At 40.5% G+C, this 98556-nt stretch carries 54 protein-coding genes; 2 read left to right on the forward strand and 52 right to left on the reverse strand.

The window, feature by feature from the left end; all coding sequences use genetic code 11:
- Positions 1–457: 457 nt before the first annotated feature.
- The 52 genes from ACRD64_RS16915 to ACRD64_RS17170 all read right to left on the reverse strand — a co-directional run bounded on the left by ACRD64_RS16915 (position 458) and on the right by ACRD64_RS17170 (position 92926).
- Entirely contained in the window at positions 458–1903 is a 1446-nt protein-coding gene (locus ACRD64_RS16915; RefSeq protein ID WP_430934637.1) for an arylsulfatase, read from the reverse strand.
- A 372-nt stretch (positions 1904–2275) separates the two neighbouring features.
- Entirely contained in the window at positions 2276–3550 is a 1275-nt protein-coding gene (locus ACRD64_RS16920) for a Gfo/Idh/MocA family oxidoreductase (RefSeq protein WP_430934638.1), read from the reverse strand.
- Positions 3551–3553: 3 nt separating this feature from the next.
- Complete coding sequence (locus tag ACRD64_RS16925) at positions 3554–4888, reverse strand: Gfo/Idh/MocA family protein (protein WP_430934639.1); 1335 nt, start codon at positions 4886–4888, stop codon at positions 3554–3556.
- 2 nt (positions 4889–4890) lie between these two features.
- Positions 4891–6285: a 3-keto-disaccharide hydrolase gene (locus tag ACRD64_RS16930; RefSeq protein WP_430934640.1), complete on the reverse strand. Its 1395-nt coding sequence runs from the start codon at positions 6283–6285 to the stop codon at positions 4891–4893.
- A 154-nt stretch (positions 6286–6439) separates the two neighbouring features.
- Positions 6440–7747, reverse strand: coding sequence for an alpha-L-fucosidase (locus ACRD64_RS16935; RefSeq protein ID WP_430934641.1), 1308 nt, complete (start codon positions 7745–7747; stop codon positions 6440–6442).
- Positions 7748–7833: 86 nt separating this feature from the next.
- Positions 7834–10140: a GH92 family glycosyl hydrolase gene (locus ACRD64_RS16940; RefSeq protein ID WP_430934642.1), complete on the reverse strand. Its 2307-nt coding sequence runs from the start codon at positions 10138–10140 to the stop codon at positions 7834–7836.
- A 208-nt stretch (positions 10141–10348) separates the two neighbouring features.
- Positions 10349–11977, reverse strand: coding sequence for a hypothetical protein (locus ACRD64_RS16945; protein WP_430934643.1), 1629 nt, complete (start codon positions 11975–11977; stop codon positions 10349–10351).
- Positions 11978–12020: 43 nt separating this feature from the next.
- Positions 12021–14066: a glycosyl hydrolase 115 family protein gene (locus tag ACRD64_RS16950; RefSeq protein ID WP_430934644.1), complete on the reverse strand. Its 2046-nt coding sequence runs from the start codon at positions 14064–14066 to the stop codon at positions 12021–12023.
- Positions 14067–14214: 148 nt separating this feature from the next.
- Entirely contained in the window at positions 14215–15861 is a 1647-nt protein-coding gene (locus ACRD64_RS16955; protein WP_430934645.1) for a RagB/SusD family nutrient uptake outer membrane protein, read from the reverse strand.
- A 110-nt stretch (positions 15862–15971) separates the two neighbouring features.
- A complete protein-coding gene (locus tag ACRD64_RS16960; protein ID WP_430934646.1) occupies positions 15972–19055 on the reverse strand; it encodes a SusC/RagA family TonB-linked outer membrane protein in 3084 nt (1027 codons plus the stop codon).
- Between the two features lie 1043 nt (positions 19056–20098).
- The gene (locus ACRD64_RS16965; protein WP_430934647.1) at positions 20099–24166 is read right to left on the reverse strand and encodes a two-component regulator propeller domain-containing protein; all 4068 of its coding nucleotides are present in this window, start codon (positions 24164–24166) and stop codon (positions 20099–20101) included.
- Between the two features lie 155 nt (positions 24167–24321).
- Complete coding sequence (locus ACRD64_RS16970) at positions 24322–26781, reverse strand: sugar-binding domain-containing protein (protein ID WP_430934648.1); 2460 nt, start codon at positions 26779–26781, stop codon at positions 24322–24324.
- A gap of 7 nt (positions 26782–26788) precedes the next feature.
- On the reverse strand, positions 26789–28252 hold the full coding sequence (locus ACRD64_RS16975) for a sulfatase-like hydrolase/transferase (protein WP_430934649.1): 1464 nt from the start codon (positions 28250–28252) through the stop codon (positions 26789–26791).
- A 42-nt stretch (positions 28253–28294) separates the two neighbouring features.
- Positions 28295–29827 carry a sialate O-acetylesterase gene (locus ACRD64_RS16980; protein WP_430934650.1) on the reverse strand — a complete coding sequence of 511 codons (1533 nt, stop codon included), beginning with the start codon at positions 29825–29827 and terminating at the stop codon, positions 28295–28297.
- Between the two features lie 30 nt (positions 29828–29857).
- Positions 29858–31282 (reverse strand): sulfatase family protein, encoded by a 1425-nt coding sequence (locus ACRD64_RS16985; protein WP_430934651.1) that lies wholly within the window; start codon positions 31280–31282, stop codon positions 29858–29860.
- Positions 31283–31284: 2 nt separating this feature from the next.
- Entirely contained in the window at positions 31285–31728 is a 444-nt protein-coding gene (locus tag ACRD64_RS16990) for a hypothetical protein (protein ID WP_430934652.1), read from the reverse strand.
- Positions 31729–31901: 173 nt separating this feature from the next.
- Positions 31902–32585: a hypothetical protein gene (locus ACRD64_RS16995; RefSeq protein WP_430934653.1), complete on the reverse strand. Its 684-nt coding sequence runs from the start codon at positions 32583–32585 to the stop codon at positions 31902–31904.
- A 33-nt stretch (positions 32586–32618) separates the two neighbouring features.
- Positions 32619–34079, reverse strand: coding sequence for a sulfatase-like hydrolase/transferase (locus ACRD64_RS17000; protein ID WP_430934654.1), 1461 nt, complete (start codon positions 34077–34079; stop codon positions 32619–32621).
- Positions 34080–34092: 13 nt separating this feature from the next.
- Positions 34093–36657, reverse strand: a complete 2565-nt coding sequence (locus tag ACRD64_RS17005; RefSeq protein ID WP_430934655.1) for a GH116 family glycosyl-hydrolase — start codon at positions 36655–36657, stop codon at positions 34093–34095.
- A 61-nt stretch (positions 36658–36718) separates the two neighbouring features.
- A complete protein-coding gene (locus tag ACRD64_RS17010) occupies positions 36719–39058 on the reverse strand; it encodes a M60 family peptidase N-terminal accessory domain-containing protein (protein ID WP_430934656.1) in 2340 nt (779 codons plus the stop codon).
- Positions 39055–41601, reverse strand: coding sequence for a GH116 family glycosyl-hydrolase (locus ACRD64_RS17015; RefSeq protein WP_430934657.1), 2547 nt, complete (start codon positions 41599–41601; stop codon positions 39055–39057). The genes ACRD64_RS17010 and ACRD64_RS17015 overlap by 4 nt, the downstream gene beginning before the upstream one ends.
- The gene (locus ACRD64_RS17020) at positions 41598–43172 is read right to left on the reverse strand and encodes a ThuA domain-containing protein (RefSeq protein WP_430934658.1); all 1575 of its coding nucleotides are present in this window, start codon (positions 43170–43172) and stop codon (positions 41598–41600) included. Before ACRD64_RS17020 ends, ACRD64_RS17015 begins: the two co-directional genes overlap by 4 nt.
- A gap of 32 nt (positions 43173–43204) precedes the next feature.
- Positions 43205–44611 carry a sulfatase family protein gene (locus ACRD64_RS17025; protein WP_430934659.1) on the reverse strand — a complete coding sequence of 469 codons (1407 nt, stop codon included), beginning with the start codon at positions 44609–44611 and terminating at the stop codon, positions 43205–43207.
- A 32-nt stretch (positions 44612–44643) separates the two neighbouring features.
- On the reverse strand, positions 44644–45978 hold the full coding sequence (locus ACRD64_RS17030; protein WP_430934660.1) for a sulfatase-like hydrolase/transferase: 1335 nt from the start codon (positions 45976–45978) through the stop codon (positions 44644–44646).
- 180 nt (positions 45979–46158) lie between these two features.
- Positions 46159–48807: a GH116 family glycosyl-hydrolase gene (locus ACRD64_RS17035; RefSeq protein WP_430934661.1), complete on the reverse strand. Its 2649-nt coding sequence runs from the start codon at positions 48805–48807 to the stop codon at positions 46159–46161.
- Positions 48808–48949: 142 nt separating this feature from the next.
- Entirely contained in the window at positions 48950–50323 is a 1374-nt protein-coding gene (locus tag ACRD64_RS17040; protein WP_430934662.1) for a hypothetical protein, read from the reverse strand.
- A 30-nt stretch (positions 50324–50353) separates the two neighbouring features.
- Positions 50354–52933 (reverse strand): GH116 family glycosyl-hydrolase, encoded by a 2580-nt coding sequence (locus tag ACRD64_RS17045; RefSeq protein ID WP_430934663.1) that lies wholly within the window; start codon positions 52931–52933, stop codon positions 50354–50356.
- A 4-nt stretch (positions 52934–52937) separates the two neighbouring features.
- Positions 52938–55025, reverse strand: a complete 2088-nt coding sequence (locus ACRD64_RS17050) for a Sip1-related alpha-galactosidase (RefSeq protein WP_430934664.1) — start codon at positions 55023–55025, stop codon at positions 52938–52940.
- Positions 55026–55104: 79 nt separating this feature from the next.
- On the reverse strand, positions 55105–56532 hold the full coding sequence (locus tag ACRD64_RS17055) for a sulfatase-like hydrolase/transferase (RefSeq protein WP_430934665.1): 1428 nt from the start codon (positions 56530–56532) through the stop codon (positions 55105–55107).
- A 66-nt stretch (positions 56533–56598) separates the two neighbouring features.
- Complete coding sequence (locus ACRD64_RS17060; RefSeq protein WP_430934666.1) at positions 56599–57576, reverse strand: glycoside hydrolase family protein; 978 nt, start codon at positions 57574–57576, stop codon at positions 56599–56601.
- Positions 57577–57655: 79 nt separating this feature from the next.
- Positions 57656–58291 carry a GDSL-type esterase/lipase family protein gene (locus ACRD64_RS17065; RefSeq protein WP_430934667.1) on the reverse strand — a complete coding sequence of 212 codons (636 nt, stop codon included), beginning with the start codon at positions 58289–58291 and terminating at the stop codon, positions 57656–57658.
- 11 nt (positions 58292–58302) lie between these two features.
- Complete coding sequence (locus ACRD64_RS17070) at positions 58303–60159, reverse strand: alpha-L-fucosidase (protein ID WP_430934668.1); 1857 nt, start codon at positions 60157–60159, stop codon at positions 58303–58305.
- Positions 60156–61772, reverse strand: a complete 1617-nt coding sequence (locus ACRD64_RS17075; RefSeq protein ID WP_430934669.1) for a sulfatase family protein — start codon at positions 61770–61772, stop codon at positions 60156–60158. The genes ACRD64_RS17070 and ACRD64_RS17075 overlap by 4 nt, the downstream gene beginning before the upstream one ends.
- A 136-nt stretch (positions 61773–61908) precedes the next feature.
- Positions 61909–63306, reverse strand: coding sequence for a sulfatase family protein (locus tag ACRD64_RS17080; RefSeq protein WP_430934670.1), 1398 nt, complete (start codon positions 63304–63306; stop codon positions 61909–61911).
- 11 nt (positions 63307–63317) lie between these two features.
- Positions 63318–64223 (reverse strand): sialate O-acetylesterase, encoded by a 906-nt coding sequence (locus tag ACRD64_RS17085; protein WP_430934671.1) that lies wholly within the window; start codon positions 64221–64223, stop codon positions 63318–63320.
- A gap of 193 nt (positions 64224–64416) precedes the next feature.
- A complete protein-coding gene (locus tag ACRD64_RS17090) occupies positions 64417–66735 on the reverse strand; it encodes a glycoside hydrolase family 95 protein (RefSeq protein WP_430934672.1) in 2319 nt (772 codons plus the stop codon).
- 43 nt (positions 66736–66778) lie between these two features.
- Complete coding sequence (locus tag ACRD64_RS17095; protein WP_430934673.1) at positions 66779–69247, reverse strand: glycoside hydrolase family 95 protein; 2469 nt, start codon at positions 69245–69247, stop codon at positions 66779–66781.
- Between the two features lie 515 nt (positions 69248–69762).
- Entirely contained in the window at positions 69763–71310 is a 1548-nt protein-coding gene (locus tag ACRD64_RS17100; RefSeq protein ID WP_430934674.1) for a sulfatase family protein, read from the reverse strand.
- 35 nt (positions 71311–71345) lie between these two features.
- Positions 71346–72035, reverse strand: a complete 690-nt coding sequence (locus tag ACRD64_RS17105; RefSeq protein ID WP_430934675.1) for a GDSL-type esterase/lipase family protein — start codon at positions 72033–72035, stop codon at positions 71346–71348.
- 54 nt (positions 72036–72089) lie between these two features.
- Complete coding sequence (locus tag ACRD64_RS17110) at positions 72090–73526, reverse strand: arylsulfatase (RefSeq protein ID WP_430934676.1); 1437 nt, start codon at positions 73524–73526, stop codon at positions 72090–72092.
- 65 nt (positions 73527–73591) lie between these two features.
- Entirely contained in the window at positions 73592–75604 is a 2013-nt protein-coding gene (locus tag ACRD64_RS17115) for a Sip1-related alpha-galactosidase (protein ID WP_430934677.1), read from the reverse strand.
- Positions 75605–75714: 110 nt separating this feature from the next.
- On the reverse strand, positions 75715–77895 hold the full coding sequence (locus ACRD64_RS17120) for an alpha-galactosidase (RefSeq protein WP_430934678.1): 2181 nt from the start codon (positions 77893–77895) through the stop codon (positions 75715–75717).
- A gap of 112 nt (positions 77896–78007) precedes the next feature.
- On the reverse strand, positions 78008–79600 hold the full coding sequence (locus ACRD64_RS17125; protein ID WP_430934679.1) for a sulfatase: 1593 nt from the start codon (positions 79598–79600) through the stop codon (positions 78008–78010).
- Between the two features lie 168 nt (positions 79601–79768).
- Positions 79769–80107, reverse strand: a complete 339-nt coding sequence (locus ACRD64_RS17130; RefSeq protein WP_430934680.1) for a glycoside hydrolase family 95-like protein — start codon at positions 80105–80107, stop codon at positions 79769–79771.
- Between the two features lie 30 nt (positions 80108–80137).
- Positions 80138–82012 (reverse strand): glycoside hydrolase family 97 catalytic domain-containing protein, encoded by a 1875-nt coding sequence (locus ACRD64_RS17135; protein ID WP_430934681.1) that lies wholly within the window; start codon positions 82010–82012, stop codon positions 80138–80140.
- Positions 82013–82196: 184 nt separating this feature from the next.
- The gene (locus ACRD64_RS17140) at positions 82197–83792 is read right to left on the reverse strand and encodes an alpha-L-fucosidase (RefSeq protein WP_430934682.1); all 1596 of its coding nucleotides are present in this window, start codon (positions 83790–83792) and stop codon (positions 82197–82199) included.
- 226 nt (positions 83793–84018) lie between these two features.
- Positions 84019–85251 (reverse strand): DUF6786 family protein, encoded by a 1233-nt coding sequence (locus tag ACRD64_RS17145; RefSeq protein ID WP_430934683.1) that lies wholly within the window; start codon positions 85249–85251, stop codon positions 84019–84021.
- Positions 85252–85604: 353 nt separating this feature from the next.
- Positions 85605–87176: a sulfatase family protein gene (locus ACRD64_RS17150; protein WP_430934684.1), complete on the reverse strand. Its 1572-nt coding sequence runs from the start codon at positions 87174–87176 to the stop codon at positions 85605–85607.
- A gap of 532 nt (positions 87177–87708) precedes the next feature.
- Positions 87709–89244 (reverse strand): sulfatase family protein, encoded by a 1536-nt coding sequence (locus ACRD64_RS17155; RefSeq protein ID WP_430934685.1) that lies wholly within the window; start codon positions 89242–89244, stop codon positions 87709–87711.
- 240 nt (positions 89245–89484) lie between these two features.
- Positions 89485–90459, reverse strand: a complete 975-nt coding sequence (locus ACRD64_RS17160) for a family 43 glycosylhydrolase (protein WP_430934686.1) — start codon at positions 90457–90459, stop codon at positions 89485–89487.
- A gap of 80 nt (positions 90460–90539) precedes the next feature.
- Entirely contained in the window at positions 90540–91517 is a 978-nt protein-coding gene (locus ACRD64_RS17165; RefSeq protein ID WP_430934687.1) for a family 43 glycosylhydrolase, read from the reverse strand.
- Positions 91518–91540: 23 nt separating this feature from the next.
- Entirely contained in the window at positions 91541–92926 is a 1386-nt protein-coding gene (locus ACRD64_RS17170) for a sulfatase (RefSeq protein WP_430934688.1), read from the reverse strand.
- Between the two features lie 628 nt (positions 92927–93554).
- Here ACRD64_RS17170 and ACRD64_RS17175 point away from each other — a divergent pair.
- Together ACRD64_RS17175 and ACRD64_RS17180 are read left to right on the forward strand one after the other, a co-directional pair.
- The gene (locus tag ACRD64_RS17175; protein WP_430934689.1) at positions 93555–94118 is read left to right on the forward strand and encodes a hypothetical protein; all 564 of its coding nucleotides are present in this window, start codon (positions 93555–93557) and stop codon (positions 94116–94118) included.
- 220 nt (positions 94119–94338) lie between these two features.
- Entirely contained in the window at positions 94339–98415 is a 4077-nt protein-coding gene (locus tag ACRD64_RS17180) for a hybrid sensor histidine kinase/response regulator transcription factor (RefSeq protein ID WP_430934690.1), read from the forward strand.
- Positions 98416–98556 lie beyond the last annotated feature (141 nt).

Here is a 98556-nt window from a genome sequence, read left to right on the forward strand (position 1 = left end):
AAAAGAGATTGAAAAAACAAACGCATCCAGAAATAATTAATTTAATTTTTAATGGCTAAAGTTAACGGCTATGGATTGCTTTCGGGAGCATCGTTATGGTGCGTTGAAAGTGAAGCAGCGGAGTGTCTTGTTTTGAAACAATTTCAATGTGTAATAGATTTTCTAATGCATATGGCGGGTTTAACAACAACCAACCTTTCTCCTACATTATCGGTGTTATAAAATGATGTAGGAATTTTGCCCCGGACTATCCGTACGTAATTCTGGCCCCCAATGTATTAAGTCTCTCAAATTTGGTTTGCGATAGTCTGTTGACTGTTGGCTTTCATATTTATGGAAAAACTCCCGTTATTAGAAGAATACAGGTAGCATAGTCTGCATTATTCCTACAGGCCTATTATGACGTTGTTAGTTTAACTTTTACTATTGTTAAGCTTTCTTTTTTCTAAAACACCTACTAATTCTGGTCTTTCTTCATATTCTTCTTCACTTTAAATTCAAAGTTTTCCGAAGGCGTATGGCTTTCTTTTATAAGGGTTAACATTTCTGCGGCAAGTTCAGGGTGCGCTAAGGCAACGTTGTGTTCTTCATAGGGATCATCTTCCAAGTTATACAATTCTACCGGTGTTCCTTCGTAATCGTATGCCAATTCGTAACGTACAGCTTTCCAAGGACCTTTACGCAATGCCTGGCGACCGTTCCTTTCATAAAACTCCCAATATAGGTAATTATGCGCTGGTTGTTCTTCACCTAATAATTCAGGTAAAAACGATATTCCATCCAGGCTATCCGGTGGCGGAACACCAATAATATCAGCCACTGTTGGTAAAACATCCCAAAATGCCGATATATGCTCCGACTTGCGCCCCGCAACAACTTTACCTGGCCATTTTACAATCATGGGTACACGCACTCCGCCTTCGTACAAATCACGTTTAATACCGCGTAATCCTCCCGTACTATTGAAGTATGCCGGATCGGCGCCACCCTCTTCATGCGCTCCATTATCTGATGAAAAGATAATGATGGTATTATCGGCAATCCCTAATTCATTTAATTTATCGATTATTTCACCGACTTGGTCATCGAGTAGATTCATCATAGCCGCAAAGGCTGCATGGCTTTCCTTTTGCGAGCCGTAACGACCATTTTTATAGCCTTTACCCTCATCGGTACCTTCATAGTCTAACTCGGGTAAAAATTTCCCTCTATATTTTGCTACATATTCTTCGGGAGCAAACAGTTCAGCATGAGGAATAATCGACGGGTAATACATAAAAAAAGTGGTATCCTTATGGTCTTCCAAAAACCTCATCGCCTTAGCATGAATCAGTTCTGGAGAATATTGCTTCTGGGAGTATCCGGCATTTCCATCCAGCTCTATTTTTTTGTTGTTATGCCACAAATAATAAGGGTAATAATTATGTGCCAGCGCTTGATGCAGGTAGCCAAAAAATTCATCAAAACCCTGATGGTTTGGATCTCCTTGGGAACCAGAAAAGCCAAGTCCCCACTTACCAAACATTCCCGTAACATAACCAGCATCCTTGAGTACCTCTGCCACCGTAACTTCACCCTTTGCCATTGGAAAGTCGCCTTTGTCTTTTATCCCCTTATTGCCTCTGTTATATGAATGTCCGGTATGTTTCCCGGTCATCAAACAGCCGCGCGAAGGGGCACAAACCGTACTGCCGGAATAATGGTTTACAAACCGTATTCCGTCTGCGGCCAGGCGGTCGATATTGGGCGTCACAAACTTTTTCTGCCCGTAACAGCTCAAATCTCCATAGCCCATATCATCGGCCAGGATATAAATAATATTAGGTTTCTTTTCCTTTACGTCACACGAGGTAAACAAAACACCCGCGAATAGAATCAGCAATGGGATTTTAAAATATTTCATTCTTTAAATATATAGTTTTATGCGGTAACTCATGTATCTCGTATAAAATTTGATCATCCGTCTGTATATATTCCCAATACTCCCCTTCCTGAGACAACATTGGGTCGAAAAAAAGTTATATTTTCCATTCCGCCCTTAAACCGGAGGTTATGTCTCGTTTCAGTAAAACCTTGTTTTATCCATTACCACACTGCTTTGCTCAGCATTTTTAACGCATACTTTGTTACTGCTTTCGTTCATCGCCATACTGGCCCATTCAATGTTGACCAGGAGGTACTAAGGCATATCCGGGTTAAATAAAAAAAGGGCAGTACCAGCATGCTGTAGGTATTGCATACAGGAAGTAAGCCTGATAACCTGTCATGTCTTCAACTACACATCATATTCAGGGAGCCAACTTACAATCTCTGATTGGCGCACAGCTTTATTGGCCATATGAACAGCAATCGCACTTTGATAACCATCTTCGATTCCCAGCTTTAGTTCTTCCTCGCCATTAATTGCTGCAGCGAAGTTTTTATACAATAGCCAGGTGGCGTTGTACATGAAGTTATCAGATGGGTAAACCATGTCTTTCTCCACGGGTTTGATATTACGTTTCTTGTCGTTATCGATAATTTTGATGGATGCTCCTGTAACGCTATCAATTTCTTCTTTCCAGTTCTTATCCAAGGAATCATCTTCGGGATAAATAAAGGCAGATGACATGTTGTGAGATACCACCGTGGCTTTTTTACCATATATTTTCAACTTAAATCCCTCATATTTATTGGTTGTTCCGGAATGAAATCCCACTTTGGTTCCATTGGGATAATCGAATAGCATATGTACATTGTCAAACGTATCTCTACCATCTTGCCAGTAATCTACCCCTCCGGTACCCATGACTTTAATCGGGTGGGTGCCCAATAAATTATCGATCATATTAAATTGGTGAGAACCCAGTTCGGCATTTAGGCCTCCCGAATATTCCTGATACATTCGCCAATTAATGATGCGCTCCAATTTTGATTTGTCCATTCCCTTTACCAACGATGCATCGGGTAGTTTACGTCGCCAATTGTGATTACGATCCCAAAGGGCTTCAATACGTGTTATTCTTCCAACGTAACCATTGTTAATCAGATCCCTAATGGTTTGAAACATCGGATTCAATTGATATTGATATGAGATTTGGAAAAGCTTGTTGGTGCCTTTTGCTTTTATCTTTATTTCCTGGCACTCCTGAATGCTGTACGCCAAGGCTTTTTCACACATGATATGTAAGTCACAATCCAGTGATGCCATAGCAATGGCATGATGCAAGTGAAGCGGAACAGCAATAATGACTGCATCCAATGGTTTATGCGCTAATAATTGATCATATTTCTTATAGCGTTGTACCTCATTCCCAATCCTTTTTTCTGCCGCATCCATGCGATAATCGAAAATATCGCAAATGGCAACTACCTTAAACTCCGGTACATTCCGTAATACTTCCAATATCCCATTTCCCCTATCACCAACACCGATTATTCCTATTCGCAATCTTTTACTGTCCGGGACAGGAGCCAGTTTAAATTCGCTTTTATGAGCACATGCATACAAACCAACCCCCATTGCCAAGGCAGTGGAGGTTGAAAATTTCAAAAAATCTCTTCGTTTCATGTATTATAATTTAATTTCCCAGCCGGGCTGGTACTCGCGTGCCCATAGTTCCATGGCTCGTTTATCAAGCATTTTACCTTTACTATCAATATCAAAACCACGGTTTATACGATAAGCCACATTGGCATAATGCACCATAGACATACTTACCGATGCATCGTCAATGGGTGCCGTTAATTTTTCCTTGCCTCGAATGGTATTAAAAAAATTAACAGCATGGTTGGATGAGGTAGTTCCGCCCCCCCCTAATCCAATGCCCGACTCCTTGGTTTCAGAATCAAACTGTTTAACGATTTTTCCTGCACGGTCATATACGATGTACTTATTTCTATTCACAAACACACTTCCCTCGCTACCGTAAATAATGGTACCTCTACCGCTGCCATAAGTCATAAATCCATTACGGCTTTGTCCATCCCATTTAATCGATTTATTGTTGTCGAACTTAAACGTAGCTTCCATCGAATCATACATTTCCCAGCCATCATCTTTGAAATGACCTTTCATTGCATTAACCTCTACTCTATTGGGAAATTCAACCTGCAGCGCCCACCTGGCAATGTCCATCTCATGCGTACCGTTGTTTCCGGCCTCTGCTGTTCCATAGTCCCAACCGTACCAGTGCCAGTTATAGTTCCATGTTTCGGAAGTATAAGGACGTCGGATCGCCGGCCCTTGAAACAGATCCCAATCTAATCCGCCGGGGATATCAGCCGCTTGCTGGTTGGGAACACGGCCTCTTTTATTGGTGTAAAAGGCAATCGCCCTGTATGGTTCCCCGATCAGTCCCTTGTGGATTTCTTCCATAAGGTTAATCGTATGAACCGATGAACGTTGCTGATTGCCCATTTGCACTATCTTATTGTACTTATGAGCCGCTTGAACAATCAGTTCATTTTCGTTCATATTATGGCTGCAAGGTTTCTCCACATACACGTGCTTGCCGGCTTGCATAGCCATGATAGAACCCGGAGCATGCCAATGGTCGGGTGTCAGGTTAAAAACAGCATCCACATTTTTATCTTCTAACACCTTTCGAATATCTTTTTCGAATTCCGGCTTATGGTCGATTTTCTGTGCAAATACTTCTCCGGCATTTTTCAGCTGACTCGGCATCACATCGCACAAATAACGCAGGCGAATGTTGTTCGACTGATTACTAATGGGGTCAACAAAAGCCTCCAGTCGCCTGCCCAGACCTATTACAGCCACATTTATGCGGTCGTTAGCCCCTATAATTCTTTTATAACTGGCTGCCGATAACAGGCCATTGCCAACCATCAAGCCTGCGGCTCCCAATGATGTCTTCTTAATAAATTCTCTTCGCGTATTTGCCATGACTACAATTCTTTTATTTTAATGTTTTTAAAGTATGTCTCGTCCCCGTGATCTTGCAGAAGAATCAAGCCTTTTTTCCGTTCGCCAAAATTAGGCCATACATGATACTTGCTTCCTGCCACCAGGTCGCGCCATTCCTGGTTGCCCCTGGTATACTTAACTACTAAAATTCCGTTTAGATAATGCTCCACATCATTTCCTTTAACGACCACTCTTGCCCGGTTCCAGTCATATTTGAACACCAGCTTTTTATAGGGTAAATCCGGGTTGAATTCTTGTGCATTGGCAGGTATCAGGTCGTACAACGAAGAAATCGTTCTGTTGCCATTTTTACCTTTTTTTGCATCCGGATGAAAATCATCGTCCAATATTTGAAACTCACAGCCAATGCTTGAGCCCGGCCCTTTGTTCAGCTCTGTATCCACAAAATATTTGATCCCACTGTTTCCGGCTTTCGTAAATTTAAAATCTACCTCCAGTATAAAGTTTTCATATGCTTTTGTTGTAACGATGTCTCCACCGTTTCTGGATTCACCACCTCCCGATGACTCCACCATCAGCTCCCCGTTTTTTATATCCCAGCCTTTTTGGGGGAATTCATCTAACTTAGCACCTCTCCATCCTTCATAGGTTTTGCCATCCCATAATAATTTCCAACCGGCCTTTTGTTCTTTTTCGGTTAACTGGTTGGTTAAAAAGCTAACCTGCGCAATATCCGAATTTTCGGGCGTCTTATGCGCATCCAGGTTTTTGGTGCATATAAATATGTTTTTAAATTTCACCTGCTGCCCTTTCAGTTTGTTGCCCTTAATACTGTGAACCTGCAGACCAATAAAACCAGAGGCATCCACGTCGTCAATCAAATCGGCCATGGGTACCCCGTTTACATAGGTTCTCAGATGGTTTCCGATAGCCTCGATACGATAACTGTTCCATTGTCCCTTTTTGAAAGCGGATTTTGCCTGGCTATTGTATTCCATGTTATAGAGCCACTTTCTGCGCGCTTCGTCATAAATACCTCCTGTCCAGCCTCGAGCCGTAGGGTCCATTTCCATTTGATAACCATACACCCTACCGTCCTTATAGTCCGGTGTGCTTTGGGCCCTAAACATCACTCCTGAGTTTCCTTCTCCAAATGAAGCATCAAATGTTAAAATAAAGTCGCCGTACTTTTCTTTGGTACACAAAAAGGTATTGGGCGTGCCTGGGATGTTGGTTCCCACTATTTCTCCATCAACCGCTTTAAAAGGTGCGGTGCCGTTTTTTGTTTCCCACCCCGTCAAATCTTCTCCGTTAAACAAAGCAACATAATCTTTGTGTGGTTTGTTTTTGTCGGCGTTACATACCATGACAAACATTGTCAAAAATAAGATTAACAGATACTTACTTTTTTTCATCTTATTATAATTTAAATTTTTAAATGCATTTTTTCATTTTATGGTTTACTTAAAGGGTATTCAAAGAATTCGTTAACTCATTTCGATAGAACGCTCCGGTAATATCCTTCCTGTTTGAGAAAGGCCTCTATTGGCTCGTTTCATAGGGTTAATTTTATTTGATGAATTCTACGTTCGTTAATTTAACCACCACGGCATTGGGCCATATTTTATTGTTGTATAAACGGTGTGCCCTGGCAATGGAAATCTCCAATACATTTTCATGTTGCACAAAGGTAGATTTTGGATCATTATCGGGCCAGTACTCCACCACTAAATCACTCTGCCCTACGACCGAAATTTCTGTTTTTGAGGTTGCCTTCAGGTTTTTTAGCAGGAAATTTCTGCGGAAACCTTTAAACCAGTGTTGTTGGTTTGTGATAAACACATATACTGCGTTTTCTTTTTCGTTTTGCGTAAACCATAAATCACCATCTTTAATCATACCGGGCACAGGTCTGACTTTTTTCACCGCGTTTTCGTTTACAAACATCCACAGTCCTAATTCACGCAAACGTTCTTCCTGTTCGATCGGAATTTCACCGTTAGGCTTGGGGCCGATATTCATCAAAAAGTTACCTCCCTTGGCCCTGATCTCAATGAGTTTGTTGATGATTTCAGTTCCGCTCTTGTAGGTTTCGTTGGTTGGCTTGTATTGCCATTGTGTCCCCATAGTCATGCAAGTTTCCCATGGGCCGGGCATGGGGCCATCTGGGATTTTTTGTTCAGGGGTCTGCATTTCTCCGCGAGTCACCAACACATCGGGATACTTCTCGTGTACCCACTGCACCAATGGTTTTTTACTAAAAGAATCAAAAAAGGCCATGTCAATATCTCCGTAGTTGTTGAACAACTCGTCCAGTTGCTTTTTGTCATACGCCAATAATTCCGGGTTATCGGTCACCTGGGTTCCTTTCCCTTTGCGTGAGATTATTTTACCTTGTTTATGTAAAATACTGAAATCTTCGGGAGAAAAGTAGAACCCCACCTTAAGTCCGTATTTACGCAGGGATTTTACGAGCATCCCGACAATATCTTTGCCATAAGGCGTATTCATGATGTTAAAATCGGTGGTTTTGGTATCCCACATGCAAAAACCGTTATGGTGCTTGGTGGTAAAAACAACATACTCGGCTCCGGTCACTTTAAACAGCCGGGCCCATTCGTCCGAATCAAATTTATCGGGGTAAAAGGTCTCTGGAAGCTCGTTCATATACTTATCGATATACTCTTCCGAAGCCCCAACCATGGAGTGGCTTATCACACTGCCCAATTGTGAGTCGAAACTCCAATGAATAAAAATACCGAAGCCCATATCCATAAATTTCTCTTCGAGAGCAGGCTTGTTTTTAAGCTGACTGATGGCAGGTATACATATCAAACCCAATACTATGGCTATTAAAAACTGTTTGTACTTCATCATATTCCTTCTGTTTTATTTTATTGACTAATTCATTTACACTCCCATCGGGCGTGAATAGTACACTCTCTGGCAAAGTACACCAATTACTATTCCCGGTTACTTTTCATATAAAGCTTCAATTCACCACCATTCACCATGTCGTTATGATGAATCGTATAATTTTCAATCTCTTGGTCGTTGAGTTTAATCTTATCCACATAAACATTCCCGGAACTATTGTTCATGGTTTCAATCACAAATTGTTCGCCCTGGTAGAATTCATTGTTTAAGTAGATTGTAATTTTATCAAAAATTGGGCTTCCAATCTGATATTCGGAGAATTCATCGGTTCCTCCATTCATCTGAAACAATCCTATTTTTAGCAAAACAGCCAAACTGCCCATGAGTCCCTGGTCTTCGTCGCCATTATATCCCGACGAAGGTGAAAGACCGGAAAAGGCTTTATCTACAACTTGACGAGACCAGTACTGTGTTAAATCCTGACGACCCAACTGATGAAATACAAAAGCGGTTTGAATAGAAGGTTGATTACCATAGTTGATAGGCACTCTTTTGTATTCAGGATGCAATTCCCTGTCATGTGAACTACCGGAGGTAAACCCTAGTTTTTCTGCTGTTTCAAATTGAGTATTTAATTTTTCAACGGCCTTTTCATTTCCACCCATTAGTTGGGCCAATCCCACGAGATCGTGGGGAACAAACCAGGTAGATTGTGCGCCGTTGGACTCATTGAATCCTTCTTCATATAAATAAGGATCTAACGCTCCATGCCATTTCCCGTTTACTTCTCTTGGCCGCATCCAGCCTGTTTCAATATCAAATGTATTCTTATAATTTTCAGATCTTTTTATAAAATACTGATAATCCTCTTCGTACCCAAGCTTTTTTGCCAACTGTGCCAACGTCCAGTCCTGGTAGGCATATTCCATGGTCAAACTGGCTCCATCCTGATGATAACCAAATTTTCCTTCCGGTATTGGGAAAGGCACATAGCCTTTTTCGAGATAATATTTAAATCCTCCACCCATCGAAGTTTCATGCTCATATCCTGCTTTCTCCATAATTCCGCCCGGCATATGTGTAATCTTCAGTGCCTGATAAATCTCGTCCAGATTATCTTTAACAATACCTTTTTGAATAGCACTAACAATAAATGGTGTAGATGAAGCTCCGGTCATTACATAAGTGTAATTACCACCGGATGGCCCTCTTGGAACAATTCCTCCATCTTTATAATATTGCATTAATGAATACACAAACTCTTCCATAACCTCCGGGTAAACCAATCCCCAAAGCGTGTTGAGAGTCCATTGAGCTCCCCAAAAAGCATCTGAGTTATAATGATTAAAAAGAGGCTTTCCTACCTTATCCAAAGGTAATTGTCCCACCCTAAAACTCTTACCTGTATTGTCAGGATAAGCACCATTTACATCACTTATGGTTCTGCGGCCTTGTAAGGCATGCCATAAGTCGGTGTAAAATCTTCGTTGCTGCACTTCCGTTCCTCCTTCCACCTTGATTCGACTTAGGTAGGCCTCCCACTCATCTCTGGATTCGCTTACCACCTTATCAAAGTTCCAGTGGGGTAACTCAGCCACCATGTTATTTTCCGCATTTTCAACCGAAGTATAAGAAATACCCACTTTCATGAATACTTCCTGGTTGCTATTAGAAAGAAGAACCAGGTAATTCCCTGTTTTGGCATCTTGAGTAACAGATTCTATCTCAGCATTCAGCTCAACTTTAAAAAATACTTTAGTGGGTTTAGGACGACGAATTGTTGGTGCATTAACCAATTCTCCGGACAGTTCGGTACTGCCTGTTTTTTCTAATTTCCCATCGATTATATCACATGGTCCTAATTTTCCATTCAGATTAAATAAGATAGCTGCATCTTGGTCCTCCGGAAATTGATAACGATGAAAACCAACCCGTTTGGTGCTGGTTAGCTCTACTTTAGTTTGATACCTATCCAACTCAAGATAATGATATCCGGGAGTAACCTTTTCTGTTTTATGACTGTACTTTGAATAAAAGTTCATGAAAACATTCTTTTCATTATGCTTGTTAACTGTAACCGGCATTACTGAAAGTCCTGACAGCTGCCAGGCATGAATATGACTAAACCCCTTAACGGTATCTGTTTTATAACGGTATCCACTTCCCCATGCACCTCCTACCTGCGTATCAGGACTTAGGTTTACCATTCCAAAGGGTCTGCATGCAGACGAAAAAAAGAACCAACGGGAATTTTCTGTGTCCAATAGCGGGTACACTAAATCCACAAGGTTTTTATCAGGTTTATCATTGCTTGTTTTTTGATCAGACTTTGTCCGGCAAGAGAAAATGATTAACCCGGATATAAAGAGAATAATGGCTAGATGTAATTTCATATACTACGATTTTTTTTTGTTAACATAACACTACCAGCAACACTGGCGCACTGATTTTATGGCGATTTTTTTTGTATTTTATTCGTTTAAGTTTCTCTAAAGCGTGTCTTCATTTAATTTAATTTGGTCGTGGCTGTGGAGATATAATTTTAACAACTCGTTCTTATTTAACGCAAAGTCCCTTCTAATAAGCATTAACATCACTAAATTAGTTAAAACTCCCGTTTATCAAAGGCCAATTATCATAATTTCTATCGACTTCTTTATGGTCTATGCTTTTAATTACCCACTTGTCTTTGGGTGCATTTACATCATATTCTACCCCTACACCTTGAGGAAATTGAAAATGCGTATTTAACCTATCTTTATCCGGGTTTTTATCCACAACTGCCTTTAATATTTGCGCTGCGTTGCTATCTTCAAATACCGTCATGAGTCCAATATTTCGGGTTGAATACACGACAACATACAAGTCCGTGCCCAACTCATATATCGACCAATTTTCTTTTTCTTCGATTGGATGTAAACCTTCGGGTACGGATACCGGACCTGCCGCACAGGCAAAATGGCGATATACCCCGGTATTGTTCCATTCCATAAAGTCAGTTCCCGGTCCCGACAGATGAAATACATCCTTTAGTTTTGTTGCATCATCATCCACAAACAGTGTAATAGGGCGTGCAATAATTTGCGATTTTTTGCCGCGGTTAACGCCGCCTGCCGAAAGCAGATAGTTGTTGCCGGCCGAGTAAATCTCGGGACTGGCCATTTTGCCATGCCCTAAGGTAATAAAATAACCGTTGTTTTTATTTAAAACTAAGCTGGCCGCCCTATCTGCCGGTCTGTATGGCATGCAAGCACCCATCAATGCATGTGCCATCGCCCGGCCAATTCGGAAATCAGTTTTCGAATCAGGCAAAAAACTCATCCACGCTTTAAAAAATACAGAGTGATAATCGGTGGTCAGTTCATGCCATTGGGCTCTTTCATACCTTCTGCGCATGGGCGGGAAATGTTGATAATGGTAACTTCCCACGGCATAACAGAAATTCATATAATCCAACACGGCTCTGGCTTCCTTACGTATTTGATCAGAGGCATATGCCTCCAGGTTTAGCAAGGCAGTTATGGTATATCCCACGTAGGGCATGGAATTAAATTCATATAACCCTTTGGTTTTCATCTCTTGCAGTACTTCCATCAACTTAGCCTCCATGCCATTTTGCACATTGTTATAATACGAATCGTTATTTCCATGCATGGCCAACCACCTGTTTTTAAGGTAGCGAGAACCCTCTGTCATTAAAATATGGTTTTCGGTTTCAGGGTAGAGACCTAATGTTCCGGGTGCAGTGGTGCGGAACTTGTTACCGTCTTCTACCAGCAATACATGGAGTAAATAATCCAGCGTCCCGGGATACAGCATATCTTGCTTATCGCCAAATTGCCAAAGAATGGTTGTTAAAACGGTGCAGGTAAAATCATAATCTCCCCGTTTATTCAGTGCCCATGAAGAACCGGATACGCCCCATGGTTTCATCCCCATTAACAGCTGGTTGGTTTCCTTTAATTGTTTTTGGCGATGGAAACGGGCCAACAATATACGTGGATTATTGACTTTACTGCCTTCTTTGCCATATTTGATGGTTTTATCCGCCCAAACCGCGGTAACTGAATCATAAAAAACCGATTTATTCTTCCATATTATTGTTCGGCTGTATGGTACCTGGATTTTACCAGGCTTTAACTCTTTGCGATAACATAGGGTACAGCTGTAAAAAGCACTGACAACAACGACTGTACACACACTTAAAACCATCCCAATAATTCTTCTCATCTAAATTTTATCCTGGATTTATTGCAATCTAAAAACAAACATATTACATCAGTTTAATCATATTATCCTCAATGGATTTCATCATCTCCTCGGTAGGAAAACCATTATTGGGGCGTCGCTTAGCCGGATCGTACCACCCTTTCCATTTTGGATTTTTATCCGCATTCAGGCTTCTTTTATAAATCGTATCCAAATGATCCCGGGCCTCTTCGAGAAGTGTCAAAACCGCTTTTAAGTGCACTTTGTCGCCATGCGATTCAAACTCCTTTTTTTGCCTGGCCATTTGATGCAGACAATTTTCGAAGGTCAACAAATCGTCGTACAAACGCAAAGGCAACTGGATATAATCATGGTAGAATGTTTCATCGTGGTTTATGTGTTCAGCCCCTTCGTCCGCTATTAAACAAGCTTGTTTTATTACCTCCATTCTTTTTTCAACATGCTCGTAATCTGTTTCCACCACTTCGTAGTTGTGGGGGATGGAAGGTTTTCCGGGACGTTCGATGGGTGAATTACTTAAGTAAGCTATGGCCTCCCTCACTTCCCAAAGGTGCAATACATAACCAGTACGGTTAAATTGCGCTTCATGAAGTTTTTTCATGGCCCTAACCGCAAAACCAGAAGCCGTTTTGCCAAAATATCTTGCTGCCCACTCCTGGTAGAACTTTTCTCCGTCGAAAGCTTGGCGATTATTTGCTATTTCGGAAAAAGCCTCGATATTTAGCAAGAATGGCCTAAATTGCTGACCGTTCACCACACAATACTTGTTGGCTCCATAATCATCTATAAAGCCTGTCAATACGCTATCAATTTTTTCAGGATACGGATCGTGAACGGTATGGTTAAGCCAATAACCGGCATGCATATAAGTTCCGAAATCATAACCTTTTGTATGCTTTGGTAAATACTTAAATCCTCCCCATCCATCATCTGACCAAACAACAATCCAGTCTTTTGGCGGATTAAAACCTTCGTTAAACATTTGCATTCCGTCGGAGTAGCATACAGCCACTTTTTTGGCTTCAGGTTTATATTCATCTATTAGTTTCCCCAGTTCAGCATATACTTGGTTAAACACCTCAATTTTATCCTCACCGCACGAACTTTTGTATTCCCAATCCCACACCTGGTTTCGGGGGCGTAAAAGGAAAATATCAGCTTTAGCAAGCGGTGTTTCTTCAAAATAGTAGCGCCAAGCATCCAGCCACTTTTCTTTATGGTTCTTCCAACAATCGGCTTTTTGCTGGTCCATGGGTTTAATTTTATATCCAAGTGCCAAATCAATCTGTACCATCATTCCCATATCGTGGGCATAATTGATTAAACTATCAATATAAGAGATGCGAATATCGTAGTCGGGTCGTACTTTTTTATATTCGGCACGAAGGAAAAACTCCGGCCTGCCCAGCATGTCAAACAGATGAATTGCGTTGTATTTAAGACGCACTAGCGACTGGATCATCTGGGTATAGGATTCCCAATCGTATTCGAGCAATGGTTCTTTCAGGTTTGCCAGCTCATCCACATCATTCTCGAAGTAACATAAGATTGGAATTTCGGGAGGGGTAATTGTTTTGTCCTGGATTAAAAACGGGTTAAAATCTGTCTGCTTTAACGGTTCTTTCCCTGTCCAGTATTCATAAGGGTCAACTTCTAAAACATCTTTGCAATAATCGTAAACAGCATATTGCATGCCCTGAACATCCGATCCTGCCAGCACGATGGCCTGCCGACCCATTGTCAACTTGGTCTTTGCCCATATCCCCCCCCTCTTTCCCGGGTAGATGTCGGATAAATGAATACTATTAACCCCAGCCAAACTATCCACTAGGTAGTTGGAAGCATTTGTACCTACGATATAAAACACGCCTTTTTTGGGGAGCACTTCTCCAGCCTTTAAAATCGTAACCGACTGTCCGCTGACCCTTGTTAAATCGCCATGTAAATGCTTAATGGTAGATACTTCAGGGACCGTTGCTTTATCTCCCTGAATAATATAATATTTTGGAGGTGTATTCGTACACGCACTTAAGGTAAATAGGATCACCCAAAGCCACAAAATTTTTAATGGTATTAATATCTTTTTCATGCTATAAGTTCACTTTTATTTAACGGACAGAAGGAAGATGATAAGCCAATTTTTTATATAGGGTTTGGCCCTACAGTTGAGCCACCGGACACATGACTACATATGCCCGGCTCAACTACTCTATACTAACTATTTAAACACAAAACACTTAATATTTAGGGTTTTGTTCCATTGTACCTGGAGAAAGCTCTAATTCTCTGGTTGGGATTGGCCTTAACAAATGCTTGGTAGCATCAAAATCACCATGGTCTGCTACATGCGGGTTATACATGTTTATACTTACTTCTAGTTTACCCATACGTTTTAAGGTGGCCCAACGGTTGGTTTCTCCTGCTAATTCTAAAGCTCGTTCTACCAGGATAGTATCTAAGTCTACAGAACCATAATGATCAGTTTCTCCTGTAGCACGCTCTCTAACTCTATTTATATGAAATAAGGCCTGAGTTGTATTATTAGCCCCCAAAAATGCTTCGGCAGCAATTAGATGTGTTTCTGCCACTCTAAAAATAAAGGCATCTCGTGCGCCTCCGTTTTCATCATCAAACACCTCATCATCAAACTTTTTCATAATTGGAAAGTTTACAAAAAACGGACTTGCGGAGAATTGATAGTTAACTCCTGGTATATCATCAGGCTTTCCATACAAATACTGGTCTGGTTGATATACCCAATACCTGTTTAATTTGTCACTAAGCTCCTCTGTATCGAGTGTGTTTTTTGGGAAATATACAACTGTATCTCCCGGTACAATAACATCATCTACCCATTCTGCTGCTTCGTCGGCATAAAGCACACGGTGTATGGTTGCATCTTCACGCGTATCATTATCTGCAAATAAACTATAAAAATACGGTGTCATCATTAAGCCATCACCTTGCTTACCATATTGGTTTGTACGGCTAATTCCTGCTATATCCTGTATGCCATACATAAATAAACCATGCTTGTTATTATTTCTGTCTTCTGAGAATTCATTATTCTCCCAATGCGCCGCAAATAGAATTTCAGGATTTACCTGGTTATTGTAATCGAACACTTCAGCAAAAGTTTGGCTTCTAATATCGTAAGAACCTATCGCCTGGACAGCTAAATCAGCTGCTGTTTGAAAATCGGAACCCGAACCATAACTTTTATAAGCACGGGTTAAGTACACTTCAGACAAAAGGTGTTGTGCAGCCCTTTTTGAGAAACGCCCTACTTCCGGATCGTCTACAAGATCTGGTATAGCGGCTTGCAGCTCATTAATAATTAAAGAAAAGGTTTCTTCTTCTGTAGAACGCGTATAATCGTTACGTATGCTTAAAGGTTCTTCAAGTTCTATTGCCACACCACCGTATTGTACAACCAAATTATAATATGCCAATGCTCTTAAAGCACGTGCCTGAGCAATACCATAAACTTTAGCCTCAAGGTTGATATCACTCCAACTAATTTGATTATTATAACGATTGATCGCTGTACTAGCTTTTGCTATCACATTATAGTTACTACTCCAAACACCATTGGTTGTAGGTGCAACAATATTATTATAGTCGTTTAAGGGGCTATATGAAGATATTTCACTTTTTGTTGTAAATAAATCTGTTCCTGCAAATTTATAGCCGTGATTCCTGTATACTTCTCTTGTGGCTGTATAAACTCCAACTACTAATTGATCGGCATTATCTTCAGTAATAAAGTTTTCACTCGTTACATCTGAATAAAAATCTTCTTGTATAAAATCATCACAGGCATTAAACAGCATTGAAACAATGAGCAATGCTAGAATTGGTATTATGTTTTTATATATTTTCATCTCCTTATAATTTTAAATTTTTCAACATTATTCGATGGAACTCCCCTGTCATATTTTTCTGCTGAATAAGCAATACTTATGGCTCGTTTCATCTTTCATTTATTTAAAAATTAGAACGATAACTCTACTCCGAATAATACTGTTTTCATCATATAGCCTGCGTTATAGGTGTTTCCCATACCGGTTTCAGGATCAGGTCCGGCATAATCGGTAAACGTAAATGGATTTTGAATATCTAAGGTTACCCTTAGGCTCGACATTTTTAGCTTATCCAACAAAGCTTGTGAAGCATTATAACCTAAACCGATGTTTCCTATTTTAACAAAATCGTAGTCGGTATAATAGTTATTTCCTGTACTTGCATAATGAGCTGCCGGGTATTTGGCATCCTGATTATTAGGCGTCCAATAATCTAAATCTACCTTATTAAACTTTGCTCTATCGTTTTGCCATGGGGCAAAGTTGTTATAAAATTCTGAATGACCGTATGCTCCCTGCCTGGTATACATTTGCACACTTAAATCGAAATTTTTATACATAAAAGTATTGGTCATACCACCAATCCAATCGGGAGAAATAGATCCAATTACTTTTTTATCTTCTTCATTTAAAGCACCATCGTCATTAAGATCGGCATATTTCCATTGCCCTGGATAACTATTGTAGCTATGCGCCTCTTCAGCCTCATCCAACTGCCAAATACCAACAATTTCGTAATTATAAATAGCATCTACTGCTTCCCCTATTTGGCGTACGCCATGGTTCCCATAAGGAATTTTATCTAAATCACCATCAAGCTCCAATATTTCGTTTTTGTTTCGAGCATAGTTTAAGCTGGTAGTCCACTTAAAGTCCTCAGTTTGTAAATTGGTCGTGTTCAGGGTGATTTCCACACCTTTATTTCTCACTGAACCATAATTACCAACGGCCGCACTAAATCCTGTTATAGCCGATAAGGATTTTCCTAAAATGGCATCCACGGTTTTCTTATTATAGACTTCTAACCCTAAACGTATTCTATTTTTCAGCACACCTAAATCCACCCCTATGTTGAACTCTTTGGAGCGTTCCCACGTCAAATCATAGTTGGCCAACCCGGCTACTTGTACACCATTCACATGGCTGTCTCCAAAAGGATAGTCTGCTCCATTTAAAAACGCTAAAGATTGATACGGGCTTACCGGGCTGTCATTACCTGATTCTCCATAACTGAAGCGGAATTTAAGGTTGTTTAGCCAATATATATCTTGTAAAAAAGTCTCTTCGCCAGCTCGCCAGGCAAACGCCACAGATGGGAAGAATGCCCACTCATGACCGGCAGCTAATTTAGATGACCCATCATATCGACCTGTAAAAGTAAATAGGTATTTTTCATATATATTATAGTTTAATCTACCGGCAAATGAGGCTAAGGTTTCTTTTTCATAGGCCGTTGCATAATTTCGCACATCTAATCCGGCAGCTGTGTTGTAGTATTGATACACATCCGTATCAAAATTTCTGGTTTCAATCATGCTACCTTCATCTTGTCTGTAATACACAGAAGAGATTAAGGTGGCTTTTAAATTGTGTCCATCAGCCACATCAAAATTAAAATCTGCAATATTGTCCCAAGTGTAAGACGTATTAAAAAACGTATCATAATACGCACGTGTGCGAGACTCTTCATTTCTTGCTGATTTTGTTAACAATCCGAATTGCTGTCCATGGCGGGAAGTTCGTATATTCGGTGCAAATTGTGTTTTAAAACTTAACCACTTTGCGGGTTTATAGTTTAAAAATACATTGGCAATCACATCCAATGTTCTTGTATTGTTTAACCATGCATCTTCGTACGCTTCATAATAAGGATTTAAGAAACGTCCATCCTGATCGTCAGGGAACAAAATAAGGTTTCCTTCAGGGTCACGTGGATTTACCGTAGGTGCTAAACGTAATGTGCTACGAAACAACTCATTACTTCCTGTTTCGCGCTCTGATAATGACAAGTAAGATTTTAAACCTACCGAAAACTGATCCGATACCTTTTTGGTAATGGAAGCACTCAAATTGTAACGTTCATATTTTTGATTACCCATGATACCTTCGTTACTTAAGTATCCGATAGACCCATTATATATTAGCCCTTTGCTTCCTCCAGACAATCCTAAAGAATGACTGGTTTGAATCCCTGTTTCTATGTAGTCATCCTGCCAATCGGTATAACGACGGTTGGCCACATTGTCCACTTCTTCATTTGACGATCTGAATTCGCCTGAAAAATCTACAGGAAGTGTATTATAATCTTCAACAGTTGGATAATATGGTGTATTAAAATCAAATAGCCCTTGCCAATTCCTACTTCTTATTACATCTTCAACAAAAGCAACATACTCGTCTCCATTAAACATATCCGGTTTATTGGCTACTGAGTTTACACCAACAGTACCCTCGTACGTAAACCTTGTTTTTCCTTCAACACCGTTTTTAGTAGTAATTAATACCACCCCATTCGCACCTCTTGCTCCATAGATTGCTGTAGCCGACGCATCTTTTAAGATATCCATTTGCTGAATATCCGAAGGGTTCAAAATGTTAATATCTTCAAAGAAAACACCATCCACCACATATAATGGTTTAGAAAGGTCGGCAGCTAAGTCATCGCTTAATCCATCACGCGTTTCATTCGTGTTTTGAATAACCGTATTACCTCTGATATCAATTGACATTGGAGCGCCTGGTTTATTGTTACTGGTTTTTACATCAACACCGGCAACTCGCCCCTGCATAGCTTGACCAATATCAGTTTTCTTTTGTTCTGTTAAATTTTTCGTGCTTAAAGAAGCCACAGCCCCGGTTAAATCTGTTCTTTTTACAGATCCATATCCAATGGCCACTACTTCATCAAGGCTTTGCATAGAAGATAATAGTGTAACGTTAATTGTCGTTTGATTACCAACTGCTATTTCCTGGCTCTCAAATCCAATAAAAGAGAAAACAATAATTGACGATTTGTTCGGTACGTTCAATGAATACCTTCCATCGGATCCGGTAATGGTTCCTGTGGATGTTCCCTTGATAGCGATGGTAACACCCGGTATTGATTCGTTTGTATCACTGACAACTTTTCCGGTTATATTAATTTGCTGGGCAAATATTGAGGTCCAACTGACTAATAATACCAGCGTGATAAAAATTTTTGGTAAATGTTTCATAGATTTTAGATTTATATTCATAATAACTTGGATTTAACCCGCAATATGCATTAGAAATTCTATTACCCTTTGAAATTACTTTAAACCAAGACACTTCGTTGCATCACTTCAACCCACCAGAACGATGCTCCCGAAAGTAATCGGGACAAGTGATGCCTCGTTTCAGTAATGCCTTGTTTTATTGTACTTGCAATGCTCATGACGAACCCCCAATACATAATCCGGGTTTAAATTATTTGCAATAATTTTTAACCTCTCTTGATGTGATGGATTGACTTATTACTTTACATAGGCGATATGATTTTTTAAGATTTATTAACATCACAAATTTAAACAGAAGACATATTGGAAGTATGTAAAATTTAATCTGATACATGCAATATTAAATCAATGTCTATTAATCACTGAATATATGACACTTACAAGCCAGAAGAGAATTGACTAAATAGTATTAGGGAACATGTAATATTTAACCCAATACCTATATAATATTCAATCTACGTTTAATGAACGTGAAGAATGAACTACACTGAGTATGGTTTTTTTTAACTATTTTATTTACTGCGGCGACAAAGGTTAACTATCCAAATTTATTGAACGTAGTAACTTAATAAATTAAAGATGAGTTTGAAGCGTCTAAATCAATTGCGTTTGGAACTACACTTATGACCTATTCAGATTATAAAATATTGGATAACCAGACGATTCTTCTCAAGAGTGATAGTCAAAAAGTAAAGGCTGAAATTCAAGCGAATGATTGTTCGATAAAAATTACGGATGCACCTGATCCTGTTCGATTGTCAAGTGGCCAAACTGCGTACCGGCTATATATCGAATAAACGAAACCTTTATAAAAAGGATCAATCAGCATTAGATACACTCCCCTAGGTGACTAGCATTGTGTTGTTTTGAAAAAGGTTAAATCGAATATGAAACAAGCAAGAACTTTTTCAATTATATAGTACTTAAAGCAGGATGATTTAAAAAATAAATTACCGGAAAATTATAAAACCAGAAGAGTATTTACATGTCGAACCCTACTGTTAACATTTTATTTTCTGTCTTTTTATATATATGCTGGGAGACTCGCCAAAATGCTTTTTAAAGCACTTGCTGAAATATAGCGCATCATTGTAACCTACTTTAAAGGCAACTTCAGATATATTATATTTAGTTTTAATTAACATATGAGCAGCCTTTTTTAAACGAAATGTTTGTACAAAATCACTAGGCGATGTTCCTGTAATGTTTTTGATTTTTCGGTACAGGTATGAGTAGCTGACTCCTAAATCCTGGCATAATAATTCATTATTATAATCCGAATTATCCAGATTTACCTCCACTAATTCAATCATCTTTTTTAATAGATCTTCATCTAATTGGGATAAGGTTAATTCTTTAGGTGTGATATTAATATCATGTAAATAGTCACTTTTAAGATGATGGAGTTTACTAATTAAATTTTTTATTCGCACCTTTAACAATTGGGGTTCAAAAGGCTTGGTTATATAGTCATCGGCACCTGTTTTATAACCATCCATTTTAATGTCGGAGGATGCAAGAGCAGTCATTAATATTACAGGGATGTGGCTTATCTCAGGATTTGATTTTATTTTTTTACAAAACTCTAACCCATCCATATTTTCCATCATAATATCTGAGATAATCAGATGTGGGCTATGTTCTTCACAAACACTTAAACCTTCTAAGCCATCATTAGCAGTAAAAACACAATACTCCTCCGATAAAAAGTCGTATAAAAACTCTCTTAATTCATAATTATCTTCAACAATTACAATTCTTTGTTTACCATCCTTATTTTCAATGGTGTTAACATCTTTCTGTTGGTTTTCAGCATAATTGATAACCTGCCTCATTTGCTTGTTTAAATCACTCTCTAAATCAAATATTTCTTCTTCTGCATATGGTTGTTTGGTAAGTGGTAAGCAAACCGTAAAGGTGGTTGACTCGCCTAATTGACTATCCACATTCACGCTACCATGGTGCAACTCCACCAGATTTTTTACAAGTGAAAGTCCGATTCCTGTTCCGGTTGATTTAGCTTGACCATCCGTCTGGTAAAAACGTTCAAATATCTTTGCATGTAAATGTTTATCGATTCCTTTACCCGTATTGGTTATGCTAATCTCAACTTGCTGATCCGTTAATGCTTCGCCTGATGATAATACCTTAAGCTCAACTGTCACCGTGCCCATTTCGGGCGTGTATTTATAAGCATTTGATAACAGGTTAAATAAAATGATATCTAATTTTTCACGGTCAAACCATCCGTTAATCACCTTTTTTTCAAAGAAAAATTCGGTGGCTATCGATTTTTCTTTGGACATAAATTCGAAAGCCTCCAAATTTGATTCAGTTATAGCAACTATGTTTGAGTACGTCACTTTTATTTTCATCCCTTCATAAAGCGATTTCCGAAAATCAAGTATCTGGTTTACCAAATTTAATAACCTATTCGAATTATTAAGTATCAACTGTTGAAGCCTACTTCTCTCTTCATCATTTTTATTATAATCAATAAGCTGCCTTATTGGCCCCATTATTAAAGTAAGTGGTGTTCGTAACTCATGTGAAATATTTGTGTAAAACCTTAACCTTTCCTGATGAAACTTTTCTTCCTTTTCACGTTTTACACGCTCAATAAGCAGGTCATTCTTAAGTCGCAACCGGATGATGAGCACTTTTCGAATTTGATAAATTAATAAAGCAAGAACTACGATATATAGAATAATGGCCCATTTACTAAACAACGGGGATGGTTTAACTCTTATCGGAAGTGAAGCTGAGTTTTTGCTCCAAATACCATCGTTATTCGCACTAAATACCTCAAAAGTGTACTTGCCAGCTGATAAATTCGTATAGTGCGCCAACTTCTGATTTCCAATATGCCAGTCTTTATCATAGCCATGAAGAATATATCTAAACTGATTTGCTTCTTGATTGAGATAAGAGGTTGATATAAAATTTATGGTAAAATCTTTATTACGATGATTCAGGGTAATTTCCTTCTGATGGTTGATGTTTTTACTTAATATGACCTGGTTATTTATTTCGGTTCCGGGATGCAATTCTGTGTTATTTACAGTTAAAGAGGAAAAAACAGGAGCTGGCGAATAATTGTTAACCACAAGAGATGAAGTATTAAACTGATATATATCATCAAAACCACTTAAATAAAGTTTGTCTGTATGGTCAATAAAAAAACCACGCCGGTTATACTGACTGCTTCTGATCCCATTATTGACATTAAAAAACTTAATTTGGGACAATTCAGGATTAACTTTGGCTATTTTATTAAAGTTCAGGTTCAACCATAGATTATCCTTTGAATCAACCTGAATATTTGTAACCCACAAAGGATCTAATTGTCCGAAAACAATAGGCCGAAACACGTTTAAGCCTTTGTCATATTGATAAAAACCATTTCTGCCCCCGATATATATTCCGCCATTTCCCGACTCAACGATGGAGGTAAATACATTTGGAGTTGTTTTGCCCATATGGTTTTCAGGTAAATAATGCTCAAACACATCATATTTTGCATCTTGCCTATATATACCATACTGACTAATTATCCATATTTTTTCGTTTTCATCGATCAGGATGTCATTAACTTCAACCTCATCTGGTAATCCAGCGTATTTTTTAAAGGTATTTTTTAAAGGATCAAATAGTTTTAATCCTTCTCCTCTGGTTCCAACAAGAATATTTCCATCAACAGACTCTTCCAATACATATATGGGAGAATTGTTTGCAGAATGTCGATAGGCGCTAAATGATTGATTATGACCATCCATCCTAATCAACATTCCATTATATGTACCAGCCCAAACGTTATTTTTGGAATCAACCAGTAAAGCATATAATTTCTCTCCATACTTTGCAAACTGATTATTTGCCGGAAAGTACCTGTTAGACTTTTCATTTTTAAAAATGATGCCATGAGATAGTGTCATGATTAGCACACCATCTTTATAAGGATAAAAATCAGTAGCCGTTTGTTCCTGAAGGTCATTAATCACGTCTCCTCCAATGTACTGAAACTGATTTTGATATGGATCATAGTTGTTCAATCCATTTTCCGTTCCAATCCAAACACTTCCGGAGTTATCCTGGAATATATCCATGATTTGATTATTGGAAATAGAATGCGCGTACTTGCTATCGTGATAAACCAGCTCCACATCTTCAGTCTTCAAATCCAAAAAATTATCACAAATGACGATACCTCCCCAGGTACCTACCCAAATTTTTTCATTCTTATCTTTGTAAATGGATCTGATGTAGTTTGTCATTCTACCTTGCGAGAGTTTTTTGGAGACATGATACTGACATACTTTTTTTTCATCAGGATCTATTACATTCAAACCGTTACGAGTTCCTGCAACAATGTTTCCATTAGCATCTTCAAAAAGACAATAAACATGGTTATGCGATAAACGTTTGGATGGATCCTCCGATCGATAGTTTGTAACAGACTTTATTTCTGTATTAGACACAGATAAACAGTATACCCCATTTTGCCACGTACCAAGCCATATTGATCCGTTTTTAGCCAACAAAATGCATTTAATATACTCTGCATAGCCTTCACCATTTCCAATTTTAAACGATTTAAAAGAATCATTTTCCGGAGTATATAAATTTAATCCGCCTTCTCTGGTTCCAATCCATATTTGCCCATTTGAATCAACTGTGATGCATCTTATTTTTTGATCAGAAATTGAACGCGGATTCTTCTTGTCATGACTATAACTAACTATCTTTTCGGTTTGAGGATCATACTTCGCCAACCCATTATTCGTACCTATCCAAATAAATCCATTCTTATCCTGCGCTATGGCCGTAACATCATTGTCAATCTCACTATTTTTATTAAAGTGGACAGTATTATCGGAGCCATTATAAACGTACACCCCACTAAAAGTGGCCAACCACAATAAGCCTTGCCTATCCTGCATAATCTGGCGAACACTTAAATTAGTTTCTCCTTCTTGTGTGACAATCTTATTAAAAGAATGGCAATAGGCCAAACCAACATAAAAACAAAATATGATAACAAAAATAGATTTCAAGTAATAACTTTTCATAACATTTGTTCAATTTTCATCCATATCCCCTACATCAGTTTGTCCATAAAGTACCAATACTTCCTTAACATGAATTGTATGTTATTGCAAAATAGTTATAATTCTCTATTTTAATTAATGATTGTTTATATAATTTTCGTCTAAAACTTTTATTTTTATTTTGTTTTAATGGTACATTTTGAACTTGTTAACCAAGGCGAGCTAAACGTGACTTCCACATCCCCTTGCTCACCGGTAGCCTGAATATAGGCTATCATTTTTCCATTGTGAACACGTTGCTTGTTGTCGCGATAATCTCCCATATCACGATCGTTGCCGGCTTCTAAACCGAGCAATTTAGCCGGCCCATTAACCCTACAGGTTATTTCGTTGTCGGCCAGTACTACAGGAATACCATCTTCATCAACGATGCCGATTTCTATCTGGGCCACCCCCATTTCTCTTGAAATTTCCTTTTTGTCCCAATGGATTTGAATGGCATGGGGCTGCTTAGATGTTTGAATAACAGAACGACTTTCCTCTTGCCCGGATTCATTTACAGCTATCACTTCCAATTGACCCGGTTCAAAGGGAATTTCCCAGAAAAATACCCCGGTTTCATCATCATATTCTTTCACATCACCCACCTGGTGCCCGTTTAGCATCAATTTGGCCTTGCCGGAATTTGTAAAAGCCAGCACTTTGACCATCTCCCCCTTTTGGTAGTTCCACGCGGGCCAGGCACGACGGGTTAAATTTTTAACATTCGAATTGGAAGTAGTTGTTCCCAGGTATGCCACAGGCTTTTCACTCCACAAAGCACGGCGGAACTCCCCGCGAGGCTTCACAAATCCGGCATAGTTTAAAAGACCTCCATTTCCTCCACGCGCAGGCCAGGCACCGGATTCACCCAAATAATCTATGCCTGTCCATAAAAACTGTGCCGCAATAAAATCATTGTTTTTCACCGCATTCCAGGCGGCCATTGAATGTCCGTTTTCACTGCCATATATCACGCGCTCAGGATATTCTTCATGGTCAAGCGCATAACGTCCCTCGGTATAATTGTATCCGCAAACATCCAGGCTACCCGGGTACTCCGTATGGTTTGACATGATTACACCGGCCAAAGCGGCTGTAACCGGACGAGAACCGTCGTGCCTGCGCACCTCCGCCGAAAGCCTTTTGGCGATATCGCCCAAGCGCACTGCCTGAGGGGCATCGGGCAAATAACCCCCGTATACCTTTTGTTTTATTCTTCCGTGATCCAGAACCGGGTGCGAATAAGGGTCGTTCGGATAATCCACCTCATTGCCTATACTCCACATAATGATGGATGGGTGATTGCGGTCGCGCCTGACCATATCGGCCACATCTCGGCTGCTCCACTCTTCAAAGAAGTCATAGGAACCTTCATATCCCGGTTTGCCTTTATTCCAGCCAACCAGCCATTTACGTTTGGGATATTCCCATTCATCAAAAGCCTCATCCTTAACCAATAAGCCCAACTCATCACACAAATCATACACCGCAGGAGCCTGGGGGTTATGGCTCATTCGTATTGCATTGCAGCCCAAATCTTTCAAGTTCTGTAATCTTCGTTTCCAAACTTCTTTTGGCACGGCACTTCCCAGGCACCCTGCATCGTGGTGGATACAGACCCCCTTGATCTTCATTCCTTTTCCGTTCAGGTAAAACCCGGTATTGGCATCAAAATGAATACTTCGGATACCAACTTTAGTTTCGGTTTTATCAATAATCTTGCCCCCCTCTTGCAGCCTGGTTTGCAATGTATAGAGGTAAGGGTTATCCACCCCCCAAAGCTTTGGGTTATTGACTTTCAATTCGGCGTCCGCAAGCTTATCGGATTCCGGGGCCATTTCAAGATTCCTACTTGAAGTAGCCACCACATTTCCTTCCGAATCAATCAACTCGTTAACTAATTTCAAAAGTTTCGTCTCAGCGGATTCGTTTTTTACTTCCATTTTTACGGAAACCTTGGCCTTTCTTGCAGAAACTTCAGGCGTCGTGTAGCGTATCCCCCATTGTGCAAAATGAACTTTCCCCGAGGTTATCAAATATACATCGCGATAGATACCGGAACCTGTATACCAACGCGAATCAGCTTCCCGGCTATGATCAACCTTTACGGCTATTACGTTGTGTTTTGTACGGGTAACAAAAGGTGTAATATCGTAACAGAACGAGATATAACCGTTGGGACGCTTGCCCACCAGTTGTCCGTTTACATATACTTCGGTTCGGTTGTAAACGCCTTCAAAGTACAACCAGGCTTTTTGGTCTAAGGTGAGCCCTGACAAATCAAGCGATTTACGGTACCAACCAATTCCCCCGGGCAAATAGCCGGTACAACTCGATAAGGAAGGGCTGAGTGGTGCTTCAATACTCCAGTCGTGCGGCACATTGAGCAAACGCCACTTCTCATGGTTAAAACCGGGGTCCTGCGCATTCTCCGGATTGTCCAAAGTAAAATACCATCCGTCATGCAACAAAAGGCTTTCACCAAACGAGACTTGAGCATAACTATTCGTGTTAACAACAATAAACAGGATAAATCCCAAAAAGCTGTTGATTTTATAACTTTTCAAATTTAAATTAATTGTTTGATGTGTCATTTGAGTTTTATTTTCTACGGGTTAATTCCTTTTTTTTCTCCGGTAACTTTTCCCAATCCCTTGGGTGACTGATAACCGGTACGTCCGGAAATAAAGTCCCAGTTATACGCTGTCCGCTCCCTCTTTGATTGTACTCGCCTAATTCTTCACGCGCTTTTTTTGCTATTTTCAATAATTTCTCCACTATTTCGGGGTGTTCCCTTGATACATCCCTAGTCTCGTGAATATCATTCAAAAGGTCGTACAAAACCGGTTTCTCGATGTCAATAAACTCGGTTTTACTTTTATCCCAAAAAGGAATCTGCTCAATGGAACGGGGCAAGTGTAACTTCCAATGCTTATAGGATACGGCCTGCAAATTTTCACAGTTGTAGTAATAATAAGGCTTTTCCGGATCTATAACCGAGCTGTCCCCTTTGAAAATCGGCAAAATGCTTTTCCCGTCATACGTTCTGTCTTTGGGAATTTCTGCTCCAATTATCTCTGAAAGTGTAGGAAAGACATCGAAAGAAAATACCGGAACATTCAGCATAGCACCTTTATCAATACCTTCCGGCCACGAAATAATAAAGGGTACCCTGTGACCTCCTTCGAGAGAAACATATTTGGTTCCGCGATATGGAACAGCGTACTTGTTTTTGGTAGGTCCATTGTCGGAAGTAAAAATGATGATAGTATTGGATAATTTACCGGTCTTTTCCAGTGAATTTATCATTTCACCAATACTCCAGTCGAACTCCTGAATAACATCGCCTCTAACGCCATCGCCAGAAGAACCTACGAAATTTTTGCCCGCCTTATATGGCGTATGCGGGTAATTATGCGAATAGAATAAAAAAAAGGGCTTATCGGCTTCCTCTTCAATAAACGTGCATATTCGTTCGGTATATAAGCTGGTCAGTTTTTCGAGGGGAGTCACTTCATATACCAATTCCTTCCCGTCATAGAACTCTTTACTGTGGCCAAAATTACATGGCATTCCATAATATTCGTCGAAGCCTTGGTTTAAGCATGAAAATTTTTCTTCGGTACCCAGATGCCATTTACCCACCATAAACGTGGTATAATCCTGCTTTTTAAATTGTTCGGCAATGGTAATCTCGTCGGGATTCAACCCCAAAAACCAGTGTGCATCGCGCCTGGGATTTATGCCCATGTATAAACCTGTTCTCTGGGGATATGCACCAATTAATAAAGCGGCTCTTGAAGGAGAACATATAGAAGCTGCGGTATGATAATTCGTAAAGCGGAGCCCTTGATCTGCAAGCCCATCAAGATTTGGTGTTTTTACGTGCTTTGCACCATAACAGCCTATATCGCTGTAACCTAGATCGTCGGCAAGGATTAAGATTACATTAGGTTTATCTTGAGCTTTCGATGTTATGATATTACAGCCACCAAACAGCAGGACAATTACACTTAATTTTCTTAGCAAAACAGTGGTATATTTCAATATTTTACTCATCATCATATTTTATCATCTATAGGTTGATTCACTTTATCCCATCATAGATCAGTTATCCCAGTTATCTGTTCTAAATGGATAAGCCGGTAATTCACTTTTGTTCACCAAATTAACAGTAGGTTTTCCAGCAAAAGCATACCGAATATATTTAGGCTCTTTAATTTTTGGAGAACTTAAGGTTACCGTTTCACCTACAATTTCAGCATTTGCCTTCACCCACTCCCCGCTTTCATCTGCAATCCAAAAGCCGGATGGGGCTTTGCTGTTTGTGGTTTTTAGCCCGGAGGCATTGTTAAAATGAACGATTATTTTTTCGCCTTGTAAGTCCACGCTCTTAAACGTAGGCCCCATGGCCGAAACTTCTTGATGGAGTGTATTTTTTGTGGCTAACAGGGCAGCTCTTTGTCCGATCGGCAGCTTATCCTGTGGGTGGATATTTTTCAGATCTCCCAAATCGATGGTGTTTACTACTGAAGTGTTCGGCAAATCCAGTGATGCCAATTGGGATTCGCGCATCCAGGCCCAGGAAGGTTCGGTGGGGCTTTCAGGATCTATGGCTTGCTTGGTCTGCGGTCCCTTACCATAACCCGGTAGCATAATTACCATAAAATGCATCTTGTCGTCCTGCCATTGCCTGCGGTAATTCAGTATCCATTTTTTGAGCACTTCGTCATAATCCTTCATCCCGCATACCCGGTGAAACCAATCTTTTTCACTAACCTCCGGCAGGCCCGACAGATAACGCGTGTTACGTTCGCCCTGATACCAAACCAGTCCCCTGCATGCAAAAGGGATAAGCGGGTGCATCATGGCATTGTAAATAATATTGGAATGACGTCTTAGAAAGATATTCTCTTGATTTGTCCAGGCATCTGACCGACGCACCAATTCATTGATTTTAGCCACGCGCAAGGTATCAGCATCAAACTCCTTCATTATGGTATCAAAATGCGGTAGTTCCCTGGTCATACTTCTAGGCATCCAGGCCTCTATTGAAGAGCTACCCCAGGCAGTTTGGATGATCCCTACAGGCACATTGGCCAGGTTATTGAGAAAATAAGCAAATGAAAAGGCTACCGCACTTTGGGGGTGAGTTACTTTCCATTGTCCCTGCACTTCATCCTGTTCCTCTAAGGCTACCAGGTTTTGCACGTTAAAACTTCTAATATTTTTTACCAGTGGGACCAAGCCCCTTATTTCGGGTATCGACGAAGCGGACATAAACATATTAGATTGGCCGGAACAGATCCAGACTTCCCCCACTAAAATATCTTTAATAACCACCTTACTTTCACCTGATACGATCATATCTTGCCCCTTGGCGGAACCCTTTAAAGGATCTAGCTTAACCATCCACTTTCCATCGGCTGTGGCTCTCGTCGTTTTTTTCTGCCCGGCAAATGTTACCGTGATCTTGTCTTTAGGTGCGCTATGCCCCCAAACAGGAACTTCTTTTTCTCTTTGCAAAATCATATGGTCGCCAAATATATTGGCTAGTTTTAGATTTTGTCCAAAGGCCATTGAACTGCCTATAATAAGCAGTGAAATGACCAGCTGAATTTTAATTGGAGATTTAAACATGTTCGATTCGTTTAATAACTGTTATCCATTTTACTTTACCTGTATCAGTTCATTGGGCGTAAGATATGGCTCATCACCAAGTAGCCGCGCATTTTCGCCTCGTTTTTCAACATCTCCTATATCCTTTTTTGCCCAGTCCAGAAGCTTACTTAATTCTGCAACTACTTCGGGATGTTCATTGGCCACATTAGTCGTTTCTGCTATATCAATATCCAAATCATACAATACATAGTCATCAAACATTATCCTGTCTTCAGGTGCTATATGGATTGGCCACTTTCTGTAAACTATGGATTTGGAATCGGGATTATGAGGTAGATGCAATTTCCATTTTCCCATTCGCACCGCACGTAATTCCTGATGCTGGTAATAGAAATAAGGACGTTCCAGGGAACTTGATTTCCCATATAAAATGGCTGAAATATCCAGACCGTCAATGACTCTATCCGTAGGGATTTCCGCTCCCGCAATTTGGGCAATGGTAGGCAATAAGTCAATGGTGGCAGTGAGCTGGTCCGATGTGGTTTGGGCAGGCACTTTTCCTGGTGCACGGATAATGAACGGAACACGCAAGCCTCCTTCCCAAGCCGAGGTTTTTGCGCCTCGCAAGGGCTCGGCGTGCCCACCGTGCTCTTTTTTAATCCACCAGGGGCCATTATCACTGGTATAAATCACATAGGTATCTTCATCTAATCCGCTTTCTTTCAGCTTGGACAATATGCGCCCTACGTTAAAATCTATTTCTTCAATCACATCGCCATAGAGCCCCCCTTCCGATTTACCCTTAAAATCGTCGGAAACCGCCAATTTGGTATGCGGCATGGTATGCGCCAGATAAAGGAAGAAAGGACGGTCCTTTTGCTTTTCTATAAAAGCCATTGCTTCGTCGGTATATCGTCGTGTAAGCGTGGACATATCTGCATTTAACTCAACAACTTCTTTATTTCGTAGCAGGTGCACTCGCTGATCATTACTGCCCGGTGTAAAAAAAGAATAATCAAAACCTTGATGAACAGGTAAAAGGTCGGGATTAAATTTTTCGGGGTTATGCCCTGCCAAATCCCATTTACCAATCATACAAGTAGCATATCCTGCAGGTTTCAAAACCTCAGCAATGGTTACCTCGCTCAATGACAATTTTGGATGGGGCGCAACACCATTATCGTTACGCGCATTCCGCATAGGATAGCAGCCGGTCATCAAGGCAGCCCGTGATGGGCCACATACCGTTTGGGCATAAAAATTGGTCAACTTCATTCCCTCAGCTGCCATTTTATCCACGTTTGGGGTTTTTATGTTTGGCGAACCAAAACAGCCCAAATCCTGATAACCCTGGTCATCGGTGAAGATGATAATGAAGTTTGGTTTTTTATCTTTTCCCTGTTTTTGGAGATTACATGACATTACTAAGAATGACAATAGAACAAATAATAAGTGTTTAATACTTGGCACCATGGTTATTTTTTTATGTTTGATTTTATTCTTTCTAACTCTTTATGAATAGTATCCAGTTCTTGTTTTTGAAAAACAGAGAAATCATAAGATTCAACCCGTTGGTCATGTTGAACAAATTCAACCTTTGCTGTTTCAATTCTTAAATCCAGCAAGTCTTCAATTTTTATCTTATGGGGCTTCTTAAATGAATTTTTGTATTCAATTTCTTCTTTTCTAAGAGAAATGAAATTCTTTTCCTTGATTAATTCTTTTCCAAATTTGCTTTGAATAATATTTAATATTCCACCAAGAGTAAGAATACTCCAGAATGAGAATAATTCAAAATCCGATTTATACACCCCATACATACCTATTAGAGATAAAATGATCCCACCTATGTACATTGCTTTTTTTCTAGCAGCATTTAATTCCCTTCTGCCGTAAAATTTTTGATTGAGTGTTTTCATTCGTCTTAATGTTTATTTGTAATGGGCACTCCGCCTGCCTGTTCTATAACCGGGTAATTCACCCATCCCCTGTATCCAAATTTTAAAATGCTTGTTTCAATTATTTAATTCAATCCCAAAAGTCAATTTTACCGTCTCATATCCTTTGAATATTATTTCCTTTTTCATGTATTTCAATTCGTTAATAAACTTGGAATATTCGCATCGGACTTATTTTTATAATACTCTTCTTCCAGGATATGCTTTGCCCTTTGTGCATTTATTCGTTCTGCAAAGAAAAGAATAACCAAATCATATCGATCTATTAATTCCTCATTCGATTTTCCAGCCGGGCAGTTTAACCAACCTTTTGATTCTTTTTCTTTTTCACTATTTTTGTAATTAGCGTAATAATACATTATTTCTCTTTTATGAGGTAAATTTTTTAAAATATCGACGCGTGCTGAAAAACTTGATTGGCCAATCCTTGCTATATCCACCTTCCCGGTAATTGAAATTCCAGGCACGACAAATTGCATTAAAAGAGAGTCTCCTTTGTTATAAAAATAGAGTCTATGATATACGGTTGTATCTTTTGGAGAATGGTGATGATTAAATTTAAGCCCATTTTCAACTTGTATATCTTCAACAATATTTCTTTGTTTTATGCGTTTTCCATTTTCATACATTTCATAACTCACGGAAATATATTCTCCTTTTTTAAGTTCAAAGGGAAATTTAAATACATTTATTCCCATCTCATCGAAAATGTTACTTAAATCCTCAGTGTCAAACTCATAGTCATTGTTTGTTCCCTGACTAAAAGTTAAACCTGCTGTTAACAAACTCAAACCAAATATTAGAACTAAATTCTTCATTATATCATAGGGGTATATAAATATTACTCGTTCCTATTTTTCCACAACTACCTCTCGCGTGTTTAAATTTCCGGGGTAAGTTGACTTTGGACGGTTCGTTCCGTTCCTGTTCCAGTCTCCCAATTCCTCCCGGTATATTTCTGCCATCGCTTCTAACTCATTGATCTTTTTTTGGTCATCCAGTGCTATTTTTTCTGCTTTATCGCTTTGAAGGTTATTAAGCATTGGAGCGGCTAATTTCTTATTTCGTCTTTTTGCCCAATACACGCAACTTGCAGTCAAATCAGGATCACGGGGCAGGTGAAGTTTCCAGTCCACCTGCCTGACCGCTTCCAATGTCAGGCCATTGTAATAAGCAAATTCTTTTCTGGGGCTTAGTTTTTCCTTACCACTCATCATTGGCAACAGATTGTAGCCATCGTATTTCCGATCGGTCGGTAGCAAGGTTTTTGTTGCAGCAGCAATAGTAGGTAAAATATCCAGTGCACTGACCAGTTGGTCCGACACCTGTTCGGCAGGAATTCCCGCCGGCCAACGAATAATTGCAGGTACACGATGGCCTCCTTCCTGGGTTTGGTATTTACCGCCGGAAAATGGGAATGCCGAACCAGCCGGTAACCAGGGACCGTTATCTGAAGCCAAAATCACCATGGTTTCTTTCCCGATGTTCAACTCTTCCAGCTTTTGGAGTACAAGGCCAACATGATAATCCAGTTCTCTTACCATGGCCGGAAAGATCTTTGGATTCATTTTCCCTTTTTTCTCCTGGTAGGAGGCCCACTCGTCTGGCGTACAAAATTCCTTGTTGGGCGACCAGGGACCATGTACCAGGTAATGTGCCAGATAGATAAAAAATGGTTTATCGTTTTGTTGTTGCCTTTCCATAAAATCAATCGTCGCATCGGTTAATTTTTGATGCGCCTGACTAAACTTTATTTCATCCACTGGATCTTCATTATGGTACCAGGTTCCCGCTCTGCCAATATGAAAATTGTGAAGCCTTCCGATGTATTCATCGAATCCTTGCTGGCGGGGTCCAAAGCCATCCATTTTTCCTAAATGCCATTTTCCAAAAGCCGCGGTGGCATATCCCTGCGATTTCAGCAATTCTGCAACGGTAATTTCGCTCAATGGAAGTCCTACATGTTCATTCCACAAGTCAAAGCCGGGTCTGTCATTGGGGCCCGGCGTTACGGGCAAGCCATTCCGTTGCGGATATCGGCCTGTCAGTACAGCCCCTCTGCTGGGTGAACAAACATTGCTCGCAGAAAGGTAATTTGTAAACCGTATCCCCTTTGCTGCCAGCAGATCGATATTTGGGGTCTTTATCCCGGGATCTATAGCACCGTAACAACCAAGGTCGTTGTAGCCCATGTCATCCACATAAATGAGAATAATATTTGGTTTTTCGTTTTCACTCTGGGCGAATGCGGTTACTATTGTGAAAAACAATAATCCGAACAGGCACAAATAAATTGGTGTTACATTTTGCATATGAATGCTTTTGTCAATTTTCTAAAACCATTAACGCTGTAGTTTCTCCTTCTTGAAAGGTTTTTCCCTTTTTAATCTTCACTTTACCAAATCCTTTCAGGCTCAATGATTGTAAAGAAAGTTCTCCATTCAGAACCGTAAGCATCACTGATTTTTCGTCTCCCTTATCTTTTATTTCAATGGTTCCGTATTGATAGCCGTTAGACCAGAAGTATTTCCCTTCCAGGTTATTAAATTTCATCGTTCCGTTTACAGCACTATACTCAAAACCAGTATACGCCAATAAACCGCTATATGATGCCATGGCCCTTGCATAACGGTGACCAAATTCACCCTCGTTAAACGGGTTTCTTTTTTTACCATCGTAACGGTCTCTAATCGCAGTAAAAACGGCTAATCCTTCATCTTCCAACCCTTCGTATAACATGTGGGCACCTGTGCTGTATTCAAAGCCGGTCATTACTTCGCTATAATAAGGAAATGGACGTGCTTCCCTCTTATTTTCAGGATAGTGGGCCATAACCAGTCCTTTTTCATCATTAACGGCATAGCTCCTGAACGTACTCAAATGGTTATTGAAATTTTCCTTCCAATTGTACTTTTTAATGGTTTTTAAGGTCGTCGTCATTTTGTCTTTATCCAAAAGGTAACCCAATCCACATGTATGAGCGAGGTATTGCCCCACCAGCTGATCCACAAGGATTCCTTCACCAACCTGAAAGTCGGTAGGTTCAGGTACTTTCTGAATATAATACGCACCATTAAACAGGTTCTCATCCACCCATTGGCTACCGTTTTCAAACATAGCCCTGCATTTTTTTGCAAAAGCCTTGTCTTTCATATGAAGCGCCATTTCTTCGCTTGCCCTTAATGCTCCCAGATACCAGGTAGCCATTTGAGGGTTTGGGCCAATGTAGTTCACATCCATGGTATTGTGGTGTTTCCCTTCCAATACGCCATTGGCATCCTTGTCCCAACCACTGCTTTTCCAGGCAAACTCCATAGCTGCTTTTATGTATGGATAAAGTTCTGCCAGTTTCGCATTGTCGCCGGACAGCTGCCATTCCCGATACATTTTTATCAAGCATCCGAGCTGGCCATCAGCCGCTGTTTTCATTCTCTGTTCAGCTGTTTTTAACGGAACCCGAACACGGTGGGCCATGGCGCCGGTTTCCAAATTGGTAGCATATTTAAACTCAACCTCACGCATACCCATGGCGACGTCACCAAACAAAAACGGCGTGGTTACCTCATAATTCCACACATGGGTACAACTGCCAAACCCCCACCCGGCTTTTGCTCCTTTAGGGTTGATGGCTGTTCCTTCTATACTGCCAGTCCCTTCCCAACCCAAGGCATAGCCATCTTCATCACAAAAAACAGTTTGACTGCGCAAATTGGCCATATTAAATAAGGCAGCTTCTTTCAGTACTTCCGGAACATCCGAATTTATAAAAGCATCAACAAATTCTACTGTTCTTTTTTCTAAGGTTTTAAGGTTGGGCGTAATATCTTTAGCCACATCCCAGGCATCGGCGTAAACCGTGGCATAATGATTTCTTATCGGCGTATGTTCACCATAATTAGGTTGTGCTTCCCAGGCCAATCTTACTGGAAAGTTCCATGTTAAAACAAACACAAACTCTTTGGTTCCATTTGGGGGAACGGAAGCTTTGACCGCTAGAGTTGCAGGCTTATTTCCCTGATACTTTCCTTTCTGTTCTTCCAGCATGCCATCATCATTAAAATCGTCCCAAAAATTAATCAAAGAACCATTCCATCTAAAATCAGAGTGCCATTGCGTGCGATAACTAATCCCTTCAGTTTCCGGAGTTACCAATGCCATGGTTCCCCATTTTCCATTGAGGGTATCTTTATTTTCATTTTCCATAAAAATACCGGTGAAGGTGCTCTCTTTGCGGAACGTATTTTTATTACCTTCTGCGCTACCTCCCCAACCATCGGTACCAATAAAGTTTGGAATAGCGCCACACACGGTTGTCTCTAGAGCTTGATCCGTTTTGTTGTGTACCACATATTTAAGAATAGCCCCTGGAATGCTGCTGACTTTTGTATCGCCGGGAACCATTGGGTTAAAAGCTTTTATGCTAACGTCAACCGGACTGTTCTCATCGCTTAAATTAATTTGGGCCAACGGGTATGCCGCATTAAATTCACAAGACATAAAGCGGGGAAAACCACTGTTGAGTTCATTGCTGCCCCAATCACCGTCCAGATTGTCCGAAGAAAGCGGGCCTTCCAAAAGCCTGGTTTGATTATTACCATCACGAGTAATGGTTCGTATGGCAAAAAACGGGGCAACCCGAATAGACCCTTTGCCCGAGTTGAATACAGGTTTCCAACCCAGGGCACCCTGGTTGACAATCTCCCAATCGCGCAAGTCGCCTCTACCTCCAATGGATACTGTACCGGTACCTATACCTCCTAAGGGCATGGCCACTTTCGTGGCGTAATCACCTGAATACGTTTTTAGTGCCGGCCAACCCAAGTCAGCATCCTGAGCCTTGGAAATGCTAACAAACAGTATGGTAAATACTACTACTATTGCGAATTTCATATTTATAATTTATTAGTTTTAAGATTTAGCTATCAAACATTTTCAAAAAGTATCCTCGTTCTTATTGTTTTACAAGTTTAATTGTCGTGTTCACGGATGGAAAGTCAAGGTGCATAATATAAATGCCAGAATTAAGATTTTGGGTAGAAATAGTGGTATTACCCTTAACTTTTTCTTTGATCATTAAGACACCAAGTTGGTTATAGATATATATATTACCAGGTTTCTTCACCTCAACAATAAGATGATCCTTAAATAAAGTGGGGTATACACTAACATCATCCGTTTTAGGGTAGGGTGTTATTTGAGAGGAATCGCCTGGTTTTCCTTCCGGGAAATAAATATTTATAATATGATCAATCTCTTTAATGGCTGCATTGGCCTCCACTTCATCGTAAAGATCCCACCAGTATTTATAGAAACCTTCTTGATAAGACCAGATGTTGGATCCTGAATAGTTGTTGATTTTAGATTCAGAAAAATGTTTTAACCCGAAGTTTTGAAAATCCGTATTGGTCTTGGGAATAATAGTTTTATAATATTGCAACTGATCGAATATTTTTGATGATTTATGTATGGAGGTGTCTGCATTAATTGATGTTTCGAGCCCATTAAAGCTGAGGGGATGTACCCCCCAAAAGTGTATCAATGGTCTTAGATCTGCACCGGCTGCTTTTGACATCCTTAATATTCTGCTATCTGTAGGGTCAAAATTGATGGAATAGGTGATCCCATTTTCAGCATCCTGACTTACGGAAGAATAAAAATCTTCCAGGGCTTCCCAACCAAAAAGTCGTACAATTTCAGCGTACTTACCATAGCCTCTATGTTGATATGCGCCTTCTTTTCCACCGCTTATATCCCTCATGGGATTATCGTTTCTAAAGTTTTCTGTAATCATCCAACTTATGGCTGCCTGGTCGATAGTCATCTTGAAATTCGGTGCAAAAGACTCCTGGAAAGCCTGATCCAGACTCACATCAAATTTGTTATTCTGAACTGCGACCCATAAGAAGTTAATGTAGGACTCTAACTCACCGGAAAACTTAGGGATCTTCTCGGCATGCCCCAATTCGTGAAAAACAACGTATAAATTACTTTTATTATAACGTGGGCCCTGGATTAAAGGATGGCCTGAATAATATCCTGCCGTATGGGTATTGTAAGGGTTATAGGCATGGTTAGACTGAGGGTAGCCGGGGTAGTTTGCACTACCACGCAGAATAACATCAACCTGCACGTACAACCCTGTTTTGGCTCTGATGAAGGGGCGACCATGCAGTTTAGAAACCGCATCCATTGATTGGTCCCATTCGTTCATTAATGTTACCGGATCGTCCATATTATAGATCCATGCGGTGGGAACCTGCATCATAAATTTTTCGGTTTCAAAGTCGGCCCAGGGTGCCGGATGGGAACGTTCCGTGTTTAGCCAATCTGAAAGCGAAGTCTGGTTAGCTGCTGTACGTGAATAAAAAGGTGATCTAACAACGTTCTCCAATGTGATTTCCAGGAGGCCGAGATCTTTTTCATAAGGAATGTTGATATAAATTCCACCTCCAAGCGGATTGGCAATGGTGATAGTGGTAGAATGGATCTCATATCGCTTTGAGATACGATTCATTCGTTTAATCTGTGACTTTTTACTTAAATCCCAGCTATGTGCCCCTACAATTAGGCTAGCCCCTGTTCCAAGCAATGATGATGGAACGGTAACTGTGGCGATACTACCAGGTGCCAGATAGCATCCGGTAGGTCTCCGGGCATCTTCGGTCACATAATTGGGTTGGGAACCCCAAACGGGCATGTGGGTACCATTAACCTGTACCGTATAGCTGATATTCGGATTAGAAGGAGCGTCAACCGACCCCGGGAAGAATGAAGATGTTTCAAACTTCACATTTTCAAAAAGCGAAGTGTTATTGACTAAATTATCCTCCGTATAGGCGTAATCTATAAGCCCTTGTTGAAGGTCCAGCATCACATTCTCCAGTTCAAATCCACTTGCCGACCTTAAAAAACCACCTTCCGTAGTTGTTCCTTTTGTAAATAATCCACCATATTTGGCTTCAAAAGCCGCAACAAGTTCAAAAGCTGCTTTAATAGAATACACATCATTTTCCAATACCTCCATATACTGTTCCAACGTCAGTTTCTCAATGTTTAATTCATTTGCGGTTAAGGTTGCGGTGCCGGCTACATGATCTTTCAAACTATTTATTGAGGCGATAAATTCAGAGGATCCGGTTTTAAGCGAATGAGTCTTGGTATCGGTCAGGAGGACATTCGCATTGTTATGAACTAAAAGGCTTTTGTTCGTTGCATTATTGGCGCTGAACAATTGATTTTGACCAATAGTGTTCAAACTTAGTATTAGACCCAGAATAAAAATTAGTCTCATAACTTAATATTTATTTTTTCTGTTGAATGTATCGTTTTACTTTTGATTTTCTTTGTACCTCGCCCCTCTAACGAAAAACTATCTAATTCCAATTGGCCATATAGTACTTTTAAAATGGCTTCTCCATCTTTTACCTCACAGGTACCCCAACTGTAGCCATTACTCCAAAAATAAGTTCCTGGTTTAGAAGTAAAACGCATTGTTTTTTTTACCCCTGAATACTGGAATCCAGTTGTAGCAATTACACCTCCCCAAGCCATCATGCTGCGCGCATAATGGTGACCATACTCTGCTTCGTTAAAAGGATTACGTTTTTTACCATCGTAACGATTACGAATATCCTGAATGGTACGTAAGCCTTCTTCTGTCTGACCTTCATATAACATACTTACTGCAGCGGTATGCTCGAATCCGGTCATTACTTCGGTAAAATATGGGAATGGCTGCTTTGGTCGAACACGCGGATAATCTGCCATTAATAAGGCAGATTCATTTTTGTATGCATATGAGCGCATGAAGTTCGGGTGTTTCAGCAAGTTATCACGATAGTTATACTTAAGAATAGATTCATTGGTTTTAGTGATGTTATCCTTATCAGTTAAGTAACCTAAATCAAGGATATGCGCCATTACCTGTCCCACCAATTGATCAACCAAACAACCTTCACCAAGTTGATATTGAGGATCATCGGCTACTAACCTTCTTTTTACACGGATGAGGCCATTGGCAATACTGTCGAGATGCATGGGAGGCACGATTTCCTGAATATAATATTCGCCGTTAAAAAGGTTTTTATCCATCCAGGCTGAACCATTTTCGTACAAGGACCTGCAAGTTTTTGCAAAATCTTTTTCTCCAAGATAATTGGCCATTTCTTCGGTTGCACGCAATGCACCCAAGTACCAGAATCCCATTTGAGGGTTTGGACCATAATATTCCACATCCATGGTGTTGTGCTGACTCCCTTCCATTACTCCGTCTTTGTCAGGATCCCAGCCCTTTGGTATCCAGCAGAATTCCATTGCTTTTTTTACACTGGACCAGTTCTTTTTCAGGAAGGCATCATCACCGGAAAGCTGCCACTCGCGATAGTATTTCATAATACACCCCATCTGACCATCTGCTGCACCCAAACTAAAACTCGTTCCTTTAGTTTTTAGAGGAAGATTAATACGATAGTTCATCATTCCCCTATCGTCCATAGCGTAGGCAAATTCTACTTCACGCATATTTTGTGCAACATCGCCAAATAAAAAGGGGATTGTTTGTTCGTAGTTCCATACATGTGTGCAAGTGCCCGTTCCACTACCTTCGTTGTCTTTTATTCCTTCCCAGCCATGGTAATAACCAAATTTAGTTTTGAAAGCCAGTTGGGTGCGAAAGTGTGCCAGGTTAAACAAAGCTGCTTCCTTAATAATAGGCGGAATATCGCTGTTAATAAAAGCATTAACAAAAGTCTTTGTCTTTTCTTCCAATTCCGGAATTTTAGGTATTACTTTCTGAGCAACTTCCCAAGAATCGTTATATTGAGTAGCGTAATAGTTCCCTACATTCTCCTTATTATTAAAGCCATTTCTGTTTGGAAAATTCCATGTGACATAAAAGCGAATATCTTTTTCTTCTCCCGCAGCAAGCGTGGTTTTTAGAGCCAAAGAACCCATATTACTTTTCTGCTCGGATGTTCTCTCTTCCAATACACCATCATCGGTATAGTCATCCCAAAACTCAAGTGTACTATTACCCCATTCTCCTGGTTTCCAACATGTACGGTACGAAACTTCACCTTTACAATTGGTTGTTAAACTAAAGGTTCCCCATTGCGTAGTGCTTGTATCTACATCCGTACCAGCCGTGTAATGGATACCCATTAATCCGTTTTCTTCTTTATAGGTATTTACATTTGGATACGCTTTTCCTTCTTTACCATCAAAACCAATAAAATTGGGGATGTTACCTGCCAAGGAAATAGTGATTGTTTTGCTACTTGTATTTTTTACTTTATAACTCAAAACTGCTAATGGCAAACTGCTCTCATCGGTATTACCAGGAATCAACGGATTAAAAGCGCCTACTGTTACTTCAACCGGTAGTTTTTTATCACGTAGTAATACCTGACCAAAAGGGTAAGCTGTTTGGAATGTAGCCTCATCAAATCGCGGCAGACCGTGGTTAGGTGCTTTAGATCCATAAAATCCTTCGTCATAGTAGTCAGGAACCGGGCCTTCCATAAGAACTGCCTGACCTTCTTTATTTTCCTCTTTAATATAAATGGAGAAAAATGGCGCACGATTAATTACTCCTACACCAGCATATTGAGGATTAAAACCCTTAGCCGGGCGACTCATAATTTCCCAGTCTACCAACGCCCCATAACCACTTAAGGATACGGTACCTGTTCCAATACCACCAACAGGCATGGCTATACGTCCTGTATGCTCTTGATCATAAGCTTTTAGCACGGGCCAATCATTGGTTTGTTGTGCAAATAAACTTCCTGCAATACATAATAATATTGCTAATGCGTATGTTAATCTTCGTATCATAATTGTATGTTATATTTTTTCTCCAGATATTTCATTACATTAATTATTTCATCATCGGATAAGGGATGGTCAAATATTAAAAACCGGGCTATTTCGCCATCAAAGGATTCTACTCCGGGATGATTTGTGGCATCGCGTTCCTGTCCTATCACCATTTTTGAAGGATTTGCCTTTGTGTTTACAGGAAACACTTCACTGGCAACCGGCTCATTTGAATTAATAAAGAGCTCTATAGGCACCTTATCCGTTCCTGAACCCATTCTTCCCATTACGAGGTAGTAGCGAGATGCTTCCAGTGGTTGATCATACAAGACATGAGGACTGTTTTCATTCCACAATCCCTTTTGAAGCGCATTTCTAGCACCTGTCCACATCTGATTTTCGTCGCTTAAACCGGCCCAAAGACCTTCGTACTGGCCTTTTTTATCCACATTAGTATTTCGTAGATTTCCGAAAAAAGCGTTCACGCCGGGTTTACCCTGTACCTGCTCATAAACCGAAATCACAGCAAACCATGTATACCCACTTCCGGTCGTTAAATGGTCAAAAGCATCCTCATGTTCGTTCACCATTTCCTGGCGATGAAATACCACCGAGTTATGACCGTTCAGTTCTGGCACATTTAGTTTTAAACGCGGCATGCCTGAGCCAGCTTCTATTCTACCTTTATCTTGTTTATCAAACGATTTAACAACTGTTTCTCCAACTTGATTTTTCCAGGAACTAATTCGGTTTCCTTTTTCAAGAGATATGCCGTAATCTGCATCTAAATCAAGCATCAAACCTTCGGCTACAGGTAGTTTTAATTGTTTATCTGCCATACCCGATGCCCATATAATCCCTCCCTGAACCAACTTTTGATAATTCTCATCGGCATAAATATCAATGGTATGCCCAAGAGAGGTGAAAAACGAACGACCTCCATCATAATACTGATACCAGGTAAAAGGGTGGTCACCTCCCATTTTGGGTGAACCTTCGTACGAAGATTCATCAAGCGAGATGAGTACATTCACATTATTACGGGGGTTGTGGGAAAAGGTGTGCCATTCATCGGTTACCATCCACTCATCAGGTAAATGGCAGGTGCATATATGTTCTTTATTTTCTACAATTAATTTCGCTGGTTGAACTTTAGGATGTTTTACCAAGCTTGTCCCCACTAATTTCTCGTACCATAACTGAAATTCACCACCTTCTTTCCATATGGCTCCTGCACAATGAATTCCAACAAATCCACCTCCACTGCGAATATAATTTTGAAGAACACGGTGCTGTGCATCTGAAAAAATCCGCCCTTTATTTCCACAATTGTTGTTGAAAACAATTACATCAAAAGAGCTTAACTTTTTCATGCTTATGTCCGAGGTATCAATGGATGTATGCACCTCCCAATTATTGATTTCGCCCAGATGTTCAATCATTTCCAGTCCGGCTTGTTTTGACTTATGCTGAAAACCGTTGTCTGCCTGAAAATTGAGCACTCTTATTTTTGTTTGTGCATGCACATTTTGTGTAATAAACACAAAAAACACCATTGCGAAAAAAGATCTTATATATCTCCAATTCATTTCTTGAATTCAATTATTCCTTTGGTTATTATCTATTTAATGGTCAATGCAACAGGATTTTCCACATGACCTGCAGGACGAGCATTTTTAGTTACTTCCTTATCAAATTCAAGCATCGCCTTTTTCAGTTGCGCCACAATGGCAGGATGTTGGTCCTTGAGATTGGTTTGCTCTGCAATATCAGTCTTCAGATTGTAAAGAGACTCCTCCCCATTAATGATGCGGAGTTTCCAGTCTTTCCATCGTACCGCTTCCAAAGTTCCCCAATGGGAATAGAAAAAGTACTCATGCGGACTTTCTGCACCATCCAAAAGTACGGGCATGATGTCCTTTCCGTCGATGATTCGGTCTTCGGGCATTTTAGCTCCTATTAAGTTAGCAAACGTGGGCAGTACATCCATAGCCGTTATCAATTGGTCAAATTCACTGCCAGCTTCAATCTTTTCTGGCCAGCGAATTACAGTAGGCATGCGCATTCCACCCTCTAAGGTTTTTCCTTTACCTCCTGATAAAGGTTTATTAGATAGTTTTCTACCTCCACCAGCTCCATTGTCACTTGTAAAAAGTACAATCGTATTATCATCGATTCCTTGTTCTTTTAGGGTAGCCAAGATTTGGCCTACAGACCAATCAATCTCATAAATCGCATTCTCATAAATTTTTGGAGAAGCTTTTATTCCGCTAGCCAAGACTTCCGCATATTCTTTCTTACTTTCGGCCGAAGCTGCCACAGGCCCATGTGGTATGGGATGAGGAATATATAGGAAGAAGTTTTCGTCTTTATGGTCTTTGATGAACTTCACAGCTCTTTCAGTAATTCTTCTGGTCAAATAATCAGCATCCGGATCCAATTCAATCACTTCCTCGCCTTCCAAAAGAGGGAGAGGCGGAAAATTAAAATATTTTTGTCTGGCATGCCTTGGCATAATGTCATGACTATAGGGTAAACCAAAGAATTCCTCGAATCCTTGTCGGCTAGGTAAAAACTCCGGTTGATCACCCAAATGCCATTTCCCAAACATACCTGTGCGATATCCGGCAGATTGGGCAATTTCGGCAATGGTAACTTCATCAGGATTTAAACCATTTCCATCGGCGGCGAGGCATACAGGAAAACGCTTTCCTTTGGGAATATTTGGCAGTTCAATAGCTAAACTAGAAGGCGGCTCCATGCTTATACGTCTTGGGTAACACCCCGTCATTAATGCAGCTCGCGAGGGCGTACACAAGGGGGCAGCTACATAGAAGCTGGTTAGTCTGGCACCTTCCTCAGCCATTTTATCAATATTAGGCGTATACACATGCTCACCTCCAAAACAGCTCAAATCACCATAGCCCTGATCATCGGTAAAAATGATGACTAGGTTGGGTTTTTCTTCGTTTTTATGGCTACAAGATACTGCCAATAGCACACTGAATATAAATACAATTCGTTTCATTAATTATGTGAAATAATTTGCTTAAAATAAGATTAATACGACACAACGCTTACTCCTTTGCTTACCTCAACCTCCCACAACTCAATCTTCTTCAACAGATTATTAGCCAGCTCAGGATAGTCTATACGCAGGTCATTCTTTTCTTGTATATCATCCGATAAATTATACAGCTCTAGTTTGACACCTTTTTTATTTTTTATCCGAATCAGTTTCCAATCTCCACTTCTAACAAAACTCATATTTTTAAAAGCAAAAAAGACATCACGTTCTGGAAGTTGGGTTTGATACATTAAGTTTTCTTTGATAGAAATACCATCAATGATTTCTGCACTTGGCTTTTGACCTATTAAATCTAATAAAGTGGGGAGTAAGTCCATTGTGAGAACGAGTTCATCATTTTCTATTCCTTTTTTGATTTTGGCAGGATAAGTAATAATTGCAGGAACACGGCTGCCCCCCTCATAAGCTCCACCTTTAAAACCTCTCAAAATACCATTATGACCGAATCTCATTGCCCCGTTATCGGATAAAAACACAATAACCGTATTGTCATACTGACCAGTCTCCTTCAAAGTTTTTACAACATTACCGATTCCCTCATCCATAACTTCCACCATTTCTTTATAAATTGCCGGAATACTATCCTGAATTACCCCCCTAATATCACGAGGGGCACCAACCTTCCTGACAGCCTTATCTACGCGTCTTTGAAAAGGAGCATGGGGGGCTTCGTGCGGAATATAAAGAAAGAATGGTTTCCCTGTCTTATTAGGATTGTTATTTTGGATATAATCTACAGCATAGTCACTTATTAAATCAGTACTGTAACCTTCCTCATTTTTTATTTCAGTTCCTTGCCACCAATCAAGATAACCTACTAAATCTATATGTGCATGATAATCAATATTTCCACTTACAAATCCTGTAAATTCATCAAAACCCTGATAGGTTGGATTGTAATCTTTGGAATATCCTAAATGCCACTTACCAAACATTGCACTATTATAACCATATTTTTTGAACTCATCAGCAATAGTTATTTCGCTTAAACTTAAACCAACATCTCTATGACCTTTTGCAGTAATAACTCCACCCACACCCGTTCTCTGTTGATATTTACCTGTCATCAAAGCAGCTCGAGTAGGACTACATGCTGGTCCATTGGAGTGAAAATCAGTAAACCTCACGCCATCTGCCGCTAAAGCATCAATATTTGGGGTATTAATCGTTGTATTTCCATAACAAGAAACACCTCCATAGCCAAGATCATCGGCCATTATTATCACGATGTTGGGTGTAGAAACAGTTTTACTACAACAAGATGAGATTAAAACTAATAAAATCAGAAGCGATATTATATTCTTCATTTGTTTGAAATTTATTTTATTTATCATTTGTTTCAAATTGCCCAATAGCTTGTATGAAAATGAATAATTTAAACTTACATATTACATTTCAATGATCAATAGATAATTTACAATGTTCAAGTATCGTCACTCGTAAGCTTCAGTAATCCTTTTTTTTACCTGATGATTGAAAATTGATTCTCAAAATTGAATATTCAACTTCCCTCCTTCAGCAATCATTTTCCCTTTCAGCTTCTTTGTTCCAAGACCATCTAAAGAGAAAGTATCCAGTTCCACTTGTCCTGACAAAACACTTAGTTCTGCTCCATTTTCTTTGACCGTACAAGTTCCCCAGGCATAGCCATTACTCCAGAAATAAGTTCCGGGTATTGAAGTAAAAGACATTGATTTATCAACCGCAGAATAATGAAATCCAGTCATGGCCAGTACCGCACCCCAGCTAGCCATTGCACGGGCATAATTGTTCCCACATTCGGCCTCGTTGAAAGGATTGCGCTTTCGTCCGTCATACCGATCCCTTATGTTTTTAATGCAGGTCAGACCCTCATCAGTCTGCCCTTCGTACATCATTCCAATGGCTGCCGTATATTCAAATCCTGTCATAGCTTCGGTAAAATATGGGAAAGGATGAAGCGGACGTTTTCCCGGATAGCTGGCCATAACCAGTGATTTTTCGTCTCCCAACACAAAGGAGCGCATGCAGTTAAAGTCCGAGTTGCTATTGTCCCTATGATTATACTTCATAATGCTTTTGAGGGTGGTTTTCACATTTGCTTCATCAGTCAGATAGCCAAGTCCGCATATATGTGCAAGAAACTGCCCCACCAATTGATCAACCAAACAGCCCTCACCCAGCTGATAGGCTGGATTACCTAAATCTTTCGACTCTAAACCTTTTAGAAGGGGTACAGCAATACCTTCGCGGCTTTTGGGAGGCTGAATAATATGGATGTAATATTCTCCATTGAACAGATTTTCATCAATCCATTTGCTTCCTTGATCAGATAATTGGCGGCAGGTTTTCGCAAATTTTTTATCTCCTGTATAATCTGCCATTTCTGCGGCAGCCTTTAACCCGCCAAGATACCAAATACCCATCTGCGGATTAGGACCAAAATACTGTACATCCATCGTATTGTGCTGACAACCATCTATGATTCCATCCATATCAGGATCCCAGCCACCTTGAATCCAGCAGAATTCTACAGCTTTCTTAACACTAGGCCAAAGTTTCCGCAATAGCTCATTGTCGCCACTCAAGTGCCAGTCTCTGTAGATTCTCATAATACTCCCCAACTGACCATCGGCAGCAGGTCGGTTAAACAAGGTGGCACGTTCAAGAGGCAACCCCACACGAAAACTCATCATTCCCGTATTATCGGTAGCGTGACCGAATTCCACCTCACGCATAGTACGCGCTAAGTCTCCAAATAAAAAAGGTGTTGCCTGCTCGTAATTCCAAACATGGGTACAGTTGCCATGACAAACCCCTTTATTATTACTGGTACCCTCCCAACCATAGAAATTACCATCAGCAGTACGAAAACAGGTTTGGGTGCGCAACGTAGAAGTATTATACAATGCAGCTTCTTTTACAACAGAAGGTAACGAACTATTTACAAAAGCATTAACAAATGTTTTCGTTTTGCTTTCCAGATTCGGCAGTTCTGGTATAGTCTTTTCGGCCACATCCCATGCATCTGCATACTTTGTAGCATAATAGTTAGTAAGCGTATTGCTGAAGCCATCATCAGCAGGTGTCCAGCTCGCACGGTTGGGAAAATGCCAGGTAAGGTAGAATGTGATTTCGCGGCTGGCATTGGGGGGAATGGTAACTTCCACAGCTAGTGAAGCCATTGGCCGATCTTCAATGTTCGGATCCCGGCTTTCGAGTTGGCCATCGGCACTAAAATCATCCCAAAAATCCTGGCGTGAATTGCCCCACTCTCCTTTGCTCCATGAGGTACGGTAGCTAATCTTTTCATCACTGGAAGTGGTTATGGCAATGGTTCCCCAGCTATCAGAATCCTTATCAACACCTTTCGAACTCATGAAAATTCCTTGCGCATATTTTTCTTTTTCAAAGGCATTCTTATTGTCTTTTGCACCCATTGCAACCCAAGCCCCTCCTCTTCCTTTAGGTTCCAGAACAGATCCGTCCATTCCAATGAAATTAGGCATACTCCCACAAACCGATGCAAACACCTCTCGATCTGTAGAATTCGTCAACTCGTATGTAATCACTGCAATAGGGATACCACTTGCATCAGCATCTCCGGGTATCATTGGGTTAAAGGCTTTTATGCGCACATTGAGCGGTACATGCGTGTCGGAAAGTAGTACCTGACCAAAGGGATAGGCCGCCTTAAAGCTACAGGATTCAAAACGAGGAAAACCGTGATTTACCGCCGGGCTTCCAAATGCACCTTCGTAAAGGGATACGTCTAAAGGCCCTTCAAGCTCGCGCGTATCATTGTTTCCATCTGTAGTCCGTGTGAACAAAGCAAAAAATGGTCCAATGTATCTAAGGTTTTCACTGGTTGGAATATATCCCTTGGCTGCCGTATTCATGATCTCCCAGTCGCGCAGGTCTCCACGCCCACCAAGAGATACAGTACCGGTTCCAATACCACCAATCGGCATGGCAATTCTGGCCATATGTTCCTGGTCGTATGAGGTTAACACTGGCCAATCGGAGATGAAAGTCTCTCCTATTTGTTTTGAGATTTTATACTCCTCACGATCCATGTCTTTATTTGTTTGCGCTTGTAAAGCTGTTATGCAAAAACACAAAGTGAACAGAAAGCTCATTTTAAAATACTTATGCATAATTCTCATTTTTAAGTTTTTATTTACCTGATCTATAAACGTTATTTTTAAGATCCTATATGATTTAGCTTGTACTATAAATTGTATAAACAATTTGTAATACATGATTTACAAACAGATTCACAACCTTAAATAGGATTGATTATTCCACCGAAATTACCTTATTACCGACTCCGTTATCGGTTACATCACCCTTACTATTAATGGTGTTGTAATTAGCTTTTGTATTAAGCTCTACCGGCATCCCTGTATAATTAAATAATTGTACCCCTGAGGTTGGCGCCGATCCCAATGGGCAAAAACCGTTGGTTGAAGGTGGTCGGGTTGAACCAATCTTTATTGGATGAATCTGATTCCTTGCCATGTTGTCCCACTTTTTAATGGTGACCTTATGATCATTGCCAGCGATACAGGCAAGTGCGTGTACTGTGGTGTTTGATACTGCGGGTAACAAAAACAATTCTACATTTGCAACATTACCCTTATTCACATACAACAGGGGGCCATTTACCACATCACCGCGACTGTTTTCAATGCGAACTCCTGTAATGTTATAAGCATTTTCACAGCCAATGGCTTCAGAATTCTTAATTAAAACATCTCCGGTAATCTTGGCAAAGGCAAATCCTATACGTGTATTCTTCGCTTTACAATTGACTGCTGTAACCGCTCCGGTACGAATACCATTTACCCCACCTTTGCCATACATACGAAAACCGCACTCATTTAATGACTTTGTATATCCCGGCGGAATTAATTTTTTTCCGTTATAATTAATATACACTGAAGCAAAACCTACATCAAAAGCCGGTCCTGATTTTTCGGCAAGCATTTCATCAGTTGTTCTGGTCACTCCCTCAGCAAAACAATTTTCGAAATATACATTTCTTCCTCCTTGCACAAAAAAGCAATGCCCAAAAGATTTAGAGTAGATAGAGCAATCTACAATAGTGTCGTTAAGGCCTTCGATACACATGCCGCTATGCTTTTTTAAAGGAACCAAAGCGCCACGACCCTTACCCAGCAAATCGCCATAACCATAAGGGGAAGAACCATTAACATTTAATGTAACCTTCTCAACTTTTACATTATCTCCGGCTACAGTAAAAGAATGTCCTCCTTTAAAAGTTGGGTGATTACCCATATCGGTAACCGTTAATCCTTTAATGTGAATATTATTTCCTTGTACATAAAACTCAGTTACCCTTGCTTTAAAAATGCTTAAAAGTTTTGTATTAACTTCTATTGTTACGCCTGTGAAATCAAAAGTATTGTTACCTCCACTAAACTTAATCATAGCGTATCTTCCTACTTTATCCGGCAGTGTATTTTTAACAATATCAGCAGTAAGGTAATCTTCCATTTGATAAACCCCTGGTTGCATAATAATTACATTACCACTATCGGAAGCATATCTTGCTAACTCACTTAAAGAGTTAATCTTTATTTCTGATGCATTAATTACATTGCTCATAGTAAGCAATCCCAAAATCAGTAAACTTGATATTGTTTTCATCGGTCTGTAATTTGTTTTTTAAGGCCATATTCAAAATTTAATCGCTACTTCATCACCTTCAAAGATGATCTTACCTTTCAATTTCTTTTCTCCCAATCCATCCAGCGAAAAACTATCCAGCTTTACTGAACCGGAAAGTACGGTAAATAGCGCTTCCTTTTCTTTCACCTCACAGGTTCCCCAGGCATAGCCATTGCTCCAGAAATAAGTTCCGGGTAATGAAGTAAAAGACATTGATTTATCAACCGCTGAATAATGAAAATTAGAGGTCGCTAATACCCCTGCCCAGGCAATCATACTGCGTGAATAGTGGTGACCACATTCGGCTTCATCAAAAGGACTACGTTTTTTACCGTCATAGCGATCGCGGATATTACGGATACACTTCAAGCCATCCTCAGTCATCCCTTCCTGCAACATACCTATGGCTGCAGTGTACTCAAAGCCTGTCATCACTTCCGTAAAATAAGGGAAAGGCTTTTCGGGACGTTCACCGGGGTAGGCAGCCATCAGCAAGGCCGATTCATCGCCTATGGCATAGGAGCGATGGAAGTTGGCGTGTGAATACATCTTATCCACATAATTGTATTTCATTATAGAAGCTGTCGTTTGCTTAATCTTATCCTGATCAGCCAAATAACCCAGACCAACAAGATGAGCAAACACTTGTCCAACTAATTGATCAACCAAAACACCCTCACCTAACTGATAATCAGGTGAGGTAAAGTCGGTAGACTTATCTCCACCTGTTGCTCCAATTAGCGATGGTGCTACATTATCTGCTGACATCGGTGGTTGGATATCCTGCACGTAATATTCGCCGTTATATAAGTTAGCATCCATCCACTCAGAGCCTTCAGTAAAAAGCGCGCGACACTCTTTTGCAAATTTCTTATCGCCTAAATATTCAGCCATTTCAGCAGCTGATTTTAAAGCACCTAAATACCAAAAGCCCATTTGAGGATTCGGACCAAAATATTCCACATCCATGGTGTTGTGCTGCGAGCCTTCCATTACGCCATTCTTATCGGCATCCCATCCACCAGGAATCCAGCAGAACTCCAAAGATTGTTTCACCTTGGGCCAATGCTCTTTTAAGAAAGCGTCGTCGCCAGATAACTGCCAGTCGCGGTAAAACTTCATCACACAGCCCATCTGACCATCAGCCGCTGCTTTATTCCACTTTTGAGCTGAATCTAAAGGCAAGTAAGCTCTAAAGCTCATCATCCCTTCATCATCCGTGGCATATTTGTACTCCACTTCGCGCATGGTTTTGGCCAATTCACCAAATAAGAAAGCGGTGGTTTGTTCATAATTCCAGACGTGGGTACACGAACCAAAGCAACTTCCACGGTCATCAAAAATACCTTCCCATCCCAGCATCTGTCCACTTTTAATTCGAAAAGCCAATTGTGTTCGTAAGTGTGCAGCATTAAACAAGGCAGCCTCTTTGACAACTTCTGGAATATCGCTTTCGATTAAAGCCTTAACAAACATCTTGGTTTTTTCCTCTAGGTCATCAAGCTGCGGAAGCGTTTTAATAATTACGTCCCAGGAATCTTCATACTTTGTGGTATAATAATTTCCCATTGTTGCTTTAATCATCTTCTGGAAACCCGGCTTGTCCCATGTTTGACGATTAGGGAAGTGCCACGCGATCAAAAAACGAAAGTTTTTTTCTTCTCCGGCTTGCAGGGTTGTTTTCACCGCCAAGGACCCCATTGGCGCATTGGCTTCGGCATTTTCACGAGGTTCCAACACTCCATCCTCACTAAAATCATCCCAAAAGTCCAGGCGTTTTTTGTCCCAACGCCCTGTTTTCTTTTGCCAGGCAGTACGGTAACTTGTTTGCCCTTCATTCAAGGAAACCAAGCTAAAACTTCCCCATTGTTCACTGGCCGGATCTACACCATTTGACGTGTAATGAAGTCCTTTCAGCCCATCTTCTTCTCGTATTGTATTTACATTTTGCTTGGCCTTTCCTCTGTTTCCATCATATCCGATGAAGTTCTGAATTGTACCAACTAGCGAGATGTTGATATCTTTCGCACTTGTGTTTTTTACGGCATAATTGAGCACCACCATAGGAATACTGCTATTATCCACATCTCCAGGAATCAGTGGATTGTATGCCCCAACAACCACCTCCACAGGAAGCTTCTCGTCACTTAACAGCGCTTGTCCAAAAGGATAAGCTGCTTTAAACGTCGTTTGACCAAAACGAGGCAAACCAATCTGATTAGCCAATGCACCATTAGCTGCTTCATAAGTGGACTCATCAGGCATTCCTTCCAGAAGTCTGGTTTGCTTCTCACCCTCGCCATCTTCTACATAAATGGCAAAGAATGGTCCTTTTTCCTTTACAGGACCCCAGTTTTCCAAGGTTGGATTAAAGCCTTTAGCCGGGCGGTTCATTATTTCCCAGTCTTCCAGACTACCACGTCCAGTGAGGGAAATAGTGCCGGTACCAATACCACCCACTGGCATTTTGATTTTCTGGATATGCTCCTGGTCGTAGGTTTTTAGCACAGGCCAAGCCGCATTATTTTCTTGGGCAAAAGCAAGTGTTGCTAGTGCAAGTAAAGTGGTTATCAGTTTAATCTTTTTCATCGTTTTATAACTTGGCATTAATTGTATATTCTTTTTTCTCGTTCGCTTGTATCAAATCCCCTTGCCAAAGGCCATTCTCTAACTTTTTGAAGCTAAAGCTACTTGACTCGGGTATTTTATTTTGAGACCACAGCAATACAGGGCCATCTTCCTTCATTTTTACCTTAACCTTGTCCTCACTGATTTCTAACATAGTAAAAGTAGCTGCAGGAAGGTACTTATCCGGTCTACCTATGACCGCCCACCCTGCTTTGACAGGGCTTAATTGGAACAGTCGTTCTTCGCGCGATGCAAGAGAGAATTGAACATCTTCTTTCAGTATTTGCGCCCTGGCGCCATAATAATCGTATAACAAGATACCCTCCTCAGGAAGCTTCCAGAGCCCCTCATAAGGTTGCATCATTCCACCGGCAAAATGATAGTCATCTGCCGAGACAAAAGCGTCAATAGCTTTCCCATCCTGGTTGAGGTTAACTGCCATTATAACAGCACTGTTATTCTCTAAAGGAGCAATAAGTCTGAATGCCTTCCCTTCGTAATAAGGATCTTGCATCAGACTCTCGGGCAAAGGAACACCAGGAGCCAAAGTTCCCAAGATATGACCATCTGCAAAAGTGAGGGGTTTCAGCACCGTATCATCAATATCCTGTGGTTCGTCAGACAGATAGATAGGTCCCCCAGAAATTGCTCGTGCGACCGCCATCAGACGGTTTGATGCTTTATGATTTGCAAAAAACATATCCTGATCTAACCAGTGGGTATGACCTAACCAAAAGGCATTGGTAAAATTCTGAACTAAAGTCACATCTAATCTATCACGATTAATTTTATAATCGACACTACCACGGATCAAGCTACTATATCTATGATTAAACACATTAAAATTCTGCATAGCAATACAGTTGAGCAACTTCAGGCCTTTCTCCTTACAATTCTCTTCCAGTGCTGTATTATTGTAATGAACCCCAAGAATCGCATTTGAAGCCCCCGTATTATAACGGAAATTGTCCGATTGGAAATCAACTTTTATCAGGTCAAAACCATTTTCCTGAGTATTGGCAGTCATCGCATTATAAAAGGCATTTGCCGATTCAGGAGAGATTTTAGGCATCATCCGCGATTTATTCTTGCCTGCCGAACGCTCCACTAAATGATCCTGCAAAGCCGTCATCGTATGTTCAGGAGAAACGCCACCAAAATAGCCACTAAAACAACGCCAGATGCCCATCCACTTTATCTTATCATCCTTTTGGCTGGTAATAGTCTCCCAACCATTGGGAAACTTCTTTTTATCAACACCAAAAGACAAAAGCTTGTTCGATTTATGATCCAAGTAACCATCGTCTATCAACACCCAACGAAAGGGGATATCACTTGCTTTAATCTGATCTACGCCATTCAGAATAATCGTTTCATTGATATTTTGCCTATAATGCTCCCATGAGCACCAGCCTAGATATTGATAGGCTTCTGGGTAGCTTTTATTCTCCCTCCAATTAATATTTCCCTTGATACCTTCAAGGTTCATCGCATTAGCCCAGGCTAAGCGAGCTGCTTCATAAGGGTTTTCGGACTGTGCATAGCTTATGAGTGGCACAGCTAGGTCTTCCCTATCCGTCCCATAGGTAGCCATTGTCAAGTAAAGCTTCTTATTTTTAATGGTAAAGGTATTCCCTACCCGACTAGAAACTAAAGGCAGGAGCACCAAATACTTTCCATCAGGTTTTTGAAGCATCATAAAGGCACCCATATCCGTATCATCATCCATCCTTGGAGCTTTACGAACGAAAGTATCGAGTTCGGCTATATCCTCAAACCACAGTGGCTCTAGTCTATTACCCGATGCAAGAGTAGATGAAAAAGGGCGATAATAAATCCCCTTTTTATATTTAGGTAAGGCTAGGGAGATTTCTGCAATAATACCATCTACAGGCGTCAACTGCTGCTTGGCTAGAGAAAACACTCCATCCCCATCTAGTTCACTCAAAGTCAAGACCTCAGGCACACTATCTAGGCAATGCACACTATCATTCTTTTCAACATTACAGGAAAGCATTAGAAATACACAACCTAAAATTGTAATTAGTTTCATATTATTAATTTATTACAGAAGCATTAATATTATAATCGTTGTTACGCTTTGGTTTTAGCATAGCAATTCATCTCTTATTCTATTCCTCGCTTACCAAAATTTTCCAATCCTTATAAATGGCTGTGAGTTCTTCAACTATTTCAGGGTAAGCCTTAGCTTGGTTGTTTTGCTCCGATAGATCACTCTCAAGGTTAAAGAGCTCAATACCTTTACCTAAATTGGTATGTTGTTTCTTAGAGATACGATCCGCTTTCTCTTGGTTAGTCACCACTTTAAGTTTCCAATTCCCTTTGCGAACCGCCCACGCAAAACCAACATCCCACACCATTTCATCACGTTCTATCGCCTTATTGTCAAGCAAAAGAGGAAGCAAGTTAATGCCATCACTACTTTGGTACAGCTCCTCGCTGGCATGAGAAGCCGCTAATAATGTTGGCATTAGATCAAGTGTGCTTACCATGGTATTATTCACTGTATGACTCTTCAGCTGATTCTTCCAGCACATCAACATGGGCACACGTATACCACCTTCGTACAAGGAGTATTTGGTGCTTCTTAAGGGTTTATTATTACCTCCGCTGCAGTTAGACCCACCATTATCAGAGGTGTAAACAATGATAGTGTTATCATCAATACCCAGTGACTTCAGTTTTTCTCTGATAGCACCAATCTCTTTATCGAGATAGTATAACTGAGCAATATAGTAAGCTCTTCCATTGGGTAGGTTGGGAAGAATAGATTGGTTGTACCATACACTTTCTTTGATGGTATCTCCCAGCTCTTCATAATCCGGGTAATACGGAAGATTCCATTCTTTCAAATATTTCTCTGGTAGTTGAAAATTGAAGTTGTGCACCGCGTTGAAAGCAATCTGAAGGAAAAAAGGTTGCGCCTGATTCTTTTCAATAAACGCTTGCGACCAATGTGATAGTTGTTCTGTAGAATAGCCATCTTCTTCGTATTTTTCTCCATTCTTCGACCAAGCATGGGCAGGTTTACCATGGGAACCTGTTGCTTTATCATTGTGATACAAGTAATGTACACGCCCTCCATGTCCGGCTACGATTGATTCATCGAAACCATGGTTTTGTGGATAATTAAAAGAGCCTTGCGTCTTGTCATTACCATAGTGTAGTTTACCAAAGTAGGCTGTAGTATAACCATTCTCTTTAAAAGCTTGTGCCATGGTCATGGTACCCTCTGCAATACCTGGTCCTCCATAAAAATAGTTATTATTACGTGCCTGATGCTGGCCTGTTATTAAACCACAACGCGATGGACTACAGATAGGACTAGTGACATATGCATTGGAAAAAGAAATACCATCCTGTGCCAGTTGATCTAAATTAGGTGTTTGAATATCTTCATGAATACCTAAATGATGCATATCAGCATAGCCATGGTCATCAGCAACAATTAATATTACATTCGGTTTTGTATTTTGCGAAACGGCATTAAATGCAATTAAGCATATTAGCAGGGAGATAATTATCGTTGTTCTATACATTAGTAATTAATGTTGTTGTGATATTAACTATTTATTTAACTTCTCTTAATACACGCTCAGAGTGACCTATTCATGAACAATTTTGAAAACATGTGAACCGCTACCATAACCATCTTTCACATTTAATCCAACCGCGAAATAGGCATAGGCGGGCTTGCCATCGATAGATAATATCTGAACACGCTCCAAATGGCCGTGTTTTTTTCCTCTATAAACATGGGCATGTTCTAATGCCTCTTCGCCCAGATAATGAGCCAAATCCTCATAAGCACGCGTAACTTTTTCTGTTGGAAAGTTTATTCCATCGGCAGATTTCCATAACAAACCTCCTCCTTGGTTTCCTTTTCGGGCACCGAAATCACGGCTAAAGAAAAACACAGAATCATTCATGGTAAAAGCATAGGCGTCTTCCAATGGGAATGAAGGAGAGGTGATTCGTTCTTTTCTATGAATATATGGTCCTTCTAACTTATCAGCAATGGCCACTCCATAAGTATAAACATATCCTTTAGGCTGCTTTCGAACTACCGATTTATTGTACAAATGATACTTATTGCCAAATTTTATCAAGGTCGGATTAGAACATCCCAATTTTGCAGTAAAACTCCATACTGTAGAATCGGCAGATTTGCGAAGCATTGTGCCATCAGCCTCTGCTCCTGAAGCCGGCCGCCAATTATCATTCAAATCTTCGGCCACCATCATAACAATGCGCTGGGTTTTTAAATCATTATTTTCATTCACAATGAAACTTAGTACATACAGCCCATCCATATAATTAATCGTTGGATTATGAGGAGAATTAAACTGTCCGTCTTTATCTGCAATAGCCAAACCTATATATTCAAAAGGCCCTTCAGGACTATCACTTACATAATGACCAATTTCACAATCCTTAAACCATCCACTAAAATCTTTTTGAGTCGACATGGGCCACTGTGCAGCATAAAGGTGCACTCTGCCCTCAGGACCAATAATTGGGGATGATCCCCATACATGCATCCCCTTTTGTTCTGCTGCTATTCCCACATATTCAAAAGACATTTTTGTTGTTGGTTTGCTGCAATTAATGCATAAAACTAGAAGTATTGCGATCGGAGTGAATATTTTAAATTTCATTTGTTTAATTTATTTGTTTAGATATTATTTCAGCGATTAAAGCAGCCCCTTCCGCCTCAGGGTGCACACCATCAGGCACCAAATCGCCTTTCCCCAAGAATGGCTTATATAAATCAATGAGAGGTAAATTATTTTCTTCTGCCAGGCTTTTAATTAAAGGAATAACTTCGTTGGTTACCACCTCACCCCTTATTCTAAAACGGCTGTGCTCAAACACCGGAACAGGGCAGCAGAGATAAATTTGTGGCTTTGGCTGAATGGTCAAAAAGGTATCAATCAAACTCTGATAATCTTTTTTAAACCTTTCTGTATTCCAATTGCCGGGTTTGGAATCGTTGGTACCCAGCTTGATGGTTATTACGCCGGGATGAACTGCAAATACATTGGAAAATTCGTTGCATTTCCAGTATGTAAAATTACTCTCCTTCAAAGCTGTTGTGCCGCTTCTCCCACAGTTGACTACGCTAAAGTCTTTACCTAATAAATCGCCTAACACCCTGGGATAAGCCGTTTTGCTTTGCCACTTATGTTTGGCCCCTTCGGTAATACTATCCCCCACGCAAGCCACCATCGTTGGTTTTGTGGTACACGAGGAGAACATCATCAAGAATAATGCTGCACATAATAGAATATTTCTCATTGTTATTTATTTTAGTTTGGAACCAGTGTTAAATCTCTCAAAATCATCAAGCCCTGGTGCCAATTTATTGCTTCTTCATTTATTTTTTTAGGTTTTATGGTCAGCTGATACCTACCTGGTTTTAATTGCATTTCACCCAAAACAAAAGTTTTATAATTAACCGATAATGGCGAATTTTTGGCTCTAGGTTTTTTTCCGATATTCTGAACTGCATGCTCATATGTCTGCCCAGCCAAGGTCAATTCAAAAGAACCTCCATCTACCAAGCTGGCATAGGTTATTTCCACATTGTATGTACCGTTTTCCTTTACCAGCAAGTCCCATTCTGCCCAATCCGATTCTTCCGTCCAACCCTTAAGGTTTTCGCGTTGGGCTCCTGCTCCTGTTCCATAATAAAAATGAAGTTTCTCGCCATGTATTTTGGCAAATCCAGCAGGTAAAAAGTAGCTTCCTTCGGGAATTTCTCTCATGGATTCCTTTTTCGCTATTTCCTTTTTTAAGGCCTTGGCAGAATTGTCCACTACTGGAATACCCGCCAATTTCATTTTAATGACATTGGCTATTTCATAAGGTGGTACGGAAGGTAAATTCACGATCACATCATCTCCAGCCCTTCTCATCTCTAACGGATTACCTTTTTTATCTGCCAGAAAAGTTGCAGATTTTACCTTTGTTTTAAGTCCGGGAATAAGCAGTTCTCCATTCTTTGGCCAATCGAAAACCTGATAATACAAGGTAGTTCCTTTTCGGGTGCACGTCCCCCATTCCAATAAATAATGAGGGCCTTTCTCGGTACCATAAATAGACTCCCCGTTTGCTTTTAGCCATGCTCCCACATGCCCCAGTTTCTCAATACTAGATTCCAGGAATTTTCCTTCGGGTGTTGGTCCGAGATTCATTAAAAAATTTCCTCCGCGCGAAGAGGCATAGCATAAGTTATATAGTGCCCATTCTGCAGATTGCGATTTGTTGGTACCGTTGTAAAACCAACTACCATCAAATTTCGCACAACTTTCCCAGGGTTCGTCCTGGTCTCCAACGTAGGGCGAAAAGTTTTCAGGGGAATGGTGGTCTCCATCGCCCCTTCGGCGCTGTCCTATACGGTTAGCCAAAATAGTATTGGGCTGTAATTCCCGAATTTTATCCCTAAATTCAATAGCTCGTTCCCGTGTCCAGCTTTCCACCCACTCTCCATCAAACCACACACAAACCATCGGGCCATAATTTGTCAGTAATTCCTCTATTTGATTGAGCATATACTGTTGATAGGTGGCATAATTACCGGTGCCCAACCCCTTGCTATAGCCTGGGTGATGAATATCCCAAACCGAATAATAAATACCGAATAGCATATTATGCCTGGCACAAGCATCCGACAACTCCTTTATGGGGTCACGCCCAAAGGGGGTTGCGTCTATAATATCATAGGAAGTGTATTTAGAATCGTACATGCAAAAACCAGCATGGTGCTTTGTTGTTATCACGATATATTTAAAACCCAAGCGTTTCGCGGTTAGCACCCATTTTTCCGCGTCAAATGATTCAGGATTAAAAGCATTTAAGGTATCCGTTGAAATGACATATTCACCTCCTGCACGTTGAGGTCCCCAATGCAGGAATAAGCCATATTTTGCATCCACCCACGGCTGCATTCGTTGCTTTTTTTCTTTTTCGGTTTCTCCGGGGAAACCTACCACTGGAAGATCGCCCACCTGAAAACGGGCAAACCATGGCAAGGATGACTTTAATAGAGCCGACTTTTCCATCGGATCTGCAATATTTATGGAATCATTTACCATATTACCTACCTGAGCATTTGTAATTCTAACGAAAAAAAACAAACCTATTAAAACAGAGATCTTTTTCATTTCTTATTCTTCGTTCTTTTTTCTTCCAGCACCTTTTTATGAATCCATCCTAACTCAGGATAGTCACCAATTTCTCCTCTGTAGCTTTGCAAAATAGCGTCTAACTCTTTTTCTACCTCAGGGTACTGCCCATAAACATTCACTGTTTGGTAGGGATCTTCCTTAATGTTATACAACTGTTTGGGTGGGGCATCCGCTTTTATCTTATAATTTTCGATGTCGCTATTGATTTGTTGGGTTAGTTTGGTAGCTGCCGCACCCCCTAAGGCGTGTGAACCAATATTCGTTCCTTGAAACCCGCCTTCGCCCTGAGCAGCGATATAAACCCAGTCGCCTTTACGTACCGTTAAATGACTGGGACAGTTGGGTGAAACAATAAGGACATCACGTAAGGGTTCTTTTGCCTCTCCCAGCAATTCTGGTAATTGATTAATCCCATCAGGGCATTCTTCTTTCGTTAAGGATTGGTGCGTTATTTCTGCGAAAGTGGCCATAAGGTCCACTTGACTAATCATATGATCAGAAGTAGTATTGGGCTTAATATTACCGGGCCATTTGACAATAAAGGGCACTCGGTGTCCGCCTTCCCAGGCGCCAAATTTAAAACCTAGCAAATCGCCATTGAGTTTATGGCCCGCTTTCCACGCATCTTGTCCGCCTAAATTGAGCATTCCCCCATTATCACTGGTAAAGATAACCAAGGTGTTCTCCGCTTCGCCCATTTCTTCAAGTGCGCCGGTCACTTCACCGACAATCCAATCCAGCTCGTGAATAAAATCGCCATAACGACCACACTCGCTCGTCCCTTGAAACTGAGGAGCTGGTGTAAAAGGGTGGTGAATATTGGTAGTGGCTAAATAAAGGAAGAAAGGCTTATCTTTATCACTCTCGTGCATTTTTTTCATCCACGCAATGGCTTTGTCTTTCAGTGTAGTGCCCACCTTTTCATCTTCGTACAGCTTATGAGCAGCCTCCGCTCCACCGATGGCAGTATAGCCACCTTTCTCAGGCCATTTCTGCGTCACAGATTTTTTTCCACGTACAAAAGGATCAGCCGGATCGTAGCCGTCCACCCAATGATTTTCTACATAAACGAAAGGAGGTCCACTATTCACCATAGGGATGTAATAGGCATAGTCAAACCCCAGTTCAAGAGGTCCTGGCTTTAGTGCTTTATTATAATCAGGCTTGTCAACGCCCAAACCTAAATGCCATTTCCCCACGCAAGCGGTAGAATAACCAGCATCTTTCAAAAGACTGGCTACAGTAATACGTGATGTGTCGATCGTTAAGGCATCATCAAGTCCCCCAACAGCTCCCCAATAGTTACGTCGTAAAGGGTAACGTCCTGTAATGATACCATAGCGCGAAGGCGAGCAAACAGCTGCTGCAGCATGCGCATCAGAGAATGATAAGCCTTCGGATGCCAGCCGATCGATATTTGGCGTTTGCACCTTGGTTGCGCCATAACAGCTCAGGTCGCCATAGCCTAGGTCATCGGCATAGATTAAGACGATGTTGGGTAAAGATGATTCATTAGTTGTGGAACAACTGATGAAAAAAAATACAACCTGAAAAGTTACAAGTACTGTTAATAATTTGATTTTGCGCATTGTTTTAAATTTTTGTAATATTCCAAAATTACAAATAGCTGGAACGATAGAGTAAGATGTATGTTGCATCTTGACTAACAAATGTTGCATATGAAGCGTCATTAGCCCTTTTCCTTTCGTAATGCTCATAATTTCTTTAATTTTTAGATAGTGCTACCGGATTTTCGACATAAGCCGCTGGACGGTTATTGTTTTTAATGTCTTTCTTAAATTCTTTAATATGAGAAAGCAGGTCTTCGGCAATTACTTGATTTCCCTCCAACACATTTTTTGATTCTGAAATATCATCTTCTAAATTGTACAGGGCGACTGGTGTGTTTCCACTTACATGCAGCTTCCACTCACCTGAACGCACTGCTTTTAAATTTCCGTGTTGATGGTAGAAAAAGGCCTTGTGTGGACTGCTCTCCTTATTTACCAGCACCGGCCAAATATCTTTACCATCAATTACCCGGTCGTTTGGTATTTCTGCCCCAGCTAATGAGGCAAAAGTTGGTAAAAGATCCATGGCGGTAAGTATTTCGTCATTTACCTGTCCTGCCGGAATTTTTCCGGGCCAGCGAATTACTGCCGGCTCGCGCAAACCGCCTTCATAAAAGCTTCCTTTTCTACCTCTCAAAGGTTTGGCACTTCCCGCCATTGGCCCATTGTCTGATGTGAAAACCACCAGGGTATTTTCATCAATTCCAGCTCGTTTTAATGCTTCCAGCACTTGTCCTACGGACCAGTCAATTTCGTTAATCGCGTATTTGTACAGTTTATCGCGGGCAGCATAATCAATGTAGCCATCTTCTTTTTCCAGGCGGGCTTTAATTGAATCGGGCGCATCTTTTCTAAATTCGGGCGACACATAGATGGGTCGGTGAGGATCAGGATGCGGAATATAAAGGAAAAATGGCTCATCCTTATTTTCCTCGATAAAACGAATCGCACGCTCTGTAAACTTCTGGGTAAGATAGTCGCAATCGGGATTTTCCTCAATCACTGTTTCTCCTTCCATTAGTGGCAGAGGCGAAAAGTTATGCTTCTTATTATTGCCATGAAACGGGCTAATGTCGTAACTGTACGGAAGTCCGAAAAACTCATCAAATCCCTGGCGAGTGGGCAAAAACTCAGGCTGATCGCCCAAGTGCCACTTCCCAAACATTCCGGTTTTATAGCCTGCCGATTTTAATACTTCAGCAATGGTAATTTCATTGGGGTTAAGCCCTTTTGAATCAGCATCGAGCAAAACCCGTTCGCCCATGTTTACACGCGTTGGGTAAGAGCCAGTCATTAAGGCTGCACGCGATGGTGTACAAAGCGGAGCCCCCACATAAAAGCTAGTCAGTTTAATCCCTTCTTCCGCCATCTTGTCGATGTTGGGCGAGTGAATAGTTGGCGAGCCAAAACATCCCAAATCCTGGTAACCCTGATCGTCGGTGAAAATGATAACGAAATTTGGCTTGCGTAATTCTTCATCAGTTGAGCAACTTATAGCCCAAAAGACAATGAATACCGCTGTGAATATTTGTAATAACTTACTCTTGTTCATCTATTCAAGTTCTATTTGTTCAAATTAAAAATGGTCTCGGCAAATTTTTCACCCAAGTCAATATATCCTTGGCTATCGTAGTGCCAGGGATCGGAGTATTTATAAAATTTGGTGGTTCTAACAATTGCCGCATTCTTTTCTGTTTTAGCATATTTTTCCTGCGCATATTGTACCAGCTCTCCATAGTCCCAAACTTTTCCATCCTCATCATTTCCCGAATCCGATATTTTGCCAAGCACAATGGGTAAATCATGATTTCGAAAGGAAGCTCTCATTAAATCCATTAATCTTTTCAGATTAGCATAATACCGCGAAGCTACTTTTTCATCATTGCCATCGCTCTCACCTTGCATCCAAATTATGCCCGAGGGAATGAGATAATCGTCTTTTCCATCGCCATTTATATCGCGCGTTTCGAATGCATTGTTTATTGTTTTTAAAAAGTTCTCGTAATGATTTGCGCCTTGCTTTCCACTATAATCGGGCTCCCAGTATCCCGGCTTTCGGTTTGCCATTGTATCGATTGATGTACCTCCGCAAGCATATTTTATGAGTGCAATTTTTTCGTTCGGATACAGCTCCTGCAACTTCCGGGCAAAGGATAGCTCTACTCCAAATTTATTGGAATAAACATTTGTATTGCCATCTGATTTAAATCCGGCACCGTGACCCGATTTTAAGTTCTCCCATTTACCCGCTCCCCCGCTATCTTTCTTTTGGGTTGTTGTATTCCCATGAAAAATCCATACGTTTGAAAAGGTTTTATCTAAAGAATCGGGCAATTCTTTGTTAAGTCCTCTGCCTACCATATTCGACTGACCTCCCAGAAAAAACACTTTTATTGAATCGGTGGTTTCTTCTTGACTGTAGCCTAAAAACGGAATAATTATTAATCCTAAAAGTAATATACCTTTCACTTGTCTTGATTTTTATTGAACCCACTCCGGGGTTCTTTTTCTAACCTTTTTACTACCGTAGGTTTGCACCTACGCCTATTTTTATTTTACTCTATTAGGGTCATTTACTTTTTTAGCACGATAGATTTAACCTTATCATCTTCATGTATTCATCCTAAAGATTGACTCGTAAATACCGTCACCAATCGTTTATTTAATTGTCTTTCCAATTCATAGATTCGCCTTTTTTCAACGAAATCACTTTACTCAATGCACCGTTAGAGTAGATTCTGAATTTCCCACTGGTTGTGGCTCTTATTGTTGCCAGTTTCAATTTTTCATTTTCCCATTCAATATCTACCTCGAAACCGCCACGAGCACGCAATCCTTTAATGCTTCCGTTTGGCCAGGCTGATGGAAGTGCCGGCAGAAGATTAATCTTACCATCATGGCTTTGCATTAACATCTCGGTAATCCCCGAAACCACTCCAAAGTTTCCATCAATCTGAAATGGTGGATGTACATCCAACAGGTTTGGCAAGGTTGATTTTTGTTGCAAGGCGATAATGTTTTCATGTGCTTTCTCTGCTTCTAACAAGCGAGCCCAGAAATTAATAATCCACGCACGGCTCCATCCCGTATGACCACCTCCATTGGCTAAACGATATTCAATGGTTTTTTTGGCGGCATCGAATAATTCAGGCGTTCTTTCCTTCGAAATCTGATTTGATGGATGCAGCGCATACAAATGTGAAATGTGTCGGTGTCCGGGATAAGGTTCTTCAAATTCTTCCATCCATTCCATTAAACGGCCATCGCTTCCAATCTGGAGCGGCGGTATCTTTGTTACTTGACTTTTTAGGGTATCAATAAATGCATCTTCAATTCCTAATATTTCAGCTGATTTGATACAATTACGGTACAATTCAAGAATGATCGCCCTGTCCATGGTACAGCCATAAGATACGGTTGCCACCTCCCCTTCAGCTGTCATAAAATTGTTTTCGGGAGATACGGATGGGGAAGTTACTAACATACCTGTTTTCGGATGGGGAATCATAAAATCAACAAAAAACTGTGCCGCTTCTTTCATAATGGGGTAGGCATGCTCCGACAGGTATTCTTTGTCTTCGGTATACTCGTAATGCGTATAAAGATGTTGACAACACCAGGCTGCCCCCATTGGCCACATTCCATAGCGGGCCCTTCCAAAAGCTGCCGTTGCAAGCCAGGCGTCACTTGTGTGATGGGCCACAAATCCACCACATCCATAGGTTTCACGTGCTGTAATTCGTCCCATTTCTCTTAAACTTCCTATGAATTTTAAAAATGGTTCATGACATTCGGCAAGGTTGGTCATTTCGGCCATCCAGTAGTTCATCTGAATATTGATATTAATGTGATAATCAGAATTCCAGGGTGGTTTAAAACCATTCACCCATATCCCCTGCAAATTGGCAGGCATTGTTCCCGGTCGTGAACTGCTGATTAACAGATACCTTCCGAACTGATATTGCACCTGGGTCAGGTAATTATCCACAGCACCATCTTTAACCTTTTGAAGTCGTTTATCTGTTGGTAAGTCTTCACCATCACCATCTGAAATGGTAAAATTCAATCGCTTAAACAATGAGCGATAATCGGTTACATGTTCCGAAAGCAATTCCTTGTAATCATCTGCCAAGGCATTTTTTAAATTATCCGCACAAATCTGTTTAGGGTTACCACCACGATAATCGCTTGCCCCTACAATTCTTATCACCAATTCATTGGCGTCAGAAACCACTATTTTTCCATTCTTAGCCTCTGTTTTTCCACCTTTGGTTTCGAAATGAATAGTTGAATTAAACTTCACCCCCATCCCGTTACCAACATGCTCCGAGAAATGGATACTGTTGTTAGTCAACTCGATATTGGTGTTTTTATTACGCTTTATTGAAGCTGACAAGCTTATTGCTCCTTTTTTATCGGCAGAATATTTAATAACCATTGCCTTACCCGGAAAGCTAGAGAAACACTCCCTGGTATAGCTGATGCCATCTTTCTCAAATTGGGTGGTTTGTACCGCAGTGTTCAAATCCAGTTCCCGTCGGAAGTTGGCTACACTATCAAATCCTTGACGTTCAACAAAAAGATCGGCCAACATCTGGTTGGTCATGGTTCCTGTAGGAAAACGTTTTGCCAATAGGTTTGTGGTAAGAAACTCTTCCGCTTCTACATATTTACCATCGAAAACCATCTGCTGAATCTTTTTAATCACTTCGGGCCCTGCTTTTTTGTTGTCGCGATCGTATCTTTTCTCGCCTGTCCAAATGGTTTCTTCATTTAAGCAGATAACTTCTTTTGCAGATGTACCGTAAACCATGGCCCCCAGGCTTCCATTTCCTATAGGCAATCCTTCGTTCCATTTTTTTGTGGATTGTTCGAACCAGATTTTTAAGGGCTGCTCCTTAACTGTTTTATCGGTTGTTGAACACGCCACAAACAATATTATGATAAGCAATAAGGCTGTTTTGTTAATCGTTGACTTCATGATTATATTTTATTAGCTCGCAATTGTATACTCTTTGCTTTTATTAATTGTCTTTCCAAACCATCGACTCTCCTTTTTTCAAGGTTAAAACCCGACTTAAAGAATCATTGGAATAAATTCTGAACTCTCCTCCATTCTCAGCGTGAATGGTTGCAGTTTTTAATATTCCATTTTCCCATTCCATATCCACATCAAAGCCTCCTCGTGCCCTAAGTCCGGCAACCTTACCAGCAGGCCAGGCTGAAGGTAAAGCCGGCAGTAAATGAAGAATGTATGGTGCTTCTGCAATCTTTTCTCCAGGGACAACAGGTACATAATGATTTTCTTTCTTTTTATCCTTCTGATAAGCTACAAATGCAGCCTTATCAATTGATTTGGCCTTGGCATCTATACTTCTTAAGTGGCTTTGCAACAACATTTCACAAACACCTGCTGTTCCTCCAAAATTTCCGTCTATTTGAAAAGGAGGATGAAAATCAAAAAGATTTGCATATGCCCGTTTGGAGGTTAGATACTCGTAAAACTGATGTGCTTTGTCGCCATTGTGAAGCCGAGCCCAAAAGCAGGTTTTCCATGCTGTACTCCACCCGGTGGAAATATCGCCACGATGTTTCATCGTAACTAATGCAGCATCTGCAATCTCTTTCGTTGTCAGGGGCGAAAAATCGCGTCCGGGATGCAAGGCAATCAAATGTGAAATATGGCGGTGATGATCATCGGGTCTGTCCCAGTCTTCGGGCCATTCCTGTAATTGTCCGTACTGTCCTATTTTTTGTGGGCACAAGCGAGGGATGTATTCCTGTAAAGTTTCCCGGAACGCCTTGTCACGGTTTAATATGGTGGATGCTTCGATACAATCGGTGAAGAGGTTCAATACGAGCTGCTGATCCCAGGAAGCCCCGTAGGTCTGCTTGTTCAGTTTGCCATACTGCGTTACCAGATAAGCGTTTTCCGGCGACCAGGTAGGATAGACTACCAGTGTTCCATCCTTCCATGGAGCAAGAAACCCGACAAAAAATTCTGCCGCACCTTTCAGAATGGGATAGATATCTTCGAGGTACGCACTATCCTGGTTAAAGGCATAATGATCGAACAGGTTCCTGGTGAGCCAGTGTGCGGCCTGTTGGCTTCGGCGGCCATGCACATTCTGGGCCGTAAAACCAAACACATTTCCATTGAGTCCCATGCTCCAACCTTTTTTCACACCAAAAGCTTCACGAGCAGTATGTTCGCCCGATTGCGCCAGTATTTTCACCCAATCCACATAGGGTGAAAATGAACCCGGGAGATTGGCTGTTTCCACCATCCAGTAATTCATTTCTACATTAATATCGGTATGATAGTCGCAATTCCATGCGGGTTTTAGGTGCCCATTCCAAAGTCCCTGCAAGTTAGAGGGAACAGGAGCGCTGCGCGAACAGCTCAATTGCAAATATCGGGAATAGTTAAAATAGAGGTTTTCCAGTTCCAGACTTGGCCCTTTATTCACCAACTTATCTGTCGTTAAACGGGAAGGTCGATAATCCAGCTCCAGCTGGCAACGGTCCATGAGCGAAGAGACATCCCGGACGTGTGATTTTTTCAGTTTTTCATAGCCCAGTTTAAGGGCTTCATCCATCGTATTTTTACTATCTTCCACATAATTGCGTCCTTTAAAAGATGGATAAACAGGTAGATAATCTGAATAACCTGTAAGATAAATCTTAACGTCCGTTGCGCCTATTACATCCATGGAGCCATCCTCTTGGGGCATTAACTTGCCCTTTCCGGCATCGATATAAACCAATTGCTGAAATGCAATATTATCCTGCTCCATAGATACCTCCCCATTTAACACTATAGTATTCCCATCGGCTTTTATGCTCCTAACTTTATGTAAGGTACTTACAGTTATTTTTAGATTCATTTTTTCGTTTAGTGCGGTATACCTCGCAACCACTGCATCGTTTGGATAGCTGCAGAAGTATTCTCTTACAAAACTTGCATCACCAATACTGTAGCTAACTATACCGACACCTTTGTGGGCATCCAAAGTGCGGCTGTAATTTACGATAGCTTCTGCACTATGCCCTGTTGAAATATATAAATCGGTGAATGGGGCATAATTTCCTAGAGGTTGGGTGCTGCTTACGTATTTGGTCGACCTGGCCTCCATGCTGTTTTCACCTGTGCCATAGTTACCTTGTTGGTAGGCCTCCCTTACTTTATCAAAATTCTTGTAGCCCCGTGGTCTGACACCCGATTGCGCCACTTCATCTAAGCCGCGTTTGCTGTTCATCCATAAAGTAATATCATTCATCATCAGGTGTTCCTGTTCAATTCCCCCGGAAAACATAGCGCCTATACGTCCGTTACCCAGCGGCAAGGCTTCCTGCATGTATCCTAGTTTATTGGGATTCCCCCTCTGCTCTGCTGTAAATTGGCTTGCAGGCTTATCGTAGCGCAACACAAATTGTGCGTTTGCCTGTTCAGCTATAAAAGTTATCAGAAATATCCACAAAATAGGTTTCATGTATTTATCTTTTAGTTTGTTACAAGTATAATATTCCTTATAGTCATCAAGCTTTGGTGCAGTTTTATTGCTTTCGGCTTCTATCCGATATTCCAAACTGTGTGTTCCATTGAATGCCCGGCAACCATCAATTTAAAAGTACCACCATCCACTGCACTGGCATAGGGTATTTCCAAGTTATAAGTCCCGTTACCTTCTATCAATAAGCTCCACTCTGCCCAATCTGACTCTTCCGTCTATCCCTTTAGGTTTAACGTTGGACTCTTGCATGTTGCGTTCCTCAATGAAGGTGTAAGCCATATCTTGCATCTAGCCAAGACCGCATTCTTTGCTTTTTTTTTCGGTTTCTCCCGGGGAAACCCTATCACTGCAGGCACACCCACCGCAAAACGGGCAAACCATGACAGGGATGATTTTAATTGGACTGCTTTTCCCATCGGATCACCCCTGTATAAAATTTCATTTACATTTTTTTTCCTTCTCGTCAATCCCACAGAATGGTGCGGATAACCATATTATTTCAATTCGAGTTTTTCGGTATCTGAATAGCTTATCCCTCTTATTTTCTCAAAGTTTTCAATCAATTCTTTCAACTTATCAGGACTTTTTTCAGCAAGATTAGTTTGCTGACCTAAATCTTCCTTCAAATTATACAGCTGAAATTTGTTTGAGTTGCCAAGTTCAATGTTTACATTTTTGCTTACCGCAGGACCCTTATATGGAGGAATCAATACCCAGCTTCCTTTTCGAAATGCAGTCCGGGAGCCTGCTTCCAGTATCAATTCATCACGACCTTTTTTAGTTCTGCCCATCAATACATCCAACAAATTCTCACTGTCAGGACCTTGCAGGTCACTTTCTACTAATGCCGCCAGAGAAGACAACAAATCCACCTGCGATATCATCGCATCCGATACCATGGGTTGAATCTTTCCTTTCCAATAGGTAATGAAGGGCACCCTCGTTCCCGCCTCAAACAGGCTGTACTTTCCTCCTCTCAAAGGTCCCCAAGGAGTATGATCTCCCAGTTTCTCAACAGCACCATCGTAATAACCATCGTTCAACACAGGTCCGTTATCACTGGATAAAATGATCAGTGTATTATCTAAAAGACCCTCATTTTCTAGGGTTTTCATCAATTCACCGATACACCAGTCTGCTTCTGCGATCACATCCCCTCTGGGTCCCATGCCCGTTTTTCCTATAAACCGCTCATGAGGTGTTCTGGGTACATGAGGCTGTTGCAAGGTGTAAAAAAGAAAGAATGGTTCATCTTTGTGTTGCAGTATGTATTTTTGTGACCTGATCAGGAATGTATCGGCCATGTTCCCATCAACCCATTTCGCGGATTCTCCGCCTTTCATGTATCCAATTCTGGGAATTCCATTTACGATAGAATTGTTATGCCCATGATGCCACTTCAATTTCAGCATCTCCGGATTTTCTTTCCCGGTGGGCTCCCCCTCGAAATTGTTTTTATAATCGACTTCTATGGGATCATTAGGATCTAACCCTGAAACATAACCGTCCTCAATATAGACTGTAGGAACCCGATCTTGCGTGGCTGCCATGATGTATGAATAGTCAAATCCTACCTCATTCGGACCGGGAGAAATTCGCCTATTCCAGTTTACATTTCCATCGCCAAGGCCTAAGTGCCATTTCCCAACAATACCGGTATGATAACCTTTTTTCTTTAGCATTTTTGGGATGGTTAGCTGATCCGTGCCGATCAACAATGGTGCTGTTCCGGAAAGTATCCTGGCATTCTTATTCCGCCATGGATAGGTTCCGGTAAGTATTGCATAACGACTTGGGGTGCAGGTTGCCGAAGAGGCATAGCCCTGGGTAAACCTTACTCCACCTTCGGCAAGACGATCAATATTTGGCGTTGAAAGTGTCCCCGATCCATAGGCACTTACATCACCATAGCCTAAATCATCGGCATAAATAATGATGATATTTGGTTTTTCCTTTGCTTCTTCTTTTGAAACCGTGCAGGCTGATAAAAGAATAGAAACAATCAAGATAATTCCAATAGTGGTAATTTTATTGTGAAACATCGAACATATATAATGATTGATTTACAAAAGTTTTTTTAAAGTAATTCTTCAATATGTTTTACTACCTGTTTTGCCAGGGCTTCACTACCCGCTTTTTTAAAATGCACATTAGAAGGCAACTGTAGTTCTTCCATTCTGGGCAAAACAAAATCGTGAAGATTATTGATCCTGATATCGTATTTCTTCATGATCTTTAAAGCCACTTTGTTATATTTTTTAGGTTGATCTGCTCTTCTTAACGGGCCTTTGGGTTTATCAGGAAATGGCGTAGTGGTTGCAAAAACTAAGGTTGCTCCTGTAACATTAAGCTTCTCAACAATCTCCTTTAGGTTCTTTTTGTACGTTTTTAGGCCCGCCTGTTGCGGATCATCAGGATTTGTACTGTTTTTCCCTGTTTTTTCATCTACGTGTTTTAGGTCATGCAAACCAAAATTAAAATGGATAATGTCCCATTTGTTGGCGCTCAACCATTCCTCCATCATTTCTTTACCCTTGGTTGTACCCTCACAATTCTCGGCTTTACCATTGGGGTATAATGGTCGGTACACATTCGCCTTACCTTTCAGCATATCCCGAACAAACGGCGTATAGCCAATTGAAATGGAATCGCCCAGGATTAAAACATTGGGAAGTTTTTCGTTATTTTCTGCGAGAAGCGCACTGGGAACAAAGCTCGCAACAGCTCCAACTATTGTAGTTTTTAAAAAATTTCTTCTATTTATCATCACTAGATTTCATTTATTGATAAAATGTTCTTACACCTTAAATTGTAAAACTCTTTAATCTTTTTTATGCCCCTTAAAACCCAACGAGGCATCCAGCACTTCACCCTTGCGTGTAGGTGCATGGGCTTCTTTTGTAAAATTTATCATTTTCTCGAGGATTTCAGGAAATTGATCTGCCACATCATGGAGTTCTTCCATATCTGTATTCAAATCATACAGTTCAAATGCCGCTTTCTTGTTTGGTCTGATTGCTTTCCAGTTACCCATTCGAACGGCACAGCTTCTGGGGTCTTCCCAATATAAATATTCATGTTGCGCATTTTTGCGTTTCACAAGCGCTTCGCCAAGTAGGGTTGGCAAGATGGAAATGCCATCTGTGGTTGAGGGTATTTCCACTCCGGCCAGTTCAGCCATTGTTGGCATAATATCAGGAAAGTAACCCAGATGGTTAGAAACTGTACCTTGCGTTATTTGCTCAGGCCATCTTACCATAAAGGGTATCCTAAGACCTCCTTCATAAAAATTACCTTTACCGCCCCGGAAGCGTTTGCCTGTCTTTGGGTTCAGATTTGGCGCTAAGAATCCGTGCGGATACTTACTGTTCTTAAAATAAGGTTGTCCACCATTATCACCGCAAACAAACACTATTGTTTTATCATCGATATCAAGCTCCTTTAATAAAGCCATGATCTCGCCGATCTGTCTATCCACCATTTCCACCATGGCAGCGTACATTTGTGCATCGTATTCGCCTTTTTGGTTAGAAGCATCCCATTCCTTGTCCTTATATTTTTGCCATGCAGGATCATCTTCAGGCATGGCCCAGTATCCGTGGGGCGGAGTCCAGGGTAGATATGCAAAGAATGGTTGATCTTTATTTGTTCGAATAAATTCCAATCCTTTAGCATGTATTAATTCATGTGAAAATGTCTCGCCGGTCAAAAAGTCACCCGTATTCCCTTTCAGTGGCACTTTCTTACTGTTATGGATCAGGTATCTGGGATAATAGGTATGCGCGTGTACCTGATGATAGTATCCGAAAAATGTATCAAATCCATGTTTCTCCGGAACACCTGTTGTACCAACGTCTCCTAAGCCCCATTTTCCGAATCCGCCTGTCACGTATCCTGCTTCTTTAAGAATGCTTGCGATGGTGATATCGTCAGCGCAAAGAGCCATTCCTCCACCATTAGACCTAACTGTGGTATGTCCCGTATGCTGACCGGTCATCAGAGAACTTCGCGTTGGGGCACAAACATTCCCACCTGCAAGGAACTGAGTGAATCGCATACCTTCGGAAGCTACCTTATCTATATTGGGCGTCTTCAATATTGGGTGTCCCATGCCTGACGATTCAAAATAGCCCCATTCATCCATCATGATATAAATGATGTTTGGCTTATCCGCTGCAATGGTTTTGGTTGTGCAATTAGTCATCATGCCTATAAATGCCACTGCAACCATAGCCATCAATATATTCCTTCGTTTCATCGTAGATCGTTTATAACATTAAAACTCTTTTCTCTTTAATAATGAATATCAAAAACTTCAAAAAACTATTGCAAGGCGGAAATTATATATTCTCTATTCTCATTCGATTTTCTGAGTTCCCCTCGCCATAAACCATTTTCAAGCTTTGAAAATTTAAAATATTCTGATGATGGTTTTTTATTATCGGACCAAAGCAAGATTGGACCGTCTTCTACCATTTTTATTTTGATGGTCTTTTTATCAATTTCGAGCAATTCAAAGGCAGCTGCCGATAAATATTTATCAGGCCTTCCAATAAGGGACCATCCGTATTGAATGGGACTTAATTGAAAAAGGCGTTCTTTTCTTGAGCCTAATTTGAATTGATATTCACCCTTTAGGATACTTGCTGACCCCCTATAATGATCGTATAATAAAATGCCCTCTTCGGGAATGTTCCAAAGTCCTTGGTAAGGTTGTATCATACCACCTGCAAAAGGATAATCTTTTAACGAGACGAAGGCGTTTGCCTCCTGATCATCCTGATTTAAGTTAACAGCCATTATAGCGGCACAATTATTTTTAAGTGGGGTTATCACCCTGAATGCTTTACCTTCATAGTATGGATCTTGCATAAGACTTTCAGGCAATGGTACTCCCGGGGCCAAAGTGCCCAAAATGTGACCGTCAGCATAGGTTAATGGCCTTAACACAGTGTCATCAATTTTTTGTGGCTCATCCGATAAATATATGGGGCCACCGGACATGGCGCGGGCCACGGCCATTAGACGAGCTGTCTCCTCATAATTGGCAAAAAACATATCCTGATCGAGCCAATGTGTATGTCCTAACCAAAAAGCATTGGCAAAGTTTTGTACCAGCGTAAGATCCAGGCGATCCTTGGTTGTTTTATAATCAACACTACCCCGGATTAAAGCACTGTAGGTATGATTGAATACATTGAAGTTTTGCTGCGCAATACAATTTAACAAGAAAAGATCTTTCTGCTTACAATTTTCCTCCAATGCCTTGTTGTTATAATGAACCCCCAAAATCGCATTTTCCGAACCTGTATTGTAACGAAAGTTATCGGACTGAAAATCGACTTTGATCATATCAAATCCATTCTTCTTAGTATCGGCAGTCATTTCATTGTAAAACGCATTAGAGGCTTCATATGAAATTTGAGGCATGTAACGGGGCTGCTCTGATTTTTCAGAACGCAATACCAGATGTTCTTGCAGATGAGACATGGTGTGGTCTGGAGATATACCGCCCCAATATCCATTGAAATTGCGCCATATCCCCATCCATTTTATTTTCTCTCCTTTTTGATTAACAATTGGTTCCCATCCATTGGGGAATTTCTTATGATCCACACCAAATGACATCAGTTGACTTTTCTTTGCATCTAAATAGCCATCGTCAATCAATACCCAGCGAAAAGGAATAGTACTGGACTTGATCCCTTTTATGGCATCCAAAATGATCTCTTCACTTATATTTTTCTTATAATGCTCCCAGGAACACCATCCCAGGTACTGATAGGATTCTGGATACAATTTATTCTCCCGCCAATTGATATTTTCTTTGATATCATCATTGAGCATGGCCTGGTCCCAGGCTAGTCTGGCGGCCTCATACGGATTTTCTGACTGGGCATAACTGATTAAGGGTGCAGAAGTATCTTCAGCTCTTGTACCGTATGTAGCCATAGTTAAATAAATGTTATTGTCGCGAATACTAAAAGTATTGCCGATATGGTTCGAAACGAGTGGCAACAGTACCAAATATTGACCGTCGTCTTTTTTGAGCATCATAAAAGCCCCCAGGTTCACGTGGTCGTCCATCCGTGGCTTTCTTTTTACAAAAGTGTCCAGTTGAGCGATATGCGCAAACCAAAGCGGTTCCACCCGGTTACCTGCAGCTAGTTTGGATGAAAAAGGACGGTAATAGATTCCCTTTTTAAATTTGGGCAATTCCAGTCTTATTTCTGCAATAATTCCATTGGAATCGGGTGTAAACGCTTGTTTTTCCAAACCAAACTGCCCGTTTGTACTTAAGTTGGAAAGTTCTATGGATTCAGGAATTGCCTTCATCAGATTTTTTTGCTTTTTAACCTGTGAATGGTTTGCACAAGAGGTTATAAGCAAAACACTGAAAATAAGTAGATTTATTATATACATTATGATCTTGGTTATAGTTTAAGTTATTCTTTGGCTTCAATTAACTGAAAAACGGCACTTTCAAGCGGTCGTCTTAAATCGACCCATAACCCTCGATTCATTAATACTTCACCCGAAATCAAGTGATTATTAAAGCTTATATGTGGCTTCTGTCCTTCCATATTGATTTCTTTCAGTCTGTATAGTGCATCCGTTTTTAGTCCCTTCATTTTTACAAAACTCCTTTCATAACGACGATGGTGGGTATGGCTGTATACCATCAGCAAAGCCTGCGCCTTGTTTTGGGAGACATAGTTGATGGCAGCATACCCATCCTTATCGTACGGCGAGAGCAAGCGGTATAAATCGCCAAACTGCACAATCGGTCGAATCTCTTTATATTTTTCTATTGCTTCTTTTGCAAATTTGACTTGTTTTTCATCCAGGTCATCAGGGCGTAATTCCATGCCCAAACGACCTCCCATGGCCACATCAAACCTGAATTTCAACGAGGTTTCCCTTTTGGTTTGATGGTTTGGAGATTTGGTTACGTGTGCTGCACTGGCAATAGCCGGATAAAAATGATTGGTACCCCACTGGATAAACAAGCGCTGGTATGGATCAGTATCGTCACTTGCCCAAAACTCATGGGTATGTTTCATGGATCCAAAATCTACGCGGCCCCCACCCGACGCACATGCCTGAAAAATCGTGGCAGGATATTTTTCCTCCAAACGTTTCAATACCTTTTCCAAACCTTTGGTATAATCAATAAAGAAGTGCGATTGCTGTTTCAGGTAGGTGGAACCAAAATTCTGCACATGTCTGTTCGCATCCCACTTTATATAGGCTATTCTGGGATGGGAAGTCAAAATATGATCGACCACATCAAAAACAAATTCCTGAACTTCAGGATTAGATAAATCGAGTAAGAGCTGGTTTCTTTCCAAGAGCTCTTTTCTATCGTTCATTCTTTGTACTATCCATTCGGGATGCTTCTCGGCCAGCTCGCTCTTAGGATTGACCATTTCGGGCTCTACCCAGATTCCAAATCGCATCCCCTTCGATTCTGAATAGTCAATCAAATCATCAATCCCATCAGGAAGTTTCTTTTGGTTCACCTGCCAATCGCCCAGGCCGGCCTTTGCGCTGTTACGTGGATATTTGTTGCCGAACCATCCATCGTCCAGCACAAATATTTCAACACCCATTTCAGCAGCACCGTCCATCATTGATTTTAGTCGGGCCGCATCAAAGCTGAAATAAGCCCCTTCCCAACTATTGAGTACGATTAATCTTTCCTGATCACCATCTCTAAGGTTATACTTTCTGGCCCAGCGGTGTAGATTTATTGAAGCTTTGTTTTTTCCTTTATTGCTATAGGTAAGAATCATTCGAGGTGTTTCAAATTTTTCTCCTGCTTTTACAATATAAGACGATGCGAAGGGATTTATCCCGGCAATCATCTGGCAACGTTCTCTATCGTCCACCTGGAAAGTAAGTCGAAAATTTCCTGTCCACGCCAATGCACCAGCGATTACTTCACCATTACTTTCCTGAGCAGTTGAATTAAGCGAAAGCATAAACGAAGGGTTTTCATACTCTGTGGATCTCACTCCCCTTTTGGTTTCAATGGTTTTTATACCATTTGTTAAACGCTCTTCGGTGAATATCATTTCTTTTTGATGACTTCCGTAAAAATGTGTCAGATAGTATTCGGGAGCTTTGAAGCCTATTGCAGAAGAGGCAAACTGAGACAAGGTCACATCTTTTTTTTCTTTGTGGTGGATGCTTGTCCATTGTTCTATTACATTTTCCTCAGCATATGCGTTGAAGTGCAAGTCAACAAAGAATTCTTTTTTCTCATCCTTTAAATGAATGATGGTCGATTGCACATTTACGTTGGTTTGTTGCTCATGAGACACATAATACAAATCGGTAGCCATGGTACCATCGGCATGTGTAACCAATAATGCCACTTCATCAGAAGAGCCATTTCCAAAGCTGGGATAAACTTCATTAAATACAATTGACATATTCTCCAGACCTTGTGTATACTTAATTTTGGAGCCGTAGTGTGATTGAAATAGTTTCTTATTTTTAGAAACCTGAAAAATCAATGAGTTCTGTTCGGTGTGTATATGAATCAGTTGAGCTAAAAGTCCTCCATTTATCAAATGACACACAAACAACAACATGTATATTCGTTTTGTAATAAGTATCATATTTTAGAATATTCGAAATAATTAATAATTAAACTAATATAGAATTACATTGTGATTTCTATTCTTTAAATGATATTTTCGAATACACAAAAGCGTGACCCGAAACTATAATTTAGTCCGTTGTAATCCTACTACCCCACCAATCGGCATTGGGTACAAATTCCTTTGACAACACTTTCATTCGTTGTTTTTCCAAGGAAGGTATTTTATTGTGTTCAAGCTTGAATAAATATTCTTTCTGCACTGCTTCGCTATATTGCGGATCATGTTGTGGATATTTAGCGCCTACTTGGGTCAGGTAGTCGAAAAGTTCCTTGCCCATTTTTTCTACTTTTTCAGGATATTTTGCCGCAAGGTCTGTAGTTTCGCCAATGTCTTTTGTCAGCTTGTAAAGCTCCTTTCTACCATCTTCGTAATAATGAATCAATTTCCAGTCGCCACGGCGGATAATAGAAGATGGTTCACCGCCCTGGTTACCGTAATGTGGGAAATGCCAGATAAGGGCTCGTTCTGCTAACGTTTCTCCTTTGAAAAGAGGGACAAGGCTTACACCATCATTATGTTCTTGCGGCAGAAGTTCTGCACCTGCCAATTCCAGCATTGTGGGATAAAAGTCGGTTCCGGTTACCGGGTAATCGATTTTCTCTCCCCCCTTGGAAAGACCGGGTATTTTGATAAAATAGGGTTCCCTGATTCCACCCTCGAACTGGTATCCCTTGCCGGCTCTTAGCGGCTTATTGCTGGTGGAAAAATTATCCCCAGCAGCCACTCCTCCATTATCGGAAGTAAAAACTACAATGGTATTTTTATCCAAACCCAATTGATCGAGGGCTTTAAGCACCTTACCAACCGCATCATCCATTTGTTCTACCAGTCCGGCATAAATTGGATTGTCCTGCACCTGACGAATGGGCATATATTTCCCCATGTAATATCCGTTTTCAGCAATTCCCATTTCCTGGGCTTTATCGCGGTATTTACTCCACTTTTCCTGTGTGGTTTGAATAGGCGAATGCACCGCATAAAAAGAAAGGTAAGCGAAAAACGGCTTCCCGGTTTTCTGTGGATTGTTTTCTTCAATAAATTTTACGGTTTCCTTTGCCAAACGCATGGAAAGGTTTTCACCATCCTCCAGGTTTTCCAATTTCGGATTTTTATAGGGCGAAAAATACCCACCAGCTGGTCCGCCCTTTGACCAACCTCCTTTGTTGATATCGAAACCATGATCCTCAGGCCACGAACCTTTGTCGCCCAGGTGCCATTTTCCTGCAAAAAAAGTTTTATACCCAACTTCTTTCAGGGCTTCAGGCATGGTAACATATTCATGCGGCAGATTATGGGTATATTCTGCAGGAAGCATCTTTGTGTAACGTTTTCTTGTTCGCCATTTTTCTCCAGAGGGAGACCCGATATGAACGGTGATATCGTGCCTTGCCGTGAATTTACCTGTCATGATACTTGCACGTGAAGGACTGCAAACCCTGCAGTTGGCATATCCGTTGGTAAAATTAGTTCCCTGAGCTGCAATCTTATCGATATTAGGAGTTTCGTAGAATTTACTTCCCATACAACTCAGGTCGGTATAACCTAAATCATCGGCAAGAATAAAAAGGATATTGGGTTTAGGTTCTTTTTTATTCGTTGCATAACTGTTAAACGTTACAACGAATGTAAAACAGCTTGCTAATAACATTTTATATATCATAGTTTTTTCATTTAGTTTCATTATTCCATGAATTCGATTGTATACATATTGATCTTATTCGCCTCAAGCCGGCTGGGATCTTCATCCCGATGCATCAGGACAAAACAAACCGTATGCAGCTAAAACTTTAGCGGGACACAAAAATCAAGGAACCCTTTATGTAGCCTTTCAAATCATGGTTTCCCCCTTATCAAGAAAAGTCACTTTACTCAAAGCGTTATTGGAACAGATTCTAAAGTCACCCCCTTTAAGGGCATGTATAGTAGCCTGTTCCATTTTCCATGCAATACCCACCTCAAAACCACTGCGAGCAAGCACCCCTTTAACAATAACATTGGGCCAGACATACGGAAGGGCTGGTAGCAATTGAATAATATAAGGCGTTTGAGCCGGTTCATCATCCGGTACTACATAGTTAAAATTATTTGGCGAATCTTTGTCTTGTGCTTGCGACATGAGTGTCATCAGAAAAAGGCTAAAAAGATTAATGGTTTTCTGGGGTCTCATTATCTGTTCGATTTATTTTTCGTGCTTGTTTTAAGATTTCGCAGGTCTTATCCACATGCAATGCCCTCCTCCCGGAGCCATAACCGCTTTTATCACATCTCCTTTTTTGGCCTTACCCTTTCTTACCCGGTAAGCTTCCGGATTGGTCTTGCAGTGCGTTTCTTCGGTATCTTCATAGTAAGTGACATCGTATTCGCGCCCTTCTTCCAGGAAGTCAAGTTTGATGTCCAACGTCCCGCCTTTCCGGCTATAAGCGCTGCCAATAAACCATTCCTTACCATGGCGGCGGGCCGTTGTGATGTATTCGGCCATTTTGGAATGGAGCACGCGGCTTTCGTCCCATTTGCCAACGGGCATTTTCTGAATAAACTCGAACAAATCGGCCTTGGCCGCATAGGCCTCCGGCGCATCGGGGATGCAAACCAGGCCGCTGAAAATGATTAACGTCCGGGCTGCTTCCGAAGCCACTGTCGAAAAATAGCTGTTTGTTTTCCGGGGCCCTTTTTGCCGCAACCCGGCGTTGATCCCTGACAAGTCGAAATTACCGTTGTTCATATCCAAAGGGCCTGTTATGGCATTGATCAAGGCCATTTTGATGAAGGATTCCGGAGTAAACGCCCGCCTCGAATCTTGCTGGGCATGGCAATACTCCCGCGTGATAGCATTGGGGTAAGTACGCCGGATCCCTGTAAAAGGAACAGGGCTATCGTGAAAATCGATTAACAGTTTGCTTTGCGCACTTTTCCGGATGGATTCTCTGGAAAAATCGACTTTACTTCCCATAAAACCGTATTTGATGCCTTTCATCCCCAGAGACCTGTAATAGGGGAACAGTTCATCGTCCCCGTACTCCCCGTGCCTCCGGTCGTAATATAACATCAGATCAACCTCTTTTTCCGCTGCGTAATCTATGACAGCCTGTAAATCCAGTTTGTCCGACAGCTCGAAATGCCCTTTGGAAACGTGTTTGTACCATGCGTCATCGATCATAAAATATTCGATTTCGTTTTCGGCAGCAAAATCGACAAAACGCTTATAACTCTCCGTGTTAATCCCGTACACAAAACCATCGGGAGCTGTATATCCGTGTACACGCCAGTCCCACAGTGTTTTCCCCGGCTTGATCCAGCCCGTATCTTCCAATTCACACGGCGTGGCCAGGTTAACAGGAACGGTATTTACCACAAGGTCCCCTGCTGTTTCTCCTGTCAATATTACCCGCCAGGGGCTTACCCATTTTTTCTCGCTTAATTCTACTTTATTCACCGACTCAATTATCCCTTCGCCCTCGCCCAGGCCCAGTTGCATTGCCTCGATACCTCTTGCTGCGTACAGATCGGATTCCAAAAGCGCCAGATAGGGCCGGTTGGTAGATTCAACCACCAGCGGAACGCTGATTTTCCGGCCGTTTTTCTCTCGCAAATAATCCCTAAGGCCGCCCAATGTCACCGGCCCCAGTGGCTCGCTCTCGCCTGCCGGTGTATAATAGTGGCTTCCTTCCGGTAAAGCGTATTCACATTTGAAAATGGCTTCCTTTGGTTTTCCGCCTTCATCAAGAATGAATCGAAACGCTATACCCCGGTCGTAAGCCCTGGCTATCAGCTTGCCGCCTACTCCATCGATATCAATATCCAGTGTAAGTTCATTGAAATGGTCGCGGATAGCGCCGTGCTGACCCCAAACAGGGTTCCAGGTTGTATCTTTTGTGATCAAACTTGTTTTAAGAATATTTACGGTGGCGTTGGGCAGTATCGACAATTGTGAGCTGCCCACGACTTCGTGCCCCTGCCAAACCATTTCATATTCCAGCACGCCCGCTGTGTCGTTGAACCTAATTTGCAAGGTTTCATCAGGCGATTGCAACGATAGCGTGTTGCCCTTTTCGGCACAGCCCGTTAAAAGCATTATCGCTAAGTAAAAAAGCACTAAAATTTTCTTTTGCATATTTTTAAAATTATATTTTCATTTTAAGTTAATGTAATGTTGGTTCATCCGTCTATAGCTATAAACCCTTTCTGGGAACCACAGCGCCATCATATAAAATTTCCTGATATTATTTGAGACTTCTTCGTATAGTCATACAATCCGATTATTCTATCCGCGTAATAATTTCTACCGATAACAATTCGCCCGGAGTATAAATGACTGTGTATTTATTCCCTTCAATAAGATGGAACCCTGAAGCCATTTGAATAATACCATTATCATTCATCCGGTATTCTACGTGTTCATTCAATGTAAATACTTTCTGTACCTTACCGTCATTAAGTGTAAAACTCCTACCTCCTACCTCGACCAATATTCCTTTCATTTTTCGACGATTGGTGTGCTTAACAACTGGCGGTAACCAGGTTGGTCCTTGTTCCGTATCTACTTTTAACTCACCTTCCAATTCCAAAGCCACAATCGGCACACATTTTTCATATGCACTTTCTGGAATGGTGACAGTCATGGTTGCCTTGTCCGTATTCTGCATAAAAGATAGGGCTATGTTTGTATCAAGCAGGTAAGCGTTTTTTACTTTTGATTGAATACCATTAACCTGAATTAATCTATTTTTTCTACCATACAAGTGCAGAAAAGCCTTGTTTTCTTTGGTCGTAACAGAGCCCCATTCGTATTCGGCTTTAAAGGGAGATCCTTTGGTTTCATAGATAGCTTCTCCATTCTGTTTTGTCCATTGTCCAATATTTTCCAGGCGTATTATCTCCTCCGGAGTAAAACGGCCATCGGGTCCGGGTCCAATATTCAGTAAAAAATTAGAATTACGGCATGCACACTTTGATAGCATGGCAATTACTTCCTCGGAGGATTTCCAGTTGGAATCGTTTTTATCAAAACCCCAGTTCAGTCTTAAGGTCATGATGGATTCAACGTATCCGTCAATACCCGGAGGTGCCAATTCACGATCGCCCAAATTCCGATAATCGCCAAGGTTATTTCCTATACGGCTACTTATAATGCATTCAGGTTGATATTTGCGTACCATATCGAAACACATCTGGTTTAGTTTCTTATGCTGATCAATTCCCATATCAAACCAAATCAAATCTATTTGTCCGTAATTGGTCAGCAATTCTTTCAGGTGAGTAGCTACTAGTGCTTCATAGGACTGGGGAATTTCAGAAGTATCTCTTCCCACTTTACTACGATGGTACCAATCCTTTTCGTGGGAATAATAGAGTCCCACACGTATTCCATTTTTATGACATTCTTCGATAAATGCCTTTACAATATCCTTTTCATAAACTGAGGATTTCATAATGTTCCAGTCCGATGCTTTTGTATCGAACATGGCAAAACCATCGTGATGCTTTGAGGTAAGCACGATATATTTCATACCGGCATTTTTAGCCATTCTTACCCATTCTGCCGCGTTATAATGGATTGGGTTGAACTGATGAGCAGCTTCTTTATAATCTTTTTGGGGAATATCTGCCATGAGATAAATCCATTCAGAACTTGCCCCCCCCATTTCCTTACCATGGTCAATACCATCCCATTCGCCGCCAAAAACTGAATAAACCCCCCAATGAATAAACATGCCAAATCGGCCGTCCTCCCACCATTTCATTCTTTCATCAAGATCGGAAGCACTCATACCAGTGTTATGATTTGATTGGCAAATGGCGCTATTTAATAGTACCAGACAAAAAAATATGGATAAATAATATTTTTCTTTCATTGTTATATTCAATTTAATAGCAAGGTCTATTTATAAAATGTTGAAAAAATTCAACCTTAGTTACCCGGAGGTCATATCTACGTTGCTGCAATATTTTTCCCGAATAACTAGCATTGAACGAAAATTGCTCTCTCTTTTCATTCAACGTGCTTTTTATTCTTTTGCGAGGTGGACTATTCCACCACGCATCCTGAGATAATTGTTAACCAACAATAATGAGCTTATATTAAACTTTACTAAAAATAGATTTAATATCTTCTATTGACACGTTAAAAATGTTTTGAACTATTTCGTCTAAATATTTTTCATTACCGGTAACATGAACTATTCGTTGGACATGTGTAATGCTTTCTCCTGAATATAGCAATGCGGCCGGTGAAGAACTTTCGATTTCGTAAAAAGGCCCCATGATCGATCCGTCGTCAACAGGCCCGTCGTTGTATGAGTTTAAAGCATCGCCTTTTAAAGGATCTTCCTGTTTTCCCCATTTTGAATTTACATACCTGGCCGGCTCATCGGGTTTTGAGTACCACAGAATTGTTAAGCTATTTGTTTCAGGGTCGTAACTACCGCAATATGGTGTAGACCGCTCCGGCGATAAGCCAATTTTACTTCGATACTTGCCATCGACTTTAAAATAAGCGATTCCATCTTTAGTGATTAGTCTTTCTGATGGCACCTTACCGAAATAATCGTCTTCCACAACTTTCCCCAGCTCTTCTCCATCCCCTTTATTATAGGGCAAAAACACCACACCCTTTTCAGCCGGATTGAACATGCATAACAACCAAATAGATAAAAAACCGGAATCCTCTGTCCAGTTATTATCACCTCTGTTTGTTAATACATTTTTAGATTCGTACGCCACCCATTTAATCGATTCGTTTAGGGATGTTTTTAACGTTTTCTCCACTTCGCTATTTTCCAGAAGTTTAATGGTACGATCGACACCTATTTTCAAGGAAGTTCCTAAAGCATTGGTTAACTCAAACGATTTTTGGAATACAGCCTTTTGTTCACTTTTTTCAACCAAATCAAAAGGTGCTGTATCAAGCTCTTTGGGCACGCTCCAGCTTTCGAATATTTGCTCATCTCCCTGGTCAAAGTAAATGGAAAACGGACCTCCTTCCGGTCCCAGCCAAAACCGCTCCTCACCTCCAAATGGATTAAACTTGTCATTAATTTGGCCAGCTTTTATGTAATCATGATTTATCCACCCAAAGCTTTTGCCTTTCATACCATTGGCCGTACTTGTCATTACCCTGCCCTGGTAACCGGGAGAAATGAGAACAGCAGCACCACTGTCATCATCCTTCAACTGAAGAATTTCAATCTGTTGATTCTTGAAGAACTCCACATCATAGCCATAATCGCCTTCAGTGTATTGATTCTTTTTATCCTGAAGGTTACACGACATCAATAAAACGGACATACATAAATAAAATAGTGTAGTATTCATTGATTCTAGGTATTAACTAATTTTGTTCATCAATTATTGATTTGACTAAAAACTTAAATAATCCGGTAAAAAAATCAGGATTATATATTTCAAAATACTTGTGATAACCTTCACCGGAAATCCGCTCCCTTCTTTTTACCCATTCATATCGGTAAGCCTGTTTATAAAGCCCCAGTGCAAAAACATCCCAAATTTTGCTTATGCCCATTAGGATCAGGACATACGTTCAGTTTATTCCGCTTCTGTTTCATCCCATATTTTTTTGAGAAAAAACGGATTGCATCATGAGACTACCAGCCAGCAATACAAAAAATTATTTTTTCCCATTCCGGTTATTCAATAGGTTTGATGTTCTAATTTATAATCGTTTGTATTTGCGTCCAGCCTTCCATACCTTCGTTTTCCTGAGTGGCACCGGGAGTACTTCTTCCATCAAGAATAATTTTTTTGAGCGCTGCTTTTAACCGGGCAGCTTTTTCTGGATATTCTGATATCAAATTTTTAGTTTCACCAATATCCTCTTTTAGGTTATATAATTGCATGGCCGGTAAATCCAGTTGTTCCTTTTTTAAATCCTGTGGTCGCGGGAAACTCCAGCCCCCAGATCCGGGACAAGTACATAATTTCCAATCGCCCTCCCTAATGGCAAACGAGCCGTTTATTGAATGATGGATGATATATTTACGAATATTTGTATCGCTTTCACCGGTAATAAGGGGTAACATACTGTAACTGTCTTCTGCTTCGTTATCCTGAATTTGGTATGCAGTGAGTTCGGCGCATGTGGCAAAAAAATCGGTGGTACATATTGTTTTATCCGAGCTTGTATTTTTTAATGCTCTGTTAGGCCATTCCACAATAAATGGCACACGGTGGCCGCCTTCAAAAATATCTGCTTTTGTGCCCCTGAACGTATAACTTGGGTCATGATCTACTTTGGCCAGTTCTTCAAAATCGGCTTTCGGTGAACACCCATTATCACTGGTAAATACCAAAAGCGTATTTTCTGATACCCCCTGGCTTTTTAACGCTTCCCTAATTTGGCGCACCACATCATCCACCTGCATCACAAAATCGCCATACATGTTTGTATTACTTTTACCTAAAAACTCTGTTCTGGGCAAAATAGGTGTGTGGGGGGCAGGTAATGGGAAGTATAAAAAGAATGGTGCCCCTCCGTTTGCTTTTTTGTTGATATAATTTACTGCCTTGTCTGTTAAATCCTGTAAAATATTGGCATGCACAAAATCATCCGATGTAAGCCCTTTTCTCCAAATTCCTTTTTCATCTACAGAAACCGTAGTTTTGGTGGGTACCATGGTTGCCATGTCATTTTCCACAAACACATATGGTGCCATATCCAGCGAACCACAAAAACCAAAAGAATAATCGAATCCATGGGATGATGGACCATTTTTTATTGGATTATTAAAGTTTACTTTAGGTTTTGAATTTAGCTTATTGATATATTGTGTTGACTCTTCATTTTCAAGGGACCAATCCCAGCCTAAATGCCATTTGCCAATATAGGCCGTTGAATACCCCTGGCGTTTTAGCATTTCTGCAATAGTGGTGGTTTCTTGTTTTATTAGCGATTTAGAATAACCACTTAATACACTACTCTTTAACGAACTTCTCCAGTTGTATCTCCCTGTTAATATTCCATAGCGGGTTGGCGTGCAAACTGCAGATGACGTATGCGCATCTGTAAACATGATTCCATTTGAGGCCATTTCATCCATGTTTGGCGTTGGTATCTTTCCATCCTGATTAAAACATTTCACATCACCATATCCCAGGTCATCGGCCAGAATATAAACAATATTTGGTTGTTTAGTTTCATGTTTTTTTCTTTTTGCCGCGGCATTAAAGGTACATGCAACCATAAAAACAGTGACTAATAAAATTAAAAAAGTGCTTCTCATTTTATAAAATTTAAGATCAAAAAGTGAAAATAGAAAAGTAAATCCCAATTGATTGTTGACAGCGACTCGATTGCTATTGTATATCATTCATCTTAGTGATTAAAGACCATTTATGGTAAATATGGCGATACCTAAGTGTAAAATGTTATTAAATTACATTGTCAACATTGATGTAACAGTTTAAATATATTATCCGAGATCTGTCATTCGGAATTTAAAAAATTACTTAGTGTCTACAGGCATCAGCCGCATCGAAAAAGTCCCGATATAGAAAATCTTACCCTTCTGTGTTTAAATTATGTTCAGATTTTGTTAATCGAATTGGTATTTAGTTGAACTCTATTGACAACTTTGGGGTTATTATTTCGTTTCATTTTATTTATGGTTAATATTTTATGTTATATATTTATATCTTTTGTTTTTTCATAGCACTGTTCACGATTATTCGATTACAAGTGAAAGGATTCCTCATTACATTTGGAATGAAAATAACAGTTCTATTGATTGCTCTTCAGCATCGTTCTGTTTTTGTCTATGGCATGTCCACTTTATCAAACATCAGGTCCTTTCCATCCGTTGTAATCAATCCCTGTTGCATCCTGGCCTCTCGTGCAGTTTTTATCGGATCAAGAATTGTATAAAGCTCAGTCTCAAACTCCTTAAGTTTACCAGCATATGCGGGATCAAGTGCCAGGTCATTGAGTTCTTTTGGGTCAGCCTCCATATCGAACAAGCTGGGTCTGTTTCTTTCGTAGAATACATATTTGTATTTCTTATTGACTAACATATACCAGGCGCCTGGAAATCCAACGCCGTGCCATTCGGAGAATATGTTGCGATCAGCCGCAGCCTCATTTCCCTGCAACACAGGCAGCAGGCTTTTACCCGGCATATTCTGATCGTGATAATTAATTCCGGCCATATCCATTATCGTTGGATACATATCAACCAGCGCCACCGGCTTATCGATTTTTGCGCCACGTTTTACTCCCGGCCCGGCAATAACCAACGGCACACTTACAGATCCTTCCATGGGTGTATGTTTGTTTCCAATCATACCATGTTCGCCCAAATTGTCACCATGGTCGGAGGTAAAGATGATGTAGGTATTTTCATACATTCCATTTTTTTTAAGTTCGGCGATAAGCTCGCCCAGCATGTCGTCTACACATGTTATCATTCCGTAATAGGCCTTGAGAGCTTTCTTCAACTTTTCCTCGTTCGGAGGTACATCAAGCCCATCCCACTGTTGAAAGCTCTGCAAGGCAGGATGCATATCCGTGTTTGGAAACTTGGCATCATGGGGCAGTGGAATGTCTACATCCGCATACATGTCGTAGTATTTTTGCGGAAGTGTAAAAGGCCAGTGCGGCATAAGTAAGCCAACATGCAACATCCAAGGCTTATCATCATCCTTCCGTTCCTTTAAAAACCTCAGGGCCCAGTCCGTTGTCGGGCGGTCTCGTCCATATTGCCCATTCTTTCCAACCTCGTACTTTGGGGTTTTATAATCTTCCAGCCTGAACGTCTTAACCGTAAGATGACCTTTGGCCTGTCGGGGGCGGTCAGGTAGAAAGCGCACATCCGCCCCGTTCACCACTCTTACAGGTCGTTTCGCCGAATGCCACTCCTCGGTAAAGCCCAGTTTTCCATACAATCCCGGCGAGTCCATTTTACCAAAATGTGCCGTATAATATCCGCTGTTGGTAACCCTGCTGGCCCAGGTAACCTCTTCCTCCGGCCACGCCTTAGCGTTATACCAGTTTTTAATCTGAAAAACGTGTTTACCATACATATACGCAGCACGACTGGGGCCACAGACAGGGGATGAGACATAGGTCCGGGTGAAGTGCATTCCGTCAGCCGCCAAGGCATCTAGGTTTGGAGTTTTCACGACTGGATTCCCCCGAAATCCGGAAATTGACGGGTGTTGCTGATCGGTGCAGATGAACAGTATATTAGGTTTATCTTGTGCCCTTAATTTTAAGGTGTTACAGAAACATAATACCATGATACTGATAACTAATTTAAACACTATCGTTGTAGTAAACTTCATTTTCTTATTCATTCGCATTATTTATTACCTAGTGATTTTCCCCATAGTCCAATTTCTATCTTACGCTCTTTCTGAAAACAGATATTTACAAAGCAAACTCCTTGATTTTCAGAAAGAGTAAACCTTGAACTTTTCAATTCAAACACTTATAAAAAAGTAGTTTTCTTGCTGACACTTCTTAACCTTTAACTCCTAAAAACATTTTTCATAAAATGTTGAGGTCTACTTTCATTGACGGTTCCATGGTAAGTTTTATTTTGTACTTTTAATCAATTCAAAGCCTTGCACAAAAGGCAACTCACCTTTTTTCCTGTCAGGTCTTCCAATTTGAACACCCCATTTGGGCACCTCCCCCTTACCACTTTGAGTAAATGCTTCCGAACGATACGCCCCTCCGGCATGGGGAGAATTTACCAAATCGTAGATTTTGGTAAAATGAATACCATCTTCAGCATATTGAATCGTATTCGTGATTTCCTCAGGTCCGGTTGTTCCAATCATGGCTGCCACACCTTTACCTTGCGCCCATACCAGTACTTCGTGGTTGCCGGGAATCACCGGATTTGCCTCGTGCTTCACATAAGGGCCTTGCGGATGCTCTGCAATGGCTACTCCCATTTTTGTTTCGCGTGCAGTTTTTCCCAACTGACGCCCTTTGTAATAGAACCAGTATTTTCCATCTTTAACGATCAAACAGGCATCATCCACCAGGTGGCTGTCAAAATCTTCCGGATTATCGCTATTCTTTAGCACCGGGTTATTGGGCAATCGCTCCCAAGGACCATCGGGCGAATCGGAAACGGCCATACCAATCTTTGAGTCAGGCTTCATCTTCGGGTTCTTTGAAATCCCGGTGAAAAAGAGCCAGTATTTACTTTCAGCAACCAGAATATTAGGCGTAAAAACACTGGCCTCATCCCACGCACCGGCCTCTGGATTCTTGTCGATTGCCATACCTTTTTCCGTCCAGTTCACACCATCAGACGATGTTGCATACCAAACCGTGGCATCATAGCCGCTGGACTTGGGGCCTTTTGAATACCAAACATAATATCGGTCGCTTACCTTGATAATATCGCTGGGATCCCGACGCATAACACCTTTCTCCAAACCAATTCCTTGCAAGTTAAATTTGGTAGCCGTAAGCGTTTTTATCTCATCCTGGCCGAAAACCGACATAGTTAACAGCATGAAAGAAAAAAATAACTTGTTCTTTAAAACCTTCATTCGATTGTGCTTATAGTAATTCTTGCTTAGTTAATGGCTCGCTGAAAGATGGCCTTCCGCGGCAACTTCGTTATTCGTATTTATTTTTCTTCTACAGACAATGTAAAGCCTTGCACAAAAGGCAACTCACCTTTTTTCCTGTTAGGTCTTCCTATTTTAACACCCCACTCGGGCATTTTACCTTTACCACTTTCCGTAAACGCTTCGGGACGATAAGCGCCAGCTGCAACTGGACTATTTACCACATCATGTGTTTTGGTAAAATGAATTCCATCTTTGGCATACTGTATGGTGTTTGTTATATCGTCAGGGCCAGTGGTCCCAATCATGGCTGCCACACCTTTGCCTTCAGTCCAAACAAAAACTTCGTGGTTGCCCATAATAACCGGATTTTCCTCGTGTTTTACATAAGGACCTTGCGGATGCTCTGCAATGGCTACTCCCATCTTGGTTTGACCGGGACCTTTTCCCATCTGACGTCCTTTGTAGTAGAACCAGTATTTTCCTTCCCGAACAATCAGACAAGCATCATCCACCAGGTGACTATCAAAGTCCTCCGGGTTATCGCTGTTGGTAAGAGCCGGGTTCGAAGGCAGGCGCTCCCAAGGGCCATCGGGCGAATCGGATACGGCAATACCAATTTTTGAATCCGGATTGTAAGGCTGTTTGAATTTACGTGAAACACCGGTATAAAACAACCAGTATCTTCCTTCGGCCACAAGAATATTGGGCGTGAACACACTTTCACCTTCCCAGGTTCCGGGCTTACCTTTGGCCAACGCCATTCCTTTTTCTGTCCAGTTTTTACCGTCGTTAGAAGTGGCATACCACACGGTGGCATCGTAACCGGGAGATATTTTTCCTTTGGAATACCACACGTAATACAATTCACCAACTTTGATGATATCGCTGGGATCTCTTCGCATTACACCTTTTTCTAATCCAATGCCTTTTAAGTCAAAATTGTTAGCGGTAACCGTTTTCTTCTCTTCCTGCCCTACTACAGTTATAGATAACAGTAAAAAACCAATTATAAAATGTCTTTTTAAAATCTTCATTTGATTATCGTTTTATGTTATTTCTATTTATAATCTTCGTTTATTTCTGGCATTTCAGCATCCACCTTTTTTTGCCATTTTTCCAACTTGCTTAACAGCTCATCTCTTTTTTCCGGATACTGGTTGGCCAGGTTGTACGCTTCACTTAGATCATCCTTCAAATTATACAAGTACAATTCATCTGATTCAAATTCCTCAATCAACTTCCAATCTCCCTCGCGAATAGCGGCTCCCATAGAAAGCCCTTCTTTCCGGTGATGGGGAAAATGCCAGTAAATAGCCCTTTCCTGAATAGCTCCTGTCCCGTACATTACAGGAAGCAAGCTTTTGCCTTCCAGCTGTACATGATCAGATGGCGTGCCCCCGGCCAACGCCAAAAAGGTTGGAAAAAAATCAACTGTAGTAACGGGTACAGCACATTTGCTTCCGGGCTTTATTTTTCCAGGCCAGCTAACAATTAGGGGCACCCGAATTCCTCCCTCATTTAAGGTTCCTTTTTTGCCTTTTAAAGGTGGGTTTCCCCATAAGCCGCCATTATCCGAATAAAAAAACACGACGGTATTGTCCAATAAATCCATTTCTTTCAGTTTGTCCATAACCTTTCCCACGTTTTCATCCAGCTTCTCAATCATGGCAAAATAGGGATTACCATCATATTTTTCAATAGTTTCGGCCGGGGCGCTTAAAGGGGTATGAACAGTATACGTAGCCAGGCTTAGAAAAAAAGGCTTTTCTTTATTATGCGCAATGAATTGTACAGCTTCATCCCCCAGTCTGTCGGTTAAATATTCTCCTTCCCTTCGGTCTTTGATGGTGCCGTTTTTATAGGGATCGAAATAACTTTTGGGCTGTCCGTAGGCACAACCTCCGATATTCACATCGAATCCTTGTTTGTCGGGGTGATAGGCAGCATTCACAATTCCATCTTTTGTGTAGACGGAACCTTCGCCACCTAAATGCCATTTGCCAATATAAGCGGTTGTAAAACCTTTCTGTTTCAATAGTTCTGCAAAAGTAACTTCTTCATCCGGTAAATGGTCCAGAAAATAAGCTTCTTTCAGTTTTTGTCCCTTGCTGAGTTTTGCCAAATATTTTTCCATGCCCATTCCAGGTATGTGGCAAGTCAGTTTTAGGGTAGCGGGATATTTTCCGGTCATCAGGCTTGCCCGGGTTGGCGAACATACCGGCGCAACGGCATAAGCATCTGTAAAAACCATTCCACCATAGGCCAACTGATCGATATTGGGCGTTTGAATTTCCGGTTTATGATTCATATAACCGACGTCGGAATAACCCAAGTCATCCACTACGATAAAAACGATATTGGGAAGTGTATTACACGACTTTTTTTGACAAGCAAAAAGAAATAACAGAAAGAAAATAACAGGTATAAAAAACCACCTTTGCATTGTTCAAATTCACATTAAGTTAATATCAATACAATAATACATTTCACACCCTACAAACTTTACCTGTATTATAACAAAAGCTGCAAATATTATAACAACCCTCACTTACACATCAACCAACTGCCTGACTGAATTAATATTAAAGCTGTTTGTTTTTGATTTTAATGTTGCCAGAATAAACCTATTGATTCCAGAATAAATTAAAATCGTGAATAATAAACTCTATTATTTAAATGATTTGCCACAAGCACCGTTTCGATAAAACGTTTTCTTTGATAGAGTCAGACAATTATGAATCATCATAATGAAACTGAACAAACATTCATATTCATTTTTTTATAAACTTAAAATCTACTATTATGAAAAGAATTTTATCTCTAATTAATTTTTTAATTGCATTTACTTTAAGCATTCATGCACAAACCTTAAACTACTATGTAGAAACAACAGAAATGATACCAATGATGGTTTAACAGTTGGGAATGCTCTGGCTACTGTTAGTGCTGCCATTACCAAAATTCACGCCGATTTTGCAGGAGGAACAAATAATGATTACACCATAAACCTTGGAGAAGGTATATTTGGTGCTGCCGATATAATAATTGATAACAACAGTTCTGCATTTACATTGAACCTTGTTGGTGCAGGCGCTGACAAAACTACGCTTACTGTTCAATCATCAGACATAGTTACCGTTCCAAACATGTACCTTTTTAAGCAGTTTAATGATAACAACTCCAATGTTAGCATCAGCTTAAGCATGCTTAAAGTTTCTAATTACGGATTTTTAACCAACAATTACGGCGCTATATTCTACAATGCTGCCAATGCCCTGGATGTAAATTTTTCAATTGACCAATGTATTGTAGAAAATATTACAAGTAATTTGGGTGGAATCTACTATACAAATCAAGCTACTACCTCTTTTACATTAACAAACACGTATTTGACCGACGTACTTACTCTTAATCATAACAACAGATTTCACTCTACAATTTATGTAGGAGCAGGTAAAGTAGAAATCAATAACTGCGTGTTTAACAACTTTACGCAAGACCACAACAACCTAACACAACAAATCAAAACCAAATGGGGAACTATCCTGTCTGGTGTTCAAGGTAAAACAGCTACAGATGCCACCGAACTTGTTTTTGTTAACAATACTATTGAATGCAGATTTTCACCTCATTGACTATAAATTTCTAAAACAAACTTTATATAGAACATCTGATTATCAACATAAGATTATTGCGTGTTATTGTAGCAACGTTACCCCTCCCTAAACCACACACATCGCAAATTTTAAACACCTTCACACAACCATTTTTGACATTTGTTTATATTCCTGTCTCTATAGGAAAATATTTCTAATTTTATGACTTCAATAATTAATGGATCAAAACTCATTTTAAATGACCTATAAATTCTCCTTTGTCCTTGTATTAATATCTGTTCTGTCAATCCAGATTAAACTCCACAGTCAGGGCGTTTTTTTTGAGCACATTAAACACGAAGGAATTCACCAGGATGGAATATTTGATATTGTACAAGATGAAAATGGATTTTTGTGGTTGGCAACTCACAAAGGACTCGTTCGATATGATGGCATCAATACGATAGCTAATGAACACTTTTACGATGGACAACATATCAAGCCATGTGATAAGGTTTTTGAATTGGTGGTAGATAGAAACAATGATATTTTAGCAATTACCACAGTTGGCTTATGCAAATATGACCAACGGGCAAAGCGATTTCAAAGAATTCCTCATCCAGCTATTGATAATCGTTCCAAACTTTGTCAAACAAGAACTAATGATGTACTTATCACTTCATCCTCAGGCGTTGTATGTCTTTCCGAAAACAATAAAATTAAAGATGTTGTTATAGCTAATCATGATTTTTTTCCTTACGGGGAGAGAATAAGAACAATTTTTCATGTAGAAGATTCATTGTTTTTTGTTGCTGCGGAAAAGGGAGGCATAGGAATAGCACGATATGACCAAAGACGAAGTATATTTAATATCATCACGTATTCTGATAGATCTTCTGTATGCAATACGGTTACCAGAGAATCAGATTCGGTGTTTTGGATGGGATTTCAAAGCAAAGTAAGTCGTGTAAAGCTAAAGAAAACAGATGAATTAAATTCATTAGACCACTTGATAACCCAGGAAGAGTTTTCTCAGGAAATTAATAGCGTGACAGATATAGTTGTATCTTCTAACAACAATATTTATATATCAACTGTCGGAAATGGTTTGTATGAAATTAATCGCGCCACAAAGGAAGTTAAGAGATACTTACAAAATGAGAAAAACAACAGTTTAAAATGGAATACCTTATTATGTATGTTTGAAGATAATACTAAGGTTATATGGATTGGAAAGGGTCAGGGAGGCATCACAAAAATCGACACTAAGCGAAAACCCTTTTACAATTTAGTGCATCACTCTTTGGATAAAAAATCACTGTCCCATAATTATATCAATCCGGTTTTAGTTGATTCAAAAGGCCATCTATGGGCAGGAACATTGCAGGGTGAACTAAACCGATCTGTCAATACATTTGCTGAAACCCACATATCTGAATTTGAATTTGAACTAATTTATGATAAGGATATTATGAGATATGCTCTGTTCGAATTGAATAATCATGTAGTTATTGGAGCCGGCCCAACAATACTCTTTTTTAATCTGAACACTGAACAATTTTCGAGTTTGCCCCTAAATAGTAAATTGCAAAAAATCATTGGGAATAATCCAATTTTTAATTTTGAAGTTGATCATAAAAACAGGTTGTGGATTGGTGGTGCTCAAGGTTTGTTGTGCGTTGACTATGATAATGATTTTCAAAACCTTTTGTCGGGAAATTGTACCCAATTACCTGTTATGGCCAATACTGGAGTAGCATTAAGCGATAGAGTTAATCAAATTCTTTGCACCGAAAGTTATGGAATTTTTATAGCCATGAATAATGGGCTATTCTCTACTGTTGAAGATAGTGACACCATATACCTTAATCATTATTTCTACGAACCTGACAATGAAATATCTTTAAGTCATTCGAGAGTTACCTCGGTATGCGAGGGTGATAATGGCCAAATATGGATTGGAACTTATAATGGAGGATTGAATAGAATTATTTCTAAAGATGACGTTATAGTAGGTTTTCATCATATCAACAACCCAATAAACCTTCCTGTCAGTTCCATCTTTGATATTCAAACCGATGGAAAAAATAATTTATGGATTGCCTCCAATAACGGAATCATTAAATACAACACACAAAACAATACACACATCCAATACGCCTATCCTCTGCCTGAGGGAATTCATAAATTCAATGTAAAAGCCGGGGCAAAAACAAAAGATGGGCAATTGTTATTTGGAGGAAACAATGGCATCGTAACATTCCACCCCGAAAAAGTATCGATAAATGATATTCCTGCCAAAATAGCATTAACTGAATTACAGATTTTGGGTAAACGAGTAAAGGTTGGAGAAGAAATATTTGGAAGAGTGATATTACCAGAATCATTGGAAACATTAGAGCAGATCACCATACCTCACGAATGTAACAACTTTACCATTGAGTTCTCGGCATTGCATTATTCATCTCCCGAAAACAACTCTTTTAAATATAAACTGAAAGGTGTAGATAAAAATTGGCTGCATACATCTGCATTGAAAAATTCAGTAAACTACCCTCGATTACCTCATGGTGACTATACCTTTCAAATAAAAGCACTTAACTCCGACAAGGTTGAAAGCAAAAAAATCAGAGAGTTACACATTCATGTTTTACCACCTTGGTATTCAACACGGATTGCCAAACTGTTCTTTAGTTTAGCCTTTTGCGGTATATTTTTTACAGTGTATAAAAATCTTTATCGCCTCTCTCAATTAAAGCAGTCTCTGAAATTAGAGGCATTGGCCAAACAGCAGGATAAAGAGTTGTTTGATATGAAGCAACGCTTTTTCACAAATATATCCCACGAGTTAAAAACACCGCTGTCTTTAATTATCGGTCCGGTAGAGGGAATGATAGCGGATGTGAAAGGTAAAGACAAGGAAACTAAAAATTTGTCCTTAGTTTTAAGGAATGCCCGCCGATTACAACGCCTGATAACCCAAATACTGGACTTCAGGAGGTTGGAGCAGAATAAAATGAAAGCTAACCTGCATAAAGCCGATATAAATGAATTAATTCATGACGTTTTATTGGCCTGCGAATATGGATTTCAGGAGGCAAACTTACAGGTTGAGTTTATAAAGAAGGTCGAGAAAATTGAAATATGGATAGATTACGATAAGATAGAAAAGGTACTTTACAATCTTATTTCAAATGTTTGTAAATATTCAAAAAAAGGTGGCAATGTAGTGGTTAAAACAACTATAGACAAGATAAAGAATGAGCTTGTTCTTAGCATTCTAAATGAAGGAGAAGGTGTACCTCCATCAAAGAAACAACAAATTTTTGACCGATTTTATCAATTGGATAATCAATCGTCCGGGGCAGGTATTGGACTTTCTATGACCAGGGAATTTATTGAATTGCACAATGGTAACATTAATGAGGTTGGTAAGTATGGAGAAAACTCAGAGTTTGTCATTACCTTACCGCTCCGTAATCCGCAAATAGCAAAGGATAGTGATAAAACGATAAAACCTGCAAAAGAACTTTACAGTCCAATAAATAGCGAGTTAGTACAATCCGATGATAAACAGCAAACCATTCTTGTGGTAGAAGATAATATCGACATGCTTGAATTTATTAGTGATATTTGCCAAAAACAATTCCATGTGGTTAAAGCCATTAACGGTGTAGAAGGTTTAGAATCAGCCAGAAAACATATACCGGATATCATTATCAGTGATGTGATGATGCCGGAAATGAACGGGAATGAGCTGTGCAAATTACTTAAAGATGATGCTAAGACCTGTCATATACCTTTGATAATGCTTACTGCCAAAGACACCCTGGACGAAAGAATAGAAGGAATAGCAACAGGTGCAGATGCATATATTACAAAACCATTCCGCGCAGATCATTTATTGGCGCAGATCAATAACCTGCTCGATTCACGAAAGAAACTACAGCAAACATATAAGGAAAAATACGCCTACGTATCCGATAATATTAAAACCACGTCATATGATGATAAACTGTTAAAGAAATTTGTTGCGTTTGTTGATGCAAATATCTCTAATTCAGAACTAAAAGTTGAGGATGTAGCACAAGAATTAGCCTACAGTTATATGCAATTTAACCGTAAAATAAAGGCACTGACGGGAGAGTCGGTGGGCCAATTTATTACACAATACAGATTAAAGAAGGCTAAATTGATGTTTGAGAAAAACCCAACAGTAAGGGTGTCCGATGTAATAGCAGAAACTGGTTTCAATACCCATTCTTATTTTTCTAAATTGTTTAAAGCGCAGTTTGGTCTGACTCCGAAAGAATTTAGGGAACAGCTTTTATCTTAAACCCGGATTGTGTATTGGGGGTTCGTCGTGCGCATGGCAAGTACTATAAAACAAGGCATTACCCAAACGAGGCATCACTTGTCCCGATTACTTTCCATAGCCGTTAACTTAAGGGAACCTATTGGTACAAAAACACATACA

The sequence above is a fragment of the Saccharicrinis sp. 156 genome (genome assembly GCF_050589685.1).
Classification (GTDB): domain Bacteria; phylum Bacteroidota; class Bacteroidia; order Bacteroidales; family Marinilabiliaceae; genus Saccharicrinis.

Coding starts and splice junctions, on each gene's coding strand:
- ACRD64_RS16915 (WP_430934637.1), bottom strand. CDS start 1,903: ATGAAATATTTTAAAATCCCATTGCTGATTCTATTCGCGGGTGTTTTG.
- ACRD64_RS16920 (WP_430934638.1), bottom strand. CDS start 3,550: ATGAAACGAAGAGATTTTTTGAAATTTTCAACCTCCACTGCCTTGGCA.
- ACRD64_RS16925 (WP_430934639.1), bottom strand. CDS start 4,888: ATGGCAAATACGCGAAGAGAATTTATTAAGAAGACATCATTGGGAGCC.
- ACRD64_RS16930 (WP_430934640.1), bottom strand. CDS start 6,285: ATGAAAAAAAGTAAGTATCTGTTAATCTTATTTTTGACAATGTTTGTC.
- ACRD64_RS16935 (WP_430934641.1), bottom strand. CDS start 7,747: ATGATGAAGTACAAACAGTTTTTAATAGCCATAGTATTGGGTTTGATA.
- ACRD64_RS16940 (WP_430934642.1), bottom strand. CDS start 10,140: ATGAAATTACATCTAGCCATTATTCTCTTTATATCCGGGTTAATCATT.
- ACRD64_RS16945 (WP_430934643.1), bottom strand. CDS start 11,977: ATGAGAAGAATTATTGGGATGGTTTTAAGTGTGTGTACAGTCGTTGTT.
- ACRD64_RS16950 (WP_430934644.1), bottom strand. CDS start 14,066: ATGAAAAAGATATTAATACCATTAAAAATTTTGTGGCTTTGGGTGATC.
- ACRD64_RS16955 (WP_430934645.1), bottom strand. CDS start 15,861: ATGAAAATATATAAAAACATAATACCAATTCTAGCATTGCTCATTGTT.
- ACRD64_RS16960 (WP_430934646.1), bottom strand. CDS start 19,055: ATGAAACATTTACCAAAAATTTTTATCACGCTGGTATTATTAGTCAGT.
- ACRD64_RS16965 (WP_430934647.1), bottom strand. CDS start 24,166: ATGAAAAGTTATTACTTGAAATCTATTTTTGTTATCATATTTTGTTTT.
- ACRD64_RS16970 (WP_430934648.1), bottom strand. CDS start 26,781: ATGACACATCAAACAATTAATTTAAATTTGAAAAGTTATAAAATCAAC.
- ACRD64_RS16975 (WP_430934649.1), bottom strand. CDS start 28,252: ATGATGATGAGTAAAATATTGAAATATACCACTGTTTTGCTAAGAAAA.
- ACRD64_RS16980 (WP_430934650.1), bottom strand. CDS start 29,827: ATGTTTAAATCTCCAATTAAAATTCAGCTGGTCATTTCACTGCTTATT.
- ACRD64_RS16985 (WP_430934651.1), bottom strand. CDS start 31,282: ATGGTGCCAAGTATTAAACACTTATTATTTGTTCTATTGTCATTCTTA.
- ACRD64_RS16990 (WP_430934652.1), bottom strand. CDS start 31,728: ATGAAAACACTCAATCAAAAATTTTACGGCAGAAGGGAATTAAATGCT.
- ACRD64_RS16995 (WP_430934653.1), bottom strand. CDS start 32,585: ATGAAGAATTTAGTTCTAATATTTGGTTTGAGTTTGTTAACAGCAGGT.
- ACRD64_RS17000 (WP_430934654.1), bottom strand. CDS start 34,079: ATGCAAAATGTAACACCAATTTATTTGTGCCTGTTCGGATTATTGTTT.
- ACRD64_RS17005 (WP_430934655.1), bottom strand. CDS start 36,657: ATGAAATTCGCAATAGTAGTAGTATTTACCATACTGTTTGTTAGCATT.
- ACRD64_RS17010 (WP_430934656.1), bottom strand. CDS start 39,058: ATGAGACTAATTTTTATTCTGGGTCTAATACTAAGTTTGAACACTATT.
- ACRD64_RS17015 (WP_430934657.1), bottom strand. CDS start 41,601: ATGATACGAAGATTAACATACGCATTAGCAATATTATTATGTATTGCA.
- ACRD64_RS17020 (WP_430934658.1), bottom strand. CDS start 43,172: ATGAATTGGAGATATATAAGATCTTTTTTCGCAATGGTGTTTTTTGTG.
- ACRD64_RS17025 (WP_430934659.1), bottom strand. CDS start 44,611: ATGAAACGAATTGTATTTATATTCAGTGTGCTATTGGCAGTATCTTGT.
- ACRD64_RS17030 (WP_430934660.1), bottom strand. CDS start 45,978: ATGAAGAATATAATATCGCTTCTGATTTTATTAGTTTTAATCTCATCT.
- ACRD64_RS17035 (WP_430934661.1), bottom strand. CDS start 48,807: ATGCATAAGTATTTTAAAATGAGCTTTCTGTTCACTTTGTGTTTTTGC.
- ACRD64_RS17040 (WP_430934662.1), bottom strand. CDS start 50,323: ATGAAAACAATATCAAGTTTACTGATTTTGGGATTGCTTACTATGAGC.
- ACRD64_RS17045 (WP_430934663.1), bottom strand. CDS start 52,933: ATGAAAAAGATTAAACTGATAACCACTTTACTTGCACTAGCAACACTT.
- ACRD64_RS17050 (WP_430934664.1), bottom strand. CDS start 55,025: ATGAAACTAATTACAATTTTAGGTTGTGTATTTCTAATGCTTTCCTGT.
- ACRD64_RS17055 (WP_430934665.1), bottom strand. CDS start 56,532: ATGTATAGAACAACGATAATTATCTCCCTGCTAATATGCTTAATTGCA.
- ACRD64_RS17060 (WP_430934666.1), bottom strand. CDS start 57,576: ATGTCTTTTGAATATGTGGGAATAGCAGCAGAACAAAAGGGGATGCAT.
- ACRD64_RS17065 (WP_430934667.1), bottom strand. CDS start 58,291: ATGAGAAATATTCTATTATGTGCAGCATTATTCTTGATGATGTTCTCC.
- ACRD64_RS17070 (WP_430934668.1), bottom strand. CDS start 60,159: ATGAAAAAGATCTCTGTTTTAATAGGTTTGTTTTTTTTCGTTAGAATT.
- ACRD64_RS17075 (WP_430934669.1), bottom strand. CDS start 61,772: ATGCGCAAAATCAAATTATTAACAGTACTTGTAACTTTTCAGGTTGTA.
- ACRD64_RS17080 (WP_430934670.1), bottom strand. CDS start 63,306: ATGAACAAGAGTAAGTTATTACAAATATTCACAGCGGTATTCATTGTC.
- ACRD64_RS17090 (WP_430934672.1), bottom strand. CDS start 66,735: ATGAAGTCAACGATTAACAAAACAGCCTTATTGCTTATCATAATATTG.
- ACRD64_RS17095 (WP_430934673.1), bottom strand. CDS start 69,247: ATGAAACCTATTTTGTGGATATTTCTGATAACTTTTATAGCTGAACAG.
- ACRD64_RS17100 (WP_430934674.1), bottom strand. CDS start 71,310: ATGTTTCACAATAAAATTACCACTATTGGAATTATCTTGATTGTTTCT.
- ACRD64_RS17105 (WP_430934675.1), bottom strand. CDS start 72,035: ATGATAAATAGAAGAAATTTTTTAAAAACTACAATAGTTGGAGCTGTT.
- ACRD64_RS17110 (WP_430934676.1), bottom strand. CDS start 73,526: ATGAAACGAAGGAATATATTGATGGCTATGGTTGCAGTGGCATTTATA.
- ACRD64_RS17115 (WP_430934677.1), bottom strand. CDS start 75,604: ATGAAGGCAATTCCTGAATCCATAGAACTTTCCAACTTAAGTACAAAC.
- ACRD64_RS17120 (WP_430934678.1), bottom strand. CDS start 77,895: ATGATACTTATTACAAAACGAATATACATGTTGTTGTTTGTGTGTCAT.
- ACRD64_RS17125 (WP_430934679.1), bottom strand. CDS start 79,600: ATGATATATAAAATGTTATTAGCAAGCTGTTTTACATTCGTTGTAACG.
- ACRD64_RS17130 (WP_430934680.1), bottom strand. CDS start 80,107: ATGAGACCCCAGAAAACCATTAATCTTTTTAGCCTTTTTCTGATGACA.
- ACRD64_RS17135 (WP_430934681.1), bottom strand. CDS start 82,012: ATGCTTTTAACGGGCTGTGCCGAAAAGGGCAACACGCTATCGTTGCAA.
- ACRD64_RS17140 (WP_430934682.1), bottom strand. CDS start 83,792: ATGAAAGAAAAATATTATTTATCCATATTTTTTTGTCTGGTACTATTA.
- ACRD64_RS17145 (WP_430934683.1), bottom strand. CDS start 85,251: ATGAATACTACACTATTTTATTTATGTATGTCCGTTTTATTGATGTCG.
- ACRD64_RS17150 (WP_430934684.1), bottom strand. CDS start 87,176: ATGAGAAGCACTTTTTTAATTTTATTAGTCACTGTTTTTATGGTTGCA.
- ACRD64_RS17155 (WP_430934685.1), bottom strand. CDS start 89,244: ATGAATAAGAAAATGAAGTTTACTACAACGATAGTGTTTAAATTAGTT.
- ACRD64_RS17160 (WP_430934686.1), bottom strand. CDS start 90,459: ATGAAGGTTTTAAAGAACAAGTTATTTTTTTCTTTCATGCTGTTAACT.
- ACRD64_RS17165 (WP_430934687.1), bottom strand. CDS start 91,517: ATGAAGATTTTAAAAAGACATTTTATAATTGGTTTTTTACTGTTATCT.
- ACRD64_RS17170 (WP_430934688.1), bottom strand. CDS start 92,926: ATGCAAAGGTGGTTTTTTATACCTGTTATTTTCTTTCTGTTATTTCTT.
- ACRD64_RS17180 (WP_430934690.1), top strand. CDS start 94,339: ATGACCTATAAATTCTCCTTTGTCCTTGTATTAATATCTGTTCTGTCA.